Raw genomic sequence first — 115,343 nt, 5'->3', positions numbered from 1 at the left:
AAAAAATCAATGACATTAATTTTATGTGTCCAATCGTAGTTATTAACCATGCGAACTTGATTATCGCCCTCTGTAACAAACAATTTTTTCATCTGTGCAGTTAATGCTTCCACATTCGCTTGCACTTCCTCTAATGTTTGTAACGAACGCTCTGCCTGACGACCACTTGGATCACCAATTGTACCTGTTGCGCCACCAATTAATATGACTGGACGATGCCCTGCTAATTGAAATCTTTTCAGCATCATAAATGGAATCAAATGACCAATATGCATACTATCGCCGGTCGGGTCTACACCACAATAAAGCGATACTGCCTTTGTTTTCGTTAATTCACGTAAGCCTTCTGCATCCGTCTGTTGGTTAATCGCTTCGCGCCATTCTAATTCATCAATAATGTTCATCTTTAACAGCTCCCTCGTATTATTCAATTCATAACATACTACCGCAAACTCATCGCCATTAGCTTTATAAGCGAATTTTAAAAACAAAAAATCGCCCCTTGTCTGTGATAGACATAGGGACGATTGAATTAACCGTGTTACCACCCAAATTGCACAATAATCTATAAAGCATCATTCGTGCCACTCTAAGCGAAATATCGTTCGCTTACTCCGCTTGGCATTACCCAAGATACTCCAGAGTGTAATTCACATGCCTTGTATGTGCTAAGTTCCATCACCCTTAGCTTTCTGTAACATGGACAAGGTTGCTACTGCGCTCTTTCAACGTATAAAATCTATTAGATTACAGACAGTATAGCGAAATGTAAAATCATTGTCAATGTAAACACTGTAACTATCAATCATAATTTTTCTGGAATAAACTTTATAGTAATTGCACATATAACATGGACAAACATGGTGACAGGCCTTCTCCTCTATACATATGAATATTAGTGAGGGGGAGGATTAGAATATGACATATAAAAGTAGAACAATTAAAAGTAAATGGATTAAAACAAAATGGTTATTAGAGCATCGAGAATTAAGTAAATATGTTCCACATACTATGCTGTTCAACAAATCAAATCTAGACTTAATGGTATCCTTATACTCTCCCGTATATTTCAAACCAACCGAAGGGACTGGAGGATCACGGATTATTAGAATTGATATCGATGAAAATGGCTATCGTACTCAATACAATCTAATTAAATTACATTTTTCCACACCAGAACTTTTATTTCAATATCTATTCTTATTTGCTAATAAGCAATCATTTTTACTACAGAAAGGAATCAATCTAACTACTCTCAACAAAAATCCTTTCGATGTCAGAATTATGGTCCAAAAAACAAATAGAGGTAGTTGGGTGAGTTCTGCTGTTTCAGTAAAAATTGGACAATCCGGGAAAATAGTTACTAATTATCATCAAGGTGGGAAGCTAGCTTTTTTTCACGAAACTATGCTAGGAGCAGGATTTGATGCGACTACTACAGAACATATCAACATCCTATTACACAACATTGGTGTTAGCACGGGTGAGCATTTTGATCGTTATTATAATGATTTCAAAGAGTTAGCACTTGATGTAGCATTAGATGACACAGGTTACCCTTGGATTCTCGAGATAAATACACGTCCTCAAATTGCTCCCTTAAAAACGTTGAGTGACCATACACTTTATTATCGGGTGCTAGCCTATGCTAAGCAATATGGACGAACAAAGTAAAGCCCGTTGCCGAAGCGCTCACGTACTATCATAGTTACGTGGGTGCTGTCACATTATAATAAAAAACCGTTTTCTGCTATGATTATAGAAGTATCTACAATACGAAATTACTAGGAGATTTAAATATATGAATATCACCACACTATCACAAGAAATAAAGCCATATGACATTAGCAGTTGTATTGTTCATTACGATGGAGACATTCTATACCATTATGAAAAACTTGATGAAGCCTCCTCCAAGCTTATGCCAGTTAACTCCTGCACGAAAAGTGTGCTTTCCGCACTTATTTGCATAGCTATGGATCAAGGCTTAACCCCATCACCCGAAACACACATTACGCAATTCTTCCCACAGCTGCACGATGAACACGATAAACGGAAACAAACCATTACTTTACAACATTTATTAACGCTAACAGCAGGCTTGAATTGGACGGAATTCGGAGGCATCAATTCGTTTCCGAAAATGACTCGCTCTGCCGATTGGATCGATTTCGTGCTCCAGCAGCCTATGTCGGACGAGCCCGGATCTGTTATGGTGTACAATTCTGGTGTGTCACAGCTACTAGCGGCCATACTTGTTCAATCAACAGGACAAAGCATTTCACAATATGCCGATCTTCATCTGTTCGGTCCATTAGGTATCAAGCAGTATGAATGGAAAAGCGACCCGCAAGGGATTCATACAGGTGGGTATGGCTTACAGCTTTGTGCCAACGATATGCTGAAGTTTGGATTACTCTATTTACAACGTGGAGTATGGAATAATGAAGTCATTATTTCAGAGGAATTGATCGATCTTTCTATTGCGCCTGCCATTGCCGTAAACCCACCTGAACATGGCTGCTACGGTTGGCATTGGTGGACGGACTACATCCCGGCCAACGATATAACTGATGCATCTACTGCCTCAGATCTTCATTACTATTACGCTCGGGGATTCGGAGGACAATTTATCATTATCGTTCCAACGCTCAATAGTGTCATCGTGTTAACTCGCGAACAGCGTAAAAAGGGATTATCACCATTGGATTTCTTTCGACTACATATCGCTCCGATGTTAATCGCATATCATGCAGCTTCGACCCTCCTATAATAGCGCTGTAAACGTCAAGAAGCTTCTAAGTCCATTTAAGGAATCAGAAGCTTCTTTCCATTTCAATCGAGCGGCAAATAGAGCTTTACCCTCATATTCGGTTTGATTGCTTACTACATATTCTTTTCAATGACTCTATCGATCGGTGCAATTTTAATATCACCGTGTGTGAATGCCTTAAATCCAAGAATAACCAATATAAATTTCTCTAGCGCACTGAGTATCCCACGAGCAATACTATCTAATCCCAGTGGCCACGTTACTCTTATCGTCGAGCTAACCCATGATAATAATCCGTTAATGATACCTAAGAGATCATTGCTAAAACTAACGCTAGAACACTAACCAAGCCCAAAAAATACATCGTCGCACCTAGCATGCCTACTGATACACCAAGCTTTGTCTTTTCCATTCTTCTTCCTCCCTCGAACAAAAAAACTGTAGGCAAGCTAGAATACCTTCTAGTCTGCCTACAGTCGCTCAACATCTATTTCACAATCAGAACGGGACATGTGCTTAATTTGGATACTTTATGACTAACACTACCGAGCATCATTTCTTTAATATTCCCAAGCCCTCGACTACCAATGATAATGATATCAAATTGTTCCTTCGTCGCATAGCTTACAATGAGACGTGGCGCACTACCTTCAGTGTAATACGTCTCTACATCTAATCCTTGCTTAGCAAGATCCTTTTTGGCATCTTCGAGCATATCAATACCGATTTGACGCATTTCTTTCTTCACAGTTGCAATATCTGTTACTACTACACCTTGTGGAAGCATAAACTCTCGTCCTACATGCATTAACGTGACTGTAGCATGCTGTTCATTCGCAAATTGTTGTGCAGTTTGTAACACTTTCTTACTCATATTAGAGCTATCAATGGCAACTAAGATCTTGTTAAACATACCGTTTTCCCCCTCTTGGTGAGTGAAATCAATGTAGCTTGACATGATTACTGCATATATCTAGTATAACGTTTACATTGTATATTTGTCGATGGAACTTCGCCTGTAATTCATTTAGTTATTAATGTAATTAATCACTTCAACTTAATATCTACTTAACATTCCCCAGAAACTTTAATTTAAAGTTAATCATCCAATAACAATCGAGATCTATACTGTCTGTAGAGCATCATTTATAACAAGCAGTATAGAAAGGGACTCAGCATATGGGTATTCATACGTATTTTCAATCACTCAATGATCTAGAACGTATTATTCGTTGTCCAGGTAAATTCAAATTTGAGGAGCATAGCGTATCCGCTCATTCCTGGAAGGTTGTACAATATGCCAAAACATTGGCTGATATCGAAGAAAGCAATGGAGTTACAGTAGATTGGAAGAAGCTATACGAAATTACGAGTAGTCATGATTACGGAGAAATATTTATCGGTGATATTAAAACACCCGTTAAGCACTATTCATTAGAACTACGTGCTATGCTGCAAAAGGTTGAAGAAGGAATGGTCGAGCATTTCATTGATGAGCATATTCCTGAGGATTTTAAGCCTATATTCCGTAGACAATTGCGCGAAGGTAAAGATGATTCGGTAGAAGGACTAATTTTAGAGGTTGCCGATAAGCTTGATCAGATCTACGAAGCCTTCACAGAGCTACAGCGAGGCAATACAGAAAAAGAATTTATCGTCATGTATAGTAGCGCATTAATTAAAATAAAGCAGATTAAACTACATTGTGTTCAATACTTTCTACAGAACATACTACCTGATCTCGTCAGTGAAGGCTCTAAATGTCATGTTGATATTGAGAAAATAACCAATGAAGCGTTAGCTATGTAACCTCCTCACTTTCCTCAACCACTCTTTTCATCACCTTCCCCTACTATCCATGTCGATATTTCATTCTCCTCAGTCTTGTGATCAATACTCCATGTTTCTGTCCACTGATTTACTTATTTTCTTATTTTCTGTCTAACCTACCACACACATAACACGCCCCCATTGAATTCTAAATGAGGGCTTTTATTGTAGCTAGTAGCTGTAATCGTTCCTCCTACGTAGACGTATTGAACAAAACCGATGTACAAGCCAAACAACTGCTGATGCCAGCATCATATCGAAAGCTACATTGAATAAAAACAGATGCTTACTGAGATCAGCTTGCCCATCACCGATAATTGGGATAAGAAAGCTGAAAATCGCTATCAGACCAAGTAGTATAAATATCTCCACTCTAATCCGAGCACGTATATGATTACACCGCAGCCATTCGTAGACCGCCACCCCGTAATATAAGATAAAGAATAGCGTAATAAACCACATCGTATTGGGAATATAATGCCTTTTGAACTCACTCCATATACTATAATCAAATGATATTGAGCCAGCTGGCTTACCTTCTGATTTCTCATAATTGCCTAAGTAATAAGCCCGGATATTCATTCCATTCTCTGCAGCATACTCCATTTTGCTTAGCAATCGAGCTGGATGCTTCATATAGAATAGCAGTACATCAGCATGCGATATCCGATCATAAAAATCTGCTGTCAGTGTCGGGTCATCCTGCTTAATGGCTGTATCTGTCTGAAAGTAATTCGTGCCTGCCAGCACGGACAATCTACTTGGTAGCCCTAATGCTTGCAGATCCCCTTCGATATTAGGTGAACCATTCAAAATACCAAAGAACACCGTTTGATACATATTAATATTCTTGAAATCTTTCGGTGCAGCTACATACATAACAATGGAAATTAAAAAAGTCGCCGCAGATAATATTAAAGCAAGCTTACGCCAACGTATATCATCAGTTTTCATCCAAGCATAGCGAAGTCCAAGGAGCGCAAAGGCAATGCCTATTGGTGCATTTTGAGTTTTTGAGCAAACTAGAAATAAAATAGCAATAAAAAAGAGCACAAGCATTCGCTTCGATAGTTTCACCTGTTTCGTCAAAAGCAACCCTAAAGCAAACGTCAGCAATAGAAATACGAAAGATACGGGTTCGCCATATAAGGAATTAAAATATGCTAAATATCCGATATCAGTGAAGATGAGCAGCATTAATATAGCTAGCACACTAGCTGTTATTAGTGATTTCCCTTTATTGTACTTAATAAGTAAAAAACCCGCAGTTAATAGCAGCACAACATAGATTGCACCAAGAAAGCGAATATCGAATGCAGAGCCATTGAATATTAGACTAATATAGCGCGCCATAACGACAAGAACAATTTGTGTAGATGGGTAGAATCCCCGAAAAAAGGTGTCATAAGCAAAGTTAGCATGCGCATATGAGAAAAAACGATCCTCATAGGATTCTAAAGCATCATAATAGTTCAATCCCGCCGTTCCCATAATGCGCAGGAAATCTCCATTGTCAGCAACTCCGATAAATGTACCCGTAAAGAGCAGCCATATCGCGACACTAGCCGCAACGATAATATAGATGAATTCAACAGTGAACAGCCTTCTCATTGCTTTCTCTCCCTATCTATAATAGATTAATCACACAATTCGATAAGCTTATTGATCGTTTTCCAGTTACGAGTTGTAATCGGCTCACCCAATTTTTCCACTTGAGTAGCTAGCTTTGAATTTCGAATGCTCTGATCAAAAAGAAGAAATACATCTCTTCCCACAATACGATATTGATCCTTACCAAGATCTAGAGATTTCAGCTTTTCGATTCTCTCGATATGGGGCTCCTCCGCCAGCATCGCAACATATAGACTCTCCGATTCCGAATTAGCAGTTACCTCTGCTATTTGCTCCTCAGAAAAAGGACAATTTCCTGCCATTTCCTTCAATTCTTCGGACGTTCTTATTACCATTTTGATCGAGAGCGAAAATTCCTTCTCAATCAAAACTTCAATCATTTGACGTAATGTCGCCTCATCTTCAGCAGATTCCAATAATATATTTCCACTTTGAATATACGTTTGGACCTTTTCAAAGCCAAGGCCACTTAGCGCATCTCTCAAATCCGCCATTTTAAGTTTGTTTTTCCCACCTACATTAATACCTCGAAGTAACACAATATATTGAGTCATTTAGCACCACTTTTCTATACGATATTCGTTCAGCACATCGCTAGCACTTTACCATCCACTTTCTATATTACATCAATTTTAACAAAATAAGTATAATCTAGTCACTTATATTATTAGTTCGCTTTGTATCTAATTTATAAATTTTCTATACTATTTAATAACTTTCTATCACGCAAAAAAAAGCGGTGCGTCATTGGACGCACCACTTTCTATTCATAGCTCAAGAGCTATCTCGAATTGTGATCTGTAGTATTATCTACCGAATCTTGCTCGTTTGCAGATGAATCATTTGCTGTTGCTTTACGTCTTCTGATCCAGTTCCAAATTGCTACTGGAATTGCAAATAGCACAAACCAAAACTTCTTCAGTAATATTCCTGCTGTAATTAGAAGTCCTGCCTTCTTCGCAGCAACTAAACCAGCACCGCCAAGAATTAGTCCAGTTAATCCTAGCTCAGAAATTTTGTCTGTCGAAGGATCATGATCCTCATAGCGTGAACCATCATTCAACGTATAATTTGGTAAAATTAATGTTTCTAGCGTATTAATATCTTGATCTAATGTCGACATATCTGTAATGAGTAGTACAGATACATATCCTTCTCTAGTCAAAATTCTTACGTTATAGTTAATAATTGAATTCCCGTAAAAATCTTCAGCTAGCAATGCCCATATTAGCGTGTTGTCAGCATCATTATAATAAGGCTTAGTATGCCAATCTATTACATGCAAATGTTCTTCTTCAGGGCGGCCCTCATTGCTATCTTCAGTACCTTGTTTGTAGCTTTTCAAAAGCTTTTTCGCATCGATTTTACTTTTTTCTTTGTCCGATATATATCCGACTTCTTCATATTCAAATAGTACATACCAGCTTTCCTCTTCGCTAGCAGGAAAAACACTTCCTAGTTCAGTGCCGTATAAATTGTTTCCGAAATATTGTTGAAGTGCTTCCGTATCCGCTTTATCGAGATATAGAAGTGATTCATCCACATTAAGTGAAGATAGGTCTCCTACTTGAACAGTCGTTCCACCCTCAATCCACTCCAGATAAGGCTGTTCTTCCGTAGCAAATACAGGACTTGCAAACAATGTCAAACATAATAATAAGCTGAAACTAAGTTTTAAAAATTTCATAATATCCTCCTAAATTTTCACTCTAAAATAATATCCATAACTTGCACATACCGTTATATGTTATAGTTATTACCATTTAAATAACAGGGCATTTGGAACTATTTTCATAATAAATTACAATTATGGGTAGATAATCTGATTTTTCATCTTTTCTTATTATCTTTTATATGAATATTTTTCAATTATATTGGTTATACGAAAATAGCAAATAGACCGTATCCTGTTCAATTTGAACAAGCTACGGTCTATTGCTGCACTATTTAATATATCTTTAACTCGACTTCGATTTAGCATGTTCTCCTATAGTAACAGGAGAGGTTACATGCAAATTTCCCTGCTCAATTTGATCCCAAATTAAACGATGCATACTTATACGACGACAAAACTTATTAGGTAATCGGTGGTAGTTCATGCCCAGCTTATAGCCAATCAACTTTGCCGCTGATTCAGCGATAAGCTGCGGAATAAACCGCAATTTCCTTGCATCTCGTAGCCCTTTCAATTGCTCTCTAACAAGCTTTGAGCCAGCTTTCGATGTTGATGCATAGGGTAGTATCCACGCATTACAGCGCATCGATACACCGTTATCGAAGAAACGCTTCAATTGCTGCTTAACTGTATAATTATGAGTATGATATACCTGTGCATCCGCGCAATAAGCGACCTTCATTCCACTTAGAACACAGCGTGCTGCCATGAACATATCTTCATTAAATATAACTGGAGATTGAAAGCCACCCATCTGCTGAAACACATCGCGGCGAATGGCTGAGCATGCGTTCGAGCAGAAAAACGTCTTAATTCCAAGTCGTTCAATATCATCGTAGCATTGAACAGCCGATTCAGGTGGGTAATTGTTCCTCCTAGCTAGCTGCTCTAATATATTACCATTAGCCTCTGAAATCTGCCTAGCGTAGGTATATGCTACCCCATCATAGGCACTTTCACCTAGTAACGGCTGAATAAGCTGCTCAATCATCCGACCATTCACTGGAATAACATCTTGCGTCATAAATAATAAAATATTGCCCGAAGCAGCTTCCGCAGCAATATTACGAGTACCACCATGGTCAAATTCAGCACGCTGCACCGTTAGCACCTTCGCTCCTGCAGCTTCAGCTAACATAGCCGTTGCATCATTAGAGCAGGAATCGATAATAATAAGCTCGTAGGGCTGAACCGTTTGTTGCTTAAGGAGCTTTAACAGCATGCCGAATGAATCTCCAGCATTCAAGGTCGGTATAATGACCGATACATTAGCAGATTGTCCGATATCATGTTGTTCCATAGCAGATTGTCCATAATCATTAGTATGCATTGCGATTAACCTTCCCTTTGAATGCTGTCATGGCAATAATCTTTACATCAAAGAAAAACGACCAGTTCTCAATGTAGTAAATATCGTGCGTAATCCGATCCTCAATCGAAGTATCACCACGTAAGCCATTTGTTTGCGCCCAGCCTGTAATTCCAGGACGAACCTGATGCTTAATCATATATTTCGGGACATCTTCACGAAACTGATTGACGAAGTAAGGACGCTCTGGCCGTGGACCAACAACGCTCATATGCCCGAGCAGTACATTGAAAAACTGAGGTAGCTCATCAATATTCATGCGGCGAAGGAAGGCACCGAATTTGGTACGACGCGGATCATTTTCAACAGTCCACTGCGTATCCGATACCTTTTCGGTAGAGATGCGCATCGAGCGGAACTTGTACATATGGAACGTCTTGCGATCAAGTCCCATACGCTCCTGCTTAAAAATAATTGGACCTGGAGCAGTCAGCTTAATTCCGATGACAGCAAGTAACATAACTGGGGACGATACAATAATAGCGACAATCGAAAAGACGATATCAAAAGCCCGTTTCAGCACGCGATTGCTCAGTTCATCTAGCGGAACATCACGTACGTTAATTAAAGGAATACCTGCAAAATTATCAAAAAAAGGACGCGCTGGAAGCAAGTCAAAGTAGTCTGGAATAATAAGCGTCTTAACTCCAGCCTGTTCACATACTTCAATAACCTTTGGCAGCTTAAGATGGGCATCAAGTGGCAGAGCAATAATCACTTCATCTACTGGATGCTTCTTAAGCATTCGCTCTAAGTCATCGAGCCTACCGAGAATAGGCTTAATATTGCGTGATTCTCCTTCATGCTGCCTATGAAAATCATCAAGAAATCCAATCGCCTCATACCCAATCTCAGGGTGATTTTGCAGGTTTCGATAGAATCGGCGCCCAACCTTACCAGCACCAAGAATAAGAACGAAACGTTTATTAAACCCTTTTCGACGAAGCGAGAACAGTACCTTTTTAACGATATAACGATAAATAACCGAGCAGAGTACATTGAGACTATAGAAAATAACGATGAATTCTCGCGAAATATTCGCTTCCTTTGCAAAGTAAAGCAAACCGAGTAAACCGAGTAAACTAATCGTATGAATTTGTAATATTTTCAGAAGATCATAGGAATAATTTTTACGCCGCTTTGGAGAATAGAATTGTAGATAGAAGCCCGTCACAACAGTCGCAAAGGAATAGACCGTTCCCCATATCAAATAAGTAGTGAACGGCAGTACATGAGTATATTCAAATAAACCCGACTTAAACCGCAGCCAATATGCTAGTAAAAATACCACTAGTGAACATAACAAATCTGCTAAAATATATAATTGCGTAAGAAACCGTTGATTTTGTCGTATCATAGCTATAAATCACCTGAATTCTACTATTTTCGATCTATAAGTCCAATTTTCGAACTTGATCTTTAACTACATTCTAGCATAGGTGACAAAGATATGAATACCATATTTCTACCAATTCTGCTTCCTTTCATTAATTTTACTTAATAATAGTTTGCGCTTGTTCATCATACTAGGATAGGCCTTAGCTACTAGTTTCCAGCTACTAAGCAATTCTCGCTCTCGCAGTAAAATATAAAGTAGCTTGGAAAGCTCACGCACGACGATATTGGGCATTACTTTAACTAAATGCCAACCATGTTGTTCATTTTTCATTATCATAAATAGCTGATTGACATAGGAATGCTGCCGCACAAATAACGAAATAAAGCGACGTCCCTCTTTCTGCCAGCCACGGGCATGAACCGCTGTCGCCGCAGGAACATAATAAGAGGACCAGCCTAGCAATCTAGCTCGCCAAGCCACATCCACATCTTCCTTGTAAGCGAAAAACTGTTCGTCAAAAAACTCGCCTTCTAGCTTGATGTCGTCAATCATTCGTCTTGAATATAGAGCAGCTGCTCCAGAGACTCCGAACACTTTCCCTGGCTCAAGCCACTTGTCTACAGGCTGACCTGCACCACGGTCTATCGCATGACGACTCGACCCCATCTGCAGACCAGTGCTGTCAACAATAGAAGGATCAGACTTGAGCATTAATAGCCCTGTCGCGCTTCCAGCATGCGGATCATCCTCTAATCTATTGACCAAATGAACAATATAATCGGAATCTAGTACAACGTCTGGATTTAATACTAGTACATAATCCGAGCTCGTTGCGGCAATCGCTTGATTTTGTCCACCAGCGAACCCATTGTTAATTGTATTTTCATATAATACTATTGGTGTTCCTTCGTTCATCCGTTGCTGCACAAGCGTTACGGAATGATCAGAGGAAGCGTTATCGACTACGATGATAGATTGAATAGGCTGCGATTGCAGCATAACGGCATCAAGACACGAAGATATATCCTCCGCGCTATTGTAGGTAACTATGCAGACGCTAACTGTAGCCATTTCAATCATCCTTTCTATAGGTAATTCAAAAAGCGGACTTTGATAACGATGGGTATGCTAACGTAGCTTATTCGACATCGAATATAAAGCGAACTTGGAAAGTATAGCATAAGCTTCCGATGTATGTTTCTTGCAGAAACATTGTAGGATCGCGTGTACCAATAACGTACATTTGCGCTTCCGCCTTTCTCAAGTAACGCTCCATCTTCTCGATTCTGAAAGCCCGCTTTTTGAATCTTTATTGTAATGGTAAGTTCAAAAAATAGACTTTTACATTCAATCTTATTTACTCAAAAAATCACGTAAAGCATCTTGCCAATGTCTCATCGGCTCAAAACCGTTCAACGCCATATTGCGATGCTCCATAACCGAGTAGGCAGGTCGTAGCGCTGGTCTTGGAAACTCCGCTGTCGTACAAGCTTCAACTTGAACATCAGTGCCACTTTCTGCAAATATTGCTGTAGCAAAATCATACCATGAGCATATGCCAGCATTAGATGCATGATATATACCGTAACGTTCAGTCTCAACAAGCTGCAATAAAAATTGAGCGAGATCAAAAGTATAGGTCGGCGAGCCAATCTGATCTGCAACTACCTTTAATACTTTGCGCTGCTGGGCTAGAGACAGCATCGTTTTCACAAAGTTATTGCCATATTGACCATACACCCATGACGTTCGAACGATGAAAGAATGGGGATGAATGGCTTGAACCGCTTGTTCACCTGCAAGCTTAGAGCTGCCGTAGACTGTTGTCGGACTTACAGCATCCGACTCAACATATGACGTACTACCCTTCCCATCAAAAACATAGTCCGTACTTATATAAATGAGCTTAGCCCCTATTTCATGCGACGCCAGTGCAATATTACTCGTACCATCTCTATTCACACGAAAAGCCTCATCCTGTTCGGACTCGGCTTTATCTACAGCTGTATAGGCAGCACAATGAATAACCGCAAACGGCTTATATTCACTCATCGCTTGACGGCAAGCTGCTAGATCGGTAATATCGAGCTCATTGCGACTTAGACCAATAATGTTGAAGGCTGTATGTTCAAATAATACTAACTCACGGCCAAGCTGTCCATTCGCGCCCGTTACAACAATGGTTAGCTTTTCACTCATCATCTTTGACCTCTAACCGTTCTTCATACTGCTCATCGTAATAGCTTTGGTAAGCACCACTTACTACTTGCTCAGTCCATTCTGAATGATCCAAATACCAACGAACCGTTTCACGAATACCTGTCTCATAGTTGAATTTCGGCTCCCAGCCAAGCTCTCTACGAATTTTATCCGCATCAATCGCATAACGACGATCATGTCCAAGACGATCCGTTACATAAGTAATAAGGGATTCAGGCTTACCTAGTTCCTCTAGTATCGTACGAATAACCTGTAAATTATTACGCTCGTTCCGTCCACCTACATTATAAACTTCACCACTGACACCTTTATGCAGAACAAGATCAATCGCACTGCAATGATCCTCCACATATAGCCAATCTCTAACATTTAAGCCATCACCATATACCGGAAGTTGCTTATCATTCAACGCATTATGAATAATTAACGGGATTAACTTCTCTGGAAATTGGTATGGACCATAATTATTGGAACAACGTGTAATATTCACATCAAGACCGAAAGTCTCGTGATAGGCACGTACAAGTAAATCCGCACCCGCTTTACTTGCAGAGTATGGACTATTAGGTGCTAATGGCGTTTCTTCCGTAAACAAACCTGTCTCACCTAGCGTTCCATATACTTCATCCGTAGACACTTGAACGTATTTGGTAACGTCATATTGCTTTGTTAGCTCAAGCAATGTCTGTGTACCAACAACATTGGTACGTACAAATATGCCCGGATTCAAAATACTGCGATCAACATGTGATTCCGCAGCAAAGTTAATTACGGCATCAATACCTACCACAAACAAAGGCTCTAGTTGCGAGCGCTCAGCGATATCAGCTTTAATAAAAGTATAGTTACTATTGCCTTCAATCGAGCGCAAATTTTCCATATTGCCAGCGTAAGTGAGTGCATCTACATTAATAATTTCGTATTGCGGATATTTCTCCAGCATATAGAGAACAAAATTGCTGCCTATAAAGCCTGCACCGCCAGTAACAAGTAATTTCATATCCATTCCCTTACCCTTCATATTCAAAGTTCATTTCCGCTTCTGCTAGTAAAGGATGATTACGATCCTTTTCGGAGAGAATTGGAGTTGACGTTGGCCAGTCAATAGCAAGTGTAGGATCATCCCATGCGATGCCTCGATCATGTTCTGGCGAGTAATAGCTATCAACCTTATATTGAACTTCACAGTTCGGTACGAGTGTACAGAAGCCATGTGCGAAGCCTTGTGGAATAAAGAGTTGGCGTTTGTTACTAGCTGAAAGTACAAAACCCTCCCACTGACCAAAAGTAGGAGAGTTTCTACGAATATCGACAACAACATCAATAATTTCCCCGGAAATGACACGAATCAACTTCGTCTGTGCAGCTGGATTAAGCTGATAGTGCAATCCTCTTAATACCCCTGCTTCAGCGGATAGGGAATGATTGTCCTGTACGAAAACAGTATGGATACCATGTTTGTTGAATGTTTCCTGATTATAGCTTTCCATAAAGAAGCCACGATTGTCGCCATGTATAACTGGTTCAATAAGTTTTATTCCAAGTAGTTTTGTTGTTAATACCTTCATTGTTCTATCCTACTTTCTATAGCTTAAGCTTGCCGAATTGCTCGCCGTATTGTATGGATTGTGCAAGCTCATTCGCTTTACTATAAGAAGCATGAGTACCTGCGTCCGTCCACCAACCATCAAGAATAGTATAGCTTAACTCATTCGTAGCAATGTAGGCATTATTAACATCAGTAATTTCAAGCTCGCCACGCTGTGAGGGCTTCAATGTACGAATAATATCGAACACACGGCTATCGAACATATAGATGCCTGTTACAGCATAATTCGATTGAGGCAGCTTGGGCTTTTCCTCGATTGAAATAATACGATCACCACTTAGCTCAGCTACTCCATAGCGCTCAGGATCTTCAACCTGTTGAATAAGTAGCTTCGCTCCGCTCGCCTGCTTTGCGTAGTCAACAACATAATCAGCAATACTATCTTCATAAACATTGTCTCCCAATAAAACAACCATTCGATCATCGCCTACAAAATGCTCAGCCATACCAAGCGCTTGTGCAATGCCGCCTGCTTCGTCTTGAACTTTATAGGTGAAGGACATCCCGAAATCCCGTCCACTGCCAAGTAGACTCACGACATCCCCCATATGCTCCTTACCTGTAACGATAAGAATATCTTCAAGTCCAGCTTCTTGTAGCTTAGCGATGGAATGAAAGATCATCGGGTACTTGCCAACGGGTAGTAAGTGTTTGTTGGTTACTTTGGTTAGTGGGTAGAGGCGTGAGCCTGTCCCTCCGGCTAGGATTATTCCTTTCATTTGGGTGCCCTCCAATTGATAGATTGCTTAATTTACTTCTGCATTACTGAGTACCTCAAGTAAGTACTAAAACATAACTTACCGAAACTAATGGATAAGCATATGATAGTTCTAATTTAGATGTTCCAAACATCCATACTATCGCAGAAAATAGCATAGAAAAGCAAACCACTTACTACCTAGAAATTCGAAAAATATACGATCAATGATTGGACAATCACTAAGTTTTCCACACTAGCTTTCATTGTCCCTAACTTCATCAATATTTGTCCTGCAGCACCGAATAATATTCATATCATACTCAAAAATTCATTAAAACAACCCATTTTCCAAATCGTTAATTAGTACTTCGGTAATTAAAAATGATAATTTTCTTGGATCATTATTATCGCTTAATACATCGTTCGGGGCATCAGGGTCCTCTACGGAAGTAATCACGAGAAGATTTTCACCCGGTACTAACCCAATTGGCATTTCAATTTCTAGTCTGGCCGTAGATATTGTACCTTTATAAATTTCGATTCCGTTTAGTGTCATAATAACTTCCCGATCTTTATTAAAGCTAGCAATCGTCATTTTTAATTTTGTATCCTTACTAGAATCAGAGTTAAATAACAAACTAGCAGTTTTTCCGATCCATCTAAATCTATTAGATCCATCTACCTCTAGACCATACCAATCCTTGCTAAAAGCAACGTTAATATCTTGTTCAAAAATATCATCATCTGCTTTTAAACTCAAAGTATTATCTTCACTAATCAAATTACTGCTTTCATTAATTAGAATATTACTAATTGAAAACGATAATTTCCTTAGTTCTTTATTATCACTTAACACATCTTTCGGGGCATCAGGTTCCTCTGTAGATGTGATCATGATAAAGTTTTGACCTTGCAATAACTTAACTGGCATTTCAACTTCTTGTCCACTAGTAGGAATTATACCTTCGTAAATTGTTTCACCATTAAATGTTATTACAGCTATACGATCTTTATTAAAACTCGCAAGAGTCATCTTAATAGATGACTCTTCACCAGAAGCAGAATTGAATATCAGACCTGCACTTTTACCAATCCATCGATAGTTACCATTTTCGCTATTTTGCCCTTCAAGTCCATACCAATCGTCTGACATCATCACTTCATTATCTTGATTAAATATATCTTCACTATCTTTCATATTTTCACTATAATATAGTTTACCAAACAAATTTTTCATATTAAATGAAGGACTATAATTTATCGAATCATTAATTTCATTGTATAGCAGTTGTTTACGAATACCATTTTCATTTGTAACTGTAATAGGGAGTTCTTCTAAGCTGGTCCCATGGGAAAATTCTGTTCCTTTAGATCTTTCAATAAAAATCTCATGGTACGGATTATATACCCCTGGAACTGTGTTTATAATTAATTTTGCAACAGGACTAAACTTAGTAGATTTCTCCATGTCATACTCAACTATACAATAAGTAGTTACAACACCAGTGGTTAGCAAAAAGAATGATAAAAAACATATAAATTTCTTTCTACTAATATCTGAAACCAACTTCAAAGTAGGGATTAACATTAAAGGAATAAACCAAACTGAATATCTATTAATATACATCATTCCTGAATTCCAGTTCAACTGAGTAGAACATATAGCAGCCAATGTTAACAATAGGACTGTTACGAAAACAGATAATAAGTCTTTTTTTATAATCATCCAAATAATTGTAATCAATAATAATGGAACATAAATTATTAGTCCAAAATTAGGATCTAAAAATAAGCTACTAATCTTATTTAAGGAAATCAGCTCTAATGAACTATAGCCCTTCGAAGTTATTAAATTAAACTCTCTAAAATAAATCCAATAGAAAAGGTATGGGATTAGATTTATCGTAAGGGTTGCACCCATGATGATTATTCTTTTAGAAATTTTTAATTGTAGTATCTCTTTACGATGGCTATACAGTTCATTGAGAAATAAAATAAATGCAATGAATGAAATAGCTGGATTTAGTAATGAAGCAATTGAAATAAGTATCTCAATAGCCATATATATCAAGAGGGATTGTCCAGATCAAATGAATCGTATGACCAAATGTAAATAATGAATAACCGACATTAACTAAAAAATAAATAATTAACACTAAACAAAAAGGCTCATTAATAATACATACTGAGAACAAACTACCAACTAATAAGATGACTCCAAAAAATAGCAATATTCAGCAAAATAGTATAAATGTAACTATATATCTGAACATTACGATTTTCCGGAAAATATAATTAATATTAATATACTTCTCTAATTTGTTTTGATACATACTTAAAATCATGAACACTTTTCGAATATTCTTCGGCTATGAAAGCCATTTCTTTGCGTATCAATTCATTATTAACCAACTCTAACAAATAAGCTAACAATAAATCCTCTTCCGTATTATCTACATCGACTTTCCATACAATATCATCAGGGTATTCTTTATATGCTCCTACATTTGACACAATACATGGAACGCCATACCCTAAAGCTCTGGTCAATGTTGCAGAAGTTTCCCCCATAGTAGGCCATCTTAAATTAATACACATATCGCAGACCTTAATATATTGCTTAAACAATTCAATATCTGGTGAGTCTATAAATTTAATTGAATGATTAGCATTTAGTTTCTTTGACAAACTAACAAGAGATGACTTTATTTCTTTCTCTGCATGACCAACAATTATTAATTCAACATTACTGTTAGTACGTAATAATCGAGAGAAACTTGTAATTACGATATCTATACGCTTATTCGCGATTACATTACCAAATACACCTATTGTTAGTTTATCATTATCTAGCTTGTATTTCTTTTTAAATTCAACTTTGTTAAGTGGTCTCGTTCCTTCATCGAATATAATTCCTTGCGGAATCACTTGGATATCGCCCATATAGCTTGTATTTAGCTCTAATTTTTCTTTTATATATTGACTATGAACAATTACACTTGTACTTAAATCAATTACTTTATTATATAGAGGGAATTGTTGGCTATCGGGATAAGTACCATTTACAATTAATTGCTTAGCAGCTTCCTGTCCAACTACTCCATAGTTATAATTAAGCTCATTACAAAATTGTTTCTTTTGCCCTCTCATAAAAGTTGTATATACGAAAAATCCATACAGATTTAAGTCATGTAGTAATACAACCCCAGGATATTGTTTTAAAGTACTATAGATCCAATCATGTATTTCATTATTACCTATATGATACAGCCTGTTTCCAATAAACTCTAATCTATTACTGTCTGTTTTAATATCAAAAATTTCAAATTTAGAGGTGGTAATATATTCATTTGAAGGTATAAGTCCATTAGTAAAGATTTTGATCTCAAAATACTTATCGAGATACATAAGCAATTCTTCGCTATAATCTGATATGCCTGAAGCTTGTGGATTTAACGGACTAAAAAAAGCTAGTAAAGGTTTATTGAGTTGCTCTGTAACACAATTTACACCACAAATAGTTTTAAACTCATCTAGGCTAGATAAACTGATTTTATCCCATTCAAATTTCTTAGACTGTTCTAACCCTAATTCACTATATTTTCGTGCTATATCATTATTAGAGAGCAATAGTTTCATTGAATTTGCAAGCTCTATATTATCAAATGGATCAACTAATATAGCCGCCTCTTCTGCAACCTCTATTAATGAAGAACATTTAGTGGTGATGACCGGTGTTCCAACCCTCATAGCTTCTAAAACCGGCAAGCCAAATCCCTCATATAATGAAGGGAATACGAACATACTACATTCTTTATATAAGGCCAATAGACAGTCATTGCTAACAAAGCCTAAAAAAACAATCTGATCTGTAGAAATCCCGTTCTTTTTTGCAAAATCATAAAACTCTTGCTTTTCATTATCGTTTTTAATGCCGCTAATAACTAATTTAACTTCTTTATTTGTGGAAGATACATTAGCAAAAGCTTCAATTAGTCCCTTGTTATTCTTCCTTGGGTCATACCCAGTTAATGAATATATGAAGGGTTTCTTTATTCCTAATTCTTGTTGAATAATATCCTCTTCATTACCTGTACGAGAGTTAGTGTAGAGGTATTCATCAGTAGAAGCGTATATCACTTTTATTTTCTGCGAATCAATATCTAAATTACTCACTAAATCACGCTTTGATGCTTCAGATATCGTTAATAATATATCTGCTTTTTTTAACATTGTACATCTTGCTTGATATAATTTTTGAATATCGACAGGCCACTTATCAAAGTATGCCTCTTTCATCATTATTGGGATGAGATCATAAACCAAACAAGAAATTTTCACACGATCATTCTTAATATTTGGCACTTCAATATCAAACATTAAAGGACTAGTAAAATGAACAACATCAATTTTGTTATCATCAATAAATTGCTCAAGACTCATCTCTTCCCAAAATTGATCTTGATTTATTCTCGCATCAAAATTAATATGTTTAGATATAAATGTGAACTGCCATGAACTCTCTTTTCTTCTCATTAGATAGAATCTTTGGGAAGTATCATGTTGAATGAGATTTTTCAACCAATTATACGTATAGATTCCGATTCCTCTATTTTTCTCATGAGTGTATAACGTTTGAACGTCTATTAAAATTTTCATTTCACAAGTTCCTCCTTTCTAAATCCTTTTGTCTCCAGAAACCCTAAAATTCTCTCCGCAGTTTTCTTCCATGTGTAATATTTATCAACATACTCATGGCCTCTTTTACCCATCTCATATAAATTTTCTGATGAGGAACTTATGTATTGATTAATAGTATCTTCAAAACTTTCATAATCATTGTAATATAATCCGCCTTCACTACGGTCACAATGACCTTTTGTAACAGCACATAATTCATGAACTATTACGGGAGTGTCACACAACCAACTTTCCATAATTACAATCGAAAAGCTTTCCATCAATGAAGGTTGTATTAGTGCTAATGCTCCAGCAATTGCATCATACTTCTCTTCGTCACTCGTTTCACCTATATGAATAATATTGGGAGAGGATTTCATCATTTCAATAATTTGATCTTCTCCTTGACCGACAAAGACCAGCTTAGTACCCTTTTTATTTTTTTCAATGTATCTATTAAAGAACTCTATTAATTGTGGCACGTTTTTACCAGAAACTTGTCTTCCTACATACACAAAATAATCATCATTTATATTGTGTGTTTTTCTGAAATTAGTCGGAGCAGGAACATAATTAACCTCTACTCCTCCACCTGAAACTACTGTGTCCTCTATCGGAATGTTATGTAGTTGTGTAGTGAATATCTGTTCCTCAATAGTATTAAACATTACACCTGCTGCTCTTTCTAACATATCACCAATATTCTTAAAGTAAGCCATATCTTCGTCATGCATACATGGTATGATAAAGGATCGTTCAGGGGCTAGCTTACTTCCCCAATATGTCGTACCATATAAATAAGGAATGAAGAGGTAGATGTAATCTTCCGAATTATCAAGAATAAATTTATTCAATGATTCACTATTAACTGTTTCAAGTAATAATTGCATTTCTTCTACATAAGACAATTGTTTTTTATGAATCACTTTTCCCATTAACTCATCATATAACTCTTTATTTCTTTTTCTTAAAGAAAATCTTCTAACAATATGACCATTAACTTCACTTACACCTTCTTTATAAAAGTCCGTATCCCAAGACCAGAAAGAATCCTTACCACATGTGGTAAGGATCTCCACTTCACATCCTTCTTCTTGTAAGCTACGAGCAATTCCACCTGCAAATCGTTCTGCACCACCTGAGATACTATCTGAAAACCATGGTATTATGACTGCTATTTTCATTTTGTACTCCTTTAGTTATTCATTCTTTTGCACTATTAATGAGTAATTATAATACTCTCTCGGAGAAGTAATAGCATCATCTATTGGCCCACTAAGATATGAATTGACTACATCAAATCCTGTTATTGTTGCAAGATGTTTTAATCCTTCAGGCAACAGAGGTTTTTCGTGGGTAGGATCTAAATAATAGAGATTATGCATAACATAAGACGATGATGTATTAGGTGTTTCAATTACTAATATTCCTTTAGGTTTTAGCTTTGTCATACACAATTTAAGGAAATAAATTTTTGTGTTATTAGTTAAATGCTCGATTACATGACCCATAAAAATACCATCAATACTATTATCCTTAGCCTGCTCCAAGTAACTTATAACATCATAGGTGTATGCAGTTAATCCTTTAGATTTACAAATTTCTATTAGCTCGTGGTCACTATCTAGCCCTATACCATCAATTCCATGCTCATTAAGCAGTTCTAAAAAATACCCTTTACCACATCCTATATCTAAAACGCGACTTCCTTTATCGAAGTAATTAATATATTGTGTATAAATTGATTTAACTATATTAGGTTCAGCACTATATTTAGCAGCAAATTTAGAATAATCAAAATCAAGATAATTCATCTTTTTAACTTCATTTCCAAATTGCTCAAGTTCCACTTTAAGACTATCAATTTCTATTTTTGATTTCCCCAAATCCTCTTTTAACTCTGTACTTTCCACTTTTACTTGTCTCAAATAATTGTGAAATTCTATATTTTCTGCATTTAATTGTTTTAATCGATTACCAAGTTCTACACTTTCTATACTTAATTGCTTCAATTGATTGTGAAGTTCTGTAATATCTATCTGCTGCTTATTTTTTTCTTCACACAAACTAGCAATTAGCTTTTGCTGAGTATTAACTACCTCAAGTGTTGCATTAATTCCATACCACATATCATAATTCAAATGTTTTTGTTGACTCGAAAAAACATCAGCATACCATTTTGTAAATAATCTCGCACCAAATTTTCTAATTGGCACAATAAGTGTACCTATCAGCTTAAATCTCGAAACTAAATGAGGTTCAAGGAAAGCAACTGGCATATTTGGAGTAATTCTTTGATTCAACCTCTTTAAATTTACAGATATTGTATTTAAGTGTTCTTGTAATTCTCGATCATCAATATTATTAACTTCCAAATTCATGTCGTTGTTAACCTCAGATGCTGTTACAAACGAAGTTTGTTCTGAACGAACACCATTTCTTATCTTTTTCATTATCTCACCAGGAGTAACTTTTCTAGACACAATAACCCTCCTACCACTCTCTTATTCCCAAATATGCTTCAATCTAGCGATACCTACATCATTAGTTGTACTTGATACTTTAAAAGAGTATCTTTTATCATGATAATCATATTGATTCCCGTTAATATCATGAATAGCAATACTAACTAAATAAGTTCCCGCAACAAGATCAAGAGATGGAATGACAAATGAAATTTCACCACTATCGTTTTTTGCTAAATCAAAAGTTTTATACTGATCAATAAAGGTATTCGTCCCATAACAATGGATATGATCTATCGTATATAATCCAAATCCAAATACTGGACTATCCACTAAAGTATTAGCTTTATATTTTATATTCACTTTCATATAATCGCCTGTCATATAACCAATTTTCTTGTTATTATTCTCGTCTGTAAATGTAATATCTACTGCTTCTATATTACGATTTCCCCATCTATCTTCATCTTTTTCGATTACTATAGTTTCCTCAAGTTCATTATCAATGTCTTCAACATTCAAAATATCGTTTTCTAATATTTCCTCTACGGCTAAACCATTAATAAGCTTATTTTCATCTTCTTTAATGAGTCGCTTGTTTTCCTCTTCCGACAAATATGTCAAATACTTATCTATCATCTTCTTAGGATTTCCATTATCTACCACTTTACCTTTGTTTATCCAAACGACCCTATCGCATAATTTTTCCATTGCTCCAAGATCATGCGATACAAAGACGATAGTCGTACCCTTTTGTTTCATTTTCAGTAATTGCTCCATACATTTCTGCTGAAATGCTGCATCGCCTACAGCTAAAACTTCATCGATTAATAAAATATCTGGTTCAACCATGATGGCTACCGAAAAAGCTAACCTCATATACATACCTGATGAATAACTTCTAACAGGGTTCTCGATATATGTTTCAAGCTCAGAGAATGCTATAATCTCGTTTAGCTTATTTTTAATTTGCTTTTTGGATAATCCTAATATCGCGGCATTCATAAATATATTTTCTCGACCAGTAAAATCCGGATGAAATCCTGCTCCTAATTCCAACAAGCTTGATACATTTCCTGTAATTTTAACCTCGCCGCTATTTGGATATATTATTTTAGTTAACAACTTTAACAATGTGCTCTTACCAGAACCGTTCCTCCCGATTAAACCAACAGTTTCACCCTGTTTAATCGATAATGAAACTTCATCTAATGCATGGAATATTTCGAACGTATTTTTCCTTTTAAAGATCAATCTGTCCTTTAAAGTAGTGCTACGTTCTTTAAAAATTTTATATACTTTTGAAACATCAGTTACTGTAATTATTTCCATTATCGTGGCCACCTTATATTTCTTCAGCAAAGTTTTTGCTTAATTTCCCAAATACGTAGAATGAAATATATAATAAAATAAACGAGAATATAAATACTACAGCTAATTTATTAAAATCAGGCATTGTATTATAAAGAAATATATTATGAAAACTATCGACAATAACTTTGAGTGGATTTAAACCGAATAACCTTTCGGCTTCTTTTGGAATCATATCTGTTGTATATACAATCGGGGTAAGATAAAACCAAGCCATAACAACGACACCCATAATATGCTCTAAATCTCTAAAAAACACGTTTAAACTAGAAATAAGCAATGTCATTGCTAATGTAAACATCATATGAATTATTAAAATAATTGGAAAGGAAGTAAGTGACCAACCAAGCTCTATTTTACTAATTAATAAAATAGGAATTAATACTGGTAAACAAAATAAATAATTAATTGCACCAGCTATTACTACGGAAATTGGTAATATTTCTTTGGGGAAGTAGATTTTTTTTACTAAACCAGCATTTCGTACTACTGCCCCCGCCCCAGCAGTCATGGATTGACTGAATAAAAACCAAGATATTAAACCAACAAATAAATACGAAGTATAGTTTTCCATTTCTATGCGAACAACATATTTAAATACAATCGAATACACCATAAGCATTAGTAATGGATTCAGTAACGTCCAGAAAAAACCTAGAAATGATCCTTTATATCTCGTTCTTAGATCTGTTAAAATTAGACTCTCTAACATTTGTCTATATTTATAAATTTCTTTCATTTTACTAATCATTTATCAATAACCCCTCTAAGGACTAATTTCCGTTCTCCAATATTCTAAAATATCCTCTAAAGATTGTTCTACTTCTACTTGATTTTCCCAGCCTGTCATTCTATTGATTTTAGAAGAATCACCAACATAAACTGGAATATCAGAAGGTCTCATTTTAGAGGAATCTTCTCTAATTTCTATGGTATTACATATACTTAGTTCTATATATTTCATTAATATATCTTTTATCGAAATAGGCTTTTCAGAACATACATTATAAGCTTCACCTATCTCGGCAACATTCAATAGTTTTTCGTAGGCAACGACAATATCTCTTACATCAGTAAAATCTCGTTTTGCTTCTAAATTGCCTACACTAATTACTGGTGGTATTAGTCCCTTTTCAATTTGAGCAATCTGATGAGCAAAATCTGATGTTACAAATCCCAGACTCTGTCCGGGACCAATATGGTTAAACGGTCTAGCATGTACTATATGTAATTGATGTGCATTGGCATATTGTCGTGCCAGCATATAGACAGCAGCCTTTGTGAGACCATAAGGGCTAATCGGTTTCAATTCTATACATTCATTAATTGGTACTTCTAAATTCGCTACATGTCCGTACTCTTCTGATGAACCCACTGTCAATATTTTAACAGAATTAGCAACATCACTTTTTCTAATGGCTTCTAACATATTGATCGTATTAGAAACATTCGCATTATAAGTGCCTTGTATATCATTCCATGATAATTTAACAGAGCTTTGACCAGCTAAGTGATAGATATGATCCGGCTGTATTTGGTTAATAGAAGCAACAATACTATCTACTTCACTAAAGTTCATCTGAATTAATTTAAGTTTGGAGTCATCGTTTGCTGTATGTATGGTGCGAGAAGTCCCCCATACCTCATAACCTAAACTTAATAAATAGTCTGCCAAATACTTCCCTACAAATCCCGTTACACCTGTGATCAAAGCTCTCATTATTTAAACCGCCCTTATCTTATAAACTTCTTTTCACTTTTTCCATATCACTATCAACCATCATCTTAACAAGTTGCTCGAATGAAACTTCTAATTCCCAACCAAGTTCTTGTTTTGCTTTCGTACAATCTCCAAGTAGTAAATCTACTTCAGCTGGACGTACAAACTTAGGATCAATTACAACGTAGTCTCTCCAATTAAGACCAGCATGACTGAATGCAATTTCTACAAGTTCTTCAACAGTATGAGTTTCACCAGTAGAAATCACATAATCATTAGGCTCATCTTGCTGCAACATTAACCACATCGCCTTGACATAGTCGCCAGCAAAGCCCCAGTCACGCTGAGCATCTAAGTTACCCATGCGAAGTTCTGTTTGTAAACCTAGCTTAATTCTTGCTACAGCATCTGTTACTTTACGCGTTACAAATTCAACTCCACGACGTGGAGATTCATGATTGAATAGAATACCAGAGCAAGCAAACATATCAAAGCTTTCTCTGTAGTTAGTCGTAATCCAATGTCCGTAAACTTTAGCAACGCCATATGGACTACGTGGATAGAAAGGAGTAGATTCCTTTTGCGGAGTTTCCATAACTTTACCAAACATTTCGCTACTTGATGCCTGATAATATTTCGCATCTGGCTTAGTTAAGCGAACTGCTTCAAGTAAATTTGTAACTCCTAGACCTGTCACTTGTCCTGTTAATACAGGTTGATCCCATGACGTTCCAACGAATGATTGTGCCGCTAAGTTATATACTTCATCAGGATTGGAAATACGAACTGCATTAATTAAAGATCCGATGTCTAGTAGATCACCATCAATGAATTCAATTTCATGCTTAATATGTTCAATGTTTTCCATGATTGGAACACTCGTTCTTCTGCGTAGACCATAAACTTTATATCCTTTTTCCAACAATAGTTCAGCCAAGTAAGATCCATCTTGTCCTGTAATACCTGTAATTAGTGCACGTTTAGTCATCTTAATCAAGTCTCCCTTATATAAATGTTATAAATATTGCTCAAGTTTTTGCATTCTTAATTCTTTCAATAGAAGTTTTACTTCTTGGGCCTTATCCTTAGTACAGATTAAAGTTACATCCTCTGTATCTACTATAATTAAGTCTTCTATCCCTAATGTAGCAATTAATTTCCCATTACTTTCAATTATACATCTTTTTGTATCAAGGTTAAGAATATTTCCCTTAATAACATTACCATTTTCGTCCAAATCGTCGATTCTCTCTAGAGCTGTCCAGCTACCCACATCATCCCATCCAAACAAACAAGGGATCACATAAATATCTTTTGCTTTCTCCATAATGCCATAATCGATTGATTGATCAGGCATCTTCACAAATTCTTCGGCAATAATGTCATTACGATTGTCTTTATTCAAAGAATACTTAATATTCTCTAGAATATCATGCATCTTTGGCATCAATTCTTGAATATACTTCCGAATGACATTCGTTCGCCATATAAATATTCCGCTGTTCCAATAGAAATTCCCAGCTTCCAAATATGCTTGCGCCGTTTCCAAATTAGGCTTTTCCACAAATTTCTCAACTTGATATACATTAATATCATTAACTGGATGATTAACACCATTACTTTCAATATAGCCATAGCCAGTTTCAGGATATGTTGGCGCAATACCTAATGTAACTAGATTGCCATTATGATTGGCTACTTCAACAGCCGTTTTCAAAATCTCGATGAAACCTTCATCATTTTCTATAATGTGATCCGACGGCATAACAATCATCGTGCTATCTGGATAGCGTTCTTCAATAATAACTGAAGCCAGCCCTATACAAGGAGCAGTGTTTCTACCAATTGGCTCTATAATAATATTTTCATGTGGCAAGTGAGGAATTTGCGCCTTCAAAAGCTCTGCATATAGCTCATTCGTTACAATAAACACCTTACTAATATCAATCAACAATTCTAATCTAGCGATTGATTGTTGAAGCATAGATTTATTACCCGATATATTAAGAAATTGTTTCGGCAAATTCGTTCTACTTTTGGGCCAAAACCGTTCACCTTTTCCCCCTGCCATAATTACACATGTAATTGTCATGTTAGCCTCCATTATTCCACTTTGTAATGTAATCGATCCGTTTCTGAATTAATACCCCTACTCGTTCAGGTGAATAATCATTTTTAATTGTAAATTCACCTGCGCGTGCAATTTTATTGCGATAATCTTTATCGGATACCAATCGTTCCATATACGATGCTGCATGATCAATATCGGGATCTGCCCAATATTGATACGATTCATACGGTCCATATGTATGTTCAAGATTAATTAATTCATAATCTACCAAGCAAGAATTATCCTTTGTCATAAAGTCTGTGTTGGAAGACCAATTTGTCCCTATAACTGGCTTACCAAGAAACATCGCCTCTGCCAATCCTAATCCAAATCCTTCACTCCGATGTAGTGAAATATAACTATCGACAACATTAATTAGCGCATTTACATCATTTCGCGTTAATACCTCTTTAATCAAATAAATGTTGTTATACTCTCCAATAAGTTCATGAAGCTCCTTCATCTCTTTAGAATCGGGATTTTTCACATTTACTTTCACAACTAGACTAACCTTTAAATTATTTTTCTTAAAAGCTTTTTTGAAAGCTTTTATCGAGGCTTGCGGATTCTTACGCTCACTAAAACTATGAATATCGTACATAGTCAAAAAAATAAAAGCTTGCTCTGGAAGGTCGTAGTAAGCTCTATCTCTTGTTTGTTCTATTTTCACTTCAATAGAATGTGGAATCTTCACAACAGGAACTGGGCTTTTTAACGCAATAGCTTCGGCTACAAATGTTGACGGCGCCCAAATTTCATCAACAAAATTGAAGCTCTCTATCCACCGATCTGGAAAGTCAGGCAATTCCCAATGCCAATAACCTATATTATATCGACCGTTAAATATAGAATTTCCATAAGTGGCGTAAACTTCCATCATTTGCTCAGCATTAATATGAAACACATTAATATCGTGAGTAGGCTCTTTTGTCTCTTTATGTACCCAAGCAAGATCTGACATTCTCGCGCTATTCGTACCTACAAAATTAATAATACCAAACGAAACGTTAGCAGCATCCAATGAATTAGCTGCAATACGACAGGATTGTCCTATTCCCATCTCAGCTCGAGCATATCCAATTAGATTAATACCACTTCCATGAATGATGCGTTGATTAGCTAAATTTTTCTGTTCCATTGGAAATGCTGATTTCAATAAATAACGTTTAACCTTTTGCAGCGCTGATGCTGGCAATATGACGGAAAACACCTTTTTTGCAGGTAGAGCTACTTTATATAACAATCTAAAAAAAGACCTCTTTATACTAACTCACCACCGTAATTGCTCTTCTCGAAAAAAACGCCCTAATTACATCTATACATTCAAAATGAATTTTCAAAAATTAAGATAAACCCATCCCGAGTTATATTCCAGAAATATCAGCTTTACTTACTATCTATTTCCAGTCTATTCATTCTCTTTAACTCTACTAGCATCATAACAAACTATCGCTTAAAAAGACATATTTGAAGGCACATTTGGAATGTTCATTGTAATTTTCAGGTGATAAATTATAAATTTTGCCATAGTTTGTCACTTCCCATCGACAACTTTCTTTAACCACCTTACATAACTATGATATACTACTTAAAGTATTTTACATCGCTAACAAGGGAGAATAATTATGGCAACAAAGCATAAAAAGTCCAATTCATCACATTCCGAGCATCTACTTATATATCGTTCCGCTATTTTCTGGATCATTAGTAGCTGCCTTATTTTCTTCTTTTTGTTCATGCCATTTCAAGGTGGCTTGTTAAATGGTAGCCAGCCTGCTAATGAAATTGATATATTGTACAGCTTTATTGTTGGCGCTATATTATTAGCTTGTCTCGGTATTCATCTCTATCAATCTCGTCATAGTGCATTACTACATAGTCCCTATCAATATATTATATGGAGCATTCCGCTTATCTATTGTATCTCAATGCTTGGAGCGGTATCTGCTCATTATTCCTACATAGAATTTATGATTTGGGTGTTTTACGCTATATTTTTCATGACTGCGTATCATTTATTACGTCAGACTGATGGTCAGCACATTGCTTTCTACATCTATATGGGTACTTCATCCGTTATCGTTCTTTTCGGCATGATGAACTGGTTCGGTAATGCATCCCTTTGGGGCTTACTTCCGTGGGTGGTTTATCCTGATGCGGCATGGAATAGTGGCATTGATATTAGGCTAGCTTCCGTTTTCCAATATGCAAATAGCTACGCCGCCTATTTAATCGCATTCTCGTTTGCTTGTTTAGCTACGGTCGTCTATTCAAAGAATAAATATGTGGTGCTGTTTGCATCGTTTATATTCGTACCTACTTTTGTTTCCTTTATTCTTACGTATTCTCGGGCCGGATGGCTCGCTTTTCCAATCATTTTACTTTTGATTCTGCCTTTAATTACATTTTCCAAACAAATTCAACTGTTATTCCATCTTTTAATTGGTGCTATTGCAAGCTTTGTGCTCTTACCGAGCGTCAATAGTTTAGGATTATTGCTGCAACAAGATCATTCCCAAGGAAAAGCATTTAAAGCATGGTTTATCTTAATTGTTGTTTCCTTGATCGCGGCAATTATTTCGCTCCTATTCAATAAATACGTTGCGACACTTCTTGAGCAAAAGCTACAAGGATGGAATACGAAAAAAATGATTAATCTGTTCTTGCCTAGTTTAGGAATTGTAGCAGGCGTGGCAGGTATCATTCTCTTATTCGGAAATACTGGATTTATTAAATTATTACCTGTCAGCATTGGCTCGCGCCTTGAAAATATTAACTTTAATCAGCATAGTGTGCTGGAACGTGGAACTTTTTATTTGGATGCTATTACCCTTTGGAAAGACTATCCGATTTTTGGCGCTGGCGGGGGAGCGTGGCAAGCCCTTTACCAACAATATCAAAACAATCCTTACTCTAGTAATCAAGTACACAGCTTCTTTATGCAAATGCTTATTGAGGTTGGAATCGTTGGTATTCTAGCTCTATTTATAGTGTTAATAACTGTTTATTATCTGTTCTTAAGATCATTTTCGAAAAAGGCTGACGAAAACAAACTCATCCCATATATTTGGTTTATTGTAAGTACATCCATTTTAATTCATAGTGTGCTTGATTTCAATATGAGTTATGTCTATCTCGGTGCCCTTGTATTCTTCTCTCTTGGAGGTATGTTGGCCTCAAGTGAAACAAAGACGTTCCAATGGCAAGAAAAGCTTGCAACTACTAAGCTTAAGCTAGTTATTCCTGCATTATTGATAGTAGGAGCAGCAGTATATCTAATTATGACGCTCGTTAATATATCAGGCTATCAATCCTATCATAATGTACAGCAGGTAATTCAAGAGCAAAGCATGCAGCAATCACTAGAGCAATTGAAAACAGCGGCAAGTCGTAATGGCGATCCTGAATATTATGATTATCAATTAGAGCTATTAACTCGAATGTATGAATCTACCTTCGATGAGCAATATGTTATAGATGCTCAAGCGATACTTGATAAAATGAGCAAGCAAGAGCCTTACTATGAAAACTTCATCTTCCGTCAGCTAGAGTTGAATCGCCTATTGCAAAAGGATGATGATTCCGCAATCGTGTTGCAGGAAGCGATCAACAAATTCCCATGGGAAATTGATTATTATGCTGATTTTGCAAAAATTCAATTCCGTAGAGCAGTGGCAGCTATCAGTCTAGATAATCTACAGGCCGCTAATGAGCATTTACAATCTATTGTCGCTGTACGTGATCAAGTAACTGCCAAAGCATCAGAGCTCGAACTGTTGCCCGATGCTCAATTACAAGGTCGTGAGTTTGGCATAACAGCTAAGCTAGCAGCTCCTATTGGACAAGCCTTCTTCGTGCTCGGGGATTATGTACAAGCTGAAAGCTACTTAGCACTCGCTTGGAACCCAGCATTTGCTCATAATGACGATACAATGACAGCTCTCTACTACTCTGCTGTCTTGCACAAGCTGGATCGGGCGAATGAAGACATTAACAATACTATTTTTGCAGCGTTCCCGAATACTCAAGAAGAATTGCATGCTGCTCTTAATGGGTTGATGAATGCAGAGCCTATTAACAATTAGTAGTTACTATAACTTGATGGAATCGCGAATAAAAGATTGCCCTGGTTGTCGAATACTATTATATTGACAGAATCAAACTTTCATGAATATACTAATAGTAACAGATCCGGTTCGCGCCTCTTTGGACTTATAGTTCAAACGCGTAAATAGAACCGGACATTTTTTATTTATGGGGTGATTCAAATGACAGACGTAGTTTCATTAAAGCCTCCTACGACATTTGAACAACAACTTGAAATTTTGAAACACAGAGGGCTAATAATAGAGGATCTTGAACGCTCTTCCTCAGTATTACAACGCATTAATTATTACAGATTTACGGCCTACACGTTAACATTTAAAAGTAATGATGTTTTTCATGATAATGTTACATTTGAGACCATATACAGACACTATGACTTTGATGCTAAACTAAGACAACTATTAATGAAATTAATTGAATACATTGAAATCTCTTTTCGTACAAACATTTCATATCTTATCGCACATAATTATGGTTCTGATGGTCATAAAAAAAGAGGAACATTTAGAGATGATAAATGGATAACTACTTTCAATGATGAATTGGATAGGAACCTTGGTAAATCTAGAGATCTCTTCATAGTACATCATTATCATAATTATCAAGGGAATTTCCCAATATGGGTAAGCGTGGAGATTTTACAATTCAGTTGGTTATCTAAACTTTTTAACAATTTGAAAATAAGTGATCAGAGAGCAATCTCCAAAAAATATGGTGTTCATCATAGTGAGATTTCAAATTGGTTACATTTTTTAACTATAACAAGAAATCGATGTGCTCACTATAGTAGATTATTTGATTATTCTTTTCCTATGCACATTAAGTTTAGGGAGAAAGATAAGATACTGGACCTTGATACGAATAAATTGTTCGCTATTATTTTCAATATGCAATATCTAATTACTGAAACAACTACCTGGAATTCATGGATAGTTGAATTAGCCGCTTTAATAGAAGAATACGATTGTGTAGATATTAATAAATTAGGTTTTAAAGATAACTGGAAAGCTTTATTACTCAGGAATTCAATTTAAGTCCTAGATATTTTCGATGATAATGAACAGGGTACCAGTATTTATTCGTAAGTGTGTCTATTTAGATATCATTTTCTGAAAAAGAAGAAGATATCTAAATAGACTTTTTTATTTTTCAAAAGAAATATTACATAAAAACAATTAAAAGAAACTCTCCTAATCCACAATCAAAGCATACACAACCCCTGGTCCATGTACACCAATCGTTAGATCGTTCTCGATATCTGATGAGCGGCTTGGTCCTGATATGAAGTGAATACCCGCAGGTAAATTTTCTCGCCCCACTTCGTCAAACGTCATTAATACTTCACCCAGTCGTGTCACCATTCGCGAAGCAGGTATAACGATGAAGAGTACCGTTGGCAGTAAGCTAACCGAACGCCCCTTCTCCTTCGCGGATTTCACGACAACGCTACCTGTATAAGCGACTGCATGATCAGCATAGACGATACCAAAATCAGCCTGTGCCGCTTCACCCTTCCATAACATCTCCGCATCGCTATTCCACACATTTATCGTCGCGCTTGGAATTAAGTTCTCTAGCGACAACGCTGCTAGTTCCTGCTCATCCTGACGTAAAATATGTGTAGGATTCATCTCCTTAGCCTTGCCCGCAATGAAATCAGCTACTTGCTCCATACTGTTACAACGCTGAACATGACCACCGACAGCTAAGAAATTTTCTGTGAATTTCTCGATACATTGTTCCGCAGACCAATTCTTTTCACTCCAAAAATCTGGTGCTCCGCGGAACGGGTGCGGCGGTGCTTCCATCATCCGCGGATGACCAAGTCTCGAGGAAATATTGTTCATAAATTTCTCTTGCTTAGCTTTGGATTGCTCCGTTAATTGCGCTAACCAAGCCTGATGCTTCTCCGTATTAGTGCTCATTGTGCTGACCACCCTTCTTCACCGACTGCTGCTGCTCCATAGCAATGCGCTCTAAGCGCTGCTTCATATCGTCTGACATCACAGGTGGCTGCGCTGTAAATTCACGCTCTAACTGCTTCCAACGATCGCGGAACGATTCCTTAGGCAGGCTTGGCGTGACCCGATATTTGTTCCATGACTTCAATGGTCCAAGCTTCGTCTTAATAACACCATTACGCACGACGAGCTTTTGTCCTAGCTTACCAAGTCGCAGCACACCGCCAAAACGGCTTGAGTTGCCCATAACCGCAGCAAAGCCCTGCATCCCCATGCCTTCGAGTTTATCGCCATAGCCCGCTTCTACTTTACGACGACGCAAGTAGACAAGCATATCATGCAATGGAATTTTCACTGGGCAAGCCTCGTAGCAAGCGCCGCATAGACTCGATGCATTGGCAATATCGTCCCAATCCTCGACCTTACTCTTCAGTGACGGAGTCAGTACCGCACCAATAGGGCCGCTATACGTTCCACCGTAAGCATGACCACCGATATGACGATAGACAGGACAAGCATTCAAGCAAGCACCGCAGCGAATACAGTTCAACAATTCTTGAAACTCAGGATCGCCAAGCTGCAAGGAGCGTCCATTGTCAACAATAATAATATGCATTTCTTCTGGACCATCGCCATCCTCTTGACGCTTTGGCCCTGTAATCCCTGACATATACATCGTTAGTTTCTGTCCTGTAGCTGAACGTGGCAATAACGTTGCCATGACTTCAAGATCAGCCCATGAAGGAATAATTCGCTCCATACCCATCAATGTAATTTGTGTTTTTGGTAATGTCGTCACCATTCTAGCATTACCTTCATTCTCAAACAGCACCATCGAGCCAGTCTCAGCGATCGCAAAGTTACAGCCTGTCATGCCAATATCTGCTTCCAGAAAGCTCTCACGTAACTTCTTACGGACAAATCCAGCAAGGATGGTTGTATCTGGCTCCAGCGTATAGCCCGCTTCTTTACTCAATAGCTCGGCGATTTGATAGCGGTTTTTATGAATCGCAGGAATGACGATATGAGAAGGCGTTTCATTCGCTAGCTGAATAATATATTCACCAAGATCCGTCTCAATCGCCTCGACATCAATCGATTGCAGCGCTGTATTCAAATGCAACTCCTCTGATACCATCGACTTCGACTTAACCACTGACTTCGCTTCGACCTGCTTGGCGATATCTAAAGTAATTTGCACCGCTTCTGCTGCAGTATCGGCAAAGTGAATATGGACACCATTGGCACGTGCATTTTCTACAAAGGTATGCAAATAATAGTCGAGATGAGCAATCGTATGGAGCCGAATTTGACGTCCGCGTTCACGCCAATCCTCCCAGTTCCCATGCTCTTCCGTTGCTGCTTTCTTGCCGTTACGCAGACGCTCGGTTGTAAATTTAACCGCTTTACGCAAAAACTCATCATTGAGCGCGAGCTCAGCTCTTGCTTTAACAGTATTATGCTTTGATTGAGTTTGACTCACCTTCACTCACTCCTTCATATAACAGCTCTGCCAAATGCATCACGCGAACCTTCTCGCCGCGGTGCATAAGATTGCCTGCAATATTCATTAAGCATGCAAGGTCGAGTCCAACTAGCACCTCAGCCTCACTTTCAATGATATGATCCGCCTTCTCTGTTACCATCGCTCCAGATATATCGCCCATCTTAATCGCAAACGTTCCACCAAATCCGCAGCAATCCTCAGCAAAGGGTAGTGGTACAAGCTCCAGCCCCTTCACCTGCTGCATCAGCAATAATGGCTCTTCCCTTACCCCGAGTATACGTGTACCGTGACAGGATGGATGATAGGTTACTTTATGCGAAAATGCAGCCCCTACATCCGTAACGCCTAATACATTGACGAGAAACTGGGTAAATTCGTAGGATTTCGCTCGCAGCCGCTCTGCCCGCTGTAAATAAACGGGATCATTTTCAAATAATTTCGGATAATGATGAAGCATTCCTGTACAGGAGCCCGAAGGTGCAATGACAAAGTCGCTGTCTTCAAAAGCATCAATAATCGTAATCGCAGACTCTCGTGCTTGCTTCCAATAACCACTATTGAAAGCAGGCTGTCCACAACAGGTTTGCGCAGTCGGAAATTGTAGCTCTACACCATAACGTGCGAGCAAGCGAGCCATTGCTTCTCCTACTCTTGGAAATAGTGCATCACTTAAGCATGTAATAAATAGAGATACTTTCATTATTTCACTCCTATCTTGGTTCATGACTTATGGTAGTGCTACCACTCTCATTAAAGAAAAAAGTTGCTTTGTTCGTTTTTGTTCTTAGAGTACCTTACCTTACTCTGTTGATTACTTTCAAAAATAGCGCTGAGCTTCAGTTGAAGCTAGCGCTATTTATTTAAATTTCTTCTAGTGCATGCTCAACAGGCGGGCTTTCAGAACCGAGAAGATGCACTTCAGCAAAAACGAGTAGCACAGTGTACGTTATTCGTACACGAGCACACACAGGCTTTTGATGGAGGGCATATTCGATGTCGAATACGCTACGTCAGCATCACTTCGTTATCAAAGCTCGCTAGACGGTGTAGACACTGATTTGCATCTGACGTAACGCATGAACAAACTCCTCGGAAATCGCTGTATCTGTTACAACATCCGTTACATCAGCTAGCTCTGCAAAGCTCGAAAATGCCTGAACGCCAAATTTACTAGAATCGGCTAGTAAAATAACTTGATCCGCCATCCCTACTATTTTTTGCTTAATCCGACCTTGCAGCTCATTGGATTCACTCATTCCTTTTTCCAAATGGACGCCTTTACAGGAAATAAAAGCTTTATCTACATGATAAGCATCCAAGGAACGCTCCGCTAATGGCCCAACATAAGACAAGCTTTTCGGTGCCAAAATACCGCCAGTCGAGATGACCTCAATCTTCTCTTTATTGGAAAGTTCTATCGCTACTTTAATAGAATTAGTTAGTACGGTCATCGGAATATCTGGCATAGAAGCGGCCATATACCATGCTGTCGTACTCGCATCGAGTATAATGCGATCCTTAGGAGCTATAAGCTTAATCGCTTCCGTAGCAATGCGCTTCTTTTCCTCTGCCGATACTACCTCACGCTCGAAGTAAGGAATTTCAGACTGCTGTTGCTCCTTTACACTAACGGCACCGCCATGTGAACGACGTAGCCGTCCAGCTTGCTCTAATCGATCCAAATCACGACGTATCGTTTCCTCGGTTACGTCACATAATTCACTAAGCTCCGTGACCCGAATACTCCCTCTTTCGTTGACAAGCTGTACAATGTAATCATAACGTTCCGCAACTAACATACCCTACCTCTTTCTAAACCTTATTCGTTCTTTTATTCTATATCAATTTTGCCCAGCCCAACAATGTGCTGAAACTTAGCATACGCCTCGCTCCAAGACTGACAATCCTCCGCCTCATACTTCTCGATCGCAAAGGATTCCTGCACCAGCTGACGCGCTTGCCCTATATCGCTTAATTTTCCACTCGATATCCATTGTACTAGCATATTGCCAATCGCACTACCCTCAATTGGTCCAGCCCATACCGATCTTTGAATCGCATTAGCCGTCCACTGACAGAGCAGCGTATTTTGAATACCACCGCCAACGATATGAAGTCCAGTGTAAGAGATTCCTGTTAATTGCTCCATCGTCTCTAAAGTATAGCGATACTTGAAAGCTAATCCTTCAAATATAGTACGAGCATAGCTGCCAATTGATGCAGGCGATGTCTGACTCGTGCGCTGACAATATCGATCAATCTGCGCAGGCATATTACTTATACTAAGAAACAGTGCGTCATCGACATCTATATATGTCGCGAACGGCTCGGCTGCAGCTGCTAATTCAACGAGCTCGGCAAACGAATATTGTTCACCTTGCTTTTCCCATGCGAGCTTGCATTGCTGAATCATCCACAGTCCCATAATATTTTTGAGAAAACGGAATGTATGATTCACTCCACCTTCATTCGTAAAGTTATGCTGTCTGGCTTGCTCTGTTATATTAGGCTGAGTAATTTCTGTACCCATCAATGACCACGTTCCACTGCTTAAGTAGGCAAATCTCTCTGATGTAGCAGGGACAGCTGCAACAGCTGATGCTGTATCATGCTCCGCCGTCGCGATAACTGGAACGGATTCAATACCTAATTCTTCACAAAGCGATGGCTGCAGCATACCGACGACTGTGCCTGGTTGCACAGCTTTGGCAAACATTGCTGGATCAATGTCAATCTGTTCAAGCAGTTGTCTATCCCAATCATCCGTAATCGGGTTATAGACTTGCGTTGTTGTTGCATTTGTAAATTCATTCAACTTCTCACCTGTTAGAAAGTAGCGTAATAAGGACGGGATCATCAGTAGATGCTTCGCTTCCTTCAATGCAGGATGATTATGTTTTTTCATCGCCGCTAGCTGATAAAGGGTATTAATTGATGCTAGCTGAATACCTGTCTGCTGAAAAATACGCTCGGCGCCTAACCCCGCAACAACCTCTTCGTATGCTTCATTGTTTTGAATATCGCGATAATGAAAGGGATTCGATAATAGCTCGCCCGCTTCATTCAGCAGCCCAAAATCTACCCCCCATGAATCAATCGCAATGCTATCGAGCTTAACACCACGATACTTCGCCTTTAACAGCGCTTGCTTCATCTCATGCCAGAGCCGTAATATATCCCAATACAAACGGGTATTGACCTGCACAGGATCATTAGAAAACCGGTGAAGCTCTTCTAGCTCAATCTTGCCCTCATGAATACGTCCGAGCATCGCCCTGCCACTACTCGCGCCGAGATCAAAAGCTAGAACATAACTCACCAGCTTGCACCACCTTTGCCGCGAGCCTGAATGCTGTCATTGTATTTGCTTGCTATATACGCTTGCATCGGATCGTCAGCTAGCCCCTGTTCCTCGCGGATGGAATATAGCAACGGCGTTACATCGAACTCAAAAGCACGACGCACAGCATCCTCAGCTCCTAGCACATCATGACGCTCAGAAGCAGCTTCTACCTCAACATGATCAATTAATAGCGCTTTCGCATATTGTGTCTGAGCATTAAGTACAGAGCGAATCATCGCTGGTATCTTTTGTTCAATATTATGACACTGATCAATCATGTACGCGATATCGTTCACACATGAAGCGATAGCAGCGTCAGTATCATTAGCAGCATTCAGAATTTGATAGAAGATAAGGAATAGTTCATATGGATTCGTTGTACCAACAATAAGATCATCATCAGCATATTTACGAGAGTTGAAATGGAATCCGCCTAAACGTTTTTCATCAATAAGATAAGCAACAATATGCTCGATATTTGCACCTTGAAGATGATGTCCTGTATCAACGAGCACTTCTGCTTGTGGACCTAGCTTCATTGCCAAATTGTACGCCATACCCCAATCGGCAAGATCAGTATGATAGAACGCTGGCTCAAAGCATTTATATTCGATAAGCATTCTCATCTGCGGTGTCATCGCCTTATACATTTCCGTTAGTGCTTCCTGCATCCAGCCTTTACGCTTACGAATATTACCTTGACCTGGATAATTGGTACCATCAGCAAACCACAGGCTTAAATCTTTGGAGCCTGTTTCCTTGGCAATGTCAACACATTCTAGCAAATGGTCAGTCGCTTTTCTACGAATCGCAGCATCAGAGTTGGTTACGCTTCCAAGCATATAATCATCATCCTGGAATAAATTTGGATTAATCGCTCCGATTGATAATCCTAAGCCTTCTGCATGTGAGCGAAGTTTACTATAATCGTCAACTTTATCCCATGGAATATGAATCGCTACAGATGGCGCAATACCAGTGAATTTATGAACCTGTGCCGCATCCTCAAATTTTTCAAATGGATTGCGAGGAACACCTTGCTTTTGAAACACTTTGAATCGTGTACCTGAATCTCCATAACCCCATGATGGTGTCTCTATCTTAAAAGCTTTCAGCTTCTCTCTTACTACAGTTAAATTAATTCCTCTAGCCTGTTGCTGCTCCTCGAATAAAGCATAAGCGCGATCATTCATTTGAACACCCTCCTAATTGATTGTTGTATCTCTTACAATAAAAGTTCAAAACGTTCAGCTGTCTCCCACCAAGAAGATGATCCACAGTCGATGAAACGAAACCCAGCAACGTGTACGGTATGAGTACACAAGCGGTCAAATGCTCGAAACTTCAAATAAAAGTTCAAAAAGCGGGCTTTCGAAAGCCGAGCAGGTGAAGCGCTACTTGAGGGAGGAGGAAACGTAAATGTACGTTATTGGTACACGCAATCCTACAATGTTTCTGTAAGAAACATACATCGAAAGCTTATGCTGTACTTTCCAAGTTCGCTTCAGATGCGATGTCGACTATGCTACGTTAGCATAATCATCGTTATCAAAGTCCGCTTTTTGAACTACCTCTTACAAGGGAAAAGCCATCGTCGACATCAGTGCATTCGCATCCTGAGTAGAATCCAATCTGCTATACTGCACAACGATAGGTATATTACTGGAAACCTCTATTGCATAAGGTACACCAGCAGGAATAGTTTGCTCGCCTTTAATTAGAGAACTCGTGCGAATATGCTTCGTTCTTCTACCAGCTACAGCTACTGCAATATCTTCGATTGGTTCACGGTCCTCAAAGAAGATCGTGATCGAAATTAAAGCTTCCTCGGAGGACGTATTCAACACGCAGATTGACTCATGGCTCATTAACTCTCCTGTACTAGTAGGGGGAATGTAACCATCTGGAATAATCCAATGCTTCTCACCTTTTGCTTGAAACATAACACAAACCTCCAGTCTTAATCTATAAATAATGTAAGTCCGCTTCCTATTCGAAGGAAGCATATTCGCCGCCGACCACGCTACGTTAGCATGCTCATCGTGATCACAAGCAGTGAAACGAAACCCAGCAACGTGTACGGCACGAGTACACAAGCGGTCGACGCACGAAGCAGTTGCCCGAAGCTTCCAATAAAGGTTCAAAACGTTCGGCTGTCAGCACCAAGAAGATGCACTTCAGCAAAAACGAGTAGCACAGTGTACGTTATTGGTACACGAGCACACGCAGGCTTTTGATGGAGGGCATATTCGATGCCGACTACGCTACGACAGCATAAGCATCGTGATCACAGTCGTACGTTTTGAACTACCTATCTAGTGAAGGCTGCTGGTACGCCTCCGTCTATTGTAAGCATACACCCCGTCGTTTTTAATGATTTAGAAGAAGCAAAGAAGGCTACACCTTCAGCAATATCACGCGGATAAATATTAACAAGCAACGTCGTCCGTTTACGATAATGCTCCTCTAGTTGGTCTGGTTCAATGCCATATGCTGCGGCACGTTCATTACGCCAATTACCATTCCAGATCGCGGACCCTTGCAAGATTGCATCAGGTAAAATCGTATTAACACGAATACCAAACTCGCCACCTTCAGCAGCAATACAACGAGCTAGATGTGCTTCAAGCGCTTTTACAGAGCTATATGCAGTAACGTTTTTACCTGCATAGATCGAGTTTTTAGAGCCGATAAATACCATGCTTCCACCAAGTGACTGCTGCTTCATAATCTTGAACGCTTCTCTTGCCACTAAGAAGTAGCCTGTACCGAGAACATTCATATTCAAGTTCCACTCTTTCAGTGATGTTTCGTCAAATGGACTTGAAGTTGCTAGCCCTGCATTGTTAACGATAATATCAACACCGCCGTAATTAATTGCTGTTTCTGCATAAGCAGCTTGAATGAGTTCCTCGCTTGTCACATCAACTTTAACTGCCAGCGCACGATGCTCACCGAACTCAGCGTTCAGCTCTGCTGCTACCTTCTGCGCACCTTCAAGGTTAAGATCCGCTAATACAACATGCGCTCCTTCTTCAACTAACACACGAGCAGTTGCACTTCCGATACCGCCAGCACCACCAGTAATAAAAGCAACCTGACGCGAGAATTCAGCTTCTGCAGGAGCAAGTGTTAATTTATATAATTCCAGCGGCCAATATTCAACATTATAAGATTCATTTTCACTTAGCGAAATGAATCTGCCAAGCGTTGTTGAACCGCGCATTACTGCAATCGCACGATGATAAAGTGCACCACTTACTTGTGACGCAGCCCAGCTCTTTCCTGTATTAATCATACCGACACCAGGGATTAAAATAACACGCGGAGCAGCCTCAAACATTTTGTCGCCTTCATGTTTGTTACGTTCGAAATATGCCGCATATTCAGCTTTATAAGCAGCTATACCAGTAATTAGTTTTTCCTTCAAGCCTTCAATGTCTTCTGCATCAGGTGTCCAATCGATGAATAAAGGAACAACCTTTGTATGAACAAGATGATCAGGACAAGCAGCACCAATTTGCGATAAAGCTGGTGAATCAACTCCACCTACGAATGCTAACACATCATCTTCATCATCGAAGGAAAGAATCATCCGTTTTTCGTCACTAACCACACCGCGTAGTAGCGGCATGACACTAGCAACTATCGAACGACGCACCTCAGCTGGAAGTTCAGCATGCTTTACGCCACCGAATAATTTCTCTTGGTCAAATTGAGATTCAATATAGCTTTCCGCTTCAGTAATAATTTTGATTGTCTGTGCATACGCCTCTTCAGCAGTTTCGCCCCAAGTTACTAAGCCATGCTTCTCCATTAATACTAATTCAGCATTAGGATTTGCACGTACACCTTCGGCAATCATTTTCGAAAGTGTGAAGCCTGGACGCACATAAGGCACCCATACGTAACGATTACCGAAAATTTTATCGGCAATTTGTTTGCCGTTATCGGCACAACATAGGCTAATGATAGAATCTGGATGTGTATGATCAACATGTTTATATGGAAGGAATGCGTGTAATAACGTTTCAATCGAAGCACGAGGATGCTTAGCGTCAATCATACAGTTTGCTAGATAAGCAACCATATCCTCATCGCTCATGTCATCACGCTCGAATAGCGGGCGAATATCATCTAGGCGCAGACCAGTGAAATTGCTAGCTTTCATTGTAGCTAGATCTGACCCGCTACCTTTGACGTACATCACTTCAACATCTTGACCACGGAAATCCTTCACTACCGTTTTTGCAGATGTATTACCGCCACCATAGTTACATACACGACGATCTGTACCAATAATATTGGAACGATATACTAAGCTATCTAATCCACCTTGTAATTGTGTTGCTTTAGATGAATCCCACAAAGACTGCACCATATAAATACCCCCTGATTGTTTTTGTTTAGTTGTTTTCGTGTTTGTTTACTCATATTTTAAACTATACTATATTTGTTTGTCTTTGAAAATACCTAAAACAAAAATAAACAAACGAAATAAACCTCATTCCCAGTCGTTAGAGCAATCTAACAAAAGGAGATGAAGCTTATCGGCTTTTATTTTATTTTTTGTCTGAAAAGAAGGATACGATTTTCGCAATTTCAGCACGAGTAATGGTTTGCTTCGGATTGAGCTTACCATTAAGATCACCTTCAACAATACCTGCCGCAGCTAAATGCTGTACCGCTTCCCGAGACCATCCAGCGATGGATGTATCATCTGCGAAGGCTGCCACATTAGCCTCTGCTTTAGGCAAATGATCCTTAAACATACGATACAACATCACAAATGCTTCTTCTCTCGTAATTGAATGATTTGGCTTAAAGCTGCCATCGGCATAGCCAGCTACAAAGCCTTGGTGGGCAAGCTGATTAATAGCCTCACTATACCAAGTATCCTGCTTCACATCAGTAAATGTACTGTTATCTACTACTGCAGCTTTGTTATTATACAAACGATATAATGCTGTCATATATTCAGCACGAGTCATTAAAGCATTTGGCTTAATGGTGCCATCGGCATAGCCAGTAAATATTTTATGGGCAACTAGCTGTTCAATGTATTTTGCAGCCCAATGATCTTTACTCAGATCAGTAAAGGTTGGAGTAGGCGCTGGAGTTTCAGCTTCTCCTCCATTGGAGCCACCTTCTTCCTTCGGCTCTTCAGTAGTCCCTTCCTCCGTTGAACCACCGTCTCCTGGATTAATTGTTGGCTTTGGTGACGGTTTTGGTGTTGGTTCTGGTGTTGGTGTCGGTGTTATAACCGTCTCTACTAATAATGTACGGCTTTCGCTAGCCTCGCTTTCAACATGAATACGAGATACGGCTGCTACAGCATACGTATAGATTTCACCCACTACTGCTGTCTCATCGACAAAGGATTGTGTTGAACCATTCACAGCACGAACAGTTGTAAGCAAGTGCTCTGATGTAGAAGTGGTAGGGGTAGCAGCACCATCCCCACGATAGATCGTATAGTAAGCTGCATCCTCTCCACTTGTCGCTAATTCCCAACTTAGCTGCACTCCAGTTTTCACACTCTTTGCTGCGATGAGAGGTACTTCTGGTGCTGTGCCAACTAACCATGACATCTCTGGAATAAGCGCTGGACGAGCATAGGTTTCTTTAATTGCATCTAGAATACCTAATGGATTCGCTAAAAAGTGACTGGAGCTGAACAAAATACTTCCCGCTACTGCTCCTTGTTTATCTTGATTGTAACGAAGCTGCGCTGGTAATTGATCCTCATCCTCCCAATCACTAGTACCTACTTTATACGCAGCTTGACCAATATAGAGATGTACGTCATGAGTATTGGCATGCTCTTTCACTTCATTAGCCCACCAATCAACAAGCACTTCGTAGGCTGCTGCATTATAACCAAAATGCCAATAAATTTGCGGCGCGATATAATCTACCCAGCCATTTTCAATCCATGTTCTAGTATCAGCATAAATTGCAGAGTAACTTTGTGTACCGCTTGTTGCTGATCCTGTTACATCGCTAGCTTTATTTTTCCAAATACCAAATGGGCTAACACCAAATTTCACATCATTCTTTTTTTCCTTAATCGTATCATATAGGCCTGATACGACTTGGTTAACATTATCACGACGCCAATCATCTTTTGAAAGAGTGCCTCCACCAACTGTATAATCGCCATATTGCTTTGCATCATTAAAATCTTCTGATGATGGATAAGGATAGAAATAATCATCCATATGAATACCATCAACATCATAATTGATCACAATCTCTTCAACCGCTTTAATAATATAATTGCGGGCTGCCTCTACACCTGGATTAAAGTATAGCTTACCTTGATTCTCAACAATCCAGTCTGAATTTTCGCGAGCTGGATGAGACTCATCTAGCGCTCCAATATCATTAGTCATAGATACGCGGAATGGATTGATCCATGCATGAAACTCCATATTGCGCTTATGGGCTTCCTCAATCATAAATGCTAATGGATCATAGTTATCTGCTGGTGCAACCCCTTGTTCTCCCGTTAGCCAATGTGACCACGGGAAATATTGTGACGGGAAAAACGAATCCGCTGTTGGTCGTACTTGTGTGAATACAGCATTAATTCCTGCTTCCTGCAATTCATCAAGCAGCTTAATGAAATCTTCGCGCTGAGATGCGGGATCTATATCTCCTTTAGCTGGCCAGTCAATATTTTCAACTGTAGAAATCCAAGCTCCACGAAGTTCATGCTTTGGATTACTAATATCGTTCGTTACTACTAACGTTTGCTGTGCTACTTGCCCATTATAATGTGCACGTACAGTTGTTTTTCCAGGAGCTAGCACTGTAATGACGCCTGTTTCGGCATCAATCGTCGCAATCGATTCAATATCGATAGAGAAGTCTACCCCTTCAGTAATTGGTTTCTCCCCTTCAATACGATACGTACCGATCACCTTTGCACTTAGTTCCTCTCCACCGATAATGGCAGAAAATACATCCGTAATAGCAATAGATCTCAATTCTCCTGGCTCCACCTCTAAGCTGTAGCTTGCCGTTAGATCACCAGAGTCTTCAGTCGCCAATGTAGCTGTAATCGTTGCTGTGCCATAGTTAACAGCACGAAGTGTACTACCATCTACCACCAGAATTTCCTCATCACTTGATGTAATGACGGCTAATTGCGTGACATCAAAAAGCTGATTATTCTCATAAACAGAATATACGTGAACTGCACCCTCTTCAGATGGTACTAACGTACTTGGTCCAGAAATAACTAAATCAATCACTCCCACTTGATTATCCGTAACCGTTAAGTCATAAGTTGAAATTGCGCCATTATAGCTAGCTGTTAACGTCACTGTACCAGCAGCTAACGCTGTAATCGATCCATCAGCAGCTACCTCTGCAATAGATGGATCGGAGCTGCTAAATGTAACTAGATTGGCTGCTACTGCAGCTGGCGCTTTATAGCCTACTCTAGTTTCAAGCATTTGCGCCGTAATCGTTTCTCCTATTTGCATGGGTTTCACATTACTCCATTGAAATTCTAACGAGGTCGTATTTCCATAGATCATCGAAACTTGATCAAAATAAAGGGTTCCATTTGTTTTAGCACTAGTTTCTACCTTGTAGATAAAATTTAATTTATAAGGAGCAGTTAAATTAGTAGGGATGTTAGCACTAACATATTGCCACCCATCAATTACTGTTGAAGTCGTTGTAAAATCTAATGTTACCAGAGTTTTATCTGCACCCTCAACTTGAGCACGTATCCAATGCTTAAGACCTGCCCCGTGAACCCAAAGACCAATTTTGCTAGGCTCACCAGCAATTGTGCGCCCAGCAGTACTATCGTCGTTTCTAAAACGTAGATAAGCTGCAGATGTACCGGTTGAACCGCTAAAATCATACGTTAGCTTTGCTGCAGATAAACCATGTACTGCTGGATCAGGCCTAGTCGATTGCTCGAGCACTGTAGTGTCAGCAGGAACACTTTGCGTGAGGTAGACATCACCCGTATCCTCAAAATCCTCAAAGTCCTCGAACACTACGCTCGTTGAGGTGTTAGCTTCCTCCCCCGCAGCATAGGACACTTCCAATAAACCAGAAAAACTTGAAGAGACAATAAGAAAGCTTAACAGTACCATGAACATACGATTAAAACGCTTCATTAATCACAATCTCCCTTCTTCTTATGTAAATGTCGAGGTCAAAAAAGCGCTTACAATTATAGTTATGATATTAAATTTCAAAATAAAATATCATAACTAATATATTATGTAGAATTTTATTCCAACCCCAAGTTCATCATAGTTTATAGTTGTAAGTTTTGTAAATCTTTTTTTCGGTTAATGTTACCCTATTCTATCTTAGAACCAATGTCCTCATTATATTGTTGAGAGGTTAGCACTTTAATCACAACAAAAAATCCCCTTACAGCTAGCAGTGCGATAAAGTCCAAACTATCTGTACTTTATCGCACTGCCTACTATAAGGGGACCACCAATCAATATGCGCGAAACTGTTAACGATTGTACTACTTATTCACTTTGAATAATCAGCTCTAACTTACTCCTTGGCAGCCTGAGCACGCTTCGTGAAGATTGCGACTACGACTGCTAACACCGCAAAGCCAAAACCAATAACAAATGCATTATGCACACCTGTAACTAATGCCTCGGCTTGTTGCATAGGTGAGTCTGGATCAGCTGATTGCGCCAAATAATTCTTTTGTCCAGACGTCATCACACTGATGAAGAAAGCAACGCCGATCGCACCTGCTACTTGTGATAAAGTATTCAAAATCGCCGTACCATGCGGATAATAGCGTGGCGGCAGTTGGTTCAAGCCATTTGTTTGTGCTGGCATCATAATCATTGAGATCGCGACCATTAAGCAAACATGCAAAATAATAAAAGTTGTCGTAGATGTAGTGAAGGATACTTGGGTAAAGAACCACATTACAATGGCCAACCCGATCGTTCCAGGAATCATTAACGCCCTTGGACCGAATTTATCAAATAACTTACCTGTTATTGGAGAAATAAGTCCGTTCAAGAGACTACCTGGCAACATAATTAGACCTGATGCGTAAACCGTTAAACCTAAAGCCCCTTGGAATAGGAACGGCAGTAACGCCATTGTCGAGAACATCGTCATCATCATAATAATGAGCAGAATCGTCGTTAGTGTAAACATCGGAAACTTAAATGCTCTAAGATCCAATAACGGCTCCTTCAATTTCAATTGACGAATGACGAATAGAAGTAATGCTATTAGCCCTACACCAATCATTCCGTATACTTCTAGCTTATCCCATCCTTTATAGGAACTACTAAATCCATATACAATTCCACCAAATCCGATGGTTGATAAAAGAATTGATAATACATCTACTCTAGGTTTTGTTGGTGTAGATAAATTTTTCAAATAAATGAATGCGAATATAATGGAAAAGATAGCAAATGGAAGAACAATAAAGAATAGCCATCTCCACTCCAGTGAGTCTAAAATAATACCCGAAAGTGTTGGTCCAATGGCAGGCGCGAACATAATAACGAGCCCGATCGTTCCCATTGCTCCTCCGCGCTTTTCTGGAGGATACAATAGCAGTATCGTGTTCATAAGAACTGGCATCATTAATCCCGTACCTACAGCTTGTAATAAACGACCAACTAGAAGCACTGAGAATCCCGGGGCAATACCACACACTATTGTCCCTATTGTAAATACGATCATGGCTCCTAGAAATACTTGCCTTGTTGTAAGCCACTGAACTAGCAATGCCGAAGCTGGGATAAGGATAGCTACAACTAGCATATAACCTGTTGAAAGCCATTGTAGTATTGAAGCTGTCACATTCAATTCAATTTCTAATTGCGGAATAGCGTTGCTCAACAACGTTTCATTAAGTATTGAAAAAAACGCACCAATAATTAATGAAATCATAATTGGTAGCCTCTTCACATTCCCCATATCTTGAGATTGAGAAGAGGCAGATGAAGCTGAAGTATTCATTATTATTCCTCCACTTTCGATTGATCTCTCTTTATTTTTATCGTTGTATATTGCCCATTACTATATAACCTATCGCGTATACTATCATATAATTCCTCATCATCCATCAGCCCTGAGACGGATTTTTTTTAGAAATTATAACATGAATTTCACACTTTCATCTGAATAGAAAACCAGCTAATGAATAGTTAACCCCCATTCATCATCGAATGGGGGTACTAGATATCCAAGGACTTATTATTTACTAGAACCCTCTGCATGGTCGTTCACTTTAAAACTACGTGCCCAGTACAGAACGGGAGTTGCTACAACCGATATAATAAATTTAAAGATATATGTCGTAAATACGATTTGTAGCCATTCCTGCCACGTGTATAGTCCTGTACCAACAAAAGCGATGGTACAAAACACGATCGAGTCTACAAGTTGACTAATTCCGGTACTAACATTGGTACGAATCCAAAACTGGTTTTTAGCACCAAATTTCTTTCTCAAATAACCATATACTTTTACATCCAAAAATTGACTAGTTAAGTAGGCTAACAAGCTACCTGCAGCAAGACGCGGCATAAGACCGAATATCTTCTCTAACGAATCTTGCGCAAAATCAGTTTCCTGTGGTGTGAATTTAAGCGCCATTTGCATCATAATCGTAGCAGTAATAAGCGTGAAAAATCCAAACCATACGGCACGCTTCGCCTCTCTTGGCCCATACTTCTCATTGAGTAAATCTGTACTCATAGAGATCGTCGTATAGATCGTATTTCCTAATGTCATAATGATACTGACAGTGAAAATAGATAGCTCAATTGTCTTTGTCACTTGAATGTTAGCAATAACCGTTGCAAAGGCAATCCATGCATACAGACCCGTTTTACCAAAGAACCGATAACACGCCAGAAATAAAAGGAAATTAACTGCAACAAATAAAATACCCCAACCTAAATTAAACACAAAAATCCTCCTTAGTTTTGATAACGCGGGAAGTTTACGAACCGCGGGCCAATTTTATGACCAGAGATAAGGATAGCAAATTTCTTAACATAAAGAAACTGTATTTATTTTGAAGTGTTCAATGTGCATCTTAGTATACGAATAGCATTTCAAATTACTGGCTGGACTTATTGGCTTTGTTGGATTATGACCGCTATGGCCGATATTATTGCGGTCGGTGTATATATGCAGTAATTGTTAAACCTGTTAACTGTTAACTCCAATTTGGTTTATTATATTAATGACTTTTTATCGGTATATGAAAAAAGAGACGCTTAGTTATTGATGTTGACACATTGTATACATATGTATACAAGAAAAGAGGTCATACGATGAGACATGGAAAATTAAAAGAAGAGGGACATCGTCGAGGTGGGCATCACAAAGGTCATGAGCGTTCAGAGCATCGTGGACCGAAAACATTCCTCCGAGGAAGAGCAATTGCCTTTCTAGAGATGATAACGCTTAAGCGTTCTACGATTAAACAGCAGTTAGAACAGCCAGAATTTCAATCGATCAATCAAATTTTAATCGGTGAATTAAAGGCGATTGATCTGTTAATTAACGAATTCACTCAATTATTTGAAATCCATGAAGATGAAACAACAGAAATAGCCTCAATTAACAATGAAGAAACGGAAGCTTCGGCGTTGAATAGTGAGCAGCTACGCAATCATAGTTATAAAGAACGCGAAATCGATGAAACAAATTGATCGCTACATTCCTTACTTATTCCAATCGGCGATGGGTTAACAGTTTCACAGGTTATTAAATAAGCTCGAACTTGAGCGATAGTTTCAATGAACGCGTAAAAGACCATCAATATGGATGATCTTTTACGTCCGTTAATTAATATTCCCACTCCCCCGCTACATATCAGCTACTGGTACATGTCCTGTCATCCAGTTCAGCTCGCTATCGAGCATAAAGCGAACAGGCCATCCCTTCTCTGACCTAGGCCAATGATGGAATTGTGAGACAGATTCAAATAAAGCTTCAACGCTTTCCTTTGATTTATATTTCAATACATCATTCATCATTTCGATTAGATTGTCCGGCTTGTTGTTAACACTGCCTAGCACCCTCATAAACCATTTATGATAAGGATAAACAACTTCGTTATAAGCCAATATAAGTCTGCCTGCAAACAACACATAATTAGATGCCGCATATTCAAGAATATAAGGCTCATTCTTTTTCAAACCCTCGTTAAACATCCATTTCCAGCCTTCAAATTGAGCATAAAATTTTTCCATTGCTTCGAGTTTTCCTTCAATTGGATATTTCGACGCTGCTTCGATTAGCACTTCTAGATCGTTGATCTCGCTATAACTCACTATCGCATCTTTGAAAGCGAATCGTGCTGGCTCACTCCCGGATTGTGCTACCTTTTGAATATAGGAAATCGATGTATACTTTCCATCGACATAGCCGCCCTCATAAGGTGTTGATTCTGTTTCATGATAATGAATATTACCGCTTTCTAATAAAGAAAGATAATGCTCGTCCGATACAACTAGCATCAGATCAATATCCGAATCTTCCTTCGCGAATCCGTGTGCTACGGAGCCACCTACAATAACGGCCAATATATGCTCATTAACTTTAAGCTTATTTGTAATCATTTCAATAGCTTGCTGATGATGTAAATACAAAAGTATAGCCTCCTCTAGCTCTCTAATATTTCCGAAATTATACTATTAAACTCCTATTGTATTGCTTTCCATATTGTAGCACTAGAATAAATGATTGAAACATCATATTCCAATCCATTTTTTCAAAACATCTAAACTAATTATAGTAGATTGTTAAGTTCATATAGTAAAACTATTTTTCATACACGTTATAATCAGGCTTGAGGAGGAAGTAGTATTCATAAAAATGTAAGCGCTTAACTTTCTTACTAAATTATTTCGGAGGGGAATGTAATTAATGAACAAAAAACTCTTAAGAATCATCTCCATTTTTCTCGTAGCTGCTTTACTAATCCCGTCAGGCTGGCTTGCTCCAATTACGGAAGCGGCAGCGCCGAATATTCCAGTGCTTTTGTATCATCGCGTTGTGGATACTCCAACAGATGACTCGACTCATACAAGTACAAACGATTTCAAGCAGCATATGCAATACCTCGAAGATAATGGCTACAACACGCTTACTGCCCAACAATATGTAGATATTATGAAAGGCACTGTAACAGCACCAGATAAACCAATTTTACTAACATTTGATGATGCTACCCCTGACTTTATTGAAACTACAGTTCCAATATTGGATAATCACGGAATGAATGCCGTCCAATTCGTAGTTAGTGGCTGGATCGGCGGGGGCTACAGTATGTCACTCGCACAATTAGAAGCACTTGCTAATAATCCAAATATTAGTATTCAAAATCATACTGTAAATCATGTTAATAACACTTGGAATATTTTAAATGAAGAAGACGCATCGGCGGAAATAGCCAGTGCCAATGCGTTCATTAAAGGTATTACAGGTGAAGACCCTATTCTCTTCGCTTACCCATATGGTCACTATAATGAAGATGTTCAAGCGGCAGCGGCAGCAAACGGCATCGAATATTCATTTAAAGTCGGCTATCCGAATCAAGGCGATCATGCTATAGGTCGTCATTATATTCAAATGAGCACTACATTAAGCGAAATTGCCAATTGGATTGGTGGACCTGCAATAGCACCTACACCTACAGAACCAACCACTACGACAAAGATATATCATGAAACCTTTGCGGATGGTATAGGAGCTGCTATCCAGGCAGGTGGCGCTAAACTGGAAGCTGTCACTGGCAAGGTTTTTGCTGGTAATGATGATGGTGCTGCTCTATATGTAAGCAACAGAGCGAACGATTATGACTCCGCTGATTTCTCTTTCAGTGCCTTAGATCTCGTTGACGGTGAAACGTATACCGTAACAGTTACGGTTTATGTCGATGATGAAGTTGTGGTTCCTACGGGCGCTCAAGCGTTTCTTCAAACCGCTGATATAAGCTTTGGATTTTTGGCAGGTGCAAATTATGTAGCTGGAAAAGCTCTAACTTTAACGAAAGAGTTTACTGTTGATACTAGCAAAGATACGAAACTACGTGTGCAATCAAATTCAGATGGGGCAACTGTTCCATTTTACATTGGTGATATATTGATCACGCAGCAAAGAGATGATTTGGCATCCTCGATTATTACATTTGAGGATAATACGGCAGGTGGCTTTACAGGTCGAAATGGCGGCGAAACGCTAACCGTAACTAATGAAGATAATCATACGGCAGATGGCTCCTACGCTTTGAAGGTAGAGGGTAGAGCAGATACATGGCATGGACCTTCATTACATATAGAAGATTTCGTAATTGAAGGCTACGAATATAAAATTTCGGCATGGGTTAAGCTGATCCAGCCCGCTAGCACCCAGCTTCAACTATCTACGCAGGTTGGTAATGGAGGTAGCGCCAACTATGTTACGCTTGCACCGAAAACAATTAATGTAAGCGACGAATGGGTTCAGTTCGAAGGAACTTATCGTTACAGCAATACGAGCAGCGATGATTTGACGATCTATATTGAAAGCTCTAACAATAGTACAGCATCCTTCTATATTGATGATATTAGCATTACCGACACTGGCTCTGGCCCGATCGAAATAGAAACTGATCTAACTCCGATAAAGGAAGCTTACTCGGATGATTTCCTAATTGGAAACGCTATTTCTGCGGAAGATTTGCATGGCGTTAGACTTGAGCTTTTGGGAATGCATCATGATGTGGCTACTGCTGGCAATGCGATGAAGCCAGATGCGATGCAACCGACAAAAGGCGACTTTACCTTTGAAACAGCGAATGCACTAGTTGATAAAGTGCTAGCTGAAGGAATGCAAATGCATGGACATGTACTCGTATGGCATCAGCAATCACCAGATTGGATGAATACAACTACTGATGGGACTCCTTTAGAGCGTGAAGAAGCCCTCTTCAATTTGAAAGCTCATATTAAAGGAGTCATGGAAAACTTCGGCGATAAAGTAATCTCGTGGGATGTTGTTAATGAAGCGATGAACGATAACCCTTCTAATCCAACGGATTGGGAAAATGCGTTGCGTAAATCCGCGTGGTATAACGCTATCGGACCAGACTACATTGAGCAAGCATTCTTGGCAGCAAAAGAAGTGCTGGATGCCAATCCAGCGTGGGATATTAAGCTGTATTACAACGATTACAACGATGATAATCAGAATAAAGCACAAGCTATCTATAGCATGATCAAAGAAATTAATGATAAATATGCGCTTACTCACCCTGGAGAGCTTCTTATTGACGGTATGGGCATGCAAGGACATTACAATGTTAATACAAACCCAGAAAACGTGAAGCTGTCGTTGGAGAAATTTATTTCTTTGGGAGTTGAAGTAAGTATAACTGAACTTGATATTCAAGCAGGAAGCGACTATCAGCTTTCTAGTAAGCAAGCTAATGATCAAGGTTATTTATACGCACAGCTATTTAATCTATTCAAAGCCTATAAAGATGATATCGCACGTGTTACTTTCTGGGGACTAGATGACAATACGAGCTGGAGAGCCTCTACCAATCCGTTATTGTTTGATAAAAATCTACAAGCGAAGCCAGCCTATTATGCTGTCATCGAACCAGATACATTTATAAGTGAACATGATCCTGAGCTTTCCAATGCAAAACAGGCAACTGCAAGATTTGCTACGCCTGTCATCGATGGAACGATCGACGCGGTTTGGAATCAGGCAATCGAAATACCAGTTAACCGCTATCAAGCGGCCTGGCAAGGTGCTAACGGCGTAGCTAAAGCACTATGGGATAATGATAACCTATATGTTCTTATTCAAGTTAGTGATGCGCAACTTGATAAAACTAGCACACAAGCACATGAGCATGATTCTGTTGAAGTATTCTTAGATCAAAATAATGAGAAGACCTCATTCTACCAAGATGACGATGGTCAGTTCAGAATCAATTATGACAATGAAACTTCATTCAATCCTACGAGTATTGCTGACGGATTCGAATCAGCAACTACGGTTTCGGGAACAAACTACACAGTTGAAGTGAAGATTCCATTGACAGCCACTACACCGGGTAACAACCAAAAATTAGGCTTCGACGTACAGATTAATGACGCTAAAGATGGTGCACGTCAAAGCGTTGCTGCATGGAATGATACAACAGGCAATGGCTATATGGACACATCTGTCTATGGTGAGCTTATCCTTATCGGGAAACCTGGAAGCTCAGGCGGCGGCAACACTATTAGCCCGTCAACAGAAACAGAGAATGTTGAAAGCAAAGACGGCATGATTGTGATCAAACCTGAAGTTAAAACCGAGGGTAATCGCATCACAGGTACGGTTTCCGAAAAAAATCTAAAAAATGCGCTTGAGCTGGCTGCTTCAGGAGCAAACGGCAACAAACAAATCACCATCGACATACCGAAGCAGGCAAATGCTCAATCCTATGATGTGCAACTACCTACTCGAAGCTTACAGGCTCAAGAAATATACACGCTTTCGATCAAGACAGAATTTGGATCGATTGAGCTCCCAAGTAATATGCTGTCCGATACAATAGTGAACGAGGAGCAAGTATCGATTCGTATCACTCCCGCTTCTATTGAGCAGTTGGATGCAGCTACTCAAGCACAAATTGGGAGTCGTCCAGTACTAGATATTACTTTAATAGCAGGTAACAACGTAATTCCGTGGAACAATCTGGATGCGCCTGTAACGATCTCTATTCCTTACACGCCAACGGCGGAAGAGCTGAACAATCCAGATTCAATCGTCGTTTGGTACCTCGATGGCAGTGGTAGCGTAACATCGATCCCCAACGGTCGTTATGATGCTACAACTGGAATGGTTGTGTTCAAAACCACTCACTTTAGTAGCTATGCTGTAGCCTTCGTCGTCAAAACATTCGAGGATTTGAATCATGTTCCTTGGGCAAAACAAGCAATCGACGCAATGGCAGCACGCGATGTTATTAAAGGCACGTCAGCGAACAGCTACTCTCCTACCGATTCAATCAAGCGAGCAGATTTCATTACCCTCCTTGTAAGAGCACTTGAATTGCAAGGTACAGGGAACAATGAAGCAATGTTCAGCGATGTAGTAGAAAATGCCTACTATTATAATGAGCTAGTTATCGCAAAGGAACTAGGTATTGTCACTGGCTATACTGACAATTCATTCAAGCCTAATGATGATATCTCTCGTCAAGATATGATGGTACTTGCGAATCGCGCATTAACTGTAGCAGGTAAGCCACTTGCAGTCGGTGGCTCATTAGATGCTTTTGCTGATGTGGATACTATTGCCGCATATGCGCAAGTGGATATTGCGAAGCTAGTGGAAGCAGGCATTGTCGAAGGAAAGAATGGTAGCATTGCCCCTAATGATTCACTTACACGAGCAGAAGCAGCAGTTATTCTGTACCGTATTTGGAATTTATAAAATATTAAGATCACATGAAAGAGAGGAAAGGAGCTCCTGCTCCCTTCCTCTCTTTACCTATTTCTAGGTTCACCTAACTAATCAACTTCGGCAGGTTTCCAAGACCACTTTATGCTATTCTATAGTTGTACAATCAATTTGAATCGTTACAATAGACTTTATTGAATACTAGGTGGTGCTGAAAGTAATGAAGAATGACGAGAAAAAAAAGGCAAGTAGAAATAAAACAATGACACTCGATGCCATTGAAATAGAAAAGTATAGAAGCAGACTAGTTGTTCTAACCAAACAGGCAGCTCCGCAGGAATTAATAAATAAAACAATCCATCAAAATCTTTTTGAAGCACTTGATCATTTACCAGATCAATTTGTCGATTTAATGTTTATCGACCCACCATATAACCTTACAAAAAATTTTAATGGCAAAACATTTAATCAAATGAATAATCAAGAATACACAGATTGGCTAGATTCCTGGTTTTCTCGTATCGTTAGAGTTCTTAAGCCTAATGCTACCGTATATATATGTGGCGATTGGCGTTCAAGCCACTCTATTTTCGAGGTCGCTTCCAAACATTTGAATGTTCTAAACCGAATCACTTGGGAAAGAGAAAAGGGACGAGGAGCTTTAAGTAACTGGAAAAATGCGTCCGAAGATATTTGGTTTTGTACGAAATCGAATGATTATAAGTTTTATGTAGACCGAGTAAAAATGAAACGTAAAGTCATTGCCCCCTATAGAAATGAGGACGGTAAACCTAAAGACTGGGAAGATAATGACGATGGAAAATACAGACTTACATTCCCATCTAATATGTGGACGGATCTAACGGTACCATTCTGGTCAATGGCTGAAAATACGGATCACCCTACTCAAAAACCCGAGAAGCTGCTCGCTAAAATAATACTTGCGAGCTCCGATGAGAATGATGTTGTTTTTGATCCCTTTATGGGCTCTGGAACTACTTCTGTTGTAGCAAAGAAATTAAATAGAAACTTTGTAGGTATCGAACTCAACGAAACATACTGTTGTCTAGCTGAAAAACGTCTTGAGCTTGTAGAGTCAGATTTCTCGATTCAAGGTTATTCCGAAGGCGTCTTTTGGGATCGGAATACGCTTCAAGCACAAACTAAATCCTTATCCGGTTCTAAACAAAAAAAACTTAGTACGAGTCATACAACAAATCAAAGTACTGACGTAGTTAAGCGCGATTAGTTTTCACTATTCAATCTTGATCGAAAATAGAGCAGTATCCTTATAGATTAGAATCTAAAAGAATACTGCTCTTGAACATTGCTTGTGTTGTGTTAACACAACACAAGGATTAAGTGTTTTTTAAAGCTATTGCTGTACGCTTGCTCTCTAGCATTTACTCCGATACCGCTTGAATCGTTCCGTATGCTCAATGATCGACATCCACATCATTCCAACTTGGTTGAACATCCTCTACTAGTTGAATGCCATACACGCTGTTAATCATGGCTAAAAGCAAAATCCTCCTGTGCCTTGAAATGATATTCATGCCGCTATCGTCAGTTTCCTTCTTCCTTCAGCTGCTGTTGACTAGGTTCGACTGGAGATTTTACGAGACTACGATCTATAAATTGAGAAATATCATGTCCACTTGGATTTTGGAAGACTCGAAGATCAAATGCCGGTGCTACTGCAAAAATATGATCAAAGATGTCCGCCTGAATCGATTCATAAACTGTCCAATTGGTATCGTTGGTGAAAGCATAAATTTCCAAAGGTAATCCATTGTCCCCTGGCGCTAACTGCCTAACAATGAGCGTCATTTCCTGATGAATTTTCGGATGATTTTTGAGATATTGATGAACATACTCTCTGAATACACCAATGTTTGTAAGCTGTCTTCCATTCACGTTATTCGAAATATCGATTCTATTTTTACTATTATACTCTTCAATTTCACTCACTCTTGTCGAAATATATTCCGTAAGCAAATGAATGTTTTTAAATTCATCAGTCATTTCCTTCGTACAAAAATGTATGCTGCTTGTATCTATATAGAGGCTGCGCTTAATTCGTCTTCCTCCCCCAGTCTGCATGCCCCTCCAATTTTTGAATGAATCTGAAATTAGAGCATAACTAGGAATCATCGTAATCGTTTTATCAAAATTTCTAACCTTTACTGTATTCAATGTGATATCAATTACGTCGCCGTCTGCATTGTATTTAGGCATCTCAATCCAGTCCCCTACACGTACCATATCGTTGGAAGATAATTGAATACCTGCCACTAAACCTAATATCGAATCCTTGAAGATTAACATCAAAATAGCCGAAAGTGCACCAAGACCACTGAGAATGATCAACGGATTCTGTCCGATGAGAATCGAGATGACTACAATGGCGCCCGCGATGAATAGAAATATTTTCACAACCTGGATATATCCCTTAATTGGTTTGATCTTGGATACTGCAAACGAACGATATATATCATCAAAAGCATTGAGCAACGCATTCAGAACCGCTATAACCACTATAATGATATAAATGGATGCGCCCTCTCTAATTAAAGTTTGATATATCGGAAATACAGAACTAAAATAATAAATAATGATGGCTGGTACGATATGAGACAGCTTGCGGAACACTTTTTTCTCCAATATAATATTATCCCATGTGTACTTATTGTTCATAATAATATGGGTTATGATCTTCAATACAATTGTTTTTGCTATATAGTTTGCCAATATACAGAGCCCAGCAACAAACATAATCATAATAATATTTGAAAGATACACAGCAGTTGCCGTTCCTATTCCGTATTCTTCTAGTTGACTTTTTATAAACTCCATTCCATCCTCCTATACAATCTGTATTAGCATATAATTATAAATTAGTTTTCACTACTAAGCAAAAAAAGCTTCCCTTTAAAAATAAAAACCCGCTTCAGCCAGCGCTAAAGTCGGGTTCTATACTTGTTTATTAAGTAAAACGATAATAGATCAGCATCATTGTGGACAAAGCAAAGATGAAATTGAGTGAAACAAAGATTAACCGGTCCATCCTTCTGCTATGTATCTCAACAGGGGGCTTATAGAAGCTGACTCCCTCTATAATGAAAATAATTAAAACAATGTGGATCATGAAATGCCCTACTAGTTCCGTCATCCCGAACAGCATCGTTGTAGATACAAAAATCAAAGTAAGCACGGCAGAAAGAATACGATTCAAGATACCCACCACGAGTAAATAGCCCACAATAAACTCGATAAAAGCAGTCATGACGATAAATACCCCAGGAGCAAATCCAAACGTCGGCACCCCATGATTCTCTATTATATCAAGTGCCATCGATGGGAAAACCCATTTTTCTATAGCAACCCAACACAACGATAACCCTGTTCCTAAATATAGGAGCGGCATCGCCCAAGATTGTCCTTGTGTTCGATGAAGTAGCAACGCACCGACGATTGCCAAGTAGAAACCATAATCCAGCATATGAAACCAACCGACTGATAATGTTAGCATTACTAATAGTACTAGAGTTACCAGTGCCCCTGCCTTTGTCGCGATGTAGTGAGGAATCACAAGTAAAACTATAGCGATCCACAACAAACTAATTTCCAGCGTTGAGGTAATCTCAAATTCTGGTACAAATAACGTACCCGAAAACACCTGAATTAGTAAAGCTGCTGCCAAACCGTATTTCAATATCGTAAACGTATGGCTCCGCCATTGATCGAGAGTACGATCCACAGCTGCCAAAGGACTCCATTTAGACATGGAAGGCAATACCTGTGTTAATACAGCCAGCAAGACTGCAGTAAATAATGTTAATCCCAAAAATAAGGGAGACATTATATTCGTTATCGTTTCCTTTTCCGGCGCAACGTCAGTAAACCACTTGACATGTGCTTCTGCCACATTCCCTCCCGAACTGAGGAGGAACAAGCCCGCAAGCAGAAAAACCGTTACTTTTTTCATGTAAAATCATCCTTTTCATCATTTCTTTGTACATCGTAACAGATAACGGAAAATGTGACAATTTAAAAGTAAAAGGGCTCCTACAAAGTAGGAGCTCGACCCGAAGGAACAGTTATTATGTCTCTAACACACTAGCTTCTCTAGAATAATCATAGTTTTAGTGTTACCTAGTAAGCGCCTACAACTGATCCATTTAAAACAACTTAATTTTCTTAGTTATTTTATATAAAACATTATATAGTTTCTTACTATCCATAGGTGAGTGTATCATAGCTTCAAGCATTGTATTTGCATCAACCTCTGCCCAATCTATAAAATATCCAGATTCAAGCGCTATGCAACGAATGAATTCACGTTGAGCACGACCATTCCCCTCCCTAAATTGATGGAGTACATTGAGCTCTGTAAGATAATAAGTTAATCTTTCTATAAATAAATCGAAGGATAAATTTTTTAGTAGATCCTCGTTCATTAGTTCATTAAGCACATAATCAGTTTGTCTAACTAAAAATTTTACATTAGCAAATCGAAAATTATCTTTAGCAATATCCTCATCACGTAATTCACCTGCAAAAGGATAAATATCCTTGAAAATAAATCTATGAATATTACATAGATGGTTGCGATCGTATCTACCCTTCAGAGGTTTTAAATTAAGTAATCTTAATCGGTCTGCAGTTACGATTCTTTCAAACGCATCCAATTGTTTTTGTTCTGTAAATTCAGGGATATTGATTAATACCTCACTATCAGGATAACAATATCTTGAATTACTTTGATCATACATTTTTGGCAATTTCCATTGCTCGAGATAAAAATTCAGCGTTACTTAACTCACCCTTGGCCTTTTTTAATATTAATTGTTCTTCTTGAGTAGTAAGGTGTAATCCTTCAATCGCAAGTGATGCTTTAGCATTGAGTAAAGCATTCATTTTTCTTGTTTGAGAATATCTTTTCACAATCAACATCCTCTTCTTACTCCGACTTACTACATTTATATTCATATAGTTTGTCCACCTTTCCTATCTCACATACCCTTTACATTTCATTATAACAAAATAACAGTAATGATAGCGTTCTTTCTTCAAATCACATTATATGACTCAGCAGAAGGAGCAATATTCCACCCTCGTTGGTACCTCAACCTCAGAAGCTCTACAAGTCCGTTTAATTTTCTGCTTATACCAATAACACCAATCCATACGCTCGTAAATTACAACTTGTCGCTCTTCTTCATTATTTTCGTAGTATTGAAGTTCTACCTCTAATTCTTCCTTAGTGAACACGCCGTATTGACCAGAGTCCTCACAAGAATAGCAATAAAACCAACCATTAATATAAATATTTTCATCAGTGCCCAATACATCTCCACAGCTTCCTTCACACTATTTATTAAAATAATGTCTATTCCACCTCATTACTACTATACACAGGCTTCTTCTAGTATTCTTATGTTATATATTAATATTGTCATTGAAATTCACAATAATTTTCAGCAATATTAGTTAAGTAAGTAGCAATATAAGTGAATGCGCTTTCATTAATATGTGTTATTGTTTATATTAACCTTAGAAAATCTCTAGATATCTCTTATATTCAGTACTAACTTAAGGGGGGAGTCAAATTTCTTTAATGATTCACACACCGACAAATATTGCGCTTAATAACAACAGGATATATGTGCAATCACGCTTAGACGAATGGCAATATCAATGGCCCTTGCATACACACAAAGGATTAGAAATCTTCTACTTTATACAAGGTCAAGCTAATTATATCATCGGTGATACAATCTATGAGTTATTACCAGGGGATATGTTGTTATTTAGTGGGGATGTCACCCACAGGGTTAATCCATCGAATGATGTTAAGTATGTAAGAAGCTATATCAATTTTTTGCCTTCATTTATCGAGGATGAATTATCAACTGAATTATATTCAAAGCTCATTAAGCTATTTGATAATTCTAATGGTTTACGCATTCAATGGTTACCTGAAGAGAGAGATGAGATAGAGAAATATTTCGCAACGCTGTATAACGAAACTCAAAAAGAATTAGTAGGCTATAACTATATGTTGACATCATCTTTAGCCCAGCTGCTTATTCATATCTATCGTAAGTCTAAATATCTTGTGGAATTCACACCATCTGCTCAACCAACTAATAGTCAAATGACTGTTCAACGTATTCTGCAATATGTGAATCAAGTCTACAAAGAGAATCAAAGCTTGGATACATTGTCTGTTAACTTACATCTAAGTAAGTACTATATGTGCCATTGCTTTAAGGAAGTTACAGGCTACACAATCAACAGCTACATTATGCGTAAACGAGTAGATGAGGCCAAGAGATTACTTGTTGAAAGTCAAGATTCTATCAACGAAATTGGTGAAATGATTGGATTCAATTCTACTATTCATTTCAGTAGAACATTCAAACAATATGCGGGTGTATCACCGCTAGCTTTTCGAAAAGCTAGTGAAAATATATTAAGGGGATGAACATTATGAAATTCAATTCAAAGGGTTTGTTATTATTAGTGTTTACTTTAGTTCTAAGTTTAGTTGTGGCTGGATGCGGATCAAATAATAAACCAGGAGAAACTGGTGGTGATTCCGCTAAAAAAGACGTCAAGCTAGATTTTGTATGGTTCTCAGATGGTGATGAGGGCAAAGTTATGGAGAATATTATCGCTGACTATAAGAAAGAAAATACTCATGTTGATATTCAGTTAATTGAAGTCGCTTACAATGATTTAGCTACAAAACTAAAAACAATGATCTCTGGTGGTAAACCCCCTGCATTAGCGCGTATTAGTACTTCTGAGATTGGTTCCTTCTCTAATTTTGCGGTAGATCTAGGAGAACAGCTTGGTGGTGTTGATAGTTTCACATCGCAATTTATCGATTCAATTAAGCCTTACTATGTTATTGATAATAAAGTTGTAGCTTCACCAATGGATGTTACTGCAAATGGAATTATGTATAACAAAACGTTGTTTGATCAAGCCGGTGTAACTGTTCCTACTTCCAGTGATGATATCTGGACTTGGGATGAGTTCAATGCCTCACTTAAAGAAGTAATGGACAAATCTGATGCGAAATACGGTCTAGTATGGGACTTCACACCGCATCGTTGGTCTACACTACTGTATCAATTTGGCGGCAGCATGATCAATCCGGAAGGAACAGAAGGAACGATTAACAACGAAGCTGGTATTGAAGCCGTTAATTATTTCAAAAAAATGCATGATGATGGCATTATTCCTACATCCGTATGGTTAGGTGGAGAAAATCCAAACAATCTGTTCCGTACAGGTACCGTTGCTGCTCATCTTTCTGGTAACTGGATGGTAAGTAGCTACAAGGATATTACTGATTTTGAATGGGGCGTAACGTATATGCCAATTGCAAAAAACCGTTCTTCCGTTCCAGGTGGTAAATTTGTAATGGCATTCCAAAAGTCAGGCGTTGAAGAAGAAGCAGCTAAGTTTATTGCTTATCTTTCAAGTAAAGAAACTAACTCTAAATTCAACCAAGAATCACTATTTATGAGCCCTCGTAAAGATAGTGCTGACCTAGACTATGCGTTCGGCAAAGATATGTTTGCACTGTTTGCAGATGAACTTAACAATACGATCCCTGCTGCTGCAGAAGATTGGTCAAAACAAACGATCATCCCTAAATTCAGTTCTGATCTGAAAGACGGTTTAGTTGAAGTTATTGCTGACGGTTCATCTGCAGAGGATATGCTTAATGACATTAACGATCAAATTAATGAAGCGATTGCTGATGCTAATGATAATTAAAGATTAAAGATAGTAGGGCTACTGCATCTATGTAGCCCTACTATTGATTATGAGGAGGCTAGAGTGAATTGACAACTAAACCTATTACTGTGCTGCAACCTAATCCAAGCACTAAAAAAAAGAGAAAACTACAAATCGCTCCTTACCTATTTGTACTTCCTAATTTATTGATTTTCACTATATTTATAGTCATTCCTACTTTACTTGGAGTAATCTACTCTTTTCATAACTATGATGGATTGAATCCTATGAAATATATTGGATTTGAAAATTACGCACATATTTTCACAGATGATAAATTCTGGTCAACTTTAGGGAAAACTTTAACCTACGCAATGATCGTAGTACCGTTAATATACGTATGCGCACTAGGAGTAGCAATCTTACTTGTTCAGCAAGTTATTATGAAAGGTTTTTTCCGAGCTATATTCTATTGGCCAACTATGATCTCATTTATTATCGTTGGTTTAACATGGAGATGGATTTTCGGAGAGCTAGGTATTATCAATGCATTACTAGTTGCTTTCGACAATGAACAAATTACATTTTTGGCTAACCCCTTTTTTGCGAAAGTTGCTGTTATTATCGCAGCAGTTTGGTCAAGATTAGGATTTTTCATGGTACTTTTTGTAGCAGGCTTACTTGCTATTCCTAAAGACTTTTATGAAGCGGCTCACTTAGATGGTGCATCTAAAGTAAATGCTTTTTTCCATATAACTTTACCATTGCTAAAACCTACAACACTGCTTGTCGTTATGCTATCCATGATTGAAGCATTCAAAGCTTACCCGCTGATGTTCGCTCTAACGGGTGGTGGACCTAACAAGGCAACAACCTACATCGTTCAATATATTTATGAAACGGGCTTTGCGAAACAAGAATTAGGGCTAGCAAGTGCTATGTCCGTTGTACTATTTATTATTATTACAATATTCACCGTACTACAATTCAAGCTGACTAAAGGGGGAGAAAATTAATGACGCCTTCAAAATCACAAAAAATATTAACCTATGTTCTATTAATTACTTTTTCCGCCCTTTGGTTATTTCCAGTATTATGGATATTCCTGTCTTCATTCAAAAGCAATAGTGAGCTCTATCAGTTCCCACCTACATTTCTACCACAGCAGTTCACTATAGAGCATTTTGTTAATGCCTTTGAAAAGGGTAACTTCGGTAAGTATTTCCTTAACAGTGCCATTGTAGCTATTACTTCTACGATCTTACTGTTGCTTATTAACTCGATGGCTGGATATGCCCTAGCGAAGTATAAATTCAAAGGTGGCACCTTCATATTGCTAGCCTTTATCTCCACTTTAATGATTCCATTGGAAGTTATTATGATTCCGATCTTCAAAGTACTAAGCTTTTTAGGTCTATATAATTCATTGCTAGCCTTGATTATCCCACCGGCAGCAACGCCTACAGGTGTATTTATGCTTCGTCAATATTTACTGACGATACCTAATGAATTAATAGAAGCGGCAAGAATCGATGGAGCCGGCGAATGGAAAATTTATTGGAGAATTATATTGCCTTTATGTCAGCCTATACTAGCTGCACTTGCTATCTTCTCCTTCATGTGGAGATGGGATGACTTCCTATGGCCATTAATTGCGATTAGTGATCCAAGCAAATATACGGTTCAGCTCGCTTTGTCTAACTTTATTGGAGAGTTCAATGTAGATTGGGGCAGCTTGCTTGCCATGTCTGTCATTACGATGATTCCAGTATTGATTGTCTTCCTAATTTTCCAAAAACATTTGGTGAATAGTATGGCGACTTCTGGAATGAAATAAAAACTTCATGTGAATTTAATAGATAGGAGAGAAAAACATCATGCAGGTTAGCACAATTTTATTAGAGATAAAAAACCACTCGAATTTCATCGAATTAGTAACCGATGCTGCGAAGTTTCAATTGTTCGCATTAACAGACGACATTATTCGTATTCGCTGTTGTTTTGAGGAGGAGTTTACTAAAGATTCGTCTTACTCCTTGATGATGACAGCATGGGAAGATGAAATGGACCATGTGATTAAGGATAGAACTAGAGTAAAGGCATTATCAATTGATTTACAGGATCAAGGTGAATATTATTCTTGGTCCTCCAACAAGCTTGTTGTAAAAATATACAAGTTACCCTTTGCTATTGTTATAGAGGATTTGAATGGGCAATTACTACATCAGGATATTGCCAATAAGAGCTATGTCCAGGATGAATTAGGTCGAAAACATCATTATTCCTCCATGCAAGATGATGATTATTATTATGGATTTGGTGAAAAGAGCGGACAACTGAATAAGAAGAACCGTAGACTTCGTATGCATAATGTAGATACGATTGGCTATAATTCTGAAAGCACTGATCCGCTTTATAAACATATCCCCTTCTATATCAAATTTAATAGTAAGCAACGTACAGCATCAGGAATGTTCTATCATAACACCTATGATTCTACCTTTGATGTTGGCTCCGAACGAAGTGGATATTGGCCAAAATACTCCTTCTACACCGCCGATGGTGGAGAATTAGATTATTTCTTTATTAATGGTCCAACCATTAAAGAGGTTGTAAAGCGGTATACTGATCTAACAGGAAAAAGTATATTAACACCGAAATATTCATTAGGATATTTAGGATCAACGATGTTCTATACCGAGCTGGAAACACGCTCAGATGAAGCCATTATCGGCTTCCTAGAAAAGTGTAAAGCGGAAGGAATTCCGTGCGACGGCTTCTTTATGTCCTCGGGGTACACTACGGGTGAAGACGGAAAACGATATGTATTTAATTGGAATTATGATCGATTCCCAGATCCAGCAGCGTTTGTGAAAGCAACAGAGCAGCATGGAGCTACGCTATCACCTAATATTAAGCCGGGGATGCTATTGACTCATCCACTGTACAAAGAGTTTTCAGAAAAAGAATTGTATGTCAAGGATGAAAATAACGATCAGCCTGTCGTGGACCGCTATTGGGGCGGACCAGCTTCGTTTGTTGATTTTACCAATCCAAAGGCTAGAGAACTTTGGAAAAAGTATGTAAAACAACAGTTACTAGATAACGGTATAACGGCAATTTGGAATGATAACAATGAATATGAAATTCAGCAATCCGACGCACATTGTCACTATGAGGGACTAGGCCAGCCTATATCCGCATTATCTTCTGTTATGCCCAATATGATGGCATTGACTGCTGTGGAGGCTATTCAAGAGCACGATGATACTATCAGACCCTATGTCGTAAATCGTGCTGGATATGCAGGCATCCAGCGATATGCTCAAACTTGGGCAGGCGATAATTCTACAAGTTGGAACAGTCTAAAATATAATATTCCATTGATTCTAGGTCTTGGTCTCTCCGGTGTCGCCAATCAAGGCTGCGATATCGGTGGCTTCTATGGACCAGCACCTGAACCAGAATTATTTGTCAGATGGGTACAAAATGGTGTTTTCCAACCTAGATTCTCTATTCATTCGTCCAATACAGATAATACAGTGACTGAGCCTTGGATGTATCCAAGCTATACGAAATATATTAGAGATGCGATATCTCTTCGATATGAATTGCTACCCTACTTCTATTCCTTGCTATATGAATCATCTACATTAGGCTCACCAATGATGCGTCCTCTTGTATATGAATTTGAAAATGATCCACAAGTATGGGATGAAAGCTTTGAATTTATGCTAGGATCTTCTATATTAGTAGCCAATGTTGTTGAGCCAGGTGTAACGACACATCGTATATACTTACCATCTGGTTACGATTGGATAGAATGGAAATCCAAGAAGAGGTATGCCGGAGGAGTCACTATTGAAATGGCTGTTCAGCTTGATTCCATCCCGATGTTCATTCGCAGTGGTGGAATTATTCCATTAGCTAATCAACTTATGAGTATTCATCAAGATAAGATTAACCACATGAAATTGCTCATTGAAGGCTCAAGCGATGGTTCGTTCATCTACTACGATGATGATGGCATGTCTCAATCCTATAAAAACAATCAGTATGTTAAAACAAACATCTCTTTACAGGTTGGTAAGGAGTCTACAATTTCATTCCAGTCCGAAGGGGAGTATGTATCAACGATTGAAACCTATGAGATTCAATTCATCTGTAAGGACGTTAGTCCTGTAACGATCACACTTGGACAACAAACCTTACAAAGATATTTGGATGAAGATCAGTGGAAACAAAGTGAAAGTGGTTGGTATTTCAATATTGAGCAAAAAGTAGCTCAAATTAAATATAATAATCCACTTTGTGATCATGAGGTGAAAATTAATTTTTCAGTTAAGGATTTAATCTCAATTTAACATTAATCCACACTGAGCATTGATATCGAGCTCTGCAATAAGAATTGCTATTAACTCTGTAAGTAACTGAAAAAGTGCGTGTCGATATGTAATCGATACGCACTTTTTATTTTAATAATACATCTAAGGGAGGCGAAGTGCTTGCTTTCTCATCCACATCGTTGCTACCCACTTTTCCCCTTCGATCACTGGTGTACCTGCATGCAAGGTCAAATCATTTAATTGTTGATTACTGTAAAAGTATTCGAAGTAAACCGCCATACCTTTGTTAGGTAAAACAGATAAATTAAGCATGGGAAACGCTGTTTCCCCGCCTTCCTCCACATCATTGAGATACATTACGAGCGTACTAATTCGATTATTAGCACTTGCTCGACTCGTTTCTGCGAAGAAATCATAATGAGGTTGGTACTCTTGGCCAGGGGTATACAGCAGAACTTGCAAGCCATCACCATGCGCGATAGGAATATTCATAATTTGCGAGATTCTCTTCTCGATTTTTGTAATCGTTTCATTCTCCTCACAAAATACCCCGCTACTCGTTCTAATTTGATTAACTGTATGATTTCCACCTATTTTTGAACGTTGTAATTGCTCTTTAGATTGTGTAATTAGCTCGTCGCATTCCTCATCACTAAGCACATTTCCTAGTACGACAATTAGAGGTTCCTCATACTTGGCAACAATTCGAATCTCACGATCTTCTGTCTTGATCGTATTTCCTACATGATCAAATATCGTCCGTTCTTTCTCTGGAGTATTCCCTAACATCCTTATCCATCCCCTATGTTATGACACTCATCACAGTACCATAAAATGGAATGAATTACTCTGTTAATTTTAATAATTTCATATACTCTAATTCAATTAAAAAATAACTTCGAGTTCTATTTACTATATATCTTAAATAACTATAGTAGATTGTTAAGTTATTGTAGTCAAAGCATCTTTAATAGCCTTTATAATCAACTTTAGGGAAGATATCGTGTTTTAAATTTGTGTAAGCGCTTAATAATTTGTGGATTATTTCAGGAGGGAAATGTAAAACAATGAGTATACAACTTAATAAAACCATCTCACTTTTTCTTGTATCCGCTTTAATTATTCCATTAGGCTGCCGTGCTCCAATTCCGGAAGTAGCTGAGGCAGAGCAGAATATTCCAGTTCTTTTGTATCACCGCGTTACGGATACTCCAATAAATGACTGGACTGATACAAACACGAAAGATTTCAAGCAGCATATGCAATATCTTGATGATAATGGTTTTAACACGCTTACTGCCAAACAATATGTAGATATTATGAAAGGCAATGAAAAAGCTCCAGACAAACCAATTTTACTAACATTTGATGATGCTACCCCTGACTTTATTGAAACTGCAGTGCCAATATTGAATAATCACGGGATGAATGCCGTGCAATTCGTAGCTAGTGGCTGGATCGGCGGTGGCTACAGTATGTCACTCGTACAATTAGAAGCACTTGCAAAAAATCCAAATATTAGCATCCAAAATCATACTGTAAACCATGCCGAGAAAACTTGGAAGACGATATCTGAGGCAGATGCTTCTACTGAAATGGCTACTGCTAATGCGTTCATTAAAGGTATTACGGATGAAGACCCTATTCTTTTCGCTTACCCATATGGCGACTATAATGAAAATGCTCAAGCGGCAGCAGCAGCGAATGGCATCCAATATTCATTTAAAGTCGGCTATCCGAATGAAAGTGATCATACCATGGGTCGTCATTATGTGCTAATGAGCACTACATTAAGCGAAATTTCCAAATGGATTGGTGGACCTGCACCAGCAGCTACACCTATGGAACCAACAACTTGAAAAACGATATCGCATGAAACCTTTGCAAACGGTCAAGGTTTCGCTGATCAATCAGGTAGTCCTAAACTGGATCTTGTCACTAACTACGAAAAAGAAAAGGCATTATAAGCGGATACCAGTTTATAACAGGACTCCCCTGGATAATGCCTTTTCCTTTTATATTATATAATAAACAAGAACACCTTCTTCACTCCGAGAGTATCCGTTTTTGACCTGTAAGTTCTTGAATCGGCTTAATGTTTTGAGTGAATTCAAGCGCACCTAAATACTTCCCTTCTTCATCCCTTACAGAAAAATAGCGAATATAGATAAATTTATCTTTCAACGGGATCCAGAAATCTTCCTCATCTTTGACACCTGCTTTGAAATCAGCAAGCAACTGATTTACAACATGAACACTTTGCGGAGGATGGCAATTCTGAACACTTCTACCGATAACCGCCTTGGTACGAACGAAGATTCTTTCTTTACCATGTGAAAAATATCGCACGATATCATTCTCATCGATAAAAGTCAGGTCGACCGGTAAATGATTTAAGATGGATTCAAGCTGCCTGACCGATAAAACACCTGTACTCATTCGGATGTATCCTTCTTGTAGCGGAGAAGAGCCTAACCCATTATCTGCGCCAAGTTCAGCTGCTCTCTTGGGAATCCATACTTGATCCGGTGCAATCAGACAATAACCCACTTCTTCACTTTGGGCAGCAATTTGAAGCCATTCATCTTCCGTCAATTTTCCTAGAGCCATAGGTAATAAGATATTTTCTTCTTTATAGATCATTTCTGTCATTTCGTTTAAGACCCGTTTTGCTAGATCTACTACTATCTCTGCATTGCCATCAAAATTAGTGAGTTTGGATTTCACTTCTTTTATTCCAATTCGGATACCATCATCTACTGCCCACATCACCTTGGTCGGTCCAAAGATTCCGTATTTTTCGAGGAAAGGAAACAGTATATTTTCTTTCCGGCTGTAGTGTTTATCTACATCATATAGAAGACTGAAATCCTCCAGCAATTTAAGACGATTTGCCTCCCCATGATCCTTAAGAAATCGCTCCAGATGCAGTGCGATTTTGAAATTTATTAGCAGATCAATTTCTCGGTTCTCCATTTTAAAGGTATGAATAGGATGTCCCGGCCGCTCTTCAGGTTTGTGAGCATTGTGAATTTCTTGGATGGAACCTTTGAACACAGCAGCATGCACACTGCACAGTCGCTGTACTTCGGTTACCGGTATTCCTTCCTCCTGCATCAGCACCTCTTCTAGTTCCGAAATTTCATCAACTGATATATCACCTACAGCATCATTAAATTTTGACTTTACTTCCTCCACACTTTTTCCACGGTGAAGCTCTATAATGATTTCCTTGAGCAAGTGTATACGATCAGGTCGCTGAGCAGAAATGCCATTCTCACGGTTATTAATTAATTCACTCATGTTCTTCACCTCTGTTTTTTTCTATATATAAAGTTAAACTTCTTTCATACTTACTTCTATAAATTAGCATCTCCGAACTGCATTGCTTGTGATTTAAAACACTTTAAAAATGGATATTCATTGAACAAAGGAAGAGGGTACCGAATACATGACTCGGGCGAAACAATCAGAAACACTAGCCTAGCATTTTCGCCCCTACGAAATGTCTACAAAAACAACAAAAACCCCGACCTTATATGATCGGAGTTAATGATGGCGGAAAAGAATCGCACACTAGATCTCCCACGCAAGAGTTTAGAGTGTTTTCACTTTCAATACAGCTATATAGTTGGGAAACCTTTCACCAAATCAACAGCTTTTAAAAGCTTTTGTGTCACAATGTCAGCTTCTTCAATGTGACTATTTACTATAGCATTGGCTTCGTTAAATAATTCTGCTGTCCTTTTGAAGCTATTAAGTACATCTTCACTTGAAGATTTTTGATTTTGGATATCACTTAATAGTTTTTTCACTTCATTCTGGACATGCTCTATCATTTGAAGAAGTAAATTCATATGCTCAGATGTTTCTGTACTTGTTTTCATTCCTTGTTCTACAAGATTCACATTATTTTTCGTATCTGCGTATGCCTTCAGTATTTGCTCTTGTGTTCTTTGCGTTAAATTGACAATATCCTCTGTACTAATTTTAGTATTCTCAGCAAGCTTGCGCACTTCGGCCGCCACAACAGCAAAACCTTTTCCATGCTCCCCAGCTCTTGCCGCTTCGATTGAGGCGTTCAACGCTAATAAATTGGTCTGACTTGAAATATCACTAATTACCTCTACAATTTCTTCAATTTGCTTGGACAGCTCACTTAGCTCATTCATGTTGTCAGATGTCTGCTTAGATTGTTCGCCTATACGATCAATGATATTCTCTACAGCATTCACTGCTTCCATACTATCTTGAGATACGATTGCCATCTTATCAGAAGAATCTATCAATAATATTCCGTTTTCAAGTACCTGTTCTGAGATCTGATTAGATTCAATCGTATTATTTTCAACGCTATTAAATTCTGTTAATATATTCCCTAGCATTTTTCCAATTTGGTCATGTTGATCGTTCACAATATCATGCTGTTCTATAGTAGAAATCAATTCTTTATGTAATTCATTTAAAAATATTTGAAATGCATGCTCTTTTGTATCTAATTCTGCATTCAGTTCATCTATTTTTTTCTTAAATAACTCAATATCTTCTTTTTTTGTTTTGAAAGTAAACATAGACTTTTCCACTCCATTCTTAGAAACTATCTTATTACCTGCTATTCTAAGCTCTTAAAAAAATATTATCAAATTAAATTTTGTTTTCTTCGGCTATAACTTTGATAGCTATGCTAAAATCAATCTATTCATTCATATATAGAGGAGTGTAAATGCATGACCGATGTTACCTTATACCGGAATGAGGCATTGCCTTTTTTGGAAGCAAAGCTATGCCGAAAGAGCGACCTGGTTTATCAGAAACATTTTCACGAGGAGTACTCCATCGGTTTGATTGACGAAGGAGAAACAGAGGCGTGGTGCGAAGGTATGGTATGGCGCGTAGAATCAGGACGAATGATCAGCTTCCCACCGCGTATGCTCCATGCATGTCAGCCTGCCGAGAATGCCAAGTGGAAATACAAAATGCTTTTCATTAACCCGAAATGGTTCGAACAAATTGAACTGCCTCATATGGACTCTCTTCAAATTCCATTTTTACTCGAGGATGGAAAGAACGAAGCTTGCAGTAAACTTCTCAATCGTACAATGGAGTATCTAACTATTAACGGCACTCCACTGGAAATTGAAACCTCATTAATCCAACTTGTATTCACTCTTACAAACAAACATGCTTCTGACCTTACGCATCAATCGCATAGCTCACTAGAACAGAAGTACGTTAAACGACTCAAAGAATACATTCATGTGAATTACAAGGATCGAATAACACTCGAGATGCTGGAGCAAGAGACAGGAATCAGTCGTTATCATCTCATTCGTATGTTTAAGAAAAGCACCCATTTACCTCCCCACGCCTATCAGAATTTGCTACGCATCAATCATGCCAAGACAGAACTTAAAAAACGTAGACCCATTGCCGAAATAGCAGTAGACACTGGCTTCTATGATCAGAGCCATTTTACAAAAGCTTTTGCTAAAATTGTAGGTGCAACACCTCAAACTTACGCGATGTTCGTATAGAATAGAGCAATTTTTTACAATCCCTTCTTTTGTCTTGATTGTACACTAGAATATAGAGACAAGAGGAGGAATAACTTTATGGCGACAACGATTGATTTGGAAAAGAATTTTACCGAGGCACTGAAATCTATAGCTCGACGAGCCGATCTAAAAACTTATATTGCGCAGACACCAGTTATTTACCAGCTACTGCAACGTGCGGCGACAAAGTATGTGGCAGGAGATAATAGACAAGCTGGTCTGGAGGTTGGACGGAAACTGATTGATAAAGGTTATCTGATTTCGATCGAATATATTGGTGAAAATACGACAGATGTCCAATCTTGTGAAGCGGCGCTACTTGAGATGAAGCAGCTCATTCAAGATCTTGAAGAACGTAAAATAACGGCACGTGTATCGTTCGACCTTTCCCACATAGGGTTATCGGTAGACGAAGAGTTAGCATTCCAACAACTGACATCATTGGCCGAGCGAGCTCAGCTAGGTGGCATTGAATTGTTTATCAGTATGGAGGAATCAGATAAAACTGAGGCAATTCTTGCTGTCTATAAACGCGCTGTAGCCATCTATCCGAATATTGGCATCACATTACAAGCCCAGTTACATCAAACGGCTCAGCACTCGAGCAACTTAGAGGCAAACCCTAGCCGAATCCGACTAGTGAAGGGAGCTTATCAAGAACCTGAGCAGCTTGCACTTCCACGTTCAGAAGCTTTAAACGAGCGCTATTTACAGCACCTGGAGCAAATCATTGGAAAAGATCATCACGTATCCATTGCAACCCATGATGAACGTATTATAAATGAGGTGATCAAACGTGGATGGGCTCAAAAGCCATGTGTAGAATTTGAAATGTTATATGGTATTCGACCAGATTTGAGCAGTAAATTGAAAAACGAGGGATATCCGGTTCGCATCTATATCACCTATGGCCATGAGTGGTATTTGTATTTATGCCATAGGATCGCCGAGTATCCCCCAAATTTATTCCAAGCTTTTATTGATATTGCATCTGATGAGCCAGTAGACTCGGTTAAAGATTATGAGTAATTACATTACTTGCCAACAACTCCCCAAAAGCATGGCTTCGGCTCATGCTGGTCGTTGAACAAGAACGGCCAGGTTTTACGTTCTTTCCCTGGAAAATAATCGAGCCAAGTATAATCGTCCGATGCTCCCCAGAACGTCACGCTCGTAATCACGTCTTTATACGACCGAAACAAGTTGAATATTTGCTCGTACTGCTTGGCCTGTTGCTCAATCATCGCTTCGGTTGGTATCATTACCTCTCTACGCTTGTCATCATTACCAAACAACGGAAGATCTAGCTCCGTAATGTGCAATTGCAGGCCCAAGGAGGCATACCGTTCAATGGCGATGCGAATATCCTCGATCGACGGCTCGTAAATATTCCAGTGTGCCTGCAGGCCTATCCCGTGAATTGGCGCACCACGATCAAGTAACTCCTTCACGAGCTTGTAAATTTTTTCACGCTTAGTAGGAACCGTCTCGTGGTAGTCGTTGTAGAACAGCAAAGCCTGTGGATCCGCTGCATGGGCGTACTCGAAAGCTTTCTGTATATAATCTTCACCGATCAATTCGAGCCAACGGCTTTGACGCAGCAAATCCCCGTCTTTGTCCTGGATCGCCTCGTTCACAACGTCCCAGCAGTAGACATCACCGCGATACCGTCCGACAACGGTATCAATATGCAATTTCATACGATTGAGCAGTTGTTCCCTATCGATGGGTTCACCGTTCTTTCCTTCAAACATCCAATCTGGCGTTTGATTATGCCACACCAGCGTATGACCGCGAAGACGCATATCATGCTCTTTCGCGAATCGGACGATCTGATCGGCCTTCTCGAACGTAAAGACGTTCTCCTCTGGTTGAAGCTCGATTGGTTTCATATCGTTTTCGGCGGTCAAACTATTATAATGACGAGCGATTAACGAACCGGCTGAGTCCAGAATAACTGGACTTACTGCCGCACCTATTGGAAATTCCTTCGCGAACGCTTCGTGCAGCGATGGGATATCTCCCCCATTTCCTCTAGCCGACGGTACTTGTTCATAACCGATATTCCTGTTCATAACTTTCAGCTCCCTCTCTATTCATTCGAATGTCGCGATCAGCCCTTGACGCTACCCATAACAAGACCTTTCATGAAATACTTCTGCAGGAACGGATAGATGACCAGTACAGGCAACGACGCTAAGAACACTTGCGCTGCCTTGAATGTGCGGTCAGATACCTCATTCATATCTAACAGTTCATTGCCCGATACCGAGTTAAGCTCCGGCGTAATAATAATCGTCTGCAAATAGCTTTGTAGCGGATAATTCGCCTGTGAATTCATATAGATCAATCCATCAAACCATGCATTCCAATGCCCAACTACCGAGAAGAGCGAGATCGTGGCGATTGCCGGCACTGAGAGTGGTAAAAAGATTGACCATAAAATGCGCCATTGGCCTGCTCCGTCAATTAATGCTGCCTCTTCGATTTCCTTCGGTATATTGCGGAAGAAGTTCATTAATAAAATAACGCTAAAGACCGGTACCGCGCCAGGAAGTACGAGTGCCCAGATCGAATCTAGTAATCCGACTTCCTTGATCGTGATATAAGTGGGAATTAAGCCCCCGCTAAACAACATAGTAACGATAAAAAACCAAGCGTAAATATGACGATAGCTGAATGTCGATCTTTCCTTGGCTAGCGGGTAAGCTGTTAGGATCGCCAGCAGAATGTTAATGCTATATCCGAGCACAACTCGTTTGAGCGAGACAGCAAATCCAGCTAGAAATTCAGGCTTCGATAGTGCATATTGATAAGAAGCAATCGTAAAATCCACCGGCCAAAAATTAACGTAACCACCCGACGCTGCCGCTTTAGAACTGAAAGAAATAGCTAATACGTTAATTAACGGCAAAATGCACAATAATGAGGCAAGAAGTAATATGGCAACGTTGGCCACAAGGAATACTTTACGTCCAGTTGAAAGTTTATGCATGATCATACCCCCTTAGAAAACCCGATAGCCGGCATATTTATTCGCAAGCTTGTTGGACCATACGATTAGACCAAAAGCAATGACCGATTTGAACAGGCCAACCGCCGTCGCCACACCATACTGCGCTTCGATGAGACCGATTCGGTAAACAAAAGTATCAATAATATCGCCAGTGCTGTAGACCATCGGGCTGTACAAGTTGAACACTTGCTCAAAACCCGCATTCAATACGTCACCTAAGCTGAGTACGGTCATCAGCGTAATGATCGGCATCATGCCGGGCAGTGTAACATGCCATGTCTGTTTCCAACGGTTAGCTCCGTCAACAACGGCCGCTTCGTACAGCTGTTGGTTGATGGCGGTCAATGCCGCCAAGTATATGATTGTGCCGTAGCCGAAGCTTTTCCATGTATCAGAGATGACGAGCGTATACGGGAACCAATTCTCATTACCAAGGAAAAATATCGGTTTTATGCCGAAATAGCCAAGGAATTGATTGACGATACCGCTGGATGGCGACAGAATATCAACGACAATGCCACCGAGAATGACCCAAGACAGGAAATGAGGAAAATAAATGATCGTCTGCACCGTCCGCTTGAAGAAGGCATTTGCCACTTCATTTAGCAGAAGTGCAACAACAATCGGCACGATCAGACCAGCTATAATTTTTAAGACCGCAATAAACACCGTATTCCACAACACGTTTGTGAAATTTGGCATGTTCATCATATACTCGAAGTTGTCGAACCCGATCCACTTCGAGTTGAAAATGCCTTTGGCAGGCTGAAATTTCTGAAAGGCAATAATGATACCAGCAATCGGTATATAACTGAAAATTATGGTGAGGACGACCCCCGGAATTAACATAAGGTGAAAAGGGATTTCCTGCAGCTTCTTGTTCCAGGACATGACGTCACCTCCTATGTAGAATAAAGATAGGGAAAGCCATTGAATGCTTCCCCCATCGCCTGATCTATACGTACTATCGATACAGCGATCTTACTGCTTGGCAGCCCATTCGTTGACTTCTTTCGTAATCTGCTCTCCACCAAGCTTATTCCAATCTTCCACGAACTTATCGAACGTATCGAGCGATTGTCCCATAATAACTTTGGTGAATACTTCTTCTTCCATCTGTTGAAGAGAAGCCATCTTCTCGACCATAGTCGGCGTCGATCCACCGTAGTAACCATCGAGCAAGTAATTGTCTTCTTGTACATACTGATCAATGACGTCGAAGCTACTCGGCGTGCCGAAGATGCGATCTTGTCCCCACTCCGCCCGGTTACCTGAGCGATGATCGACAATTCTGTCGTAGTAGGATTTCTCTTCCGTCGTCAAGCTAGACGGATCATTTGCTTCCAATGCTTTCAGGACGTTGTGATGAGCGTTCAGGTTCTTCATAGCGGGCTCTGGTCCAATGAAGTTATACAAGTATACTGGAACACCGCTTTCGCTAACTCCAAATCCCGTATCGGCCGGGGCATCCGGAGCAAAGCCTTCCATGCTGAAATTGAGTAATTTGATGATCGCTTCTGGATTTTTGCTCTTCTTACTGACCGCATAGTAAAGCTGTACCGGAACTTTACCCATCGGCGTCGCTTTCACCTCATCGGCGGATACGACTGTGAATGCCTTCCACTCTGCATTCGGATCATTCGTTGCGTTGTCTTGAATAACAGCGCCCGGAGAGGACATTCCGCCATAGAACATGCCGAGCTTACCGCTGACAACTGACTCAGTCACTTTGGCGCGATCCTTAACTCCGAATTCCTGATCGATTAATCCTTCTTTATACATCTCTTGAAGCAATTGTAACCCTTCTTTAATTTGCGGTTGAACGCTACCGTAGACTATATTTCCGGAATCATCCTTTACCCACTTTTGCGTATAAGCATGGAAACCTGCGAAGTAGCCTGCTGCACCGAAATGATTATCCGTCAGGAACGACTTCGTGAAGCCGATACCGATCGTGTCAGCTTTGTTATTACCGTCAGGATCTTGCGTGACAAAGGCTCTGGCGATGTTTACCACATCTTCCATCGTGTTTGGCTCAGGCAACTTCAGCTTATCCAGCCAATCTGTTCGAATATGAAGAATCTGCAAACCGTCTACCGCCGATGCTGTCTTTGGAATGGCCATTAGGCGATCGTTGATTTTCGCTGTATCGAATGACTTCTGATCCTGCTGTAGAATTTCCTTAGCAAGCGGGCTTGCGTATTGTTCATACACGTCCGTCAAGTCATATAGCATGTCATTGTCGGCCAAATCGGTCAGTTGCTTATTCGTCAGCCACATTACGTCTGGCAAGTCGCCAGAAGCTATGGTCACATTCATTTTTTGCTCGAATTGCTCAATCGGAACAGTCCACGTGTATTTCAAGTTGATGCCCAGATCGTTCAGGTACGCTTTGGTGTAAATATTATCCTCAATGGTGTCTCCGTTCTCGTACTTGTACGTGGATTCCGTATAACGCCAGGCCGTAACGTCTACCGGCGGATCATACTTGGCCGTTATATCGACCGACGGAGCAGTGGAAGCGCCAGGCTGATTTTCTGGAACCGGTGAATTGTTGTTTCCTGTATTGTTCGAACCACAAGCCGATAACATGAGCATGCCAACCATGGTCAGCAACGCAGTTGCCTTTGCTTTTCTCTTCATATTCATTGACCTCCCTTTATAAGTTCAAGATATTGCTTACTCAAATGATAGCGCTTTATTACAGGGGGAGACAATATTCATTGCTTGACATTCTGATCACGAGTTGACATAATTGCAAACGCATTCATTCCATGCTATTTCAATCTAGACTTTATCGGTTAGCTAGTGAGAGTCGATATTCCTGCGGGGTCATGTTAACCGCCTTTCGGAACGAGCGCGTAAAATTCGTCGCTGTGCCGTACCCGAGTCGATCAGCAACCTCCTGAATTTTCAAATTCGGATCCTCTAACAAGCGTTTTGCTCTAGTCAATCGAGCTTCCGCAACATACTCAGAGAGGTTCATGCCAGCCACCTGTTTGAATAGCCTCGACAAATAAGAAGGATTGAAGTATACCAAATTCGCTAACCTGACAAGCGTAATTTCATCGGGATCTTGCAAATTAGTCTGAATATGCTTCTGAATCAACGAGATGACCCCACTTGCTTTCCGTTCTTCCTCCTGGTCCTGCAATTGAAACAGTACGTTGCCAACTTTGCTCAGATAATCAATCGCTACCGGCCAAGATGCATGTTCATCTGGTCGCATCAGCTTATGTAACCCAATAACAGCATTCGCCTCTTTCGATAGTTCCCACCTGTTTGTATAAGAGAATAAAATAAGTGCAATAGAGTAGTATACCTCTTGTGCTTGTACATGGTGCATCGTATGTAGCTCCCTCAGTGCCGCCGTGGCCTCACTCAACGTCTTGAAAAATTCTTCCTTTCGACCTTGCTCTAACCGTTCGGTAAGCAAATCGAGCATAGCTGGCCGCACCCGCAATCGGTTCAACTTCTGACTTTCTGCATTCTGGTCGCCTCTTGCCGCTTGTTTGTCTAAGAGTAATCCATGCGACCGGCCAATCCGATAGTTCATCAGCATCTGAATTTGAGCGAACCGCTCTGCTGCGTCCGACCACACCATAGGGCTGTCGTCCAGCACCAGCGATAGCTCTGCATCAGCTGACTCCTTACACGCTGCCTGAACCAACTCAAGACTTCCTTTAAGGAAGCGTAGCAGCCTGGACCATTCTTGTTCTATTGCCTCAGATGATTGATCTTTACATAACTTCCGCGGTTGTAGCATCCAAACAAGTTCATCTTGTTCATGGGAAAAGTCGACGATCTCCGCATAAGGGGTCAAATAAGAGTAGGCGACGGTTCGAATACGAATGAGCTGCTTAACCTTATCCGAATAGGAATCATGGTTGGTGAACCGGTTTACTCTTCCGAGCAGAAGTAGCGTACTTTCTTCTGCACGTAACGGAACATCCAACGCCGTGAACTGTTCCAGATTAACTTCCCCCGCATCGATGCGTCCTTTCAACACCCCGTACAAAAATTCCTTTCGCAGTAGTTCTTTGGCTTGCTCGGACTGTTCCCGTGCTTGCTCAAGCAAGCCCTCGGCGTGCCATTCCGCCTCAATATCGGCTACAGCTTGGGCAACAGTCTGAATTACTTTATCATAGCCTTCGGTTTTCAGCAGATAGTTAACACACTCGTGCTGAATTGCAGTATAGACATATGAAAACTCGTTGTAGCCCGTGAGGAAGATCACGCGACATCTTGGCCATAATGTCCTGATTTCCTCTAGCAATTGCAAGCCGTCCATGTCAGGCATCCGAATATCTGTAAGCACAATGTCAAATCTTGTGTGATCGAACAACTTAAGCGCATCTACTCCCGAATAAGCTTTATACACGTCCAACTCCATATCCGGCACACCCTGCATTATTTCTGCCAATCCGTCGGCAATAATCGCCTCGTCATCGACAACCAATAGCCGATACATATAAATCATCCTCCTTCTTGTATATCGATCGAGATTGTCGCCTTTACTCCACCCAGTACGCTGCGAGTCAAAGCTAGCCCGCTCTTGTTTCCAAATTTCAATCGTATCCGTTGGTGAATATTAATTAATGCGGTCTTCTCATCGTTTTCCAACGTCTTCAAACTTTCATTCATTCTAGCGATCCCTTCATCGTCAATTTGCTCACCATTATCTTCAACAATCAGACGAAGGATATGACCCTCAAGCTCGAATCGAACGTCCAATTGGCCATCCTTGGATTTCTTCTCGAGTCCATGCTCAAATGCATTCTCGATAAGCGGCTGCAAAATCAGCCTCGGCACCATCACATGCCCCCCGTTTTTTAGTAATTCATCGAACGAAACGGACACTCGGTTGGCGAACCGCATCTCTTGGATCTCCGCATAGACTTTTGCGTGCTGCATTTCTTTGGCCAAAGGTACCTCGTCCGACTGATTACGCGTTACGAATTGAAAATATTCCCCAAGCTGATTCGCGAACCGTTCTACCTGATCATAGTCTCTAAGACGGGTCATCGTATTTAGAATAAAGAAGCTGTTATACAGAAAATGTGGATTAATCTGAGACTGCAGCTGCTTCAGCTCTGCCCTTTGAGTTAGAATTTGCTGCTTGTACACTTGATCGATCAAAGATTTCAAGTTATCGAGCATCGCATTAAACCTTGTATAAATGTACTGGAATTCATCTCGGCTTTCATGATGTATCTGCACGCTGACATCACCCAGCTCTACTTTTCGGAATGCTCTAACTAGCCGGTTAAGCGGCTTGTGGATATATTGATATAAATATAACGAATAAATAAGCATAATAGTCAAAGACACCACTGCAAACCACAGAAACCAGTTCCGAAACTTCTCAAGCTGCTGGAATACGGCGCTTTCCGGTACATACTTAATTAATAATGCACCGAAAAAGCGAGATGTTGTGTGGACAGTCAAATATCGCTGGCTGTCGATGCTAAGGATCCTTGCTGCATCATCCCGTCCAGCGTCCCGCCCTTCGATCAATTGTTGTACGATCTGGTCGTTCAGTTCGACATCATGATTCGTGACCTCCGTAAGTTGTGGACTACTGAAGATCAACCCTTCCTCCGGTAAATTGCGCATACCGTGCAGCGCCTGCTGCAGCTTATCCATTGACAGCTCGATAGATACGATAAAGATTGGCTCACGATTACTCATAGGCAATAAATATGGAAAGGCAACAACCATATACATGCTACCGCGGAAATTAACGACCTGAACCTCGTCCAAACTTGAAAGGTTCATGAGCTCGCTATAAATGTCTTTGTCAAAATCGGATACGCTTAATGCGGATATCGATTTCTGAATAGCGGGTATGTAGGTATAGACTTCCTTAATGTATTCACTACTGTTGCGTATAGCGTTGAGCCTCTGCTGCAAACTTAATATTTTTTGCATCTTTTCAATTGAATTCAAGGATTCAGGAATAGCTGCAAGCGTATTCAAATTTGTGTCGCTTAAATAATCGAGCTGTAGCGCTTGAATACGGCTGAACTCATTCTCCAATCCAACGAAATATTGCGATACTTGCGAGGTCATCGAATTGGTTATTTCGGTCTGCAAGGTTTGGATTCCCCAACTATAGATGACAATAGCCAACGTATATAGAGGCAATAGAATGCAGATAAAGGAAATAATTAAACGGTTGAGTGCGGTCTTTTTCCATGGATTTCTAATCAATTTCACATTGAGTTCCTCCCGTAACAGTCTTACACGCTATGTCCTGTTATAACATAACGGCTACAGATAGGGGACGTCAACTGTGAGGGGAATGTACAATGATTTTTGATAAATAAAGTAGGACGCTACTGTCGCTAAAAGGGACTTGTTAAGGATGAAGTAAGATCTGGTGTGAATTAATATCGGAGTCAAATACTGTATTAAAGAGTAATGTGGAGAAGTGGATCATAATTGGGGGAGATTAGAATGCGGGTGATAGTTAGAAAACAATTGTCGATACCATGAACTGTTCTCCATAAAGTGAATATGTATAGTAAAACACTTCATCACATATTACTTAGTGATGAAGTGTTAAGCCCTTTGATCGGTAGCTCTTCACAATATCATTCCAAGTTTCTTCAACAGATGTTTATAACGATTAAGCAGCTTTTCAATTCACTATATATATATTAATGATTACGCCTTCTAAATCAACTGTTCCTTCTGCTACTAATATTTCACTCTCAATATACTTTAATATATGACTCGAAGTAATGATTTGTGGATAAGTTCTAAATAAATACTTATTGTTTGATTCATCAATATTTCCATTGTTTTCAATGTAAATTGTGCAATCCTGTCCTGAATAATCTTTACCCATTATCATATATCTGGCAGATAATGAATGTTTCTTACGGTCTTGGCTAATAATTTGAGTGTCTACACCCCCTTTTTGAATTTCACCTTGGAATAGTGGCCCTGTTACATGTCCTGTGAATGGAATCATCACGACTGAATCCCCTATTTCAGAATGTAGAGTTTTTGCTTCTCCTGTTTTCACATGAATGGTCATTATAAGTTCTAATTTTTCCATATATTAGTCTCCGCTCGTGTTAGTATGTTTTATTATTTACTTCTCCTTACATTTAACTAGGTATAACATATTTATCAATATTATGATAAATAGAAATGAAATGTTATTTTCATAATATTACTATAACAAATGTTACCTACTAAAGTCTTCATGATTACAGTTAATTTAGATAACACTACTTTATCAATATTAGCTTGTACTTTGTAAGTGATGCATTCTATAATATTTTATGTAAGCACTTTTTTGTAATTTTCTAGATGATTTATATCCTTTATGTTTTTTCAAAAAATCTTATATTAGTGAAAGGATTGACTTAACTATGTTAAAACAAGGGTTTAATCCATATCTTCCGTCATGGGAATATATACCTGATAGTGAGCCATATGTATTTAATGATAGAGTCTATGTGTACGGGTCACACGACCAATTTAATGGTCATGCATTTTGTTTAAATGATTATGTTTGTTGGTCTGCACCAGTAAACAATCTCAAAGATTGGACATATGAAGGTGTGATCTACACTAAAACTGATGATCCGCTAAATTCTAAAGCTAATATGTGTTTATATGCACCTGATGTTACCGTAGGGCCCGATGGCCGATATTATTTATACTATGTTCTTGATAAAGTGCCAGTTGTTTCTGTAGCTGTTTGTGAAAGTCCAGCTGGGAAGTTTGAATTTTATGGGTATGTCCATTATTCTGATGGCACACGCCTTGGTGAGAGAGATGGCGACCAGCCTCAATTTGATCCTGGTGTGTTGACAGAAGGAAATACCACTTATCTGTATACTGGTTTTTGTGCATACGGGGACACATCTAGAAAAGGAGCAATAGCTACAGTACTAGGTCCAGATATGCTGACTATTATAGAAGAACCTGTATTTGTAATGCCAAGTCAACCATATAGCCAAGGTAGTGGCTTTGAGGGACATGAATTTTTTGAAGCACCATCCATTAGAAAAAAAGGCGACACTTATTATTTGATTTATTCATCTATCGTTATGCATGAATTATGCTATGCAACTAGTAAATCAGCCACACAAGGATTCAAATATCAAGGTGTAATTGTAAGTAACAATGATATTAATATCGATACATATAAACCTGCTGAACAACCAATGGCTTATGGTGGAAATAACCACGGCAGTTTCGTACAAATAGAAGATAGATGGTATATTTTCTATCATAGACAAACTAACGGAACGCACTATAGTCGACAAGGTTGTCTAGAACAAATCTTCTTTAACGAGGATGGAAGTATCAATCAGGTAGAAATGACTTCTTCCGGAGCAAATGATGGTCCGCTAATCGGAAGTGGAGAATATCCAGCATACATTGCATGTAATCTATTTTGTAATGATGTAGAAATGTATACAGGTACTTTCGGGGCATGGATGGACGGAAGATTTCCAAAGATCACTCAAGACGGCAAAGATGGTGATGAAGAGACGGGTTACATCACTAATATGAGAGATGGTGCTTCAGCAGGATTTAAGTATTTTGACTGTAATGACATTCAAACTGTTAAAATTAATGTGCGTGGATATTGTAATGGTGCATTCGAAGTGAAAACATCATGGGACGGTGCTGTTCTAGGAACTATACCTGTAGGTTTCACAAATGTATGGACAGAGTATTCCTCACACATCCCTATTCCAAATGGAGTTCAAGCCCTTTACTTTACGTATAAAGGATCCGGCAATGCTAGCTTAGCTTCCTTTATCTTGGAGTAGTAAATAGCTAACCCTTAAAATAACCAGTTTCTTGATTCTGAAGTGCTCCCTGTCAAGTGGACAGCGCAAAAAAAAACATAATTAGTGTGTACTATAATTTTATAGATATCATGCAATATAGTTAATACTCTACGTATTTAATATAGAATATATTTAATATCATTTATTATCACACATCATTACCCCCGACCTCTTGCGGTCGGGGGTAATGATGGTGGAAGAAAGATTCCGGTTAATGGTCCCTATTAATAATATAATTCATTAAGTGCATCAAAAAAGCGTTTTGACGCGGCATCTCTTTCAACGCTTCCATAGCAAGACAGTAGTGTTCCCACATCTCTTTCATGGCGCCTTCCTGGCCAAGGATTGTTACGAAAGTCGAAGTGTTGTTTTCAACATCCTTGCCCACTGGTTTCCCCAGCAAGCTAGCATCTCCTTCGGAATCAAGCAAATCATCCCTAATCTGAAAGGCTATCCCCGCATGATAAGCGAATTTTTTCAGGATTTCTATTTCCCGTCTATCCACCTTCGCGAGAATAGCAGGCATAACTAAAGCAGCCTCAAACGCCATACCGGTTTTATAAAAACAGATCGTATTCAATTGATCCAGTGTCAGTACTTCTCCTTTGGAATTCAAGTCCATCGCCTGTCCCATACAGAGTTCTTCTGTCGTTCGGGCCGAATATTGCATTAAGGCAAGCACGGCTTGGGCATCGAATTGATCCATTGACGCCTGTTCCTGAATTGCCCTCTGAATCAGAAAAAGACCTGTCAACTCAGCAGTAGCGCTATCATGAACTAGATGCAGTGTTGGACGCCCTCTACGGATGGACGCATTATCTTGAGATGGCAGATCATCGAAAATCAAGGATGCAGTATGCATGTATTCTAATGATCTCAACAAAGGCATGATTGATGACACCTTCAGCCCATAATGTTGTTTACCCATGACCCAAGTTATTATGGGACGCAATCGTTTCCCATCACCTACGAGACTGTAATTGGCCGCATCAATCAGCCTCTCTTTCATCGGCAACATCCCGTCAGGCTTCATAATCTGCAGGGCATTGTTGATATCCTCACGGGCCGAGTTAATAGTCTCAAAAAATTCTTCTTTTACATTCCGTTCATTTTTTAAAATGTTGACTAGTTGGTCTCTAAGCAGCTTATCGAAAAAATCCACATCTTGCGCTTGATTCACCATTTGCTGAATTAGCCGATTGAACGTTGGATTTCCGGAAGCAAAGATGTCCATAATGTTATTATACTTTTCAGTGCCGATACGTGCTTTACAACGTTTAAGACCATTAATCGCGCGATTCAGAATCACTTCACGGGTCTTGTCATCGGAATGATATACATTATGAATCAAATGATAAATAACCGTCCAGTATAATTCATAAGGATTGATCAGATCCGAACGACGGTCACGATAGGTTAAATAATAAGTGTAGGGCGTTACCGCACCTTCTCTCAAATCTTCAAACATATCTGCAAAATCATCAGCTAACTGGTTGTAGATACCATAAAAGAAGGTTCTACTCTCAAAGCCCTCGTCTAAAGGTGCACGTACGACGGAACGGGCGATCAAACGCGAAGAAGCTGACTTTAATATAATCGGAATGTAAAGCTCTTCATTCGTATACGTTGCATGAGACAGATCTTTCGCACGGTCCAATTCCTGTGAGTGAAAAAACACATAAGCCTGCTCGAAAAATAGGTGCTTGGTTTCTAACGGCTGATGTTGCTTAATATATTCAAAAGCTTCACCTAGCTCCGCATGTACATATTGAATCACAGCTTTGTTCGTTCCTACCAACTCGCCCAATTCCGGCACCGAACCCGTAAGAAGTACTGTTCGAATCATGCGGGAATATTGTGATTTTTCTTGATCGGATAAGACTTGTGAATCCAGAAGATCATCAATAAATGGATAGGTCAAACCATAGCAATAGCCCAGCCTAATGGCTTCATCTAGTTTTCGAGCACGATCCTCTGAAGTTAGTCCGTTTTCCATTTCTTCGACAGCATGCATAACCACGCCAAGAATAATCTTAATTAGTTTACGCTGTGCATGCTCCGCATTCATTCCTTCTGGAATGTTGGCTGATACCGTCTTAAGTTTGTCGATCACCCATATTACAGCAGTTTCAACGCTTTCCTTCTGTGCCCATCGATACAGTTCTACCAAACTAATAAAATCTGACTGTTTTCCTTCGTTTGTTGAAGTAGAAGGAATCAATCGTTCTTTGATATCAGAAGCTACAAGCTTAATTCTCGCTTGTGTATCAGGTGAATCCGTGGCTTTGCCTAGATCCCTCATATACATATAGGAAATGCTTGAATCCAGGTAAGCTTCCAATTTTCCGGTATGGTTCAACCATTGAATATGTCGATGATAATCTCCCGCATTAGATTTGTTCTTTCCTCGTAATAATAAGGAAAGCCACGAGTGGACATGACCACGTTTCCACAAATGAATGTCTGCTGTTAGAGCGCGCACATATTTTTTTTCTATGACTTGTTCATAAAGCAATGCAAAATAAAGTGCTGCCTTCTGTTCAGCTTGCCGATAACAGGTATCGGCATCTACAATTAATTCCTCATTCATACGGTGTATTACCTCAATATTTATTTTGTTATAACAGTAAACAGTATATACAGAAAATGAAGCTTTTCCATAAGTGTAAGCAGATTTGAGCATTTCCGCGACAACTTAGTCAAATTCAACCCCTTATTAGATACGTAATAGCATCGTTCTGGTTACGAATTTCCATTAAAGGAACGGAACTCATTTTATCGCATACCTTGAAAAAGTGTATGCTTGGTTGATTAGATAGATGCTTATCGTGAAATAAAAACACTTTTGGTTTTACAGGATTAATTCATACGAAAGATTTGATCCTTCTTCAGATATAAAATCAACCTTGCCTCATCTTGAGGACATTACGACATATGGTCGCTATATTCCTATTTCCCACATTTTCACCGTGACTTTCTCGACCCTGCCATCCATATCTGTCCCGTCAAACTTTGGAAGGTTCAGTTCGCTTACGATTTTTCCGTCACGCATAAACATAATACGTTCTGTTCGCGCTGCAACCTTTGCATCATGAGTTACAAGCATAACCGCAGTACCGTCCGCGTTAATTTCAGAAAATATATCCATAATCTTCTCTGCAGATTTTGAGTTGAGTGCACCAGTCGGCTCGTCGCCGAAAATGATTTTTGGGTTGTTCATAAGCGAGCGGCATATTCCCGCACGTTGAAGCTGACCTCCCGAAACTTGTGTAATATCTCGCTTTTCAAGCTCCGCGATGCCCATCCTTTTCATAAGCGCTCTTGCCTTCTCCGCAATTTTTACGACGTTTTTTCTGTTGTCGCGCATTGACGGAAGAATTATGTTATCAAGGATATTCAGATTTTTCAGCATAGTCGGCTGTTGAAAAACAAATCCCATTTTTGTTCTACGTATATCTGAAAGCTCGTTCTCAGAGACCGTCGATAATTCCCTGCTGTCAAAAACGACCTTTCCTCCGTCAACGTTGTCCATTCCGCTCAACGCAAACATCAGCGTCGATTTTCCCGAGCCGGAGGGCCCCATAACTGCAACGAACTCGCCCTCGTGTATTTCAACGAACACTTCATCAAGTACATTACGCTGTTCATCACCCTCGCCGAAAGACTTTACGATATGATCACCGATAATAATCTTCTTCATATGTCTACTCCTTTATATTTTCGGATATGTTTATTTGTCCTGCGCCCGATGTGCCAATGAATGTTGCGATAAGAACCGCGCAAATCATTATTAGCGGACTAAACAGATACGCCGAAAGGGGATTTACTGTGAAATTAAACGTCGAAGCTCCAAATGATGAAATAACCAATCCCGCAAGCATCTCTCCGAGAGTGTTTGCCAGAAGCGTGCCGAGAACAATTCCGACAATCAGAACAAATACCGTACGAGAAACATACTGCATCTTAATATCCGAGTTTGTAAAACCGAACGCTTTCATTACGGCAATGGCATATCGGTCCTTAGCTACAAGCATTTTCATAAATAACAATGTAACTAGTACCATTATAACCAGCGCAACGGTGACCGCTGCATAGGAGGCCATTTCGACGGAGCTTATTGTCGAGCCGAAGGTCTGTGTAACAAATTCATCAATGTCTGAAACCTTTGCAACATCAAACTTGTCTGCATAATCCGCAACCTTCTCATCAACAAGTGATTTATCCGAAAGTTCAGCGCTGACAATGCTCCACATAATGCCAGCCGAATGGTCGGTGAATACGGCCTTGGCGGTTTTTCCACCGTTGGTAATATCAGAATAGATTCCGCTTACCGTTAGATCCTTCTCTAGCCCCTCAATCACTAGCGTAATGACATCGCCGACCTTCTTGTTCATTTCATCAGCGTATATAATCGAAAGCGCAATTTCGTCATCTTCGGCTGGTGCTTTGCCCTCGGAATATTTGATAGGAAATATCGAATGGTCGCCGAGTTCAATTTTAATATTTTCCTCTGTTCCGTCTTCCGTTATTGCCTTGAATGTTTTTGTTGTAAGGGCAGCAACCTTTGAAATGGCTTGATCGCTTTTCACCGTCTTTTCGATTTCAGTGACTATTTTAGAGACATTGTCAATATTTCCGGACAACTGTATGCGCAGATCGTAGTTTCCAATCCCCATATAACTGATGAAGCTTTTTGAGGAAATCGTGTTGTACAGGTTCTGCGGAACAATCATAATAAATACCGAAATCAACAGCACAGCTAGCATTGTGGCGTAAAGTTTTTTCCTTGAGAGAACATCTTTGATACCGAGAAAGATATTCGTGTTAAATAGCCTGTTTCTGCTCAAGGTAAAACGCTTAGCACCCTTGTTTTCGTCCTGGGAAGTGCCAAAGCGTATAGCTTCCGCGGCTGAAATTTTCTTAAAGCGTTTCAGAACTCCGTTAACATAGGCCATAATGACAAGGAACACTAGCAATATGCCGATGATTCCTAACACGTAAGCAAAAGAAGAATTTTCGCTTTCCCCCATATAAAGCCGGATATTTTCAAGAAGCATGCCTTTGAATACAAACGAAAGAGCAAAACCGAGAATAGAACCTGCCGCCGCAATTGCCGCGTATTTCGCTAGATAAATCTTCTTGATGTCGGAGACACGCAGCCCTATAGCTTTCATAACACCAATTTCACGATAATCATCTTCGATTTTGGCAAGGAGCGTAAAGCGTATGCACATGAACGCGATGGAAACAACAAGCAGGCTTACCAGAAGGATAATCCCAATCATCATACCGTCGGAAATTGCATTCATCAGTCTAAAAAGCGAATATGTAACCGTTGGCCCGTTCATTTCAAGTGCTGCGGAGGCATATGCGGTTTCAAATGCGCCTAACGCAGACATATCCTTTAATCTGAACTCAATCAGATACTCTATATTTCCAAGATTTTTTATTTCCGCATAGTCATTGCTACCTACAAGAAATCGTTTTGAGGCGGCAAGCGAAGAATTCATTGTCGAATCGCGGAGAAATCCCACAACGGTAAATTCTTTGCCGCTTATTACGGCCTTGTCACCGATCTTTGCAGTGTTATCTTTCATATAACTTACCGGAACATAAATCTTACCGTCAGATACGTTGATGACGTTTCCGTCCAGATCAAGAAGATAATCGAATTTTGCGCTCTGTACGCTTAAACCGTTGTCCTGAACGCTGTTCGCAAGCGAATTATCGCTCAATGTAATCTGAGCACCGTCAATGTTCAGAAATTCTAGGACCTGAAATTCTTCGACGTTGCTGTTTTGTTCCGCAAAAGCCGTAAGCCGCGAAGTATCAATCTCACCCGAATGCATCTGCATAAAATGTGGAGTTTTCGCTTGTGTCATAAGTGTATCCAGCGAGCCTGAAAGATTAACGACGAGTATGGCCGCGAGTGAAACAAGCATAGCTGAGGCAGCGACAAATATCATTGTTGTCAGCGTTATCGCTTTGCTCTTTAAAATGTCATTGCGGATTATTCTGTTAAACATAAGTCACCTCTGTTTTCCTGAATGATTAATTGCCACTCTATCCACCGCCAAACATCTGCATTACGTCTATAAGACATCCACTTTTGACACCAAGCAGCCTTTCTACATTAAAAACAAAAGCCTGTATGCGTGAAGCGCGCTCCTCGTTCGTCATTTGAACCATATCATCATCAAAAACGGTATTCGCATAAATCACAACCATTTCCATGCATTCATACGGGTACGGCGTGTGGAATAGTCCCTGCTGGATGCCTTCGTGGATGATTCCCGTCAGTATCGGCGTAACGCCATTGATGATGACCTTTTCTATTTTCTGATGCATAAGTGCGTTCTGCGGCTTGTGAATATGCTCCATAATCTCCTTGCTGCTCCCGCCACTTAAGTTCAGTGCCATAACAACGCGAATAATGCGTTCCACTACAGGTATGCTCTTGTCTGTTGCAATTTCCTGCGCTGTGCCTAGAAGACGAACACTATACCGTTCAATGAGCGCGTCCATAATACCCTCCTTCGACTTGAAGTGATGATATAACGTTCCTCGCGCGATTCCGACCTTTTCGAGAATATCGTTTGTACTTGTGCCGTCAAAGCCCTTCTGACCGAAAAGCTCATCAGCTGCGTCAATTATTTCGTTTCTGCGTTCCTCAGCTTCTTTTACAACTCTCATCTTTACATCTCCTTATAAACCGACCGACTGTCTGTCTATGTATTTATTAAATATTATCACGTTATACTATCATGTTGTCAAGAAGTCTTTTTAATTTAAATCTAAGGCAGTTTTTATATAGGTAAATCTAGTAAGACTACCAATTTTCTTTACATATATACAATGGTATTTACAAATGATTCCTAGTAAAATATCTACATTGATCGAAAATAACATTATCCTACGTTACCTTATTACTCGTAATAATATGAATAATAAATAGGAGATCTATTTTTTTCGCGATCACATTTGCTCCAATACATGTAGTATTCTGATCTTAGCCATAAAAAAAGAAAAACACCATCCTCATGCGGATGGTGTTAATGATGGTGGAGGCGAACCGTGGATATGCAAAACCACAATTCGCCGTAGTGTGATGGTGAGGATATTAAACAATTAAATTAAGTTTGCATATTCCAGCATTCTACGAATAATAATTACAATTTCAGCTCGAGTAATAGGGTCCTGTGATGCTAGTATATGAGTAGTTTTCCCTTGCAGCAAGCCCATTTCTATTGCCATAGCCACTGCATTTTCAGCCCAACCAGATACTTTATCTGCATCATGATACTGCCCTAATATTTGTTTGACTTTATCATCAGATAAAACAACTTCAATCCCATTCATTTGCAATGCTCTCGTTATGACCACGATCGCTTCTTCTCTTGTCATGCTTTGATTAGGTCGGAACGAACCATTTTCATACCCTTGAATGAGTGATCTATTCAATGCTGACTGTATCGAAGCTGCTGCCCAGTTTTCAGAGTGAAGATCATCGAACTGGTCTTGATATGGAGCGCTAACCAACCCTAATGCTCTACCCAATATTGCTGTAAATTCCGCTCTTGTTACATCCGCATTGGGTGCAAAAGTCGTTTCCGTTTTACCGTTCACAATCAATTGGCTTGCAAATTCCTCAATAACTGCTTTTGCCCAATGTCCCTGAATATCTACAAAACTCTGCTGATGTGAAATTAATGCAATCGTTCCATCCACAAACGTATAGACTTCAGCATAATGTTTTCCATCCTTCACAACAATTTTCGTCGGTACGCGGACAAATGAACCATCTTCTGCTATTACAATAGCAGTTACATTATTCAGTTCGATCGATGAATCTAGCAGTAAAATACGTTTGTTGTAATAATTGCTTTCAACATGAGATACAATCTTTTCTTCCTTCTGGTAATAAACAATCATCGACAGTGGTTGGCCAACGATAGACATATTCTGAAGGAATGAATAGTCTGTACTCGACTTCTCATGAATGTCGATTGTTGTATTTACTCCTTGATTAAATGCAGTAACACCCAATTGAGCTTTTATTTTTGCTAAATCCACTTTAGCCGCATCCCATATCATCGTTCCATCTTCTGTCACGACTTGAAATACGATCCCTTTATCGATCAGAAGATCTATCGTATCCCCATTTATATCAATCAAAATATCACCTACTACAATGTTGACTCCAACACTTAGCGTTTCTCCTCTAGCCATTTGCTGAACATATGGAATAATTTCAGTTGGATCCAATGTAAGTTTCAACAATTCTTTACCGTTTTCTTTTACAATCGTCCCATTCAAGAGATTCGAATTGGACTCTCCATCTACCGTAATATTCAATTTGTTCTGTTGCTGATTATTGTCTGTAGGTGTAGTTGAAACTGGTGTAGAATTTCGTACGGTAATGACAAATGCCGCATCATTTCCCGCACTGAACTTGAAGACAAGGTCATGTGCTCCTGTGCCTAATGTCGCGAGGTACTCCTTCTTCAGCGTGACCTCATTACCCGCTCCGTTCACGTCATAGGCACTTGCTGCAACTGGTGTACCAGAAATTTCGATACCTTGGAGCGTGTTACCTAGCAAATCTAGTTGCACTGTAATATCAGCATAACCTGTTGCTGATGCATATTTATCGAAGCTCGTTGTGCTTGGCGTGATTATACTGTTCGCCGGCGTGCTATCGCTTACCGTTAACGTTAGCGTTGCATCATTTCCCGCACTGAACTTGAAGATGAAGCTATGCGCTCCTATACCTAGTGTTGTTAGGTACTCCTTATTCAGCGTGACCTCATTACCTGCTCCGTTCACGTCATAGGCACTTGCTGAAATTGGCGTTCCTCCTAATTCGATGTCTTGGAACGTGTTACCTAGCAAACCTAGTTGCACTGTAATATCAGCATAACCTGCTGCTGAGGCATACTTATCGAAGCCCGTTGTGCTTGGCGTAATTGTACTGTTTGACGGCGTGCTGTCGCTTACCGTTAATGTTAGCGTTGCATCATTTCCCGCACTGAACTTGAAGACAAGGTCATGTGCTCCTGTGCCTAATGTCGCTAAGTATTCCTTCTTCAGCGTGACCTCATTACCTGCTCCGTTCACGTCATAGGCACTTGCTGAAATTGGCGTTCCTCCTAATTCGATGTCTTGGAGCGTGTTACCTAGCAAATCTAGTTGCACTGTAATATCAGCATAACCTGTTGCTGATGCATATTTATCGAAGCTCGTTGTGCTTGGCGTGATTATACTGTTCGCCGGCGTGCTATCGCTTACCGTTAATGTTAGCGTTGCATCATTTCCCGCACTGAACTTGAAGACAAGGTCATGTGCTCCTGTGCCTAATGTCGCGAGGTACTCCTTCTTCAGCGTGACCTCATTACCCGCTCCGTTCACATCATAGGCAGTTGCTGAAATTGGCGTTCCTCCTAATTCGATGTCTTGGAACGCGTTGCCTAATAGACCTAGTTGTACGGTAATGTCTGTATATCCTGATGCTGAGGCATACTTATCGAAGCTCTCTATGCTTGGCGAGATTGTGCTGTTTGTTATAGCACGCGTCACCGTAACGGTATACGTTTGCGTATCAACGTTACCAGATGTAACCATTACCGTTACTGTATTGTCCCCGACGTTTAGCTCTATTGTTTCCGCGTTTCCGCTCGCTACAGACGAACCATTCACCGTCACCTCTGCTCCGACATCCGCAGTCGTTGGCGTTACATTTATGTTCGTCACATCATTATCGACGCTTGCCGTGTAGCTTGTTGTTGCCGAACTAAATGTTGGTGATAATGTACTGCTACTCAGCGTAAGTCCACTCAATTCGGTACTATTTCCAAACTTCATCAGACGGTCAGCCATAAACGGAATCATCCAAACATTTTCCCCATCATACACGCCGCCAAGGAACGCACTTCCACCTTTTGTAAAACCATTAGGCCAATTGTTGTATCCCGCCATTTCACCGGTTGCCGGATCAACCTTGATTAGTCGATCGGTATTACTTGGAATGAGCCATATACTAGTACCATCATACACGCCGCCAGTGAAACTACTGCTCCCTTTTCTAAAGCCACTAGGCCATCCGTTGTATCCGGTCATATCTCCAGTTACCGTATCAAATTTAACTAGATGAGTAGCATTATGAGGTATCATCCATATATTGGTTCCATCGAAGACACCTCCCCAAAATGCATCTGCACTTTTGGTAAACCCGCTAGGCCAATTGTTGTACCCCGTCATTTCACCTGTTTGGGGATCAATCTTAATTAGTCGATCTGCATTATTCGGAATGAGCCAAATACTAGTACCATCAAATATCGAACCATAAAATGGATAACTACCAAGGATCGTTCCGCTTGGCCAACTATTGTAACTAGTCATTGCTCCAGTCGTTGTATCAACCTTTACTAAGCGACTGCCAGAATAGGGGGCAAGCCATATGTTGGTACCGTCGAAAGCACCTCCAATAAATTGATCGCTTCCTCTCGATCCATCTGGCCAACTGCTATAACCCGTCATTTCTCCTGTAGCAGCGTTAACTTTAATAATCTGATTTGCACTATATGGAATTAGCCATATGTTAGTACCATCATACACGCCTCCAGCAAAAGCATTACTACCTTTAGTGAAGCCTTCTGGCCAATTACTGTATCCAGTCATTTCTCCTGTAGATGGATTAACCTTGACTAATTCGTTAGCATTAAAAGGTATCATCCATATACTAGTACCGTCATACACGCCACCAACAAAGGCAGAAGATCCTTTTTCAAAGCCACTAGGCCATGCCTGGTGTCCGGTAAAAGCAGTTCCTACCACTTCATTTCCAGAAATGGATCCACTATATCCAATTCCATCTTGGTTAGAGACGTTTACAGCCGCTGCAACGGTCGATATACCGCCGATTCCTGCGCTGAATATTCCCGGAATACTGCCTGCTGTTAAAATAATCGCCAATATTATAATTGCTATTTTTCTACTCAATCTTATCACTGTTCTTCATTCCTTTCGTATAGATGATCCTCGTTACTAGTAAACGTTTCGTATCAGAGTTTATAATAGCCCTCACTTTCTCAACCTTAAATAGGTAATGAGCTTGAGCGCATAACCCTTGCTATCTCATTGAAAGCTACTGCTTGAAATTCAGCTCAACAATTTTTCATGTTTTGATTGGCTCATTATAACTACGCTAGAGCAAATCGTTAACCTATAACATCCTATATGATGTTATCTACTACTAGTATATATTAATTTATGGTGATCAATCTGTAACTCTAATTACATTTTATAAATAATTAATTAATTACTTATTTTTGAAAGACATCTATAGGAAACTCCGTGAAGAAGAGTTAAAGCTCAAGACATAACAAAAATCCCGACCTCATGCGGACTGGATAATCATCTAGTTCTGAAACAAAAATGCGTATCCACTCACTAAAGAAGTGAATGAATACGCATTTGTGAGTATTACATGGTTATTGAATATTTACTTCGGTTGATTCTCCATATATTTTAGTGCAGAAAGCATTAACGTTGCCACTTCTGCTCTTGTTGCATTAAAGTTTGGCCCAAAGCGATCACCACTTATTCCATTAATTAAGCCTGCTTTTTTAGCAGCTGCAATGTAAGGTATAGCCCATGCCGATATTTGGTCATTATCATTAAACGATGATGTAGCATTTTCATCAACGCTAATTCCTAATGCACGAACCATTATTACTGCCATTTCTGTACGAGTAATTTGATTAGTTGGACGTAATGTATTGTCACCATAACCATTAATTACTCCACCTTGAATCAATTGAGCAAAGAATGATCTTGCCCAAGTTGGTACTTGATCTGCATCCGCGAAATCAAATTCACCATTCACTGTAGTCGATAACCCTAGTGTTCTTCCAATCATCGTTATAAATTCTGCTCGTGTCGCAGTATTATCTGGACGGAATGTACCGTCTTGATATCCATTAATAATACCTGCATTAGTTGCACGTTGAATGGAATCAGCTGCCCAGTGAGATGTAAGATCCTTAAATACAACTTTATGATCCGTTGGTGGGTTAGCCGGGCTTGTTGGTATCGGTGTTTCTGTTGGTTTTGGTGTTTCTGTTGGTGTCGGTGTTTCTGTTGGTGTTACTGTAGGCGTTGGGTTAGTTGGTTTTTGCGACGGTGTTGGCGTTGGTGTCGGTAACGGACTACCCTGTAAATCTACAATTCTACCTTCTATAGCTGAAGTCTCAGCTGTAATATTCCCTACTTCTTCAATATACTTCGTAAATACTTCATAGTCTGGCAAGTATAATAAATTCACTTTTCCTTCTTTGTATGCTTTTTCTAATGATGCATAGAAGTCTCCACCTTGTGCTGTAAAGGCATTTGTTGCTACTTCATAACTAGCAGTTAAGTCTAGCGGTACATAGTTAGCTCCATCTTTCACTTGAACACGCACTACACGCTGATTAACTGGTTTTGTTGAATCATAATCAAATCTCATACCAGAAATATGCGGGAATCTTCCATCTTTTGTTGTTGTAATTGTCGACACACCATTTTCCAATGCATCTAAAATTTCTTGACCCGTTAACATAATCGTTACGAGATCGTTATTGAATGGAAGCACGGTTAATACTTCACCTTGTGTAATATCTCCTACATTAATGGAATCTCGAATTCCTCCACCATTTTGTAGAGCAATAACAGCATTCGTTCCTGCGGCTTTTGCAGCATACAACATGCCATCGGCAATCAGATTACCCAGGTTCGTTTCTTGTGAACGTATATTTGTACGCACACCATTCAATACGACATCCGTATGTCCAACTACTTCATTCATTAGCGATTGAATACCTGGTTTGTATTTTGTTTCAAGTATTTCCTTCGCTTCTTCATCCTCTGCATACACATAGTTATTATTTCCATCTTTTGCTTCGATAGATACTAACTCTCCATTCCATTCTGTTAGAACGCCGTTCTCGTCAAACTTCACGTTCAGTTTACCTAAAAATTGTCCTTTTTCTCCTGTTTGAATAATTAGCTTCGGTGCTGTTGGATCTGTATTATCGACTACTGGCACATCTAGCTTAGTATGACTGTGTCCACCAACGATAACATCGACACCTTCCACTTCTTTTGCAAGCTCAAGGTCTGCATCATAGCCTAAATGAGAAAGGACGATAATTTTGTTAATATGCTGATCTTCTAGCATTGCTACTGCTGCTTTTGCTTTTTCTACGGCATCATCAAATGTTACATCCCCTGGTGAAGCAATGTTTGCTGTATCTTCAGTTGTTAGACCGATAATACCTACTTGCTCACCATCTATTTCTTTAATGATGGCAGGATAGATTTTTTTATCTTGTGCTGGCTTACCAATTTCATTTTTAAAGTATTCACGTAGAATTTCATCATTTGTAAAATTCACATTTGATGATACGAACGTAAATTTTGCATTATCGATAAAATCTGCTAATATCCCGGAGTTTTTATCAAATTCATGATTACCGAATGTCATGGCATCGTAGCCTACTAAATTCATGAATTCTAAATCAGCTTGACCTAAATATTTATTGAAATACAATGTACCTGAGAATACATCTCCTGCATCAACCAAAATCGGGTTAACTGCTTGAGCCTTTTCTTCTTTAATAGCTGTCACACGACGCAAGATATTATTCGGTGAATTTGTTGTATCAAGGTTTGCATGTGTATCGTTTGTATGCAAGATTGTTAGTTCAAAGTCAGAATCTGAAGGTAACGAACTACCCTGTAAATCTACAATTCTACCTTCTACAGCAGAAGTCTTAGCTGTAATATTCCCTACTTCTTCAATATACTTCGTAAATACTTCATAGTCTGGCAAGTATAGCAGGTTCACTTTTCCTTCTTTGTATGCTTTTTCTAATGATGCATAGAAGTCTCCACCTTGTGCTGTAAAGACATTTGTTGCTACTTCATAACTAGCAGTTAAGTCTAGCGGTACATAGTTAGCTCCATCTTTCACTTGAACACGCACTACACGCTGATTAACTGGTTTTGTTGAATCATAATCAAATCTCATACCAGAAATATGCGGGAATCTTCCATCTTTTGTTGTTGTAATTGTCGATACACCATTTTCCAATGCATCTAAAATTTCTTGACCCGTTAACATAATCGTTACGAGATCGTTATTGAATGGAAGCACGGTTAATACTTCACCTTGTGTAATATCTCCTACATTAATGGAATCTCGAATTCCTCCACCATTTTGTAGAGCAATAACAGCGTTCGTTCCTGCGGCTTTTGCAGCATACAACATGCCATCGGCAATCAGATTACCCAGGTTCGTTTCTTGTGAACGTATATTTGTACGCACACCATTCAATACGACATCCGTATGTCCAACTACTTCATTCATTAGCGATTGAATACCTGGTTTGTATTTTGTTTCAAGTATTTCCTTCGCTTCTTCATCCTCTGCATACACATAGTTATTATTTCCATCTTTTGCTTCGATAGATACTAACTCTCCATTCCATTCTGTTAGAACACCATTTTCGTCAAACTTCACGTTCAGTTTACCTACGAATTGTCCTTTTTCTCCTGTTTGAACAATCAGCTTCGGTGCTGTTGGATCTGTATTATCGACTACTGGCACATCTAGCTTAGTATGACTGTGTCCACCAACGATAACATCGACACCTTCAACCTCTTTTGCAAGCTCAAGGTCTGCATCATAGCCTAAATGAGAAAGGACGATAATTTTGTTAATATGCTGATCTTCTAGCATTGCTACTGCTGCTTTTGCTTTTTCTACGGCATCATCAAATGTTACATCCCCTGGTGAAGCAATGTTTGCTGTATCTTCAGTTGTTAGACCGATAATACCTACTTGCTCACCATCTATTTCTTTAATGATGGCAGGATAGATTTTTTTATCTTGTGCTGGCTTACCAATTTCATTTTTAAAGTATTCACGTAGAATTTCATCATTTGTAAAATTCACATTTGATGATACGAACGTAAATTTTGCATTGTCGATAAAATCTGCTAATACTCTGGAGTTTTTATCAAATTCATGATTACCGAATGTCATGGCATCGTAGCCTACTAAATTCATGAATTCTAGATCAGCTTGACCTAAATATTTATTGAAATACAATGTACCTGAGAATACATCTCCTGCATCAACCAAAATTGGGTTAACTGCTTGAGTCTTTTCTTCTTTAATAGCTGTCACACGACGCAAGATATTATTCGGTGAATTTGTTGTATCAAGGTTTGCATGCGTATCATTTGTATGCAGAATGGTTAGTTCAAAATCTGAGTCTGACAGTGATTGACCTAGATCAATTTGTGCTACAACTGGATCATGATCAGATACACGTCCATCCGTTGGAGAAAAATCAGCATTCAAATGTACAACATCTACCTGTGCATGACGAGTTAGGTTTTTGCTTACCAGAATATGGTCAAGTACTTGTGAGTTTCCATCATATGTGTACGTATAACGCTCATTTAGAGGAAGCTCATCAATCAAATTATCAAGTTCATTTCCTTTAAGCAGTTGAGCAGTGCTAGTAAATTGAAAATCATTCAAATCTCCAACCACTACGATATTAGCAGCTGCGTTTTTCGTTTTAATATCTTTCACAAAATTGTTTACCACTGTTGCAATTTGATGACGTTGTGCTTCACTAGATTTAACCGCTGGTTGAGTTACACTGAACGGACCAGTATCCCCTGATTTCGAGTTGAAATGATTGTTAATAACAATTACTTTCTCACCTTTGAACTCAAATTGTGCAGCAAGTGGCTTACGTGAACTACTAAATACAGAATTAGTTGGTTCAATACGTCCAGGATTATACGTTAATTGATCACTTGCTTCCACATAGCTAACTGCTTCTGCAGCCGATCCTTTAACATTATTTTCACTTGCTGATAATGTTACACGTTCAGGATTATACAAGAAACCAACTCGAATGTTACCTCCTGGCGCACCACCATCCATATTGTTTTCTGGAGCAATATCTACATATGAATACTCTGGACCACCAGCAGTAACAATAGCTTGAATTAGAGCAGTTGCATCTGCTTCAACAACAGCATTATTTGTTTGACCATTACCATCTTGCATTTCTACAACACTGATAATATCAGGTGTTTTCATGTTAGATACAATAGATTCCGCTAATCTCCCGGTTTTATCTGCACCTACTCCAGGATAGTAGTTTTCAATATTGTAAGCAGCAATCAATAATTGATCTTCATCTGGCTCAATCGTCGTTGTTTCACGTCGGAAAGCACCTTCATTAATTGCAGGTAAGCTATTCCATGCAGGAATCACTTTAAAGTTTCCGTTGTTATATCCGATTACACCTGTAATATTACTTGCAAATGAATCTCCTGTACTTACTTCTTTTCCAGGATTACCATAAGCAATTAATAGGCGCTGAGGATTCAAATTATCATCTTCCTTCAGTACTAACCCCCCTGCAGGAGATATTACATCAGTAGCATCATTTTGAATCCTTGTTGGGATATTATATACCATTGAATTTCCTGAACCACTTGTCCAATATGGACTAATAATTGTTGGATTAGGAAGCTCAACAAGCATACCTTCTAATGATTCATAGAAATCAATTGCATCCTCTTCAGGTTGAAACTCAGTCATAGGAATTTCATCATTGTCGATGATGGATGAAGGAATAACTGTTCCATCTTCTCCAAGCAATACTGGGTCAGGTAATATGTTGTTTGAAGATACAATTACTCGACTTGTCATCGTAATTTGTGTTGATGTTAAATTACTTGAACTTCCTTCGTTATATTCCGACACCGAGCCAGTTACTGAGACTAGATCACCAATAGCTGGTTTCAATGACTCACTCGTGCTATATACAAAAATTCCTTCTGAAGTATTCACATTAGCATCCGGTTCTGCATCTTGCATAAAGAATCCTTTGTACGCACCAGTAGCAAATGTATAACCGTATTGAGTAACAATTCCTTCTACCCCATCTACCGTCTGTCCTACAAACGGTGTAGTATGAGATTCACCTTGAATATGATGAATACGGGGCTTTTCCGTAGCTGTATATTCAAATGTATACACATCACTTGTAACTTCGTTTGATACTACAATAGCTTTAATAGTCGTATCTGCACTTATCTGGATTGGTTCAACATAAATCGTACTGATTTCAGTAGGAGTAGAACCATCTGTCGTAAAGTAAATAACTGAATCACTTGTTGGAGTTGAAAGTGTAACACTACTTCCAATTATAATTTGTCCTGCGCCTGGACTTGCAATAACTGAGAACAAATCTTCAACTAATGCTTCAGCACTAAGTGGGATAAATTGATAATCTGAACTGTATTGTTTAATAACTCCAGTAATTTTTGCAAATGTTGCACCTGCTTTTAATGTAGGGATCGTTGAATAAATAATAAAATTAGTTCCACCTTGACTTGCTGTAACCTTACTACCTACCACACTTTCAATAGTTACATTTTCTAATGTAACAAGTTCTGCTTCATATGCTTCACCATTTGCTAATGATAAATCATTTCCAGTTATCAGTAGAGGTTGTGGTATTGTTACATTTTCCTCTACAACTTGATATTGTAGTCCTTCTAGAGGTTTAATTTCTTGTAGATTACTATAGATCTCCATGTAGCCACTAACTTCAACGCGATCACCAACGTTAGCAAAAGAAGTAAAACCATAAAGCACTATTCCTGCTGTTTCATCCTGTATATATATTTCTGGACCATCAATATGAGTTACAATTCCAGAAGTCATAACATTCTGACCTACCGGAGCCAGACGAGCTGTCGCTATATCACTTTGTTCCAAAAGATCATATTCAAAAGTAGAAGCTTGACTATCTGCATAGCCGTCTGCTTCAGCATATGCCTTAATAGTAGTTGGTTCAGTTATTTCTATTGGGCCAATATACTCTACGAAGTTATTATCTTCACCTAGGCCATTTACAGATACATAAACCACAGCATTTTCAGTTTCTGTGCTAAGTGATATTTCAGTACCTGTAGGCCAAGCGTTCGATCCATGTGATGCTGTTACATCACGAACAGCCAATTCATTATATTGACTATTACGTGGATCAGGAGCTGCTACAGTGAAATCTAACAGATTATTATCTGTATCTAGTCCACGACTATTAGCCGGAGCTCCAGCAGCTGGGTTTCGAATTGCAGCTGTTGTATTGGATAACACAGGAACCGGAGAAGTTTCTGACTGATTAGCCGAACCAAATCCAACTAAATCAATGGTATTGCCTGTTTCATCTTCTAATTTAACTTTTCCATTTGATCCACTGATAGCTATTGGTCCACTAGCATCAGGAGTTGGTAATTCCAAAGTTCCACCTGTGCCAGCTGCTTCTTGTACCAAATAATAACTTTGAGGTGCAATCGTTCCATTCAGTACTGTTACATTATTACCGTTGAATGTGCCTGCACTACTTGTATATTCTACCTTCCAATTTTGAACATTTACCGTTTCATCTGTAGGATTATATAGCTCAATAAAGTCATTCTTATACTGGGCGCCAGTGTTTCCGCCACCTCCGTATACTTGTGAAATAACAATATGATCGATTACTTCTGCTGCCTGAACCAATGGGGTACCTACGCTTGCAAGAACATTACCAAACACTAATACAATAGCCAATATTGTAACTGTCCTTTTCTTCAATCGAGAAAATAAATCCTGCATGCTTGTTATTCCCCTTTTCTTCACTTGGATTAATTTACTATCGACTTTAGAATAGTGGTAATATGTTATCCAAATATCAAAATAAAGTTAAGTTGTAGTAAATATGAACGCATTTTAAAATTTGTTTATTAAAAAATTCAATTAAATTCGCCGAATAAACACTTCTCACATAGCGACTTCGTCACTTTTGGAAACGCAATATTGCGAGATAAATGCACACAATACTTTTGGTACTTGGCCTTTAGATAAACCTCTTCAACTCATCAAAACCATAGAGATATTGTTATCAAATTGATCGAGAAAAATAAACAGTCTTGAAAACAGTCTGAGTAATTGGATTAATGCATTAGGCAGAGGAATACGAGGATTAGAAGAGAAAATCATTGACGCTCAAAATCAACTCAAGGACATAAACCTGATATTAGTGATGAGTTTGTAAGAAACCTTTTAAATAGAAAAAAAACACCTACTTCAATTGGCTGACTCAGCAGACCAGAAAGCAAGTGCTCCAAGAATATGTTCAACAATTAATGATACAACCATCAAATGATATTAATAATTTTGACACCGAAATCACTTATAGGGTTTAAATGGTGACTGCATCCTCTATTACATACCAAGTTTTATTTTTGTATAGCAGTTACGTTAATATCGTCAAAATACAATGTTGTCAGTCCCTCAAACCCGGAATCAACGCCGACTAGCAGGAACAGTTCGCCTTTCGCATTCGTTTTCACAGCCGCATTATACTCAAAGTTTTTACGTTGATACCCTGCTTTTTCGGAGTTTAACTTCGTGATATTACCCACAACCTCCGCATCCGTACCACCTGTCGATTGGTTTCCTTTGTCAATATTCATCCTATAATACTTTACGTCGTCTCCAGTCGTTTCAACCGATAAGGGTTCTTTATTGAGTATACCCGCCTTAACTATGACTGAGCTGCCCGGAGATCCTCCTATCCCCATCATTCCACCAGCGACATCAGTATACATCGCAAAATCGAGTTTTACTTGATAGGTGGTATTCGGCGTAAAGCCTCCAACGTCACGGGAAAGGAACATGAATAAATCGTCACTGCGGTTATGACCCTTGAGCTTAAGACCATAATTGGTCTTGTTAGCGTCTCCGAGAGGTAAAAGCTCTCTGGCACGTTCTAATTCGTAGATGTCCTTATTGTAATCGACCGGAAGATCGGAAAATCCCCCTATCCAACTCTCGTTATTTTCATCGAAATTATAGCTGATCTTAATGCTGTCTTGGACATTCGCGTTTTTCGTGATCGTAATTGTGCGAGATGCCGATGTCCAATTTGCTTTCGCTCCCATAAGAACCGCCATACTCCTCGCTGGCACGAACAAGCTTCCTTTTATCAACTTTACTCGTTCCGGAAGCATTATCTTCTCACCTTTCGCATTGATAGCCATATTGGTGTTCACTGATAATTTAATTTGATCGAAAGATTTCCCTGTCAGCGTAGTGGTCTTACTTGCAGGATCCCAGACAACCCCTACGCCAAGTGATTCAGCCATTGCCCGAAGGGGAACCATGGAAATACCATGAAGTTCATAGGGTGCCACCGCCAAGTCATATTTGCCTATATTATTCGAATATGAAGATTGCTCCAATTTAAATTGTACGGATTTAGTCACTTCTGCTGCATGCGATTGCGGAGCATAGACTAACGAAACAGCAGTTGCAACGATTAGTCCAGATATAGCAATTTTTTTGTTCATCCTAATTTTGCACCATCCTTGTTGTAATACATTTTTAACGAGGGTTTGGACATAAAGGTTGCATTAGTATAATTAATTTAATGAAAGCTGCCCTGCTTTCTCTCAGAAACCAGCATCCATTAACTTCCAAACAAATTATAACCAGCTATAGGCAAAATTTACGGACCATTTTGACTCTGATAAATAGAGAAAGCAATGATCGGGGACATCAGGCTATTGCAAAGGGATTGGCCTTCGAACGTAATGGCTACTAAACATTTGATATAGTTGTTTGCTCATTCCCCTCTCAGGGACACTTTGTCATAGAACTCCTACTTTATTCCCTAGTTTCGCTAGGCGCGCAGAAATAGAAAAATCTGATGTCGCAGAAATCGTTGAAGTGTTAGTAACAAAAAGTGCCATGGTCAGAATAAATATTAGCATAATATGAAATCCACTTTTCACCTTCGCCATTTAAGAATAACCTCCCACTATTATTGTTTTATTTTGCAAGACATAAAGCAATAAGCTCATCCACATGGGCTGTGGCTAGACATTCTACCGTATCTGCAGCACCGTAATAAATTTTGACCTCGCCAGAATCCTCCAATATCATTCCTCCAGGAAAAATGACATCATTACGAAATCCACCCGTCGTTTCATATATTGCCTCAGGAACTAGCAATGGTTGCTTGCTCATACCAATGATCTTGTGCGGTTGTTCCAAATCAAGCAGCATGATTCCTGCAGTATACCTTTTCTTCCAGCTTTCCTCCCATCCATTCTTACCGCGAGACTCATCGAGATCGACCGCATGGAACAGAGTCAACCAGCCATGCTCCGTCTTGATGGGAGGTGCGGCAGGACCTAGCTTATCATTGGCAAATGGAACCTGCTCGACTCCAAGCACCAGCTGAGAGTTTCCCCAATACTTTAAATCCGGAGAATCCGACATCCATATATCAAAGCGGTCTACTCCCCCTCTTCCGTATACGGTAAAAGGACGCTCTAAACGGACAAACTTGCCGTCAACCTTCTCTGGAAATAGCACCATATTTCGATTATCGGGTAAGGACAAACTAATAATATCAAAGTTTTGAAAATCATCCGTAACAGCAACACCTCCACGTACACCATGCTGCGTATCCACTGCAAAACACATGTAGCAACGACCTTCTATGACCGTCAACCGTGGATCATAGACGCGAATAATTTCCTCATCATTAAGCTTCCAGCATGCCTTCGGCTGCACCTCCCAATGTATGCCGTCAGCACTGAAAGCAAAACCAAGATCCGTGTGATGATGTGGAAAAATAGTGGAAGTCTTTTCATCCCCATAGTCATTGCGAAACACCATGACATACTTGCCTTCAAACTTGCAAACCCCTGCATTAAACACCAAAGAAGGTCCATAAGGAACCTGCTTTGGTGTCAAAATAGGATTGTTAGGGTGCCTCTGTACTACTGTGCTTGATTCTAGCTTTCCTATTTTTAATGGTAGTTTCATATCCATGTTTCTTATCTCCTTTTTACCGTTCACTTTTACCCCTTCAGTGAACCAGCATTCATTTGCATGAACGATTTATTCGTAAATACATATACAACCAGCAGCGGGATAATTGACAAGCACGCACCCGCCATCATAATATGTGTCTGGGACGCTGCTGACACTCCATGACGAAGTGAGGCAAGACCTACAGTTAAAGTCTGAAGATTCGGTTGATTCATAGTAAATACTTGCGGTAGAATATATTCGTTCCACGCTCCTCGGAAGGTAAACAAAGCCACAACGCCCAAGCCTGGAGTAAGCATTGGAAGAAGAATACGGTAATAGGTTTTGAAAAAGCTTGCTCCGTCAATTTTCGCCGCTTCATCCAATTCACGTGGAATTGCCTTCATAAAACTAAGTAAAATAAAAAAAACGGAAGCATGAGCGCTAATTAAAATTAGAATTACGCCCCACAGAGAAGAATAAAGATTTAACTTAATCATTAACTCAAACTGTGGACGAAGCACAACAGCACCGATAGAAATGAACATCGTGGCTGCTTGGATAGCGATAAAAAAGCGCTTGCCCACAAACTCTAGTCGGTCAACGGCGACTGCTGCCATCGAAGCAATGATAAGCGTACCTACAGTCGTCGTTATACCTACAAATAAGCTATTCCAAGTATATCTAGCGAAATTCGCTCCAACCCAGGCTTCAGCATAATTGGAAAACTCCCAAGATGATGGGAAAATAGTGGCACCCGTAGTCAACTCTGCATTGGTTTTAAATGAGCCTAATAACGCAATAATGACAGGAAATAGAATAATTAAGGCGATAAGCGATAGAAATACCCACAATATAGTCCGGGAAGCCACCCGCTTTGCTTTGTAATGCTTTGACACTTTTAATTCACTTGTTGCAGCTTGCGTAACCATGGTCTTCCCTCCTAATAAACATCATTCAACTTTTTGGATAGTCTGAAATATATCAATGTAATGACACCGACAATGACAGCACTGGCAAAACCAACGGCACTACCGTAACCAATCTGCTGCTCTACAATCGATTCACCTAATGCTGGGAACAAGAGCTTATATACATAAAGGAACATGACTTCCGTTTTTCCGATTGGCCCCCCAACCGTCATGACGAGAATACTCTCATATCCTTTCAACGCATTGATAATCGCCAGCATAATGATCATCTGCAAGGCAGGACCTAGCATTGGAATGGTAATAAAGCGGAATTGCTGAGCTTGGTTAGCCCCATCTAGTGATGCACTTTCGTACATATCAGTCGGAATGTTCTGAAGTCCAGCAATAAATAGCAGCATATAATTGCCTAGACCGCCCCAAACCGCAGTAAGGATGACCGTAAGCATCGCATATTTGGGTCCGAGCCAGCTAATTGGTTCGGAGAAGCCAGTATACTTCATCAATAATTGATTCAACACACCATTGTAAGAATTAAATATAACGAAAAAGACCACTGCCATAACAGCTGCACTGATTACCGTCGGCATAAAGATCACTACTCTGAAGAAATGCGCTCCGCGCATTTTTTGATTGAGAATGACAGCAAGAATCAGTGCCAGTGGAATCGTTAGGACCAGCTTGCCTCCTGAATAAACAAAAGTATTCAATACTGAATTCCAAAACAATTCATCATGAAATAAGCGAACAAAATTTTCTAATCCAATAAATCTTGCTTCACCGTATCCCTTATAATTGTAAAACATATACCGAATGGCCCACAGGATCGGATATACTCCCAACACGAGCGTGAAGATTAAACTTGGTAGTACAAATCCATAACTATTCATATATCTTACTGTGCGATTCATAGCTGACTCCACCCCATTCCATTTTTGAAAAAAGGGAATCTCAGAAGACCCCCTTTTCATTTTTATGTGTTATTTCCCATATTGACCCTGCAAGTCCTTCGGATTGAAATCAGGCATCGGCTCAATCTCAACTTCTCCAGCGGATTTCGCTTTCTCTAGTGCAGAATTATAACGATCATTGATTTTCACAATAATTGCGTCAAGATCACCGCCTTCAATCATATATTTAAAGAATTCATCACTCGAGTTGGAGCCTTCTATCGTTACCGTCGGATGAAGTGGCCAAATACCATCCATCTGCGTAGGTAAAAACTCATCTATCCCATAAATCTCTGGATTTTGTGCTGATGCAGCTACCGAAGGAACCATAGATATACCGAATCCTTGCTCATGGTATTTTACGAGAACTTCATCTTTGTACATGTATTCTAGGAATTTAAATGCTTCCTTCTTATGTTTCGAGTCCTTGCTGATCGCAAGCCACTGTCCACCTAAGAAACCAGATGCACCCTCTACATTACCAGTAACCGTCGGTGCTGGAGCTGCATTCCACTCAATCTTTGCTGGGAATTGGTTTTGGTATACGCCTGGCTCAGAGGAATAAGACAAGTACATTCCGATCTTGCCTTCTGCAAATTGCGCTCTTAGCGGGTCGATATCCAGCGACTCCACGCCTGGCAGCATGCTGCCATCATCCATCATTTGTTTAAACCCTTCGATAATCTCTTTAAATCCGCTAAAATCATATTTTCCTGATTTGAAGTCGTAACCAAAACCGCCGTAACCGCTCACTTCTGCTATCACTCGTGCGGAGCGCGACAATGCACTGTTTGGATTTTTAAAGTTCAATGCGAAGCCATAAGCACCTTCGCTTTTTCCGACTTCCGTAATCTTTTTCGCTGCTTCTACCATCTCTTGCACTGTTGTAGGAGGGTTAACGATACCAGCCTTTTCAAACAGCTCCACATTGTAGATTAAACGCATGGTTACACCATAATTAGGCAAACTGTATATTTTTCCATCAAATAGATTGAAATCTTGGAATTGTGGGAATTTCTCTCTCATCTCATCCGTCAAGTAATCATCCAAAGGTTCCATATAATCTTTCTTATAGTAAGTCTGAATAGTATTTTCCTTCGCTCGGAAAATATCGGGAGACTGACCGCTTACAAAAGCAATGTCGAGCGCTTGATCGTACTCACCAGTCACAACCAATTCCACCTCGATATTATCTTCATTGGTCTCGTTGTACTGATCAATAACTTCTTTTATGAATTCCGCATCATGTCGATCACCTGTCCAATAGGTCAGTTTTGTCTTTTCCCCTGATGTACTGCTTGTAGCCGGGCTGGCTGGACTTGGGCTGCTTGGAGAATTTCCCGTTGCATTTCCTCCTGAATTACAAGCTGTTATAATCATGATGACTACCAGTCCAAATACTAATGCTAACAATTTTTTGTTCATTTTTTTTCCTCCCCTTAGTTGAGTGAGTGATTCACTTTGCTTACAAGATTAACTATAAAAGAACTTCCCGGAGTTTTTAATGAGGTAAACCTTATGTTAAGGGCAGAAAAACAGATAGGTTACCGATTGTCAGATCCCAAATAATATTCCTTGAATTCGCTCGGTGTCATACCAGTATGCTTTTTAAACACATCACTAAAATAACGCCGATGCTCATAGCCAAGCTCCATGGCGATGTTCTGGACAGGTTCCCCAGCAACCAACATGCTTTTGGCAAGGCTGATTCGCTCTTGAGTAACATACTGATTGAAGGTTTTGCCTATTTCCTTCTTGAATAAATTAGCAAAGTAACCTCCACTGAGGCTGACTACACGTGCACAACGATCAATCGTCAATTCCTCTCCAATATGAGAATGAATGTATTGTAACGCTTGTTGAATTATTTTCTGAGACTCATTCTGCCGATTTAGGGCGGTCAGTTGACAGCCATCTGAAACAAGTAGCTTTAACTCTTGATGCATCTCCTGCAAAGACAAAGTATTAGAATGAGTACGAAGTTGCTGCACCCGTTCCTCCAATGAACGCAATTTCTCTGCTGGTATAATCTCCAACAGAGTGCGATAAATAACCGAGGTCCATAATGCAAATATATTGGACACATATTCGGGTGGAGGAAGCGAACTCAAAGATGTAATCTCTTGAACTAGTGAATTCAGTATTTCTAGTGCAAGTTCTTCATTGCCCGAACGTAATGAATAGATGAAGCTCTCCTCCATCTTAATTGAGAATCCTGGTCGAACCGTGTCCTGAACAGGAAGGGCGGAGGCATGAAACGATGCATTTCCACCCGTATAGAAATGATAGGATAAGGCCGTTACTGCTTGTTGATACGACTCAGGAATTTCACATATATCCATCACAATGCTGCCAACACCGATTGAAACAGTGAATTTTGTGTATTTCTCGATATTCACACAGCATTTTTCAGCTATACTCAGAGCTTCTTGAGCGTCGGAGCTATTCAACAAAATAACGAATCGCTGGACAGTTTCCCTGAATAAAATGCAGGGTGTATGCGTCCGTACTGTCTCCTCGAGAATATTTTGCAGTGCGAAACGAATCAACTCGATATCATGCACGGGCTTATTAGCATAGCGTTTATGAAAATCATCAATCTCCACGATCATGACGCTCAAATGGTCAGGCTTCAAATCCAAGCCAATAAAATCCCACCTCTCCCGGCTCTTGTTCCTGTCGACCTGATGATGTATCAGTAGATTAAGATGCTCCTGCCGCAGTATAGGCATGCTTCGTTTCACCTGTTTCTCCAGCTGATCGATTGATGTCTGTGTTCTTTTATCCTCTAACCATTCCTCCTTAGCTTTCAAGGTAACATTTATCACCTCTTGGACCGTAAATGGTTTCTTAATGAAATCGATTGCGCCGAGTTGAATCGCCTGACGTGCATATTCAAAATCGGCATAACCGCTCAGAATAACAATCTTGCAATTCGGTAAGATACTGATAATATTTTCAGTCATAGATAAGCCATCGAGTTTTGGCATTCGGATATCTGTCAATACTATATCCGGCCTTTCTTTCTTAATTACGTTTAAACCTTCTTCCCCATCACGCGCTCGACCAACTACCTTTAATCCATATTTGTCCCATGGTATTTTCGTTGTAATCATATCCAATACACTTCGAATGTCGTCAACAACAACCATTTTAGCTATCTCAGTTTCCATACGTAACGCCAGCCCCTTCCCAAGGTATGACAATAGTAATTTTAGTTCCTACATCTAGTTGACTCTGAATACGAAGCTCAGCTTGTTCACCATAATACAGCTGGATTCTTTCACGTATATTATGAAGCGCATAACCGTTCATCTGGTTTTCTAAAGCGATTTTTGAATCATGGTCGTCCAATTTCTGCTTAAATCCTACTCCATTATCCGTAACACATATGCAGAAAAATTCATCTTTTCTGAAGACAGCAATATGAATCCGCCCTCCTGCCGTTCGATCTCGAAATCCATGAAATATACTGTTCTCTACCAGTGGCTGCAGAATCAACTTTAGTACAGGGTATTCCTCGGGTATTTCAGGATCAATTTTCATTTCGTACTCAAATAACTCTTCATAGCAATTCTCTTGTAAAATTAGATATTGTTTGACATGGTCGAGCTCCGACTGAAGCGTGGTAATATTTTTTCCGTTATTCAGCCCCATTCTAAACATATTGGATAACGAAATAATCATCTCATTGACCTGTTCATTTTCTCCCAACACCGATTTGCAATAAATCGTATTTAAGGTGTTATAGAAAAAATGCGGATCGATTTGTGCTGTCAACGCTTTCATTTCTGCCTTTCGTTTGGATTGCTCTGTTACGTATATTTCATGAATTAAACGTTCAATACGCTCAAGCATCCGATTAAATGCGAACCCCGCTTTACTGACCTCATCGTTATAGCTGCTACGATAGCGTGTACTTAAGTCATCTGAAGTTTCCACGCGCGACATTAGCCGAACCAAGCGTATCAGCGGCAGTGTTAGCAAGCGAGATAGCACATTGGAAAACACAAATGCGATTAAAATAAACACGCTTACCATTGTAATCGCCGTCCATTTAATAACATTCACTTGCTCCAAAAGCTCCGTCTTTGACTGTACTCGATAAAAAATCCAGTCCTTCACAATGCTCGAACGATAATAATTGACGAGATAGGTTGAGCCGCTTGAGGTGTCATATTCAAAATAGCCGCTTTTATGTTCTTGATTGGGATCTTGAGTGTATAGAATATGCTGTAGCTCTTCAAAACTCACCTCTAGCTGAGAATCAGGTATGCTCAGTACTGAAGTACTTTCCCCATTTAGCATAAAGACAGGACTGGCACTTTTGGATAGGTCCTTCTGAAGAAGTCCAACCAGATCTCGCTCCTTAATATTGACTAAGATATATACACCTGTCAGGGGCCGCTGATAATCTATAACTCCCTCCATCACCAAAGTCACAACACGATCATTGCCCGAAAAAAACTGATCCTCATGTCCCTCTATCCATATCGGTTTCCGATTCTTTGCAATTTGTTCATAAATCGAAGAATCAAAAAATGAATATTGAGGAAGTCTGACACTACTCGTCGGATAGTAATCGCCCATGGGTGTTGATATCAATAAGCTATGAATAATTCGCTCATTAAACATGATTTGGGTAAACACCTTCTGCAAATTCGTTAAATGCGTGTAATATCTCCCTGACTCTTCCAAGTTTGCATCATTCATCGCATCATGGAAGGAATCGCTAATCATGAGTGACATCATAGATACCGCAATTTTCTGCAGCTTCTCATCCATGATTTGCGCCGATTTATTGACCGTATCCTGACTCATCTTCAGCGTATTGTCTTGAAGCATTTTTGCAGCAAAATAATAAGATGCCCAACCAGTTGCCAGTATAGAAATAGATATCAATAATACAAAAGCTATCCATATTCGTGTGCCAAAGGAAAGACCATACATTCTTCTCCACATACTTTAATCCCCCTATACATCACATATGTGATGTAGCTATCTATCTTTATTCATATTAAGTGTATTATGAATGTTCGATTCTTTATAGGTTAAATATAACAATTAATTAGTGTGGTAAAAACAATCACTAGGGCAGAAATACGTATATTCGCTAATATCATCAACTTCTTTTAGTATCTAATTGAACTCTTGCATTTTAATTTATCGGAATAGCATCATCTAGTTCCTCAATTATTGAACAAAAAAACCCGACCTCATGCGGTCGGGTTTAATCATGGTGGAGGCGAGCTTACACTGTTTAAAACCCTGCAGTCGAATTCAAGTCAAAGAAAATATATATTTTAAATAGGTAAGATTGACATAGATATTATGCATAGAACCTAAATTATTTATCCAGTTATATTACCGTATAAAGTATACTTATCAAAGTACTAAAGTACAGCAATGCAGTAGTCAACACGACTACTGCATTTTTAATATTCATAATTCCATTTACTGTTAGATGAAAAAATCAGTTCACTACGTTGTTGATTAAATCTTTTCGATATATGTTATGGGCTACTAATCTCATTTAATTATGAGTTTCTCATAAAATTTATCATTCAGTATTAGGTATAGGAGTTATATTAATAATGATAAAATAAATGAATGTATCCTTTTAGAATTAGTGGATATATCAGATCCTGTGACACCATGATTTTCAAAATATGTATTTAATATAATTCAGTATACAAGTTCTAATCTGTTAACTGGATACATGAGTACTTACCATGTTTCTGCAAGAAACATACATCGGAAGATCATGCTAAACAAACGATGAATGGCATGTTCGCCGTCAAATCCGCATCGCAACAACGCATCGTAATCACCCGTTAGAAAACAACAAAAAAGCCTACTGCGTATGCAGTAGACTCATCCGTGCTTGGCGACGTCCTACTCTCCCAGGACCCTGCGGTCCAAGTACCATCGGCGCTGAAAGGCTTAACGGTCGTGTTCGAGATGGGTACGCGTGGTTCCCTTTCGCCGTCATCACCAAACGTCTTACTAGAGCTTGCGCCCTCAAAACTGGATGTGAAAGGTAAAACTCCAAAGTGAATCATTTGAATCTATGCTTCCGATGTATTTTTCTATCTTCGCTTGCGCTCCGTCTAGAAAAATTGTAGGATAAGCCCTCGACCGATTAGTATTCGTCAGCTACATGTATTGCTACACTTACAC

80 protein-coding genes, 1 rRNA gene and 1 other annotated feature (1 of these 82 running past the window's edge) are annotated in these 115,343 nt (G+C 39.3%); of the genes, 17 read left to right on the top strand and 64 right to left on the bottom strand.

The window, feature by feature from the left end:
• Positions 1 to 404, bottom strand: partial view of a tyrosine--tRNA ligase gene (gene tyrS / locus AC1TO5_RS06045; RefSeq protein ID WP_482062472.1) — the start only. The gene continues 856 nt to the left of window position 1, outside the view; the window shows 404 of its 1,260 coding nt (coding positions 1-404); its start codon is at positions 402 to 404; the stop codon falls past the left edge of the window.
• Positions 405 to 516: 112 nt separating this feature from the next.
• Positions 517 to 738 (bottom strand) — a binding site (T-box leader).
• A 180-nt stretch (positions 739 to 918) separates the two neighbouring features.
• Between tyrS and AC1TO5_RS06040 the strand changes: the two genes are divergently transcribed.
• Positions 919 to 1,674, top strand: coding sequence for a YheC/YheD family protein (locus AC1TO5_RS06040; RefSeq protein ID WP_482061911.1), 756 nt, complete (start codon positions 919 to 921; stop codon positions 1,672 to 1,674).
• A gap of 127 nt (positions 1,675 to 1,801) precedes the next feature.
• Positions 1,802 to 2,773 carry a serine hydrolase domain-containing protein gene (locus tag AC1TO5_RS06035; RefSeq protein WP_482061910.1) on the top strand — a complete coding sequence of 324 codons (972 nt, stop codon included), beginning with the start codon at positions 1,802 to 1,804 and terminating at the stop codon, positions 2,771 to 2,773.
• A 487-nt stretch (positions 2,774 to 3,260) separates the two neighbouring features.
• On the opposite strand, the gene AC1TO5_RS06030 is transcribed toward AC1TO5_RS06035, so the two are convergent.
• Positions 3,261 to 3,686 carry a universal stress protein gene (locus AC1TO5_RS06030; protein ID WP_482061909.1) on the bottom strand — a complete coding sequence of 142 codons (426 nt, stop codon included), beginning with the start codon at positions 3,684 to 3,686 and terminating at the stop codon, positions 3,261 to 3,263.
• A 266-nt stretch (positions 3,687 to 3,952) separates the two neighbouring features.
• On the opposite strand from AC1TO5_RS06030, the gene AC1TO5_RS06025 reads away from it, so the two are divergent.
• Complete coding sequence (locus tag AC1TO5_RS06025; protein WP_482061908.1) at positions 3,953 to 4,582, top strand: YfbR-like 5'-deoxynucleotidase; 630 nt, start codon at positions 3,953 to 3,955, stop codon at positions 4,580 to 4,582.
• A gap of 192 nt (positions 4,583 to 4,774) precedes the next feature.
• Here AC1TO5_RS06025 and wsfD read toward each other — a convergent pair whose 3' ends face one another.
• The 20 genes from wsfD to AC1TO5_RS05925 form a co-directional block, all read right to left on the bottom strand.
• A complete protein-coding gene (gene wsfD / locus AC1TO5_RS06020) occupies positions 4,775 to 6,214 on the bottom strand; it encodes a glycan biosynthesis hexose transferase WsfD (protein ID WP_482061907.1) in 1,440 nt (479 codons plus the stop codon).
• Between the two features lie 26 nt (positions 6,215 to 6,240).
• The gene (locus tag AC1TO5_RS06015; protein WP_482061906.1) at positions 6,241 to 6,789 is read right to left on the bottom strand and encodes a DUF1697 domain-containing protein; all 549 of its coding nucleotides are present in this window, start codon (positions 6,787 to 6,789) and stop codon (positions 6,241 to 6,243) included.
• A gap of 227 nt (positions 6,790 to 7,016) precedes the next feature.
• Positions 7,017 to 7,922, bottom strand: coding sequence for a DUF2167 domain-containing protein (locus AC1TO5_RS06010; RefSeq protein ID WP_482061905.1), 906 nt, complete (start codon positions 7,920 to 7,922; stop codon positions 7,017 to 7,019).
• A 271-nt stretch (positions 7,923 to 8,193) separates the two neighbouring features.
• Positions 8,194 to 9,240: a glycosyltransferase family 2 protein gene (locus AC1TO5_RS06005; RefSeq protein WP_482061904.1), complete on the bottom strand. Its 1,047-nt coding sequence runs from the start codon at positions 9,238 to 9,240 to the stop codon at positions 8,194 to 8,196.
• On the bottom strand, positions 9,230 to 10,636 hold the full coding sequence (locus tag AC1TO5_RS06000; RefSeq protein ID WP_482061903.1) for an undecaprenyl-phosphate glucose phosphotransferase: 1,407 nt from the start codon (positions 10,634 to 10,636) through the stop codon (positions 9,230 to 9,232). The genes AC1TO5_RS06005 and AC1TO5_RS06000 overlap by 11 nt, the downstream gene beginning before the upstream one ends.
• Before the next feature lie 108 nt (positions 10,637 to 10,744).
• Positions 10,745 to 11,689, bottom strand: a complete 945-nt coding sequence (locus AC1TO5_RS05995; protein ID WP_482061902.1) for a glycosyltransferase family 2 protein — start codon at positions 11,687 to 11,689, stop codon at positions 10,745 to 10,747.
• A gap of 282 nt (positions 11,690 to 11,971) precedes the next feature.
• The gene (gene rfbD, locus AC1TO5_RS05990; protein WP_482061901.1) at positions 11,972 to 12,820 is read right to left on the bottom strand and encodes a dTDP-4-dehydrorhamnose reductase; all 849 of its coding nucleotides are present in this window, start codon (positions 12,818 to 12,820) and stop codon (positions 11,972 to 11,974) included.
• Complete coding sequence (rfbB, locus tag AC1TO5_RS05985) at positions 12,810 to 13,838, bottom strand: dTDP-glucose 4,6-dehydratase (protein ID WP_482062471.1); 1,029 nt, start codon at positions 13,836 to 13,838, stop codon at positions 12,810 to 12,812. The genes rfbD and rfbB overlap by 11 nt, the downstream gene beginning before the upstream one ends.
• A 10-nt stretch (positions 13,839 to 13,848) precedes the next feature.
• The gene (gene rfbC, locus AC1TO5_RS05980; RefSeq protein WP_482061900.1) at positions 13,849 to 14,406 is read right to left on the bottom strand and encodes a dTDP-4-dehydrorhamnose 3,5-epimerase; all 558 of its coding nucleotides are present in this window, start codon (positions 14,404 to 14,406) and stop codon (positions 13,849 to 13,851) included.
• A gap of 16 nt (positions 14,407 to 14,422) precedes the next feature.
• Complete coding sequence (locus AC1TO5_RS05975) at positions 14,423 to 15,166, bottom strand: sugar phosphate nucleotidyltransferase (RefSeq protein ID WP_482061899.1); 744 nt, start codon at positions 15,164 to 15,166, stop codon at positions 14,423 to 14,425.
• A gap of 312 nt (positions 15,167 to 15,478) precedes the next feature.
• Positions 15,479 to 17,218 (bottom strand): hypothetical protein, encoded by a 1,740-nt coding sequence (locus tag AC1TO5_RS05970; protein WP_482061898.1) that lies wholly within the window; start codon positions 17,216 to 17,218, stop codon positions 15,479 to 15,481.
• 230 nt (positions 17,219 to 17,448) lie between these two features.
• On the bottom strand, positions 17,449 to 19,806 hold the full coding sequence (locus AC1TO5_RS05965; RefSeq protein WP_482061897.1) for a glycosyltransferase: 2,358 nt from the start codon (positions 19,804 to 19,806) through the stop codon (positions 17,449 to 17,451).
• Positions 19,803 to 21,011 carry a glycosyltransferase family 4 protein gene (locus AC1TO5_RS05960; RefSeq protein ID WP_482061896.1) on the bottom strand — a complete coding sequence of 403 codons (1,209 nt, stop codon included), beginning with the start codon at positions 21,009 to 21,011 and terminating at the stop codon, positions 19,803 to 19,805. Before AC1TO5_RS05960 ends, AC1TO5_RS05965 begins: the two co-directional genes overlap by 4 nt.
• 15 nt (positions 21,012 to 21,026) lie before the next feature.
• Positions 21,027 to 22,310, bottom strand: coding sequence for a class I SAM-dependent methyltransferase (locus tag AC1TO5_RS05955; RefSeq protein WP_482061895.1), 1,284 nt, complete (start codon positions 22,308 to 22,310; stop codon positions 21,027 to 21,029).
• Between the two features lie 21 nt (positions 22,311 to 22,331).
• Positions 22,332 to 23,624, bottom strand: a complete 1,293-nt coding sequence (locus AC1TO5_RS05950; RefSeq protein WP_482061894.1) for an ABC transporter ATP-binding protein — start codon at positions 23,622 to 23,624, stop codon at positions 22,332 to 22,334.
• Positions 23,625 to 23,637: 13 nt separating this feature from the next.
• On the bottom strand, positions 23,638 to 24,414 hold the full coding sequence (locus AC1TO5_RS05945; protein ID WP_482061893.1) for an ABC transporter permease: 777 nt from the start codon (positions 24,412 to 24,414) through the stop codon (positions 23,638 to 23,640).
• Between the two features lie 15 nt (positions 24,415 to 24,429).
• Complete coding sequence (locus AC1TO5_RS05940) at positions 24,430 to 25,383, bottom strand: GDP-mannose 4,6-dehydratase (RefSeq protein WP_482061892.1); 954 nt, start codon at positions 25,381 to 25,383, stop codon at positions 24,430 to 24,432.
• A 19-nt stretch (positions 25,384 to 25,402) separates the two neighbouring features.
• Positions 25,403 to 26,371 (bottom strand): GDP-mannose 4,6-dehydratase, encoded by a 969-nt coding sequence (gmd, locus tag AC1TO5_RS05935; RefSeq protein WP_482061891.1) that lies wholly within the window; start codon positions 26,369 to 26,371, stop codon positions 25,403 to 25,405.
• A gap of 27 nt (positions 26,372 to 26,398) precedes the next feature.
• Positions 26,399 to 27,475: a mannose-1-phosphate guanylyltransferase gene (locus AC1TO5_RS05930; protein ID WP_482061890.1), complete on the bottom strand. Its 1,077-nt coding sequence runs from the start codon at positions 27,473 to 27,475 to the stop codon at positions 26,399 to 26,401.
• Position 27,476: 1 nt separating this feature from the next.
• Positions 27,477 to 28,736: a glycosyltransferase gene (locus AC1TO5_RS05925; RefSeq protein ID WP_482061889.1), complete on the bottom strand. Its 1,260-nt coding sequence runs from the start codon at positions 28,734 to 28,736 to the stop codon at positions 27,477 to 27,479.
• Between the two features lie 382 nt (positions 28,737 to 29,118).
• On the opposite strand from AC1TO5_RS05925, the gene AC1TO5_RS05920 reads away from it, so the two are divergent.
• Positions 29,119 to 31,578 (top strand): O-antigen ligase family protein, encoded by a 2,460-nt coding sequence (locus tag AC1TO5_RS05920; RefSeq protein ID WP_482061888.1) that lies wholly within the window; start codon positions 29,119 to 29,121, stop codon positions 31,576 to 31,578.
• 183 nt (positions 31,579 to 31,761) lie between these two features.
• A complete protein-coding gene (locus AC1TO5_RS05915) occupies positions 31,762 to 32,634 on the top strand; it encodes an Abi family protein (RefSeq protein WP_482061887.1) in 873 nt (290 codons plus the stop codon).
• 156 nt (positions 32,635 to 32,790) lie between these two features.
• Here the strand turns inward: AC1TO5_RS05915 and AC1TO5_RS05910 are convergent, their stop codons facing one another.
• The 11 genes from AC1TO5_RS05910 to AC1TO5_RS05860 form a co-directional block, all read right to left on the bottom strand.
• Complete coding sequence (locus tag AC1TO5_RS05910; protein WP_482061886.1) at positions 32,791 to 33,525, bottom strand: LutC/YkgG family protein; 735 nt, start codon at positions 33,523 to 33,525, stop codon at positions 32,791 to 32,793.
• Positions 33,515 to 35,044 (bottom strand): LutB/LldF family L-lactate oxidation iron-sulfur protein, encoded by a 1,530-nt coding sequence (locus AC1TO5_RS05905; protein WP_482061885.1) that lies wholly within the window; start codon positions 35,042 to 35,044, stop codon positions 33,515 to 33,517. Before AC1TO5_RS05905 ends, AC1TO5_RS05910 begins: the two co-directional genes overlap by 11 nt.
• Positions 35,019 to 35,768, bottom strand: coding sequence for a (Fe-S)-binding protein (locus tag AC1TO5_RS05900; RefSeq protein WP_482061884.1), 750 nt, complete (start codon positions 35,766 to 35,768; stop codon positions 35,019 to 35,021). The genes AC1TO5_RS05905 and AC1TO5_RS05900 overlap by 26 nt, the downstream gene beginning before the upstream one ends.
• 337 nt (positions 35,769 to 36,105) lie before the next feature.
• Positions 36,106 to 36,867, bottom strand: a complete 762-nt coding sequence (locus AC1TO5_RS05895) for a DeoR/GlpR family DNA-binding transcription regulator (RefSeq protein ID WP_482061883.1) — start codon at positions 36,865 to 36,867, stop codon at positions 36,106 to 36,108.
• 32 nt (positions 36,868 to 36,899) lie between these two features.
• Entirely contained in the window at positions 36,900 to 38,387 is a 1,488-nt protein-coding gene (locus tag AC1TO5_RS05890) for a rhamnulokinase (protein ID WP_482061882.1), read from the bottom strand.
• Positions 38,384 to 39,604: an L-rhamnose isomerase gene (rhaI, locus tag AC1TO5_RS05885; RefSeq protein ID WP_482061881.1), complete on the bottom strand. Its 1,221-nt coding sequence runs from the start codon at positions 39,602 to 39,604 to the stop codon at positions 38,384 to 38,386. The genes AC1TO5_RS05890 and rhaI overlap by 4 nt, the downstream gene beginning before the upstream one ends.
• Positions 39,605 to 39,985: 381 nt before the next feature.
• Positions 39,986 to 40,354 (bottom strand): sensory rhodopsin transducer, encoded by a 369-nt coding sequence (locus AC1TO5_RS05880; RefSeq protein ID WP_482061880.1) that lies wholly within the window; start codon positions 40,352 to 40,354, stop codon positions 39,986 to 39,988.
• Between the two features lie 368 nt (positions 40,355 to 40,722).
• The gene (locus tag AC1TO5_RS05875; RefSeq protein ID WP_482061879.1) at positions 40,723 to 42,792 is read right to left on the bottom strand and encodes a bifunctional aldolase/short-chain dehydrogenase; all 2,070 of its coding nucleotides are present in this window, start codon (positions 42,790 to 42,792) and stop codon (positions 40,723 to 40,725) included.
• A 181-nt stretch (positions 42,793 to 42,973) separates the two neighbouring features.
• Positions 42,974 to 46,555, bottom strand: a complete 3,582-nt coding sequence (locus tag AC1TO5_RS05870) for a family 10 glycosylhydrolase (RefSeq protein WP_482061878.1) — start codon at positions 46,553 to 46,555, stop codon at positions 42,974 to 42,976.
• 397 nt (positions 46,556 to 46,952) lie between these two features.
• Complete coding sequence (locus AC1TO5_RS05865; protein ID WP_482062470.1) at positions 46,953 to 48,407, bottom strand: MDR family MFS transporter; 1,455 nt, start codon at positions 48,405 to 48,407, stop codon at positions 46,953 to 46,955.
• 231 nt (positions 48,408 to 48,638) lie between these two features.
• Positions 48,639 to 49,355, bottom strand: a complete 717-nt coding sequence (locus AC1TO5_RS05860) for a queuosine precursor transporter (RefSeq protein ID WP_482061877.1) — start codon at positions 49,353 to 49,355, stop codon at positions 48,639 to 48,641.
• Between the two features lie 371 nt (positions 49,356 to 49,726).
• Here AC1TO5_RS05860 and AC1TO5_RS05855 point away from each other — a divergent pair, with 371 nt between their 5' ends.
• Entirely contained in the window at positions 49,727 to 50,107 is a 381-nt protein-coding gene (locus tag AC1TO5_RS05855) for a hypothetical protein (protein ID WP_482061876.1), read from the top strand.
• A gap of 156 nt (positions 50,108 to 50,263) precedes the next feature.
• Here AC1TO5_RS05855 and AC1TO5_RS05850 read toward each other — a convergent pair whose 3' ends face one another.
• The gene (locus AC1TO5_RS05850; protein ID WP_482061875.1) at positions 50,264 to 51,049 is read right to left on the bottom strand and encodes a nucleotidyltransferase domain-containing protein; all 786 of its coding nucleotides are present in this window, start codon (positions 51,047 to 51,049) and stop codon (positions 50,264 to 50,266) included.
• 277 nt (positions 51,050 to 51,326) lie between these two features.
• Here AC1TO5_RS05850 and AC1TO5_RS05845 point away from each other — a divergent pair, with 277 nt between their 5' ends.
• Together AC1TO5_RS05845 and AC1TO5_RS05840 are read left to right on the top strand one after the other, a co-directional pair.
• On the top strand, positions 51,327 to 55,877 hold the full coding sequence (locus AC1TO5_RS05845; protein ID WP_482061874.1) for an endo-1,4-beta-xylanase: 4,551 nt from the start codon (positions 51,327 to 51,329) through the stop codon (positions 55,875 to 55,877).
• Positions 55,878 to 56,064: 187 nt separating this feature from the next.
• Complete coding sequence (locus tag AC1TO5_RS05840) at positions 56,065 to 57,093, top strand: DNA-methyltransferase (RefSeq protein WP_482061873.1); 1,029 nt, start codon at positions 56,065 to 56,067, stop codon at positions 57,091 to 57,093.
• A 317-nt stretch (positions 57,094 to 57,410) separates the two neighbouring features.
• Here the strand turns inward: AC1TO5_RS05840 and AC1TO5_RS05835 are convergent, their stop codons facing one another.
• The 5 genes from AC1TO5_RS05835 to AC1TO5_RS05815 all read right to left on the bottom strand — a co-directional run bounded on the left by AC1TO5_RS05835 (position 57,411) and on the right by AC1TO5_RS05815 (position 61,193).
• Entirely contained in the window at positions 57,411 to 58,700 is a 1,290-nt protein-coding gene (locus AC1TO5_RS05835; RefSeq protein ID WP_482061872.1) for a mechanosensitive ion channel family protein, read from the bottom strand.
• 130 nt (positions 58,701 to 58,830) lie between these two features.
• Positions 58,831 to 59,832: a hypothetical protein gene (locus AC1TO5_RS05830; RefSeq protein ID WP_482061871.1), complete on the bottom strand. Its 1,002-nt coding sequence runs from the start codon at positions 59,830 to 59,832 to the stop codon at positions 58,831 to 58,833.
• A gap of 193 nt (positions 59,833 to 60,025) precedes the next feature.
• Positions 60,026 to 60,619, bottom strand: a complete 594-nt coding sequence (locus AC1TO5_RS05825; RefSeq protein ID WP_482061870.1) for a Fic/DOC family protein — start codon at positions 60,617 to 60,619, stop codon at positions 60,026 to 60,028.
• Positions 60,612 to 60,836 (bottom strand): antitoxin VbhA family protein, encoded by a 225-nt coding sequence (locus tag AC1TO5_RS05820; protein WP_482061869.1) that lies wholly within the window; start codon positions 60,834 to 60,836, stop codon positions 60,612 to 60,614. Before AC1TO5_RS05820 ends, AC1TO5_RS05825 begins: the two co-directional genes overlap by 8 nt.
• Positions 60,837 to 60,935: 99 nt before the next feature.
• Positions 60,936 to 61,193, bottom strand: a complete 258-nt coding sequence (locus tag AC1TO5_RS05815; protein WP_482061868.1) for a hypothetical protein — start codon at positions 61,191 to 61,193, stop codon at positions 60,936 to 60,938.
• A 271-nt stretch (positions 61,194 to 61,464) separates the two neighbouring features.
• Here AC1TO5_RS05815 and AC1TO5_RS05810 point away from each other — a divergent pair, with 271 nt between their 5' ends.
• From AC1TO5_RS05810 to AC1TO5_RS05790, 5 genes are all read left to right on the top strand, one after another.
• Complete coding sequence (locus AC1TO5_RS05810) at positions 61,465 to 62,334, top strand: AraC family transcriptional regulator (RefSeq protein ID WP_482061867.1); 870 nt, start codon at positions 61,465 to 61,467, stop codon at positions 62,332 to 62,334.
• A 5-nt stretch (positions 62,335 to 62,339) separates the two neighbouring features.
• Positions 62,340 to 63,641 carry an ABC transporter substrate-binding protein gene (locus AC1TO5_RS05805; protein ID WP_482061866.1) on the top strand — a complete coding sequence of 434 codons (1,302 nt, stop codon included), beginning with the start codon at positions 62,340 to 62,342 and terminating at the stop codon, positions 63,639 to 63,641.
• 68 nt (positions 63,642 to 63,709) lie between these two features.
• Positions 63,710 to 64,618: a carbohydrate ABC transporter permease gene (locus AC1TO5_RS05800; protein WP_482061865.1), complete on the top strand. Its 909-nt coding sequence runs from the start codon at positions 63,710 to 63,712 to the stop codon at positions 64,616 to 64,618.
• Positions 64,618 to 65,439, top strand: a complete 822-nt coding sequence (locus AC1TO5_RS05795; RefSeq protein WP_482061864.1) for a carbohydrate ABC transporter permease — start codon at positions 64,618 to 64,620, stop codon at positions 65,437 to 65,439. The genes AC1TO5_RS05800 and AC1TO5_RS05795 overlap by 1 nt, the downstream gene beginning before the upstream one ends.
• Positions 65,440 to 65,479: 40 nt before the next feature.
• A complete protein-coding gene (locus AC1TO5_RS05790; protein ID WP_482061863.1) occupies positions 65,480 to 67,966 on the top strand; it encodes a glycoside hydrolase family 31 protein in 2,487 nt (828 codons plus the stop codon).
• Positions 67,967 to 68,089: 123 nt separating this feature from the next.
• Here the strand turns inward: AC1TO5_RS05790 and AC1TO5_RS05785 are convergent, their stop codons facing one another.
• The gene (locus tag AC1TO5_RS05785; protein WP_482061862.1) at positions 68,090 to 68,737 is read right to left on the bottom strand and encodes a 2OG-Fe(II) oxygenase; all 648 of its coding nucleotides are present in this window, start codon (positions 68,735 to 68,737) and stop codon (positions 68,090 to 68,092) included.
• A 278-nt stretch (positions 68,738 to 69,015) separates the two neighbouring features.
• On the opposite strand from AC1TO5_RS05785, the gene AC1TO5_RS05780 reads away from it, so the two are divergent.
• Positions 69,016 to 69,807, top strand: coding sequence for a polysaccharide deacetylase family protein (locus AC1TO5_RS05780; protein WP_482061861.1), 792 nt, complete (start codon positions 69,016 to 69,018; stop codon positions 69,805 to 69,807).
• Between the two features lie 187 nt (positions 69,808 to 69,994).
• Here the strand turns inward: AC1TO5_RS05780 and AC1TO5_RS05775 are convergent, their stop codons facing one another.
• Both AC1TO5_RS05775 and AC1TO5_RS05770 read right to left on the bottom strand, forming a co-directional pair.
• A complete protein-coding gene (locus AC1TO5_RS05775) occupies positions 69,995 to 71,251 on the bottom strand; it encodes a DUF438 domain-containing protein (protein WP_482061860.1) in 1,257 nt (418 codons plus the stop codon).
• 320 nt (positions 71,252 to 71,571) lie between these two features.
• Positions 71,572 to 72,519 (bottom strand): methyl-accepting chemotaxis protein, encoded by a 948-nt coding sequence (locus tag AC1TO5_RS05770; RefSeq protein WP_482061859.1) that lies wholly within the window; start codon positions 72,517 to 72,519, stop codon positions 71,572 to 71,574.
• A 156-nt stretch (positions 72,520 to 72,675) separates the two neighbouring features.
• On the opposite strand from AC1TO5_RS05770, the gene AC1TO5_RS05765 reads away from it, so the two are divergent.
• Both AC1TO5_RS05765 and AC1TO5_RS05760 read left to right on the top strand, forming a co-directional pair.
• The gene (locus tag AC1TO5_RS05765; RefSeq protein ID WP_482061858.1) at positions 72,676 to 73,482 is read left to right on the top strand and encodes an AraC family ligand binding domain-containing protein; all 807 of its coding nucleotides are present in this window, start codon (positions 72,676 to 72,678) and stop codon (positions 73,480 to 73,482) included.
• Between the two features lie 78 nt (positions 73,483 to 73,560).
• Positions 73,561 to 74,532, top strand: a complete 972-nt coding sequence (locus AC1TO5_RS05760) for a proline dehydrogenase family protein (protein ID WP_482061857.1) — start codon at positions 73,561 to 73,563, stop codon at positions 74,530 to 74,532.
• A gap of 5 nt (positions 74,533 to 74,537) precedes the next feature.
• On the opposite strand, the gene AC1TO5_RS05755 is transcribed toward AC1TO5_RS05760, so the two are convergent.
• The 7 genes from AC1TO5_RS05755 to AC1TO5_RS05725 all read right to left on the bottom strand — a co-directional run bounded on the left by AC1TO5_RS05755 (position 74,538) and on the right by AC1TO5_RS05725 (position 83,585).
• Positions 74,538 to 75,578, bottom strand: a complete 1,041-nt coding sequence (locus tag AC1TO5_RS05755; protein WP_482061856.1) for an endo-1,4-beta-xylanase — start codon at positions 75,576 to 75,578, stop codon at positions 74,538 to 74,540.
• A gap of 38 nt (positions 75,579 to 75,616) precedes the next feature.
• On the bottom strand, positions 75,617 to 76,498 hold the full coding sequence (locus AC1TO5_RS05750; protein WP_482061855.1) for a carbohydrate ABC transporter permease: 882 nt from the start codon (positions 76,496 to 76,498) through the stop codon (positions 75,617 to 75,619).
• A 12-nt stretch (positions 76,499 to 76,510) separates the two neighbouring features.
• The gene (locus AC1TO5_RS05745; protein WP_482061854.1) at positions 76,511 to 77,410 is read right to left on the bottom strand and encodes an ABC transporter permease; all 900 of its coding nucleotides are present in this window, start codon (positions 77,408 to 77,410) and stop codon (positions 76,511 to 76,513) included.
• 90 nt (positions 77,411 to 77,500) lie between these two features.
• The gene (locus AC1TO5_RS05740) at positions 77,501 to 78,883 is read right to left on the bottom strand and encodes an extracellular solute-binding protein (RefSeq protein ID WP_482061853.1); all 1,383 of its coding nucleotides are present in this window, start codon (positions 78,881 to 78,883) and stop codon (positions 77,501 to 77,503) included.
• A 430-nt stretch (positions 78,884 to 79,313) separates the two neighbouring features.
• Positions 79,314 to 80,990, bottom strand: a complete 1,677-nt coding sequence (locus tag AC1TO5_RS05735; protein WP_482061852.1) for a response regulator — start codon at positions 80,988 to 80,990, stop codon at positions 79,314 to 79,316.
• Between the two features lie 5 nt (positions 80,991 to 80,995).
• On the bottom strand, positions 80,996 to 82,738 hold the full coding sequence (locus tag AC1TO5_RS05730) for a sensor histidine kinase (protein WP_482061851.1): 1,743 nt from the start codon (positions 82,736 to 82,738) through the stop codon (positions 80,996 to 80,998).
• Between the two features lie 424 nt (positions 82,739 to 83,162).
• Positions 83,163 to 83,585: a DUF3237 family protein gene (locus tag AC1TO5_RS05725; RefSeq protein WP_482061850.1), complete on the bottom strand. Its 423-nt coding sequence runs from the start codon at positions 83,583 to 83,585 to the stop codon at positions 83,163 to 83,165.
• A gap of 319 nt (positions 83,586 to 83,904) precedes the next feature.
• On the opposite strand from AC1TO5_RS05725, the gene AC1TO5_RS05720 reads away from it, so the two are divergent.
• On the top strand, positions 83,905 to 85,320 hold the full coding sequence (locus AC1TO5_RS05720) for a family 43 glycosylhydrolase (protein ID WP_482061849.1): 1,416 nt from the start codon (positions 83,905 to 83,907) through the stop codon (positions 85,318 to 85,320).
• A 232-nt stretch (positions 85,321 to 85,552) separates the two neighbouring features.
• Here AC1TO5_RS05720 and AC1TO5_RS05715 read toward each other — a convergent pair whose 3' ends face one another.
• The 15 genes from AC1TO5_RS05715 to rrf all read right to left on the bottom strand — a co-directional run bounded on the left by AC1TO5_RS05715 (position 85,553) and on the right by rrf (position 115,162).
• A complete protein-coding gene (locus AC1TO5_RS05715) occupies positions 85,553 to 87,931 on the bottom strand; it encodes a polyprenyl synthetase family protein (RefSeq protein WP_482061848.1) in 2,379 nt (792 codons plus the stop codon).
• Positions 87,932 to 88,282: 351 nt separating this feature from the next.
• A complete protein-coding gene (locus tag AC1TO5_RS05710; protein ID WP_482061847.1) occupies positions 88,283 to 89,041 on the bottom strand; it encodes an ABC transporter ATP-binding protein in 759 nt (252 codons plus the stop codon).
• A gap of 4 nt (positions 89,042 to 89,045) precedes the next feature.
• Positions 89,046 to 91,367, bottom strand: coding sequence for an ABC transporter permease (locus tag AC1TO5_RS05705; protein ID WP_482061846.1), 2,322 nt, complete (start codon positions 91,365 to 91,367; stop codon positions 89,046 to 89,048).
• Between the two features lie 37 nt (positions 91,368 to 91,404).
• Entirely contained in the window at positions 91,405 to 92,034 is a 630-nt protein-coding gene (locus AC1TO5_RS05700) for a TetR/AcrR family transcriptional regulator (RefSeq protein ID WP_482061845.1), read from the bottom strand.
• A 435-nt stretch (positions 92,035 to 92,469) separates the two neighbouring features.
• Complete coding sequence (locus AC1TO5_RS05695; RefSeq protein WP_482061844.1) at positions 92,470 to 96,348, bottom strand: X2-like carbohydrate binding domain-containing protein; 3,879 nt, start codon at positions 96,346 to 96,348, stop codon at positions 92,470 to 92,472.
• Positions 96,349 to 96,841: 493 nt separating this feature from the next.
• On the bottom strand, positions 96,842 to 104,077 hold the full coding sequence (locus AC1TO5_RS05690; protein WP_482061843.1) for a 5'-nucleotidase C-terminal domain-containing protein: 7,236 nt from the start codon (positions 104,075 to 104,077) through the stop codon (positions 96,842 to 96,844).
• A 623-nt stretch (positions 104,078 to 104,700) separates the two neighbouring features.
• Positions 104,701 to 105,813 carry a stalk domain-containing protein gene (locus AC1TO5_RS05685; RefSeq protein ID WP_482061842.1) on the bottom strand — a complete coding sequence of 371 codons (1,113 nt, stop codon included), beginning with the start codon at positions 105,811 to 105,813 and terminating at the stop codon, positions 104,701 to 104,703.
• A 300-nt stretch (positions 105,814 to 106,113) separates the two neighbouring features.
• The gene (locus AC1TO5_RS05680) at positions 106,114 to 106,266 is read right to left on the bottom strand and encodes a hypothetical protein (RefSeq protein ID WP_482061841.1); all 153 of its coding nucleotides are present in this window, start codon (positions 106,264 to 106,266) and stop codon (positions 106,114 to 106,116) included.
• Positions 106,267 to 106,294: 28 nt separating this feature from the next.
• Positions 106,295 to 107,299, bottom strand: coding sequence for a glycoside hydrolase family 130 protein (locus AC1TO5_RS05675; protein ID WP_482062469.1), 1,005 nt, complete (start codon positions 107,297 to 107,299; stop codon positions 106,295 to 106,297).
• 35 nt (positions 107,300 to 107,334) lie between these two features.
• Positions 107,335 to 108,216: a carbohydrate ABC transporter permease gene (locus tag AC1TO5_RS05670; protein ID WP_482061840.1), complete on the bottom strand. Its 882-nt coding sequence runs from the start codon at positions 108,214 to 108,216 to the stop codon at positions 107,335 to 107,337.
• Between the two features lie 11 nt (positions 108,217 to 108,227).
• Complete coding sequence (locus AC1TO5_RS05665; protein ID WP_482061839.1) at positions 108,228 to 109,124, bottom strand: carbohydrate ABC transporter permease; 897 nt, start codon at positions 109,122 to 109,124, stop codon at positions 108,228 to 108,230.
• 69 nt (positions 109,125 to 109,193) lie between these two features.
• Positions 109,194 to 110,588, bottom strand: coding sequence for an ABC transporter substrate-binding protein (locus AC1TO5_RS05660; RefSeq protein WP_482061838.1), 1,395 nt, complete (start codon positions 110,586 to 110,588; stop codon positions 109,194 to 109,196).
• A gap of 119 nt (positions 110,589 to 110,707) precedes the next feature.
• The gene (locus tag AC1TO5_RS05655; protein WP_482061837.1) at positions 110,708 to 112,336 is read right to left on the bottom strand and encodes a response regulator; all 1,629 of its coding nucleotides are present in this window, start codon (positions 112,334 to 112,336) and stop codon (positions 110,708 to 110,710) included.
• Positions 112,326 to 114,125, bottom strand: a complete 1,800-nt coding sequence (locus AC1TO5_RS05650; RefSeq protein ID WP_482061836.1) for a sensor histidine kinase — start codon at positions 114,123 to 114,125, stop codon at positions 112,326 to 112,328. The genes AC1TO5_RS05655 and AC1TO5_RS05650 overlap by 11 nt, the downstream gene beginning before the upstream one ends.
• Positions 114,126 to 115,045: 920 nt before the next feature.
• Positions 115,046 to 115,162, bottom strand: a 5S ribosomal RNA gene (rrf, locus tag AC1TO5_RS05645).
• Between the last annotated feature and the right edge of the window lie 181 nt (positions 115,163 to 115,343).

Source organism: Paenibacillus sp. Y930 (genome assembly GCF_056786375.1).
The sequence above is the reverse complement of the archived record's forward strand: the minus strand, read 5'-3'. Positions and strand labels throughout refer to the sequence as shown.

Excerpts from the sequence above, each read along its gene's own strand:
- AC1TO5_RS06040 (WP_482061911.1), top strand. The coding sequence starts at position 919 with ATGACATATAAAAGTAGAACAATTAAAAGTAAATGGATTAAAACAAAA.
- AC1TO5_RS06035 (WP_482061910.1), top strand. The coding sequence starts at position 1,802 with ATGAATATCACCACACTATCACAAGAAATAAAGCCATATGACATTAGC.
- AC1TO5_RS06030 (WP_482061909.1), bottom strand. The coding sequence starts at position 3,686 with ATGTTTAACAAGATCTTAGTTGCCATTGATAGCTCTAATATGAGTAAG.
- AC1TO5_RS06025 (WP_482061908.1), top strand. The coding sequence starts at position 3,953 with ATGGGTATTCATACGTATTTTCAATCACTCAATGATCTAGAACGTATT.
- wsfD (WP_482061907.1), bottom strand. The coding sequence starts at position 6,214 with ATGAGAAGGCTGTTCACTGTTGAATTCATCTATATTATCGTTGCGGCT.
- AC1TO5_RS06015 (WP_482061906.1), bottom strand. The coding sequence starts at position 6,789 with ATGACTCAATATATTGTGTTACTTCGAGGTATTAATGTAGGTGGGAAA.
- AC1TO5_RS06010 (WP_482061905.1), bottom strand. The coding sequence starts at position 7,922 with ATGAAATTTTTAAAACTTAGTTTCAGCTTATTATTATGTTTGACATTG.
- AC1TO5_RS06005 (WP_482061904.1), bottom strand. The coding sequence starts at position 9,240 with ATGCATACTAATGATTATGGACAATCTGCTATGGAACAACATGATATC.
- AC1TO5_RS06000 (WP_482061903.1), bottom strand. The coding sequence starts at position 10,636 with ATGATACGACAAAATCAACGGTTTCTTACGCAATTATATATTTTAGCA.
- AC1TO5_RS05995 (WP_482061902.1), bottom strand. The coding sequence starts at position 11,689 with ATGGCTACAGTTAGCGTCTGCATAGTTACCTACAATAGCGCGGAGGAT.
- rfbD (WP_482061901.1), bottom strand. The coding sequence starts at position 12,820 with ATGATGAGTGAAAAGCTAACCATTGTTGTAACGGGCGCGAATGGACAG.
- rfbB (WP_482062471.1), bottom strand. The coding sequence starts at position 13,838 with ATGAAATTACTTGTTACTGGCGGTGCAGGCTTTATAGGCAGCAATTTT.
- rfbC (WP_482061900.1), bottom strand. The coding sequence starts at position 14,406 with ATGAAGGTATTAACAACAAAACTACTTGGAATAAAACTTATTGAACCA.
- AC1TO5_RS05975 (WP_482061899.1), bottom strand. The coding sequence starts at position 15,166 with ATGAAAGGAATAATCCTAGCCGGAGGGACAGGCTCACGCCTCTACCCA.
- AC1TO5_RS05965 (WP_482061897.1), bottom strand. The coding sequence starts at position 19,806 with ATGAAAATTTTAATAGACGTTCAAACGTTATACACTCATGAGAAAAAT.
- AC1TO5_RS05960 (WP_482061896.1), bottom strand. The coding sequence starts at position 21,011 with ATGAAAATAGCAGTCATAATACCATGGTTTTCAGATAGTATCTCAGGT.
- AC1TO5_RS05950 (WP_482061894.1), bottom strand. The coding sequence starts at position 23,624 with ATGGAAATAATTACAGTAACTGATGTTTCAAAAGTATATAAAATTTTT.
- AC1TO5_RS05945 (WP_482061893.1), bottom strand. The coding sequence starts at position 24,414 with ATGATTAGTAAAATGAAAGAAATTTATAAATATAGACAAATGTTAGAG.
- AC1TO5_RS05940 (WP_482061892.1), bottom strand. The coding sequence starts at position 25,383 with ATGAGAGCTTTGATCACAGGTGTAACGGGATTTGTAGGGAAGTATTTG.
- gmd (WP_482061891.1), bottom strand. The coding sequence starts at position 26,371 with ATGACTAAACGTGCACTAATTACAGGTATTACAGGACAAGATGGATCT.
- AC1TO5_RS05930 (WP_482061890.1), bottom strand. The coding sequence starts at position 27,475 with ATGACAATTACATGTGTAATTATGGCAGGGGGAAAAGGTGAACGGTTT.
- AC1TO5_RS05920 (WP_482061888.1), top strand. The coding sequence starts at position 29,119 with ATGGCAACAAAGCATAAAAAGTCCAATTCATCACATTCCGAGCATCTA.
- AC1TO5_RS05915 (WP_482061887.1), top strand. The coding sequence starts at position 31,762 with ATGACAGACGTAGTTTCATTAAAGCCTCCTACGACATTTGAACAACAA.
- AC1TO5_RS05910 (WP_482061886.1), bottom strand. The coding sequence starts at position 33,525 with ATGAGCACTAATACGGAGAAGCATCAGGCTTGGTTAGCGCAATTAACG.
- AC1TO5_RS05900 (WP_482061884.1), bottom strand. The coding sequence starts at position 35,768 with ATGAAAGTATCTCTATTTATTACATGCTTAAGTGATGCACTATTTCCA.
- AC1TO5_RS05895 (WP_482061883.1), bottom strand. The coding sequence starts at position 36,867 with ATGTTAGTTGCGGAACGTTATGATTACATTGTACAGCTTGTCAACGAA.
- rhaI (WP_482061881.1), bottom strand. The coding sequence starts at position 39,604 with ATGAATGATCGCGCTTATGCTTTATTCGAGGAGCAGCAACAGGCTAGA.
- AC1TO5_RS05880 (WP_482061880.1), bottom strand. The coding sequence starts at position 40,354 with ATGTTTCAAGCAAAAGGTGAGAAGCATTGGATTATTCCAGATGGTTAC.
- AC1TO5_RS05875 (WP_482061879.1), bottom strand. The coding sequence starts at position 42,792 with ATGGTGCAGTCTTTGTGGGATTCATCTAAAGCAACACAATTACAAGGT.
- AC1TO5_RS05870 (WP_482061878.1), bottom strand. The coding sequence starts at position 46,555 with ATGAAGCGTTTTAATCGTATGTTCATGGTACTGTTAAGCTTTCTTATT.
- AC1TO5_RS05855 (WP_482061876.1), top strand. The coding sequence starts at position 49,727 with ATGAGACATGGAAAATTAAAAGAAGAGGGACATCGTCGAGGTGGGCAT.
- AC1TO5_RS05845 (WP_482061874.1), top strand. The coding sequence starts at position 51,327 with ATGAACAAAAAACTCTTAAGAATCATCTCCATTTTTCTCGTAGCTGCT.
- AC1TO5_RS05840 (WP_482061873.1), top strand. The coding sequence starts at position 56,065 with ATGAAGAATGACGAGAAAAAAAAGGCAAGTAGAAATAAAACAATGACA.
- AC1TO5_RS05835 (WP_482061872.1), bottom strand. The coding sequence starts at position 58,700 with ATGGAGTTTATAAAAAGTCAACTAGAAGAATACGGAATAGGAACGGCA.
- AC1TO5_RS05830 (WP_482061871.1), bottom strand. The coding sequence starts at position 59,832 with ATGAAAAAAGTAACGGTTTTTCTGCTTGCGGGCTTGTTCCTCCTCAGT.
- AC1TO5_RS05825 (WP_482061870.1), bottom strand. The coding sequence starts at position 60,619 with ATGTATGATCAAAGTAATTCAAGATATTGTTATCCTGATAGTGAGGTA.
- AC1TO5_RS05820 (WP_482061869.1), bottom strand. The coding sequence starts at position 60,836 with ATGAATATAAATGTAGTAAGTCGGAGTAAGAAGAGGATGTTGATTGTG.
- AC1TO5_RS05810 (WP_482061867.1), top strand. The coding sequence starts at position 61,465 with ATGATTCACACACCGACAAATATTGCGCTTAATAACAACAGGATATAT.
- AC1TO5_RS05805 (WP_482061866.1), top strand. The coding sequence starts at position 62,340 with ATGAAATTCAATTCAAAGGGTTTGTTATTATTAGTGTTTACTTTAGTT.
- AC1TO5_RS05795 (WP_482061864.1), top strand. The coding sequence starts at position 64,618 with ATGACGCCTTCAAAATCACAAAAAATATTAACCTATGTTCTATTAATT.
- AC1TO5_RS05790 (WP_482061863.1), top strand. The coding sequence starts at position 65,480 with ATGCAGGTTAGCACAATTTTATTAGAGATAAAAAACCACTCGAATTTC.
- AC1TO5_RS05785 (WP_482061862.1), bottom strand. The coding sequence starts at position 68,737 with ATGTTAGGGAATACTCCAGAGAAAGAACGGACGATATTTGATCATGTA.
- AC1TO5_RS05780 (WP_482061861.1), top strand. The coding sequence starts at position 69,016 with ATGAGTATACAACTTAATAAAACCATCTCACTTTTTCTTGTATCCGCT.
- AC1TO5_RS05775 (WP_482061860.1), bottom strand. The coding sequence starts at position 71,251 with ATGAGTGAATTAATTAATAACCGTGAGAATGGCATTTCTGCTCAGCGA.
- AC1TO5_RS05770 (WP_482061859.1), bottom strand. The coding sequence starts at position 72,519 with ATGTTTACTTTCAAAACAAAAAAAGAAGATATTGAGTTATTTAAGAAA.
- AC1TO5_RS05765 (WP_482061858.1), top strand. The coding sequence starts at position 72,676 with ATGACCGATGTTACCTTATACCGGAATGAGGCATTGCCTTTTTTGGAA.
- AC1TO5_RS05760 (WP_482061857.1), top strand. The coding sequence starts at position 73,561 with ATGGCGACAACGATTGATTTGGAAAAGAATTTTACCGAGGCACTGAAA.
- AC1TO5_RS05755 (WP_482061856.1), bottom strand. The coding sequence starts at position 75,578 with ATGAACAGGAATATCGGTTATGAACAAGTACCGTCGGCTAGAGGAAAT.
- AC1TO5_RS05750 (WP_482061855.1), bottom strand. The coding sequence starts at position 76,498 with ATGCATAAACTTTCAACTGGACGTAAAGTATTCCTTGTGGCCAACGTT.
- AC1TO5_RS05745 (WP_482061854.1), bottom strand. The coding sequence starts at position 77,410 with ATGTCCTGGAACAAGAAGCTGCAGGAAATCCCTTTTCACCTTATGTTA.
- AC1TO5_RS05735 (WP_482061852.1), bottom strand. The coding sequence starts at position 80,990 with ATGTATCGGCTATTGGTTGTCGATGACGAGGCGATTATTGCCGACGGA.
- AC1TO5_RS05725 (WP_482061850.1), bottom strand. The coding sequence starts at position 83,585 with ATGGAAAAATTAGAACTTATAATGACCATTCATGTGAAAACAGGAGAA.
- AC1TO5_RS05720 (WP_482061849.1), top strand. The coding sequence starts at position 83,905 with ATGTTAAAACAAGGGTTTAATCCATATCTTCCGTCATGGGAATATATA.
- AC1TO5_RS05715 (WP_482061848.1), bottom strand. The coding sequence starts at position 87,931 with ATGAATGAGGAATTAATTGTAGATGCCGATACCTGTTATCGGCAAGCT.
- AC1TO5_RS05710 (WP_482061847.1), bottom strand. The coding sequence starts at position 89,041 with ATGAAGAAGATTATTATCGGTGATCATATCGTAAAGTCTTTCGGCGAG.
- AC1TO5_RS05705 (WP_482061846.1), bottom strand. The coding sequence starts at position 91,367 with ATGTTTAACAGAATAATCCGCAATGACATTTTAAAGAGCAAAGCGATA.
- AC1TO5_RS05700 (WP_482061845.1), bottom strand. The coding sequence starts at position 92,034 with ATGAGAGTTGTAAAAGAAGCTGAGGAACGCAGAAACGAAATAATTGAC.
- AC1TO5_RS05690 (WP_482061843.1), bottom strand. The coding sequence starts at position 104,077 with ATGCAGGATTTATTTTCTCGATTGAAGAAAAGGACAGTTACAATATTG.
- AC1TO5_RS05685 (WP_482061842.1), bottom strand. The coding sequence starts at position 105,813 with ATGAACAAAAAAATTGCTATATCTGGACTAATCGTTGCAACTGCTGTT.
- AC1TO5_RS05680 (WP_482061841.1), bottom strand. The coding sequence starts at position 106,266 with ATGGCGAAGGTGAAAAGTGGATTTCATATTATGCTAATATTTATTCTG.
- AC1TO5_RS05675 (WP_482062469.1), bottom strand. The coding sequence starts at position 107,299 with ATGAAACTACCATTAAAAATAGGAAAGCTAGAATCAAGCACAGTAGTA.
- AC1TO5_RS05670 (WP_482061840.1), bottom strand. The coding sequence starts at position 108,216 with ATGGTTACGCAAGCTGCAACAAGTGAATTAAAAGTGTCAAAGCATTAC.
- AC1TO5_RS05665 (WP_482061839.1), bottom strand. The coding sequence starts at position 109,124 with ATGAATCGCACAGTAAGATATATGAATAGTTATGGATTTGTACTACCA.
- AC1TO5_RS05660 (WP_482061838.1), bottom strand. The coding sequence starts at position 110,588 with ATGAACAAAAAATTGTTAGCATTAGTATTTGGACTGGTAGTCATCATG.
- AC1TO5_RS05655 (WP_482061837.1), bottom strand. The coding sequence starts at position 112,336 with ATGGAAACTGAGATAGCTAAAATGGTTGTTGTTGACGACATTCGAAGT.
- AC1TO5_RS05650 (WP_482061836.1), bottom strand. The coding sequence starts at position 114,125 with ATGTGGAGAAGAATGTATGGTCTTTCCTTTGGCACACGAATATGGATA.